The 115,343-nt window shown below is 42.8% G+C and carries 99 protein-coding genes, 2 pseudogenes and 1 CRISPR repeat array (2 of these 102 cut by a window edge); of the genes and pseudogenes, 50 read left to right on the forward strand and 51 right to left on the reverse strand.

The window, feature by feature from the left end; translation table 11 throughout:
• On the forward strand, positions 1-261 hold the 3' portion of the coding sequence (locus V7L01_RS09075) for a ScpA family protein (protein ID WP_335033885.1). 570 nt of this gene lie to the left of the window's left edge; the window shows 261 of its 831 coding nt (coding positions 571-831); its start codon lies beyond the left edge, outside the window; its stop codon occupies positions 259-261.
• Between the two features lie 232 nt (positions 262-493).
• Positions 494-1,663: an NDP-sugar synthase gene (locus tag V7L01_RS09080; RefSeq protein WP_335033887.1), complete on the forward strand. Its 1,170-nt coding sequence runs from the start codon at positions 494-496 to the stop codon at positions 1,661-1,663.
• A 51-nt stretch (positions 1,664-1,714) separates the two neighbouring features.
• On the opposite strand, the gene speA is transcribed toward V7L01_RS09080, so the two are convergent.
• Positions 1,715-3,727, reverse strand: coding sequence for a biosynthetic arginine decarboxylase (gene speA, locus V7L01_RS09085; RefSeq protein WP_335033889.1), 2,013 nt, complete (start codon positions 3,725-3,727; stop codon positions 1,715-1,717).
• A gap of 246 nt (positions 3,728-3,973) precedes the next feature.
• Here speA and ndk point away from each other — a divergent pair, with 246 nt between their 5' ends.
• Positions 3,974-4,423, forward strand: a complete 450-nt coding sequence (gene ndk / locus V7L01_RS09090) for a nucleoside-diphosphate kinase (protein WP_322720193.1) — start codon at positions 3,974-3,976, stop codon at positions 4,421-4,423.
• Positions 4,424-4,536: 113 nt separating this feature from the next.
• Here the strand turns inward: ndk and V7L01_RS09095 are convergent, their stop codons facing one another.
• The 6 genes from V7L01_RS09095 to V7L01_RS09120 form a co-directional block, all read right to left on the reverse strand.
• Positions 4,537-5,259 carry a TerC family protein gene (locus V7L01_RS09095; RefSeq protein WP_335033892.1) on the reverse strand — a complete coding sequence of 241 codons (723 nt, stop codon included), beginning with the start codon at positions 5,257-5,259 and terminating at the stop codon, positions 4,537-4,539.
• 90 nt (positions 5,260-5,349) lie between these two features.
• Positions 5,350-5,484: a hypothetical protein gene (locus V7L01_RS09100; RefSeq protein WP_335033894.1), complete on the reverse strand. Its 135-nt coding sequence runs from the start codon at positions 5,482-5,484 to the stop codon at positions 5,350-5,352.
• Between the two features lie 379 nt (positions 5,485-5,863).
• A complete protein-coding gene (locus V7L01_RS09105; protein ID WP_335033896.1) occupies positions 5,864-6,304 on the reverse strand; it encodes a hypothetical protein in 441 nt (146 codons plus the stop codon).
• Positions 6,305-6,372: 68 nt separating this feature from the next.
• Positions 6,373-7,059, reverse strand: a complete 687-nt coding sequence (locus V7L01_RS09110; protein ID WP_335033898.1) for a hypothetical protein — start codon at positions 7,057-7,059, stop codon at positions 6,373-6,375.
• 93 nt (positions 7,060-7,152) lie between these two features.
• Entirely contained in the window at positions 7,153-7,881 is a 729-nt protein-coding gene (locus V7L01_RS09115) for a Uma2 family endonuclease (protein WP_335033900.1), read from the reverse strand.
• Between the two features lie 22 nt (positions 7,882-7,903).
• Complete coding sequence (locus tag V7L01_RS09120) at positions 7,904-8,548, reverse strand: restriction endonuclease subunit R (RefSeq protein WP_335033902.1); 645 nt, start codon at positions 8,546-8,548, stop codon at positions 7,904-7,906.
• A gap of 232 nt (positions 8,549-8,780) precedes the next feature.
• On the opposite strand from V7L01_RS09120, the gene acs reads away from it, so the two are divergent.
• Entirely contained in the window at positions 8,781-10,754 is a 1,974-nt protein-coding gene (gene acs / locus V7L01_RS09125; RefSeq protein WP_335033904.1) for an acetate--CoA ligase, read from the forward strand.
• Positions 10,755-10,881: 127 nt separating this feature from the next.
• Positions 10,882-11,562 carry a tetratricopeptide repeat protein gene (locus tag V7L01_RS09130; protein ID WP_335033906.1) on the forward strand — a complete coding sequence of 227 codons (681 nt, stop codon included), beginning with the start codon at positions 10,882-10,884 and terminating at the stop codon, positions 11,560-11,562.
• Between the two features lie 150 nt (positions 11,563-11,712).
• Here V7L01_RS09130 and V7L01_RS09135 read toward each other — a convergent pair whose 3' ends face one another.
• Positions 11,713-12,816, reverse strand: a complete 1,104-nt coding sequence (locus V7L01_RS09135; protein ID WP_335033908.1) for an AAA family ATPase — start codon at positions 12,814-12,816, stop codon at positions 11,713-11,715.
• A 134-nt stretch (positions 12,817-12,950) separates the two neighbouring features.
• Positions 12,951-13,202 (reverse strand): AAA family ATPase, encoded by a 252-nt coding sequence (locus V7L01_RS09140; RefSeq protein ID WP_335033910.1) that lies wholly within the window; start codon positions 13,200-13,202, stop codon positions 12,951-12,953.
• A gap of 128 nt (positions 13,203-13,330) precedes the next feature.
• Here V7L01_RS09140 and V7L01_RS09145 point away from each other — a divergent pair, with 128 nt between their 5' ends.
• The 4 genes from V7L01_RS09145 (at position 13,331) to V7L01_RS09160 (ending at position 22,599) form a co-directional block, all read left to right on the forward strand.
• Entirely contained in the window at positions 13,331-14,089 is a 759-nt protein-coding gene (locus tag V7L01_RS09145; RefSeq protein ID WP_335033912.1) for a Uma2 family endonuclease, read from the forward strand.
• 427 nt (positions 14,090-14,516) lie between these two features.
• On the forward strand, positions 14,517-20,483 hold the full coding sequence (locus V7L01_RS09150) for a hybrid sensor histidine kinase/response regulator (RefSeq protein ID WP_335033914.1): 5,967 nt from the start codon (positions 14,517-14,519) through the stop codon (positions 20,481-20,483).
• Complete coding sequence (locus V7L01_RS09155) at positions 20,483-22,021, forward strand: hybrid sensor histidine kinase/response regulator (RefSeq protein ID WP_335033916.1); 1,539 nt, start codon at positions 20,483-20,485, stop codon at positions 22,019-22,021. The genes V7L01_RS09150 and V7L01_RS09155 overlap by 1 nt, the downstream gene beginning before the upstream one ends.
• A 317-nt stretch (positions 22,022-22,338) precedes the next feature.
• On the forward strand, positions 22,339-22,599 hold the full coding sequence (locus V7L01_RS09160; RefSeq protein ID WP_335033918.1) for a MoaD/ThiS family protein: 261 nt from the start codon (positions 22,339-22,341) through the stop codon (positions 22,597-22,599).
• A 242-nt stretch (positions 22,600-22,841) separates the two neighbouring features.
• On the opposite strand, the gene V7L01_RS09165 is transcribed toward V7L01_RS09160, so the two are convergent.
• The 14 genes from V7L01_RS09165 to trxA form a co-directional block, all read right to left on the reverse strand.
• Entirely contained in the window at positions 22,842-25,853 is a 3,012-nt protein-coding gene (locus tag V7L01_RS09165; protein ID WP_335033920.1) for a lamin tail domain-containing protein, read from the reverse strand.
• Positions 25,854-26,104: 251 nt separating this feature from the next.
• Positions 26,105-26,962, reverse strand: a complete 858-nt coding sequence (locus V7L01_RS09170) for a lysophospholipid acyltransferase family protein (RefSeq protein ID WP_335033922.1) — start codon at positions 26,960-26,962, stop codon at positions 26,105-26,107.
• Between the two features lie 51 nt (positions 26,963-27,013).
• The gene (locus V7L01_RS09175) at positions 27,014-28,210 is read right to left on the reverse strand and encodes an MFS transporter (RefSeq protein ID WP_335033923.1); all 1,197 of its coding nucleotides are present in this window, start codon (positions 28,208-28,210) and stop codon (positions 27,014-27,016) included.
• A gap of 9 nt (positions 28,211-28,219) precedes the next feature.
• Positions 28,220-28,765, reverse strand: a complete 546-nt coding sequence (locus V7L01_RS09180; RefSeq protein ID WP_335033925.1) for a GNAT family N-acetyltransferase — start codon at positions 28,763-28,765, stop codon at positions 28,220-28,222.
• A 231-nt stretch (positions 28,766-28,996) separates the two neighbouring features.
• Positions 28,997-29,695: a glutathione binding-like protein gene (locus V7L01_RS09185; protein WP_335033927.1), complete on the reverse strand. Its 699-nt coding sequence runs from the start codon at positions 29,693-29,695 to the stop codon at positions 28,997-28,999.
• A gap of 720 nt (positions 29,696-30,415) precedes the next feature.
• A complete protein-coding gene (locus V7L01_RS09190) occupies positions 30,416-30,685 on the reverse strand; it encodes a hypothetical protein (RefSeq protein WP_335033929.1) in 270 nt (89 codons plus the stop codon).
• A gap of 726 nt (positions 30,686-31,411) precedes the next feature.
• Entirely contained in the window at positions 31,412-32,179 is a 768-nt protein-coding gene (locus V7L01_RS09195; RefSeq protein WP_335033931.1) for a class I SAM-dependent methyltransferase, read from the reverse strand.
• 34 nt (positions 32,180-32,213) lie between these two features.
• The gene (locus V7L01_RS09200; RefSeq protein WP_335033933.1) at positions 32,214-32,903 is read right to left on the reverse strand and encodes an SDR family NAD(P)-dependent oxidoreductase; all 690 of its coding nucleotides are present in this window, start codon (positions 32,901-32,903) and stop codon (positions 32,214-32,216) included.
• An 88-nt stretch (positions 32,904-32,991) separates the two neighbouring features.
• Positions 32,992-33,870, reverse strand: a complete 879-nt coding sequence (locus V7L01_RS09205) for a formylglycine-generating enzyme family protein (RefSeq protein WP_335033935.1) — start codon at positions 33,868-33,870, stop codon at positions 32,992-32,994.
• 46 nt (positions 33,871-33,916) lie between these two features.
• Positions 33,917-35,215: an MFS transporter gene (locus V7L01_RS09210; protein WP_335033937.1), complete on the reverse strand. Its 1,299-nt coding sequence runs from the start codon at positions 35,213-35,215 to the stop codon at positions 33,917-33,919.
• Between the two features lie 171 nt (positions 35,216-35,386).
• Positions 35,387-36,052: a nitroreductase family protein gene (locus V7L01_RS09215; protein ID WP_335033939.1), complete on the reverse strand. Its 666-nt coding sequence runs from the start codon at positions 36,050-36,052 to the stop codon at positions 35,387-35,389.
• A gap of 225 nt (positions 36,053-36,277) precedes the next feature.
• On the reverse strand, positions 36,278-37,390 hold the full coding sequence (locus V7L01_RS09220; protein WP_335033940.1) for an alkene reductase: 1,113 nt from the start codon (positions 37,388-37,390) through the stop codon (positions 36,278-36,280).
• Positions 37,391-37,570: 180 nt separating this feature from the next.
• Entirely contained in the window at positions 37,571-38,365 is a 795-nt protein-coding gene (locus tag V7L01_RS09225; protein WP_335033942.1) for an SDR family NAD(P)-dependent oxidoreductase, read from the reverse strand.
• A 153-nt stretch (positions 38,366-38,518) separates the two neighbouring features.
• A complete protein-coding gene (gene trxA / locus V7L01_RS09230) occupies positions 38,519-38,842 on the reverse strand; it encodes a thioredoxin (protein ID WP_334907277.1) in 324 nt (107 codons plus the stop codon).
• Between the two features lie 81 nt (positions 38,843-38,923).
• On the opposite strand from trxA, the gene V7L01_RS09235 reads away from it, so the two are divergent.
• Positions 38,924-39,274: an ArsR/SmtB family transcription factor gene (locus V7L01_RS09235; protein ID WP_335033944.1), complete on the forward strand. Its 351-nt coding sequence runs from the start codon at positions 38,924-38,926 to the stop codon at positions 39,272-39,274.
• A 28-nt stretch (positions 39,275-39,302) separates the two neighbouring features.
• On the opposite strand, the gene V7L01_RS09240 is transcribed toward V7L01_RS09235, so the two are convergent.
• The 3 genes from V7L01_RS09240 to V7L01_RS09250 all read right to left on the reverse strand — a co-directional run bounded on the left by V7L01_RS09240 (position 39,303) and on the right by V7L01_RS09250 (position 41,603).
• Positions 39,303-40,082 carry a nucleotidyl transferase AbiEii/AbiGii toxin family protein gene (locus tag V7L01_RS09240; RefSeq protein ID WP_335033946.1) on the reverse strand — a complete coding sequence of 260 codons (780 nt, stop codon included), beginning with the start codon at positions 40,080-40,082 and terminating at the stop codon, positions 39,303-39,305.
• Positions 40,079-40,315 carry a hypothetical protein gene (locus tag V7L01_RS09245; RefSeq protein ID WP_335033948.1) on the reverse strand — a complete coding sequence of 79 codons (237 nt, stop codon included), beginning with the start codon at positions 40,313-40,315 and terminating at the stop codon, positions 40,079-40,081. Before V7L01_RS09245 ends, V7L01_RS09240 begins: the two co-directional genes overlap by 4 nt.
• A gap of 79 nt (positions 40,316-40,394) precedes the next feature.
• Positions 40,395-41,603: a glycosyltransferase gene (locus V7L01_RS09250; protein WP_335033950.1), complete on the reverse strand. Its 1,209-nt coding sequence runs from the start codon at positions 41,601-41,603 to the stop codon at positions 40,395-40,397.
• A gap of 121 nt (positions 41,604-41,724) precedes the next feature.
• On the opposite strand from V7L01_RS09250, the gene shc reads away from it, so the two are divergent.
• Positions 41,725-43,641 (forward strand): squalene--hopene cyclase, encoded by a 1,917-nt coding sequence (shc, locus tag V7L01_RS09255; protein WP_335033952.1) that lies wholly within the window; start codon positions 41,725-41,727, stop codon positions 43,639-43,641.
• A gap of 413 nt (positions 43,642-44,054) precedes the next feature.
• On the opposite strand, the gene V7L01_RS09260 is transcribed toward shc, so the two are convergent.
• The 3 genes from V7L01_RS09260 to V7L01_RS09270 all read right to left on the reverse strand — a co-directional run bounded on the left by V7L01_RS09260 (position 44,055) and on the right by V7L01_RS09270 (position 46,284).
• Complete coding sequence (locus V7L01_RS09260) at positions 44,055-44,504, reverse strand: orange carotenoid protein N-terminal domain-containing protein (protein WP_335033954.1); 450 nt, start codon at positions 44,502-44,504, stop codon at positions 44,055-44,057.
• Between the two features lie 510 nt (positions 44,505-45,014).
• Complete coding sequence (locus V7L01_RS09265) at positions 45,015-45,506, reverse strand: orange carotenoid protein N-terminal domain-containing protein (RefSeq protein ID WP_335033955.1); 492 nt, start codon at positions 45,504-45,506, stop codon at positions 45,015-45,017.
• Between the two features lie 379 nt (positions 45,507-45,885).
• Positions 45,886-46,284 carry a DUF6335 family protein gene (locus V7L01_RS09270; RefSeq protein ID WP_335033957.1) on the reverse strand — a complete coding sequence of 133 codons (399 nt, stop codon included), beginning with the start codon at positions 46,282-46,284 and terminating at the stop codon, positions 45,886-45,888.
• 368 nt (positions 46,285-46,652) lie between these two features.
• Between V7L01_RS09270 and V7L01_RS09275 the strand changes: the two genes are divergently transcribed.
• The 8 genes from V7L01_RS09275 (at position 46,653) to V7L01_RS09310 (ending at position 53,901) form a co-directional block, all read left to right on the forward strand.
• The gene (locus tag V7L01_RS09275; protein ID WP_335033959.1) at positions 46,653-47,054 is read left to right on the forward strand and encodes a DUF2267 domain-containing protein; all 402 of its coding nucleotides are present in this window, start codon (positions 46,653-46,655) and stop codon (positions 47,052-47,054) included.
• Between the two features lie 110 nt (positions 47,055-47,164).
• Positions 47,165-48,262 (forward strand): DJ-1/PfpI/YhbO family deglycase/protease, encoded by a 1,098-nt coding sequence (locus tag V7L01_RS09280; RefSeq protein ID WP_335033961.1) that lies wholly within the window; start codon positions 47,165-47,167, stop codon positions 48,260-48,262.
• A gap of 84 nt (positions 48,263-48,346) precedes the next feature.
• Positions 48,347-49,045, forward strand: coding sequence for an SRPBCC family protein (locus V7L01_RS09285; protein ID WP_335033963.1), 699 nt, complete (start codon positions 48,347-48,349; stop codon positions 49,043-49,045).
• A gap of 100 nt (positions 49,046-49,145) precedes the next feature.
• Positions 49,146-50,315 carry a zinc-dependent alcohol dehydrogenase gene (locus tag V7L01_RS09290; protein WP_335033965.1) on the forward strand — a complete coding sequence of 390 codons (1,170 nt, stop codon included), beginning with the start codon at positions 49,146-49,148 and terminating at the stop codon, positions 50,313-50,315.
• A gap of 62 nt (positions 50,316-50,377) precedes the next feature.
• Positions 50,378-50,761 (forward strand): hypothetical protein, encoded by a 384-nt coding sequence (locus V7L01_RS09295; protein WP_335033967.1) that lies wholly within the window; start codon positions 50,378-50,380, stop codon positions 50,759-50,761.
• A gap of 299 nt (positions 50,762-51,060) precedes the next feature.
• Complete coding sequence (locus V7L01_RS09300; RefSeq protein ID WP_335033969.1) at positions 51,061-52,230, forward strand: zinc-dependent alcohol dehydrogenase; 1,170 nt, start codon at positions 51,061-51,063, stop codon at positions 52,228-52,230.
• A 124-nt stretch (positions 52,231-52,354) separates the two neighbouring features.
• Entirely contained in the window at positions 52,355-53,539 is a 1,185-nt protein-coding gene (locus V7L01_RS09305) for a Gfo/Idh/MocA family protein (RefSeq protein ID WP_335033971.1), read from the forward strand.
• A gap of 20 nt (positions 53,540-53,559) precedes the next feature.
• The gene (locus tag V7L01_RS09310; protein WP_335033972.1) at positions 53,560-53,901 is read left to right on the forward strand and encodes a cupin domain-containing protein; all 342 of its coding nucleotides are present in this window, start codon (positions 53,560-53,562) and stop codon (positions 53,899-53,901) included.
• Positions 53,902-54,243: 342 nt separating this feature from the next.
• Here the strand turns inward: V7L01_RS09310 and V7L01_RS09315 are convergent, their stop codons facing one another.
• Positions 54,244-54,609, reverse strand: a complete 366-nt coding sequence (locus tag V7L01_RS09315; protein WP_335033974.1) for a hypothetical protein — start codon at positions 54,607-54,609, stop codon at positions 54,244-54,246.
• Positions 54,610-54,647: 38 nt separating this feature from the next.
• Positions 54,648-55,889: a methionine gamma-lyase family protein gene (locus tag V7L01_RS09320; protein ID WP_335033976.1), complete on the reverse strand. Its 1,242-nt coding sequence runs from the start codon at positions 55,887-55,889 to the stop codon at positions 54,648-54,650.
• A 91-nt stretch (positions 55,890-55,980) separates the two neighbouring features.
• On the opposite strand from V7L01_RS09320, the gene V7L01_RS09325 reads away from it, so the two are divergent.
• From V7L01_RS09325 to V7L01_RS09350, 6 genes are all read left to right on the forward strand, one after another.
• On the forward strand, positions 55,981-56,802 hold the full coding sequence (locus V7L01_RS09325) for an acyl-CoA desaturase (RefSeq protein ID WP_335033978.1): 822 nt from the start codon (positions 55,981-55,983) through the stop codon (positions 56,800-56,802).
• A 367-nt stretch (positions 56,803-57,169) separates the two neighbouring features.
• Complete coding sequence (locus tag V7L01_RS09330; RefSeq protein ID WP_335033980.1) at positions 57,170-58,222, forward strand: fatty acid desaturase; 1,053 nt, start codon at positions 57,170-57,172, stop codon at positions 58,220-58,222.
• A 217-nt stretch (positions 58,223-58,439) separates the two neighbouring features.
• Positions 58,440-59,519 (forward strand): fatty acid desaturase, encoded by a 1,080-nt coding sequence (locus V7L01_RS09335; RefSeq protein ID WP_335033982.1) that lies wholly within the window; start codon positions 58,440-58,442, stop codon positions 59,517-59,519.
• 588 nt (positions 59,520-60,107) lie between these two features.
• Complete coding sequence (locus V7L01_RS09340) at positions 60,108-60,806, forward strand: LabA-like NYN domain-containing protein (RefSeq protein WP_335033984.1); 699 nt, start codon at positions 60,108-60,110, stop codon at positions 60,804-60,806.
• 137 nt (positions 60,807-60,943) lie between these two features.
• A complete protein-coding gene (locus V7L01_RS09345) occupies positions 60,944-61,654 on the forward strand; it encodes a response regulator transcription factor (protein WP_335033986.1) in 711 nt (236 codons plus the stop codon).
• Between the two features lie 5 nt (positions 61,655-61,659).
• Positions 61,660-62,748, forward strand: a complete 1,089-nt coding sequence (locus tag V7L01_RS09350; RefSeq protein WP_335033988.1) for a sensor histidine kinase — start codon at positions 61,660-61,662, stop codon at positions 62,746-62,748.
• 306 nt (positions 62,749-63,054) lie between these two features.
• On the opposite strand, the gene V7L01_RS09355 is transcribed toward V7L01_RS09350, so the two are convergent.
• The 4 genes from V7L01_RS09355 to V7L01_RS09370 form a co-directional block, all read right to left on the reverse strand.
• Positions 63,055-63,726: an O-methyltransferase gene (locus V7L01_RS09355; protein ID WP_335033990.1), complete on the reverse strand. Its 672-nt coding sequence runs from the start codon at positions 63,724-63,726 to the stop codon at positions 63,055-63,057.
• A gap of 142 nt (positions 63,727-63,868) precedes the next feature.
• Positions 63,869-64,756, reverse strand: coding sequence for an NAD(P)-dependent oxidoreductase (locus V7L01_RS09360; protein WP_335033992.1), 888 nt, complete (start codon positions 64,754-64,756; stop codon positions 63,869-63,871).
• 209 nt (positions 64,757-64,965) lie between these two features.
• Positions 64,966-66,178: a CRISPR direct-repeat array (repeat unit 37 nt; unit sequence GTTTCAATCCCTAATAGGGATTTTGATGAATTGCAAT).
• Positions 66,179-66,488: 310 nt separating this feature from the next.
• A complete protein-coding gene (locus V7L01_RS09365) occupies positions 66,489-66,668 on the reverse strand; it encodes a hypothetical protein (RefSeq protein WP_335033993.1) in 180 nt (59 codons plus the stop codon).
• A 74-nt stretch (positions 66,669-66,742) separates the two neighbouring features.
• Positions 66,743-68,254: a BamA/TamA family outer membrane protein gene (locus V7L01_RS09370; protein ID WP_335033995.1), complete on the reverse strand. Its 1,512-nt coding sequence runs from the start codon at positions 68,252-68,254 to the stop codon at positions 66,743-66,745.
• 510 nt (positions 68,255-68,764) lie between these two features.
• Here V7L01_RS09370 and V7L01_RS09375 point away from each other — a divergent pair.
• From V7L01_RS09375 to V7L01_RS09395, 5 genes and pseudogenes are all read left to right on the forward strand, one after another.
• Complete coding sequence (locus V7L01_RS09375; protein ID WP_335034189.1) at positions 68,765-68,908, forward strand: hypothetical protein; 144 nt, start codon at positions 68,765-68,767, stop codon at positions 68,906-68,908.
• A 73-nt stretch (positions 68,909-68,981) separates the two neighbouring features.
• The gene (locus V7L01_RS09380; RefSeq protein WP_335033996.1) at positions 68,982-69,449 is read left to right on the forward strand and encodes a DUF4870 domain-containing protein; all 468 of its coding nucleotides are present in this window, start codon (positions 68,982-68,984) and stop codon (positions 69,447-69,449) included.
• A gap of 460 nt (positions 69,450-69,909) precedes the next feature.
• The gene (locus V7L01_RS09385; protein ID WP_335034184.1) at positions 69,910-71,007 is read left to right on the forward strand and encodes a Gfo/Idh/MocA family protein; all 1,098 of its coding nucleotides are present in this window, start codon (positions 69,910-69,912) and stop codon (positions 71,005-71,007) included.
• A 7-nt stretch (positions 71,008-71,014) separates the two neighbouring features.
• Positions 71,015-71,261 (forward strand): annotated as a pseudogene (locus tag V7L01_RS09390) (HNH endonuclease).
• Between the two features lie 35 nt (positions 71,262-71,296).
• Positions 71,297-71,542 carry a hypothetical protein gene (locus tag V7L01_RS09395; RefSeq protein WP_335033998.1) on the forward strand — a complete coding sequence of 82 codons (246 nt, stop codon included), beginning with the start codon at positions 71,297-71,299 and terminating at the stop codon, positions 71,540-71,542.
• 261 nt (positions 71,543-71,803) lie between these two features.
• Here V7L01_RS09395 and V7L01_RS09400 read toward each other — a convergent pair whose 3' ends face one another.
• Positions 71,804-74,521 carry a DUF3536 domain-containing protein gene (locus V7L01_RS09400; protein ID WP_335034000.1) on the reverse strand — a complete coding sequence of 906 codons (2,718 nt, stop codon included), beginning with the start codon at positions 74,519-74,521 and terminating at the stop codon, positions 71,804-71,806.
• Between the two features lie 531 nt (positions 74,522-75,052).
• Here V7L01_RS09400 and cax point away from each other — a divergent pair.
• On the forward strand, positions 75,053-76,144 hold the full coding sequence (gene cax, locus V7L01_RS09405; protein ID WP_335034003.1) for a calcium/proton exchanger: 1,092 nt from the start codon (positions 75,053-75,055) through the stop codon (positions 76,142-76,144).
• A 198-nt stretch (positions 76,145-76,342) separates the two neighbouring features.
• Positions 76,343-77,482: a serine/threonine-protein kinase gene (locus V7L01_RS09410; protein WP_335034005.1), complete on the forward strand. Its 1,140-nt coding sequence runs from the start codon at positions 76,343-76,345 to the stop codon at positions 77,480-77,482.
• A 215-nt stretch (positions 77,483-77,697) separates the two neighbouring features.
• Here V7L01_RS09410 and gndA read toward each other — a convergent pair whose 3' ends face one another.
• Positions 77,698-79,128 (reverse strand): NADP-dependent phosphogluconate dehydrogenase, encoded by a 1,431-nt coding sequence (gene gndA / locus V7L01_RS09415; protein WP_229551950.1) that lies wholly within the window; start codon positions 79,126-79,128, stop codon positions 77,698-77,700.
• Positions 79,129-79,415: 287 nt separating this feature from the next.
• Between gndA and V7L01_RS09420 the strand changes: the two genes are divergently transcribed.
• Entirely contained in the window at positions 79,416-80,147 is a 732-nt protein-coding gene (locus V7L01_RS09420; protein WP_335034009.1) for a Ycf66 family protein, read from the forward strand.
• Between the two features lie 345 nt (positions 80,148-80,492).
• Positions 80,493-81,365: a class I SAM-dependent methyltransferase gene (locus tag V7L01_RS09425; RefSeq protein ID WP_335034011.1), complete on the forward strand. Its 873-nt coding sequence runs from the start codon at positions 80,493-80,495 to the stop codon at positions 81,363-81,365.
• Positions 81,366-81,575: 210 nt separating this feature from the next.
• Here the strand turns inward: V7L01_RS09425 and V7L01_RS09430 are convergent, their stop codons facing one another.
• The 7 genes from V7L01_RS09430 to V7L01_RS09460 form a co-directional block, all read right to left on the reverse strand.
• Positions 81,576-84,683 carry an efflux RND transporter permease subunit gene (locus V7L01_RS09430; protein WP_335034013.1) on the reverse strand — a complete coding sequence of 1,036 codons (3,108 nt, stop codon included), beginning with the start codon at positions 84,681-84,683 and terminating at the stop codon, positions 81,576-81,578.
• A 376-nt stretch (positions 84,684-85,059) separates the two neighbouring features.
• Positions 85,060-88,182 (reverse strand): efflux RND transporter permease subunit, encoded by a 3,123-nt coding sequence (locus V7L01_RS09435; RefSeq protein WP_335034015.1) that lies wholly within the window; start codon positions 88,180-88,182, stop codon positions 85,060-85,062.
• Complete coding sequence (locus tag V7L01_RS09440) at positions 88,179-89,687, reverse strand: efflux RND transporter periplasmic adaptor subunit (RefSeq protein ID WP_335034017.1); 1,509 nt, start codon at positions 89,685-89,687, stop codon at positions 88,179-88,181. Before V7L01_RS09440 ends, V7L01_RS09435 begins: the two co-directional genes overlap by 4 nt.
• A gap of 246 nt (positions 89,688-89,933) precedes the next feature.
• Entirely contained in the window at positions 89,934-90,908 is a 975-nt protein-coding gene (locus tag V7L01_RS09445; protein WP_335034020.1) for an RNA polymerase sigma factor, RpoD/SigA family, read from the reverse strand.
• Positions 90,909-90,928: 20 nt separating this feature from the next.
• Complete coding sequence (locus V7L01_RS09450) at positions 90,929-91,837, reverse strand: hypothetical protein (protein ID WP_335034022.1); 909 nt, start codon at positions 91,835-91,837, stop codon at positions 90,929-90,931.
• Positions 91,838-91,982: 145 nt separating this feature from the next.
• On the reverse strand, positions 91,983-93,263 hold the full coding sequence (locus V7L01_RS09455; protein ID WP_335034024.1) for a S41 family peptidase: 1,281 nt from the start codon (positions 93,261-93,263) through the stop codon (positions 91,983-91,985).
• A 147-nt stretch (positions 93,264-93,410) separates the two neighbouring features.
• Entirely contained in the window at positions 93,411-93,794 is a 384-nt protein-coding gene (locus V7L01_RS09460; protein WP_335034026.1) for a hypothetical protein, read from the reverse strand.
• Positions 93,795-94,177: 383 nt separating this feature from the next.
• Here V7L01_RS09460 and V7L01_RS09465 point away from each other — a divergent pair, with 383 nt between their 5' ends.
• From V7L01_RS09465 to V7L01_RS09490, 7 genes and pseudogenes are all read left to right on the forward strand, one after another.
• Positions 94,178-95,413, forward strand: coding sequence for a sensor histidine kinase (locus V7L01_RS09465; protein ID WP_335034028.1), 1,236 nt, complete (start codon positions 94,178-94,180; stop codon positions 95,411-95,413).
• Entirely contained in the window at positions 95,391-96,038 is a 648-nt protein-coding gene (locus V7L01_RS09470) for a response regulator transcription factor (RefSeq protein WP_335034030.1), read from the forward strand. Before V7L01_RS09465 ends, V7L01_RS09470 begins: the two co-directional genes overlap by 23 nt.
• 200 nt (positions 96,039-96,238) lie before the next feature.
• Positions 96,239-96,427 (forward strand): annotated as a pseudogene (locus tag V7L01_RS35420) (IS701 family transposase); the annotation flags it as partial.
• A 422-nt stretch (positions 96,428-96,849) separates the two neighbouring features.
• Positions 96,850-97,311 (forward strand): pyridoxamine 5'-phosphate oxidase family protein, encoded by a 462-nt coding sequence (locus tag V7L01_RS09475; protein ID WP_335034032.1) that lies wholly within the window; start codon positions 96,850-96,852, stop codon positions 97,309-97,311.
• 123 nt (positions 97,312-97,434) lie between these two features.
• Positions 97,435-98,556 (forward strand): aldo/keto reductase, encoded by a 1,122-nt coding sequence (locus V7L01_RS09480; protein WP_335034034.1) that lies wholly within the window; start codon positions 97,435-97,437, stop codon positions 98,554-98,556.
• Positions 98,557-99,069: 513 nt separating this feature from the next.
• The gene (locus V7L01_RS09485) at positions 99,070-99,273 is read left to right on the forward strand and encodes a ChaB family protein (RefSeq protein ID WP_335034037.1); all 204 of its coding nucleotides are present in this window, start codon (positions 99,070-99,072) and stop codon (positions 99,271-99,273) included.
• A 274-nt stretch (positions 99,274-99,547) separates the two neighbouring features.
• Positions 99,548-100,081, forward strand: coding sequence for a hypothetical protein (locus V7L01_RS09490; RefSeq protein ID WP_335034039.1), 534 nt, complete (start codon positions 99,548-99,550; stop codon positions 100,079-100,081).
• Positions 100,082-100,101: 20 nt separating this feature from the next.
• Here the strand turns inward: V7L01_RS09490 and V7L01_RS09495 are convergent, their stop codons facing one another.
• The 4 genes from V7L01_RS09495 to fusA form a co-directional block, all read right to left on the reverse strand.
• Positions 100,102-100,869, reverse strand: a complete 768-nt coding sequence (locus V7L01_RS09495; protein ID WP_335034040.1) for a Uma2 family endonuclease — start codon at positions 100,867-100,869, stop codon at positions 100,102-100,104.
• 62 nt (positions 100,870-100,931) lie between these two features.
• Positions 100,932-101,315, reverse strand: coding sequence for a hypothetical protein (locus V7L01_RS09500; protein WP_335034042.1), 384 nt, complete (start codon positions 101,313-101,315; stop codon positions 100,932-100,934).
• A 123-nt stretch (positions 101,316-101,438) separates the two neighbouring features.
• Complete coding sequence (locus tag V7L01_RS09505; protein WP_335034044.1) at positions 101,439-102,311, reverse strand: GNAT family N-acetyltransferase; 873 nt, start codon at positions 102,309-102,311, stop codon at positions 101,439-101,441.
• Between the two features lie 64 nt (positions 102,312-102,375).
• Positions 102,376-104,379, reverse strand: a complete 2,004-nt coding sequence (fusA, locus tag V7L01_RS09510; RefSeq protein WP_335034047.1) for an elongation factor G — start codon at positions 104,377-104,379, stop codon at positions 102,376-102,378.
• Between the two features lie 480 nt (positions 104,380-104,859).
• Here fusA and V7L01_RS09515 point away from each other — a divergent pair, with 480 nt between their 5' ends.
• The 4 genes from V7L01_RS09515 to V7L01_RS09530 all read left to right on the forward strand — a co-directional run bounded on the left by V7L01_RS09515 (position 104,860) and on the right by V7L01_RS09530 (position 107,383).
• Positions 104,860-105,033 (forward strand): hypothetical protein, encoded by a 174-nt coding sequence (locus V7L01_RS09515; protein ID WP_335034049.1) that lies wholly within the window; start codon positions 104,860-104,862, stop codon positions 105,031-105,033.
• A 392-nt stretch (positions 105,034-105,425) separates the two neighbouring features.
• Positions 105,426-106,013 (forward strand): retropepsin-like aspartic protease family protein, encoded by a 588-nt coding sequence (locus tag V7L01_RS09520; RefSeq protein WP_335034051.1) that lies wholly within the window; start codon positions 105,426-105,428, stop codon positions 106,011-106,013.
• Between the two features lie 109 nt (positions 106,014-106,122).
• A complete protein-coding gene (locus V7L01_RS09525) occupies positions 106,123-106,515 on the forward strand; it encodes a carboxymuconolactone decarboxylase family protein (protein WP_335034053.1) in 393 nt (130 codons plus the stop codon).
• 55 nt (positions 106,516-106,570) lie between these two features.
• A complete protein-coding gene (locus V7L01_RS09530; RefSeq protein WP_335034054.1) occupies positions 106,571-107,383 on the forward strand; it encodes an alpha/beta hydrolase in 813 nt (270 codons plus the stop codon).
• Between the two features lie 312 nt (positions 107,384-107,695).
• Here V7L01_RS09530 and V7L01_RS09535 read toward each other — a convergent pair whose 3' ends face one another.
• The 3 genes from V7L01_RS09535 to V7L01_RS09545 form a co-directional block, all read right to left on the reverse strand.
• A complete protein-coding gene (locus V7L01_RS09535) occupies positions 107,696-108,040 on the reverse strand; it encodes a hypothetical protein (RefSeq protein ID WP_335034056.1) in 345 nt (114 codons plus the stop codon).
• 63 nt (positions 108,041-108,103) lie between these two features.
• Entirely contained in the window at positions 108,104-109,588 is a 1,485-nt protein-coding gene (locus V7L01_RS09540) for a CIA30 family protein (protein ID WP_335034059.1), read from the reverse strand.
• Positions 109,589-109,643: 55 nt separating this feature from the next.
• Positions 109,644-110,846, reverse strand: coding sequence for an eIF2A-related protein (locus tag V7L01_RS09545; RefSeq protein ID WP_335034061.1), 1,203 nt, complete (start codon positions 110,844-110,846; stop codon positions 109,644-109,646).
• Positions 110,847-111,117: 271 nt separating this feature from the next.
• On the opposite strand from V7L01_RS09545, the gene V7L01_RS09550 reads away from it, so the two are divergent.
• The 5 genes from V7L01_RS09550 to V7L01_RS09570 all read left to right on the forward strand — a co-directional run.
• The gene (locus tag V7L01_RS09550) at positions 111,118-111,330 is read left to right on the forward strand and encodes a DUF2997 domain-containing protein (protein ID WP_335034063.1); all 213 of its coding nucleotides are present in this window, start codon (positions 111,118-111,120) and stop codon (positions 111,328-111,330) included.
• Positions 111,331-111,347: 17 nt separating this feature from the next.
• Positions 111,348-111,980: a hypothetical protein gene (locus V7L01_RS09555; RefSeq protein ID WP_335034065.1), complete on the forward strand. Its 633-nt coding sequence runs from the start codon at positions 111,348-111,350 to the stop codon at positions 111,978-111,980.
• A gap of 74 nt (positions 111,981-112,054) precedes the next feature.
• Positions 112,055-113,614, forward strand: a complete 1,560-nt coding sequence (locus tag V7L01_RS09560; RefSeq protein WP_335034067.1) for an Hsp70 family protein — start codon at positions 112,055-112,057, stop codon at positions 113,612-113,614.
• Positions 113,615-113,681: 67 nt separating this feature from the next.
• The gene (locus V7L01_RS09565; RefSeq protein WP_335034069.1) at positions 113,682-114,878 is read left to right on the forward strand and encodes a WD40 repeat domain-containing protein; all 1,197 of its coding nucleotides are present in this window, start codon (positions 113,682-113,684) and stop codon (positions 114,876-114,878) included.
• 90 nt (positions 114,879-114,968) lie between these two features.
• On the forward strand, positions 114,969-115,343 hold the 5' portion of the coding sequence (locus V7L01_RS09570; RefSeq protein ID WP_335034071.1) for a hypothetical protein. Its footprint extends 228 nt past the window's final position; the window shows 375 of its 603 coding nt (coding positions 1-375); it begins with the start codon at positions 114,969-114,971; its stop codon lies beyond the right edge, outside the window.

A 115,343-nucleotide genomic window follows, 5' to 3' on the forward strand; every position in this document is an offset into this window, starting at 1 on the left:
AAAGAAGTAAGTTTAGAACAAAATTGGTTGAATTTAGAACAACTTGTAGAATTGTGGACTCAAACAAAGCTACTCAAGCAAAATGGCTCTGGACATGAGTCTAAACACAGTAACCTCGTTAGCGTTTTCTGGGCGCTACTACTACTCTCGGCTCAATCGAAAGTAGAGCTACTTCAAGAAGAGTTTTACCACGAAATTAAAATTCGCTTACTTAGAGATTCAGCTAACTCCTGCAAACCTTTGCAGCACCCGATGAACTAAGAAAGCTAATAAATAGCCCTACAGATAATTTACAGATTTGTTCTTCAGTCCCAAAATCCGAGTAAATTGAAAATATAAGCGATCGCTTGTCATCTAAGTATACCTATGGTTGTAATAACCACTAAATTCCTGTTATCCCTGTTTAAGGGATGACTTAGAGCAGAAATCAAAACTGATGATTAAGTATCACTCGATGAAAGTAAACTGGCTTGTGGTTGAGGAATAAATTTTTATGAAAGCGATGATTCTCGCGGCTGGCAAGGGTACTCGCGTGCGTCCGATTACCTATACAATTCCCAAACCAATGATTCCCATCCTGCAAAAGCCAGTGATGGAGTTCTTGCTGGAACTGTTACGCCAACATGGATTTGACCAAATTATGGTCAACGTTAGTCATTTGGCTGAGGAAATAGAAAACTATTTTCGCGACGGTCAGCGGTTTGGGGTGCAAATTGCCTATTCCTTTGAAGGGAAAATTGATGACGAAGGGAAACTGGAGGGAGAAGCAATTGGTTCAGCTGGAGGAATGCGCCGCATCCAAGACTTCTCACCCTTTTTTGATGATACCTTTGTAGTTTTGTGCGGTGATGCTTTAATTGATTTGGATTTAACTGCGGCGGTTAAATGGCATAGAGCTAAAGGGGCGATCGCTACTATTATTACGAAATCTGTTCCCAAGGAAGAAGTTTCTAGCTACGGTGTGGTGGTGACTGACGAAGAGGGGCGTGTTAAAGCTTTCCAAGAAAAACCTTCAACTGAAGAAGCCCTCAGCACCAACATCAATACAGGTATTTACATCTTTGAGCCAGAGGTATTTAACTATATTCCCTCTGGTGTCGAATATGACATTGGTGGCCAATTGTTTCCTAAATTGGTAGAAATCAAAGCTCCCTTCTACGCCATCCCTATGGACTTTGAATGGGTAGATATTGGTAAAGTACCAGACTATTGGCGGGCGATTCGCGGTGTATTGCTGGGTGAAATCAAGAATGTGCAAATCCCTGGTCATGAAGTTGCCCCTGGTATCTACACTGGTTTAAATGTCGCTGTGAATTGGGACAAAGTGGATATCACAGGCCCAGTTTACATTGGCGGTATGACGAGGATAGAAGACGGAGCTAAAATTGTCGGCCCAGCGATGATTGGCCCCAATTGTTGGATTTGTAGTGGCGCAACAGTAGAAAACAGCGTGATTTTTGAATGGTCGCGCCTGGGGCCAGGAGTCCGATTAGTCGATAAACTGGTATTTGGACGTTATTGCGTAGATAAAACTGGCGCTGCGATCGATGTTCAAGCCGCTGCTTTAGACTGGCTGATTACGGACGCCCGTCAGACACCACCATCACATACCCCTGTTGAGCGACAAGCGATAGAGGAATTGCTAGGGACAAACGTAAATTAGGGTATAGGGTACAGGGGATAGATATTTAACCTGTACCCTATAATTTCTACCCTAACTATTTAGATATGTATATCTTCTGAGACTCTGCTCGTAGGTTTGCAGCAGTCGCTGAGATTCTGCTAGGGTGATGCGCTTTTCTTCTAATGCTTTCTCGCAACGTTGGCGAATGTTTTCCACCATATCCTCCGAGTCATACTGGACGTAGCTCACCACTTCACTCATGGTGTCACCTTTGACAACGTGTTCAATCTGGTAGCCTTTGGGCGTTAATTGGATGTGAACGGCGTTGGTGTCGCCAAATAGGTTGTGCAAATTGCCCATGATTTCTTGGTAAGCTCCATTCAAGAACATCCCCAAATAATAGGGTTCTCCAGGTTTGTAGGTGTGCAACTCTAAAACCGATTTGACATCGCGCAGGTCTATAAAGCGGTCGATTTTACCATCACTGTCGCAGGTGAGGTCTGCCAAAATTCCCCGCCGCGTTGGTTCTTCAGCCAAACGGTGGATTGGCATAATTGGGAATAGTTGGTCGATCGCCCAGCAATCTGGTGCTGATTGGAACACTGACATATTCACGTAGTAGATGGAAGCCATGATTTTTTCAAGGTCTTCCAGTTCATCGGGTACGTATTCTTGCTGTCTAGTGATGTTGAGAATTTTTTGACAACAAGCCCAGTAGAGCCGTTCGGCCTTGGCTCGTTCTCTGAGGCGTAAAATTCCTAAGTTGAAACGACTGATGGCTTCTTCTTTGAATTGTGCCGCGTCGTGGTACAACTCTTGGTAATTTTCTTGGTTGATGGATTGGAAGCTTTCCCAAAGATAATTAATAATTGGGGATTCTCCCTCTTGTGGAGGTTCTGGTGAGTCGAGTGGGACATCGCTAGTGCTGAGAACATCAAAAATCAGCACCGACTGATGGGAAGCGATCGCTCGTCCACTTTCGCTAATCAGTGTTGGTACGGCAATTTGGCGTTCGGCACAGGTATCTTTTAACTCTGCCACGATGTCGTTGGCATAGTTCTGCATATTGTAATTTTTCGATGCATAGAAGTTGGTTTGGGAGCCATCGTAATCTACGCCCAAGCCACCACCAACATCAAGGTATTTCATATCTGCCCCCAGCATCGACAATTCTACATAAATGCGGCTGGCTTCTTGGATGGCATCTTTAATCACATTAATGGCAGAGATTTGTGAGCCAATGTGGAAGTGCATCAACTGCAAAGAATCGAGCAGGTTGGCTTCGCGTAATTTGTCAACAGCCTCAATTACCTCAGGCATTGTCAAACCAAATTTAGCGCGATCGCCACTGGAGGTTCCCCAACGTCCCATGCCTTGGGTACTGAGTTTAGCACGAACACCTAATATCGGCTTAATACCTAACTGGCGATTGGCATCAATTACCAAATCAACCTCTTCAATCTGTTCTAAGACGATGACTGGTGTTTGTCCTAGTCTTTGGGCTAACATTGCCGTTTCGATGTATTCTCGGTCTTTGTAGCCGTTGCAAATTAACAATGCTCCTGGGGTATCCAACACAGCCAGAGCAATCATTAATTCTGGCTTGGAACCGGCTTCTAAACCAAATTGATGGGGTTTGCCAAATTTCACTAAATCCTCAATCAAATGCCGTTCTTGATTGCATTTGACGGGAAACACGCCACGGTAGACACCAGGGTAATTGTAGCGGGCGATCGCTTTATTAAAACAAGCGTTCAACCGCTCAATCCGGTCTTCCAAAATATCGGAAAAGCGAATCAACATGGGAAGTCCCAAGTTGCGCTGCTTCATGGCGTTGACCAATTCAAACAAGTCAAGAGATCCCCCGCGATCGCCCTTGGGTGACACGGTAACATGACCAGCAGCGCTAATGGAAAAATAAGGTTGTCCCCATCCTTCAATCCGGTACAAGGCTTCGCTATCCTCAATTTTCCAGGAGCGAGGTAAATCTCCTGTGGTAGGACTCGGTGGTAACAGTTTTTTGTGCTTATGATTTTTCACTTCTTTGTGTCCATTGGACGGTAGTACCACCTCGTCAGATGTAGCAGTTGACTCAACACCCATTTCTTCCTAACCTCTGTTTTTCACCCACGAGTTAACAATTTAACGCATTCATTTGGGAACGTATATGTACCCAAAGATAATTTCTGAGATAAACTCTGATTGGTCAAGAGTCATTGGTCATTGGTCATTGGTCATTTGGTCATTGGTCATTGGTCATTAGTGGAAAACCCTTGGACTCAAGACAAAGGACAAAGGACAAATGACAATTGACAAAATAAAAAATTCATTAAGTTTTTGGAGATAGCTTTGGAACGCACATTCTTAGCAATTAAGCCAGATGGAGTACAACGGGGATTAGTGGGGGAAATTATCCGTCGCTTTGAAACTAAAGGTTTTACCCTAGTTGGTTTAAAGTTCCTGAAAGTCAGTCGGGAATTGGCTGAACAACACTATGATGTTCACCGAGAACGTCCCTTTTTTGGTGGTCTAGTCGAATTTATCACTTCTAGCCCAGTGGTGGCGATGGTATGGGAAGGTGATGGCGTCGTTGCATCTGCCAGAAAGATTATTGGTGCGACGAACCCTTTAACAGCAGAGCCGGGAACGATTCGCGGTGATTTTGGACTGAATATTGGTCGTAACTTGATCCACGGTTCTGATGCTCAAGAAACCGCGCAACGGGAAATAGCCCTATGGTTTAAGGATGAAGAATTAGTCAATTGGCAACCACACTTAACGCCTTGGTTGCACGAGTAATGGAGAGACGCGATTAATCGCGTTTATACAAAAAGGAGTAGAGACGCGATTAATCGCGTCTGTACAAAAGTTAGGAGTTAAAAATTCATAACTAATAACTCCTCACTTCTGATTTACTTCGAGACTTCGCTCTTTTCTGGTTCTACTTGGGGTAATTCAGTGCCAACACGCTTGGAAAATCCCCAGCCTAAAATCAGGAAGATCGCAGTAATCATGATCCATTCTGGTGGAACTAAATTATCGTTCACCACTTTCAACAATAAGCGCAAGCCCACGAACGCTACAGTTACATAGCCTGCGTCTTCTAGATTTTCATATTCGTCTAGCCAACGGATAAACAATCCTGCCATGAATCGCAGCGTAATAATACCAATTGTTGCACCCGTCAGCACCAGCCATTTTTCTTGAGAAACTGCGATCGCAGTTGTCACGCTATCCAAAGAAAATGCCAAATCTGTAAAGGCAATCACAGGTATCGCTTGCAACAATGAATTAAAGCGCGGCCCGTGATGGCGATCGTCCTTAGATTCTTCCGAGGTAAAGTGTTGGAATACCAACCACAGCAGATAAGTAGCGCCCAATAATTCAAATTGCCAGAATTGTTGTACCCAAGTGGCAGTAAGAATCAGGGTGATTCGCAGCACATAGGCAACGACTAAACCAAAGTTCAAAGCTTTACGCTCAAGTTCTTTGTCTTCCAGTCCCCTAGCGATCGCAGCTAGGGCGATGGCATTGTCGGCAGATAACAGCGCCTCTAAAAGCACCAGGATCGCCAGAACTATAAGGGCTTCAAGGCTGAAATGAAAATCGAGGTAATCAAAAATTCGGTCTAGCATTCCGGGTTTCTCAAGCAGAAAAAATTAAAATTTGACAAGGACAGAGATTTGCATATTAAAAAGCGCAATAAATTGCTACTCTAATTCAGCTTAACGTGGTTGTGGTGCATTTTGAAGGGGGTTGAATATGTGCGATCGCAGTGCAACTGGAGTAATTTGCGTATAAGTCAATACACCAAAAGTTTTAACATCTGACTCAATGTCATGGCAATGGGCTGCTGTCATTTCGTATCTAGAATTAGAATATGAGCAACTTTGATATTTTTGACATTACTATTTTGTATGGAAGCTTTAAGCTTGAAAAAAATTGGTGAAGCTATTATTTAGAAATCAAAATTCATTTTTTAATGAACCGCCTTGTCTGCGAGAGGCTTTCAGCAACGCGTAGCATTTCGTAGAGAAAACGCAGAGGACACAGAGAGAAAAAATAAATGCTTAAGTGAACTGTATTGCATTAAAAGTAGGGCGTATTAGATTAGCCCAGAAAGTATCACATAATTCCCATTTAATAGACGGTGCGTGAAGAACGTACCCTAAAAATTGGAGATTTTTTAAATTAAAACCCCTGATTGCAATTTAATCTCCCACTATACAACTAAAAATTTCACAAAATCTCTGCCAACTTTACCACTAGACTATTTGCTAAATCTAAGAACCCGATACTATCTGTATCAACACTATTTTCTTCACTAGCTAACAAGTCGATCGCAGCAGATAACCTATCATTGGTTTCAGAAGTTCTCCAAGATTCATCTAAGTTTACTGCAAAATCAAACAGCGATCGCTCTCCTAAATGCTGCCTTACCCTGATAGCTACAGTATCATTACTTACCAAAAATTCTTTGATAGTATCTAATCGAGAATTGCCTAATATTTCGTCATGTCCCCACGTTTCTAGCCAGTCTCCATCTACATCTTCAACGTAAAAATTAACGAAATCAACTCCGTAAGTTAGCCAGTTCTGCTGCATTTGTCGCGCTGTTTCTAAAGCTTCAGCAAATGTATCTACTTGATTGTTGCAGTGAGTTTCTCTTTTATTAGCCATAAAAGCTGTAATTAGCACGTAAGTATATAGGCTAGACACAAATCTTGAATATCAAATTCCAGAAACGTTCACGAAAATTTTAAATATTTGCCACCAGAAAGGTAATCACTGTTATACAGGGCCACGTTCACTAACTGGTTAACAAAATTAGCATCTTTGGGATTGTAACTTAAGAACAATCCTCTCTCTATTTCCCACGATCGCAGTGTATTTTGCCAAGCTTCGTACTTTTGATGATTAAGTTCTTCACTAACACTGGTAATTTGAATGCACAGTGGTTGATTGTTACGACTAACAATTAAATCTGTTGCCATAGAAAGGTCGGCAATATAACGCTGCCAAAAACTACCTTCTCGACTGACAATATCTTGGGCTATTGATTTAATAATATCATGATCGACCTGATTAAATTCGCCTGCCATCAGTTTTTGTTTCCAAATATAAAACTTGGAGTCACTTGCATTGAACCATCTGGGAAAGAGATAACCATACCAATATCTCTCAATCGGCGTCATTTGCTCGAATTTTGCTTTTTGTTCTTCTGAAGGTAGGGATTTGATTATCAGCCAAATTGTAGAATCCGTAATTACCTCTAGGAGAAAGGCAAGGACAAAAGGTTTTGCAGTCAGGGAACCTGGCTTAATATCCTTTACCCAACGATTGATTTCATCTAATCTTCTCGCTAAATTATGATCTATCGAGGAGGCTTGCTCGATAAGGGACTTTAGCTTATCCTTAATCTCTTTTGCTTGCAAACGATGCCCTACTTTCAGAAGATTACGCTTTTTTTACACAACTGATAACTAAATCTTAACTTGAAAATGCCTTTAGTTAATTTCCTGATGTCATTAAATATTCTCTAAGTCTATGCCCTGTGTACGTAAAACCTCCCGCAGTCGAGCAATTTCTTGCTCTGCTTGTTGGGCACGTTCTTCTGCCTGTTCGGCACGTAAACGTTCTTGTTCAGCCAATTCTTCTGATGATAGTATCAATTGATTTTCAGTAGTGAAGAATCTTAATTTACCTTCATAAACTCCCAAATAAAGTTCTAACTGCTGACTCCACAAACGGCCATCAGTGGTTACTTGGATTTCTTGATACTTCCCATCAACTAAATGAAATCCCTGAAGTTCCATTGTTACAGGGTCAAACCAGAAATAATCTGGTGTACGGAATGTATCTTGGTAAACTTGTTTTTTTAAACTTTTATCAACTGCTGTGGTTGAGCTTGACAAAATTTCCACAATCAGGTTGGGATACTTGCCATCTTCTTGCCAAACTACCCAACTCTTACGGTCTTTTTTCTGGGTTCCCAAAACTACAAAAAAGTCTGGGCCGCAGAATTTTTCTGATTTTTTCTGGTTAGGACTGTAGTAAATCGTCAAATTGCCAGAAGCATAAAAATCTTGCCTTTCTCGCCACCACAATTTAAGGATGCGAATCAGCAAATCAATTTGGTCGCGGTGTCGGTCACTTTCTAAGGGTGGCTCGTCACTAAGTAGATCGCCAGCAGGAAAAATCACTTCGTCTTCTGAAATATTATCAGAGATGATTTCTAGAGTAGCAGGTTCAGACATCAGCGATCGCTCCGCAATTTATTTACTGAAAGTTTGGTAACTTACAAATGGCTTTGAAAACTTGCAATAACTCAATTGCATCTGGAGATTGACTCAAATTTAATAATGGCATTAATTCATAATTTGACTGGTTGTCATGTCTTAGATAAACAAATTGATAAAGCTGTCCATTAGTTACCAAACCCCAAACTGATGGTTGTTGCTCTAAACTCTTAAAAGCATAAGTAAGTAATTGAGGTAAACCCTCAATCACATTGACCGAACTATTTTTTGTTTCAATCACTAGAACCCAAAATGGCGGCGCAATATTACTTTGAGGACTGTTGATTGCTAAAATATCCATCCGTCCGGTAATTCTTTTGTCTTCATCTTCAACTGCGATCGCAATGCTATCTTCCATTGTCAACCGAATCGGCACATCGTAGAATCCTGAGAGCCGCATTAAGGGTGCGATCGTTAAAAATTTAACCAAACCTTCAGAGATTTTACCTGCACTTAAATAACGATCGAAGTCGTTTCTAATTCCTAATAAATCCTGCTGTTCAAAGTTAGAGAGTGGTTCTAGCCTTAAGAAATCTGTAAATGAACCATTTGAAAGCTTTTCTAGTTTGAGAAGACGATGAACATCATTGAGAGATAGGCTGCTAGCTTCGACAGTGAGCGTCATAATTTCAGGCTTTACTTGTCAAGACTACTTACATTTTGCAACATTCCTGGTAGATAGGTTGCAATGTAACCTTTTTACATTTCTCGATCGCTTGCTTCTGCTAGATGAAAATGAATGTAAACTAAATAACTCGGCAATTTCCACCCAGCTTAACGAAAATCTAAACACTGTCTAGCACAACTGGGCTAAGAATAGTTTTTAATCACAATAGCGATCGCACTCATAACTAACTATGTCTGAACCAAATATCGAATCAATCCTCCAAGAGCACCGCCTCTTCCATCCTCCTTCGGAATTCTCGCAGAATGCCCATATCAAAAGCCTGGAAGACTATCAACGTCTCTATGCCAAAGCCAAAGCCGATCCGCAGCAATTTTGGGCAGATTTGGCTGGAACAGAACTAGAATGGTTCCAAAAATGGGATACAGTATTAGACTGGCAACCACCTTTTGCTAAGTGGTTCGTTGGCGGTAAGATGAATATTTCTTACAACTGCCTTGACAGACATCTCACTACTTGGCGCAAAAATAAAGCAGCATTGATTTGGGAAGGAGAACCAGGTGATTCGCGTACCCTCACTTATGCCCAACTCCACCGGGAAGTTTGCCAGTTCGCCAATGTATTGAAGCAACTGGGCGTACAAAAAGGCGATCGCGTTGGTATTTATATGCCAATGATTCCCGAAGCTGCGATCGCAATGTTAGCTTGTGCCAGAATTGGCGCACCCCACAGCGTAGTATTTGGGGGTTTTAGTGCCGAAGCTTTGCGCGATCGCTTAATTGATGTTAAAGCTAAACTGGTAATCACGGCTGATGGTGGTTGGCGCAAAGATGCGATCGTTCCTCTCAAAGAACAGGTAGACAAAGCCTTAGCTGACGGTGCTGTTCCCAGTGTTGAAAATGTCCTCGTTGTCAAGCGCACCGGACAAGAAACTTATATGCAGTTGGGGGGACGCGATCGTTGGTGGCATGATTTGCAAAAAGAAGTATCAGCAGATTGTCCCGCCGAACCGATGGACAGCGAAGATATGCTGTTTGTCCTCTACACTTCTGGCAGTACGGGCAAACCGAAGGGTGTAGTGCATACAACTGCTGGTTATAATCTGTATACGCACATGACCACCAAGTGGATATTCGACCTGCAAGACACAGATGTATATTGGTGTACCGCCGATGTAGGTTGGATTACGGGACACAGCTACATTGTCTACGGCCCGCTTTCCAACGGTGCAACCACGGTGATGTATGAAGGTGCGCCCCGTGCTTCAAATCCAGGCTGTTTCTGGGATGTAATTGAAAAATACGGCGTTAATGTTTTTTATACTGCCCCTACGGCAATTCGGGCATTTATTAAAATGGGCGAACAACATCCTAATGCGCGAAACTTGTCTTCGTTGCGTTTGTTGGGAACCGTCGGCGAACCAATTAACCCCGAAGCTTGGATGTGGTATCACAAAGTAATTGGTGGGGAACGTTGTCCAATTGTTGATACTTGGTGGCAAACAGAAACTGGCGGTATCATGATTACACCGCTACCAGGGGCAATTCCCACTAAACCCGGTTCCGCAACTCTTCCCTTCCCAGGAATTATTGCAGATGTCGTAGATTTGGAAGGAAACACCGTACCCAAAAACGAAGGCGGTTATCTAGCAGTACGCCATCCTTGGCCAGGAATGATGCGGACAGTCTACGGCGATCCGGAACGCTTCCGCCGCACCTACTGGGAACACATTCCGCCCAAAGATGGTAACTATACTTACTTTGCTGGCGATGGCGCAAGACAAGATGAAGACGGCTACTTCTGGGTAATGGGTCGTGTGGATGACGTATTGAATGTATCAGGACACCGACTCGGTACAATGGAAGTAGAATCAGCCTTAGTTTCTCACCCAGCAGTTGCAGAAGCGGCGGTAGTGGGTAAGCCAGATGAACTCAAGGGCGAAGAAGTAGTTGCTTTTGTGACTCTAGAAGGCACTTATCAGGGAAGTGAGGAACTGAGTAAAGAACTCAAGCAGCACGTCGTCAAAGAAATTGGTGCGATCGCTCGTCCGGGAGAAATTCGGTTTACAGACGCTTTACCCAAAACGCGATCGGGTAAGATTATGCGCCGATTGCTGCGGAATCTGGCCGCGGGTGAAGAGGTTTCTGGGGATACTTCGACATTGGAAGATAGAAGCGTGTTGGATAAGTTACGGGAAGGTGTGTAAATAATTCCAAATGAGCTTAATAGGGGCGCATATATGTGCGCCTTTACCGTCTGTCCTGTGAGGCATTACGCGCTAACGCACCTCAAATTATCATAAAGATTAGAACATTATTGAGGCATTTAGGGCGATGAAGCTGAAGCACCAACCCAAATCAACATTTGTTCAATCTTTTAGCGGTATGATGCTGGGTGCGATCGCTGTAATGGGGATATCACCATTAGTGTTAGCGGTTCCTGCAAAACTTTCTTTGCATTCGCCTGAACAGTCTGCACAGAGACAACCACAAAAACTAGCACAGTTTTCAGGCACAGGGACACCAGAGCGATCGCAGATGCTGCAACAAGCTAATGCTTTATTTAATCAGGGAGACTTAACAGGTGCAGAGGAAAATTTACGCAAATTAATTAAAAAATTCCCAGACGATGCCTTCGGACACTTTCAATTGGGAAATGTGCTTTTTCGGCAAAAGAAATCAGAAGAAGCAATTACCTCTTATCAAGAAGCCATTCGCCTCCAGCCAAAATACGCTCTAGCTTACAATGCGATCGGTATTGTTTATGCTAGCCAAAGCCGTTGGGAAGAAGCCATTGCTGAATATAAAAAAGCTCTAGAAATTAATCCTAATTATGGCGAAGGGCTGACTAATTTTGCACTGGCTTTGTGGCAAACAAATAAAAAAGATGAGGCGTTATCTTCTTTAGAAAAAGCTTTAAATATTTTCAAAGAACAGAATAGAGGTGAAAAAGTTAATCAAGTCGAACGAATTTTAAAAGAGATCAAAACTGCTGAAGATCCTAGTGTTTCCTGAATATCATATTATTCACTGGATAAAGTAAAGATATGAGGTGACGTTGAGGTTAGCCAGACAAACTCAAAATAATTTTGTTATTTGAAGAGTTGCTGGCGAACCACTTTACTGATACTTTGCCAAAAGTGCTATTTGGTAAAATTTTACTGTTTAGCCTAAATGTAATTCGTTTTTTTTCTCTTCTAACCAAACACAAATCGCTTTAGAAAAACCTGACCAATCAGGAGATTGAGATGCAACTCTAATGATACGATTTAATCCTATTTCTTTATTAGCTCCCATCTGTTGAATAAGAAGATTAACTAAGTTATGTTGATCGCCAGCATTAACAATATCGCAAGCAAGATTTTTAATCTCTTCATTTTCTTTATCAAGCTTAACTGTTAATGTATGAATACAATGCAAAATAAATTGTTCAGGAGATTTATTTAGCGGCAGATTAAATTGCGTTATTTTTTTTAAAACTTTATTTCTAATAATGTCTATTTGATCACCATTTCCAGTTACAACTTTTTTAAGTTGTTTATCTTTCTCTTCAGAAGTAATATATACATCTCCGTCTAAAACAAATAATGCATTTATAATTGATTGACCAGACAGTACAAGTCCCGCAGATACAGTAAATACGTTTATAGCTGCACCATATTTATTAATGAATACATTCTTATAAATTCCAAGAGAGCTTGCAATATGAATAACTATTGCTTCTGCTAGTTCATCTTCAACATATACTTCAATTGACTTGACTGATTCACCAGTCATACGACGAGTAACATCTGGAGTCGTATTTGGCAGACAAATTGTTTGTGAACCAGTTTGATGGATATGTCTTAACTGTACTTTATCTTTAAGTTTAAAGAGTTCCGTATTATGAGAAGTAAAGATTATTTGGTGATATTTTTTAATAGCTTCTTCGTATAGAACATCCATTAATCTTTGCAGAGCAAACGGGTGCATTAATAAGTCGATCTCATCTACCAAAATTAGGCTATATTTATTTCGTGTTCTGAATACAGTATCAAGTATTGTAAATATTCTTTGTTCTCCGGCTCCCATAGTCAGAGCGGAATATTGAGTATTTCCAGATTTAACACCAAGAATAGTTTTATTTTCATATTCATGTACATGTAAGCTTTCGTAGTTCTTATTTAGAATAAAGCCAGCTTTATTACGGATTAATTCATCTAGCGGAGTAGTTTGAATTTTGGTAGCTTTATATTTAATTCTTTGCCCTTTGTTTTCAAACTCAATCACTGGAACACAAGTTTTTATACCAATAAACTTAACATATCTTTCAGGTCTTCTTTCATATATAGTCCATCTATCTTGCTTGTTATATTTTTTGAAAACTTTATTATAATTTTTACTGTCATCTCCGTAACTATAGGTTATTGAAAATTCTGTTCCCGACCAATCAAAGTGATCAGTTGGTGGAAAAACATAGTAAATTTATTGTTTTCATCTATATCAGATATAGGCTTATATACACAAGCTAAAGCATGTAATATAGTCGATTTACCACTTCCATTTACTCCCATAATTGATATCAATGGGGAACCTTCAAAATCAATAGATACGTTAGAAATATTTTTGAGTTTTACAATATCTATCTTATGGAGAATCTGACTGTGTACTACCACTAATTTTTCCTTTAAAAACTATTAAACTGTATTATCGGTATAAGTAAATATAAACATAAAAAAATAAAAGTGTTCCAAGTGACATCAATGATTACAATGAAAATCAGACAAACCTTCGGTTAAAGCCTATGACTTCCCTATCGGCATTAACTTTACCTGACCACACCCAGTTACCAGACTCAGATGGTACATTCGTGAAAAATCTTCAGGAGCATCCGCAAAGCATTTTAATTACAGATTCAATTAAACCTGTTTTAGAGCAACTTCATCCTGATGGTCAATATTGTATTGGACAAGATTCTGGTATCTACTGGGGATTGACCGATCCTCCTGAAAACGGGGCTGAAGCACCAGACTGGTTTTATGTACCCAATGTACCACCGACCCTTGACGGTAAAATGCGGCGTTCTTATGTGCTGTGGAAGGAGTATGTCGCGCCCTTGATTGTATTAGAATTTGTCTCTGGAGATGGTTCAGAAGAACGAAATAACACACCGCCATCTCAAGGGGAAGGTGGGAATGTTGGTAAATTTTGGGTTTATGAGCAGGCAATTCGAGTGCCTTATTATGGAATTTATGAAGTAGCAAAAGCGCAAGTGGAAGTTTACCATTTAGTGGATAATACTTATCAGCTGATGAAAGCCAATGAACGAGGACATTACCCAATTGCTCCTATGGGTGTAGAGTTGGGAATTTGGCAGGGATTTTATCAGAATGCAGAGTTACCTTGGTTGCGCTGGTGGGATGCACAAGGAAATTTACTGCTAACGGGTGAAGAACGGGCGGAAGTTGAGCGACAAAAGCGGGAGAGAATTGTAGAGAAATTGCGTACTCTCTCTGTTGAACAACTTAACGCTTTAGGAATTGATCCAGAAATGTTGGATTAAGAAATATTATCCTCTACTAATAATACAACTCCGCTAGTACAAATTATTGTACTGACATCCCCATTTTTATACAAATTTATGGCGTGGTTAATTCCTTGTTTGAAGACAGCAGACGCTTCTTCTCTCCAAACTGCCGCTCTCAGAACAATTGCCACATCCGCCTTAATATTATTAGTGATGCTGTCATATAAATAAATACTTAAGATTAGAAATCTGCCAAAATCATCAGATGCGGTACTTTTGTTAAAGTTTCAGGACATAGCAGCAAACTTATATTTCCAAATGTTGAGCTTTATTTAGCATTAGAGAATTTTTTGGCTGGTTGGGAATGCTAAATCAAACACCTCATTGTCCTTTGATTTTGACACTGGTGGATACCGCTCATTAGCTTTGTGCCCAGTTCACCCTACCACTCAGTCCTAAAAAAATGATACCTGTCCTTCCCGGTTATAACTTTATTGAAGCCCTGCATGAAGGTGTCAATACCGTTATTTATCGTGCTTCCAAGCAGTCAGATCGAACCCTTGCGATCGTTAAAGCCCTTAAAGCCGAGTATCCCAGCCTGGAAGAACTAACCCGACTAAGACATGAATATAAAATATCACAGACACTAGTAGATATAGAAGGAATTGTCAAGTCCCTAGCTTTAGAAAATCATCATAACGGTCTAGCCCTAATTTTGGCAGACTTTGGGGCAGAATCGCTGAAAAAGTATATTAGCGATCGCCAATTGTCATTAACCGAATTTCTCACAATAGCCATTCAGCTAGCATCCACTCTCACTCAACTGCATCAAGCCAAGATTATTCATAAAGATATTAAACCTGACAACATCGTTATTAACCCAGAAACTGGCCAAGTTAAAATTATCGACTTCAGTATTGCATCGCGTTTAGAAAAAGAAAATCAAAGCATCAGCAATCCCAATTTACTAGAAGGCACTCTCGCCTATATGTCACCGGAGCAAACTGGACGAATGAATCGGTCAATTGACTACCGGACTGACTTCTATTCTTTAGGGGTTACCTTTTATCAAATGCTGACAGGTTTGCTGCCTTTTAATGCCGCTGACCCTCTGGAATTTGTTCATTGCCATATTGCAAAAACACCAATACCGCCTCAAGAGTTAAATTCAAAAATTCCATCAGCGGTTTCTGACATTGTAATGAAATTGTTAGCTAAAACTGCTGAAGATAGATATCAAAGTTCTCTAGGACTAAAAGCCGATTTAGAAACCTGTCTGACTCAGTTGCAGACGAATGGCGAGATTTCCCACTTTATTGTCGGTCAGCTAGATTCATACAGCCAATTTTCTATCCCGCAAAAACTCTACGGACGGGAAATAGAAGTTGGTACTTTGTTAGAAGCATTCGATCGCGTCAGTTCTGGTAGTACGGAAATGATGCTAGTTTCTGGTTATTCAGGCATTGGTAAATCTTGCTTAGTTCATGAAGTTCACAAACCGATTGTGCGCCAGCGGGGTTATTTTATCTCCGGTAAATTTGACCAGTTCAAGCGGAATATTCCTTTTGCTTCTTTAATTCAAGCATTCCAAGATTTGATGCGCCAGATGCTAACGGAAACCAATGACCAAATAGCTGTTTGGAAATCAAAACTAATAGATGCCCTCGGCTCCAATGGTCAAGTGATTATAGACGTTATTCCCGAATTAGAACGGATTATTGACCCGCAGCCAGCAGTTCCTCAATTAGGGTCATCTGAATCGCAAAACCGATTTAATCGGGTGTTTCAACAATTCATTCATGTATTTAGTCAACCCGAACATCCGCTAGTTTTGTTTCTGGATGACTTACAGTGGGCGGATTCAGCTTCACTGAAGCTTATCCAGTTAATTATGACTGACCCAGATAGCCAATATCTATTGCTAATTGGCGCGTATCGAGATAACGAAGTAAGTGCCACTCATCCCTTGATTCAGACCTTGGAGGAGATTCAACAGACTGGTGCGATCGTAAATAACATTATCCTTCGGCTTTTAGATATCGCTCATGTCAACCAGTTAGTAGCCGATACTCTTCGTAATGAAATTTCTCAGTCAAAGCCACTGGCAGAGTTAGTTTTTACTAAAACCCAAGGTAACCCCTTTTTCTTAACTCAGTTACTCAAATCCCTTTATCAAGATAACTTGTTATCGTTTGACTTTGAACGCGGTTTTTGGCAATGGGATATTGAGGTTATCGAAGGAGTTAATATAACTGATAATGTTGTTGAATTGATGGTCAGTCAAATTCAAAAGTTATCTGCTACAGCACAGAATGTATTAAAGATTGCCGCTTGTATTGGAGACAAATTTACATTAGATATATTGGCAACTATTAATAAAAAATCTCAGTCAGAAACAGCAGCAGATTTGTGGGAAGCTTTGCAATCAGGTTTGGTTCTGCCACTCAACAATTCATACAAAACACCGCTCGTTTTTGACTCCGAACAAATGGAGACTGAGAACAAGCGATCGCCCATTACTCATCAGCCATCACTCATTACCTATAAGTTCTTACACGACCGGGTACAGCAAGCGTCTTATTCTCTCATTCCAGACGATCAGAAAAAACAGACTCATCTAAAAATTGGTGAATTGCTACTAATACATACCTCGGAAAAGGATATTGAAGAAAATATCTTTGAGATTGTCAACCAACTGAATGTTGGTGCTGAATTCATCACCCAGCAGCCTCAAAAAGATAGACTGGCTCAACTCAATCTCATCGCTGGACAGAAAGCGAAAGCAGCAACAGCTTATGAATCATCTGTTAAGTATTTGAATGTAGGTTTGGAACTTCTTCCATTAGATAGTTGGCAGTGTCAATATGACCTGACACTCAACCTCTATGTAGAAACAGCAGCAGTAGAATTCCTCAACACCAATTTCGAGCGAGCAGAAATACTTTCTAATGTAGTTTTGTCCCAAGCAAAAACCCTGCTCGATCGAGTCCAGGTGTACGAGACAAAAATGCAGTTTTATATTGCTAAAAACCAAATGCAAGCTGCGCTAAATACCGGGCTGCAAGTGCTAAAAATGCTAGGGTTGCCTTTATCAGAAACCCCCCCGACGAGACTGACTAGATTAAATTTAGGAGGAAAACGCATTGAGGATTTAACAGAATTGCCAGAAATGACCGATGTTTATAAATTAGCCGCACTACGAGTCTTGATAAATCTGATTCCTCCGGTTTATATTGCAGCTCCCGAACTTTATCCACAGGTCGTTTTTAAAATGACCAATCTCTGTCTCAAATATGGGAACTCTCCTATGTCATCTTATACGTATGTACTTTATGGTATGTTCCTATGCGGTGTTTTTGAAGATATCGATTCTGGCTATCAATTCGGTCAGCTAGGCTTAAAGCTGTTGAATCAATTCAATGCTAAGGAGATGACGGCGAAAATCTATGAAACATTTAATTATTTTATCAGGCACTGGAAAGAACCAGCTATTAATACTATAGAACCGTTAATTGAAGGTGTGCAAAGAGGGCTGGAAACAGGAGATTTAGAATATGCTTCTTATTCGGCTTGTTTTTATTGTACGCATTTATTTTTTATTGGTGAAAATCTAGAAATAGCTCTCCAGAAACAGGCTCATTATATTGCTTTGATGCAAAGAACGAAACAAGAGTTTCAAATAATTTATGCTAAGATAGTTCGACAAACAGGTTTGAATTTAACTAGAAAAACTGCGGAACCATATCGATTAATTGGCGAAAGTTTTGATGAGAATAAAATGTTGCCAATTCTGATAAATAGCAATAATTATATGGCTATTTATCCTATCTATGTTTCTAAACTGATTCTAGGTTATTTATTTAAAAATTACGATCGCGCTGCTGAGGATGGCTTGCTGGCAGAAAAATACGAACAAGGCGGACGAGGGTTGATGTACAAAGCCGAACACAAGTTCTACTACTCTCTGACTCTCTTGGCTTTATATCGCACCGCATCGAAAAGCGAGCGCCAACAATATCTCAGCCAAGTCGCATCCCATCAGAAAAAAATGAAGCAATGGGCGTTACATTCTCCTGCCAACTATCAGCATAAGTATGAGCTAGTGGAAGCAGAAAAGGCACGAGTATTGGAACAAGATTTAAAAGCGATCGCCTTTTATGACCGAGCAATAAATGGAGCTAGAGAACAGGGATATATTCAGGAAGAAGCGCTAGCGTCGGAACTAGCAGCAGAGTTCTATTTTGCATGTGGCAGAGAGAAAGTTGCTAATACCTATCTTAACGATGCCTACTATGGATATGGTCGCTGGGGAGCGAAGGCAAAAGTAAAAGACTTGGAAAAAAGATATCCTCAACTATTTCGGATATCAAAGCGAGAAATAGTTAGTACGGACGTAACTCGGATAATTAGCTCTACGGCTGAAAGTGCTTCAGACTTGCTAGATTTAGCCACGGTTATAAAAGCATCTCAAGCTCTTTCTGGAGAAATCCTTTTAGGTAATTTACTAGCTAAATTAATGACAATTGTGCTAGAGAATGCTGGCGCTCAAACAGGCTACCTAATTTTAGAAAAATCTGGAGAGTTACTGATAGAAGCATCAGGAGCGGTAGACAAAAATGATGTAACTGTGCTACAAGGAATTTCAGTATCAACCAGTCATCAACTACCAATTTCACTGATTAATTATGTAGCCCGAACTAAAGAAAATATTGTTCTCAGCAATGCAACTTGTGAAGGAACATTTACCACAGATACATACATCGCCACCCATCAACCCAAATCGGTTTTATGTACACCGCTTATCCATCAAGGAAAACTGAGTGGCATCCTTTATTTAGAAAATAATCTTACCATTGGTGCATTTACATCAGATCGCTTAGAAGTATTACAACTGTTATCTTCTCAAGCAGCGATTTCGATTGAAAATGCTCGTCTTTATAAAGACTTAAAACTAGCCAACACTAACTTAGAAGCCAAAGTACAAGAGCGAACTCTAGAGTTACAGGAAAAAAATGTGCATCTGCAAAAAGCAGAAGAAATCGCCCAATCGGCTAACCGCGCTAAAAGTGATTTTCTTGCCAACATGAGCCATGAACTGAGAACACCACTTAATGGCATTTTGGGTTACGCCCAAATCCTCAAGCGTGAAAAAAGTTTAACTAACTCGCAAAAAGATGGTGTGAATATTATTCATCAGTGTGGCGATCACCTCTTGAACCTAATCAATGACATTTTAGACCTCTCTAAAATTGAAGCGAGAAAAATGGAACTCCACCTAACGGATTTTCATTTTCCAGAATTTCTAGAAAGCATTGCCGAAATCTGCCGTATCCGCGCCGAACAAAAGGGTATTAGCTTAATTTTTGAACAGATTACTCAACTTCCTATAGGTGTCAAAGCTGATGAGAAACGGTTGCGGCAAGCTTTGATTAACTTACTAGGTAATGCCGTTAAGTTTACTGAAACTGGAGGCGTGGCTTTCAAAGTCGGCTATCACGAAGGTAAAATTCGATTTCAGGTGGAAGATACAGGAATTGGTATGGCCCCAGAGCAATTAGAAGAAATATTTTTGCCGTTCCAGCAGGTAGGAGATAGCGATCGCAAAGCGGAAGGAACGGGATTAGGACTGGCAATTACCCGCCAATTAGTTCAGATGATGGGTGGCGAAATCCAGGTAAAGAGTAGCTTGGGAAAAGGGAGTGTTTTCTTCTTTGATTTAGATTTGCCTGAAGTTTATCAATACGCTGATATTGTCAAAAAAGAACAACGAAATATCCAAGGTTTTAAAGGCTATAAACGGAAACTTATTGTAGCAGATGACAGAGCAGAAAATCGTTCAATTTTGGTCAAAATGTTATCGCCTTTAGGATTTGAAATTGTCGAAGCAATAGATGGTCAAGATTGCCTCAATAAAGCATCTGAATCCAATCCAGATTGCATCTTAATGGACTTATTGATGCCTCAAATGAATGGCTTTGAAACTACTCGTCGAATTAGGCGATCGCCTGAGCTAAAGAATACGATCGTGATTGGTACTTCTGCCAGTGTTTTTGATTTCGATCTCAACAAAAGTAAAGAGGCGGGTTGCAATGATTTTCTACCTAAGCCAATCCGGATAACAGAGCTTTTAGAAAAGTTACGGCTTCACTTAGAACTGGAATGGATTTATGAAAATGGTGAAACTCAAGTATCTATAGAGAATAAACAACAAACTTCTCAGCAACCATTGGTAGCTCCCTCGCAAGAGGAAATAGCCAATCTATTGAATTTAGCAATGAAAGGCGATCTCAAAGGTATTGTGGAGCGAGTTACTCACTTAGAAGAATTGGATGTTAAATATGCACCTTTTTCTCTAGAGTTGCGTCAATTAGCTAAAGGTTTTCAAGTTAAAAAAATTCGTGAAATTCTAAAAAATATAGGAGTAAACTAATGAGTAATTCAAACATTGAAAATGGCATTATCTTAATCGTTGATGACAACCCGACAAATTTAGGAGTGTTATTCGATTTCTTGGCTGATTCTGGTTTCCAAGTGTTAGTGGCGCAGGATGGCGAGGACGCAATTGAGCAGATCGAATATGCTCTTCCCGATCTGATTTTGTTAGATATACTCATGCCCGGAATGGACGGGTTTGAAACTTGCTACCACTTGAAAGCTAAAGAATCAACTAAAGATATCCCTGTGATTTTTATGACGGCGCTTTCTGAGACGGTAGATAAGGTCAGAGGGTTGAATCTTGGGGCGGTGGATTATATCACTAAGCCGCTTCAGCATGAAGAGGTTTTAGCTCGTGTCAAAATCCATTTAAGCATACGAAACCTGACTAAAAGACTGCAAGAGCAAAATGTGCATCTGGAGTTGGAAATTCAAGAACGAACTAAGGCAGAAAACGCCCTTTTAAAACTGACATCTGAGTTAGAAGAACGGGTCGAAGAAAGGACGGCTGCACTTTTTCAATCTAATCAGCTGCTGCAACAGGAAATCCAAGAGCGCATTTTTACAGAGCAAGCATTGCAGGAATCCGAAGCACGCTATCGAGAACAAGCCAATCGGCTAGAACTTGCCTTTCGCCAACTTCAAGAAACTCAAAGCCAACTGGTTCATAGTGAAAAAATGTCCAGTTTGGGACAATTGGTGGCGGGTATCGCCCATGAAATTAACAATCCCATCAACTTCATCTATGGGAATCTGACTCACGCCTATCAATATACCCAAGACTTGCTCGACCTCTTGAACCTCTATGCTAAGTACACTCCCTCACCGCAACCTGAAATTCAGAAGCTGACTGAGGCGATAGATTTAGAATTTCTGAATCAAGACTTACCGAAATTGCTGAGTTCGATGAAGGTTGGGGCTGACCGCATCCGTGAGATTATTCAGTCTTTAAGGATTTTTTCCCGCGTGGATGAAGCCCAAATGAAGCCAGTGGATATTAACGCTGGGCTAGATAGCACGCTGCTGATTTTGCACAATCGGTTTAAAGCCAGTTCTAACCAACTAGGTATTCAACTCGTGAAAGAGTATGGTGACCTACCGCTTGTGGAGTGTTATGCAGGGCAACTCAACCAAGTGTTTATGAATCTATTGACGAACGCAATTGATGCTTTAGAGGAGTACGATAAAAAGCGATCGCCCCAGGAAATTTCCTTTTGCCGCAGCACGATTCGGATTCGCACCGAAGTAACTGACAATGAGTTTGTGACTATTTGGATTGGCGATACTGGCCCCGGTATGACAGAGGAAGTACGCGATCGCTTATTTAACCCCTTCTTTACGACAAAACCCATAGGTAGAGGCACAGGTTTAGGCTTGTCGATTAGCCACCAAATTATTGTCTCCAAACATGGTGGTGAGATAATGTGTCTTTCAGCACCAGGGCAGGGAACAGAGTTTATGATTAAAATTCCAATGCGATCGCACCCTGTAGAATTGGCTTTGGCGACACACTGCCATGTTGGCTGCGATTAGTTTAACTGAAAAGCTGAACCTGCAAAGGATGCCACTCTACTCAGTTGCAAACGGCGTGAGATTTGGCAAAATGCGTCCTTCTGGGTTTAAAAAGTAACGTTTTTAAACCCAGGCAGAAGCCTGAGCGGCGGCTTCTAGCCGAGCAAAACTTCTCTTCTGGTCGCTATGCAAGGGACGTGGAACGCAGAGGTTTAATATCAGGCAATTTGCGTTATAAACTTGTGAAATCATCTACTTAGTAATGTATAATTAATCCCATCAGTTCAGGGTGCTTGTCAAGTATTAAACTACTTGCTGGTACTGCCAAAGTATTTTGTATGTCTAAATCTGCAATCACCGTTACCGTCAAATTATTCGCTGCTTATCAAGAAGCCTTTAGGGTTTCGGAACTGGTGCTGGAATTTCCTAAAAGTATGCCAGTCAAAGCAGTATGCGATCGCCTCATAGCTGAACACCCCGAACTCTCCCAATGGCGTGACATCACCCGCTTTGGGATTAATTTAATATTTGTCGAACCAGATACCCTACTACAAGATGGGGATGAAGTCGTGCTGATTCCACCAGTCAGTGGTGGCTAGCAAAACCAGGGCTATTTCATTCTCATCTAGACCGCCTCAGAATGAATTCTGAGTCTAATAGCAAAAGTCGTCTAAAGACGACTGAGAAAAGATTATAGTCCGTTTTAAGGGACTTTAGCTATTAGCCCGGAACTTCAGTTCTGGGCGGTTTCTGTCTAGAACGAAATAGCCCTGCTAGCAAAACAGTTATGAGTTAAAGATTCAAAACTTCTAACTCAGAACTACTTATGCCTCACCTGCGATTATTTCACCCTGGCCCGAAAGCGAACAAAGCCGTAAGAATCTTTAGCTAAATTGGGTAAATCTGGACTCCGGGTGATATTCACCAACACTGCTCCATTGCTGTTAGTACCACAATATGATGGCGCTGGTTCGCTAGCAGCATAAAAGCGTCCGCGATCGCTGACATCCTCTATATTGGTGAGGTAAACTGTGGGACTGCTAGAACTAAGAGCAAGGGCAATACCTCGATCTGCTCCTCCTAAGCCGCCATCACCAGGAGTATTACCATTAAACGCAGTGGGAATAAAAGTGGTACTGCTAGGAACTAAATCGCAGAATTTAACGTTAGTGGCATTACTCGGGCCTTTGGAGAGGAAGTAGATAGTGTATTCCAACTCATCTCCTGGTTTAACAGTCCCAGCATTAATCAATCCCCGCAGATAGCCAGCAGGCCATGTCAGATCGTTATCATCAGAGGCATAGGGTTCTGGCACATAATTAGCAGCAGTAATAGCAACGTCGCTGCGACCATCTACAATATCGGTTAAATCTTGATTGTTGATGCGGGTGATGCGTTTCACTAACAAAAGCTTTGCATTAACCGTAGTAGCACCGTTATTGCTTTCTCCAACGCTGGTAACACGACTACCTGTAGTATCAGTGTCTCTAGTTGGTAGGTAGTTTGGACAGCGTGTGCTAGAGTTCCCACTGGTAGTTGCTTCCCAGCAAGCACTGACATTAGTATCCTTGCCATTGGCAGTCAAGCTAATAGATTGACCCGAATTAGCCCCAGCCAAAGAAGACTGATAGGTAGTGTCCCACAAATTTAGAGAACTTGGGGGAGGTGTATTAACCTCACTGCCTGCGCCATAGGCGATATAGTCAATAATCTTATTCTGGTTATCATACAACCAAACATCATCGCCGGAATTGTTGAGCTTGGGAGTTTGTCCCAACCAAGTTTGAAAAGCTGCTCCTGTTGCTTGATGGTTGGCATTATTATTACCAATCCAAATGACAGCATATTTCCCTGGTTGTAAAGTCGTGCCACTGGGGAAGGTATAATGAAAGCCAACAGCAGCATCGCTACTACCGACAATGAGGTTGCCATCTGTCAAAGTTACACCACTCAAATCTACTGCGGATGTAGAAGCATTGTAGAGTTCAATAAACTCATCATTGGTGTCAGTAGTAGTACCTGTTTGGTTATAAAGCACCTCGTTGATAATGACTTGGCCCGCTAATGGTGAAACTTGATAAGAAGTTGTTGGAATAATATTTAAATAAGTTAGAACCGCATTACTAGGAACATAAGTCCATATATCTAATCCTTTGACATCACCGAAGGAGCCTGAACAAACTGTATTAGTGTTACCACCACTGGCTGTACCAAAAGCACGCTGAGTACTGGTAGTATTAAATCCTGTTACCAGGTTACTGTGAGATATAGACGGTGGGGAACCAGAACCTCCACATAGCACACCACCTGGTGTTCCCACATTTGTCCCAGACAAGGTACGATAGCCGCGATCGTCGTAAAACCCTGTATTATTTCCCAAAGGATTGGAGACGTTGAGGAGAGTAAAGCTTGGCCCTCCCTTGATACTGTTTTCAGCATCTATAAGAGGAAAGTGGTATTCGCCAGCATGAGTTGTGATGTTAACTGGGTAGTCTGTGCCAACGGGGAAAAAATTCCCATTATTATCTTTACCATCCCAGGTAACGGTTTGACCTCCAGATGCCGTCATCGTTCCCCGCAGTACTCGGTTTTGCAGATTAGCCGGATCGAAATCATTACCATCTCTGCTGATGACTATTTCATAGTTGCCAGTTACATTGCTGTCGAATTTAAAAACTCCACCTGTGCTTTGGTTCGAGTTATTAGCCCCAGCTGTACCAATAAAGCTGGAATTACTAATGCTTGGAAGTGTTGCTACAGTAGGGATACCACGGGCAAAGAGAGAGTCATTTGTTCCGACACTAGTTTGAGGATTATTAAAGAAAATGACGTGGTTGGGTAAAGCGAAATTGGTTCCACCTTGCAGTTGTGGCATCAGAGCATTATTCACTGCACTCAGAACATCATGGTAGAGCGGTGTTTTTCCATCGCTGTCATAGTAGCCTACATCATTGCCATAAATGACAAAACCATTGGGGTCTAAGCCATTGAGGGCTGTTTTATATTGATAACCATCTTTAGTGACAATGTAGAATGAAGATTCGATCGGTCTGCCATTGTTTCCGGTAAATAGTGCTAAGTAGTCGGCAAGGAGTCGCCCATTAATATCTGTTGTGGAAGTCAAGCTGCTACGTACCGTCACATCCCACGCAGCTATACTGGTTCCTGATGGATCTTTAAAGTTGGTGCCAAAGTCAATTGTTTGTGTAGGAGTTCCATCAAAGTTACTATTACCTCCTTGACCTCCATAGAAAGCTACATAATAAATTCCATCACCGCCCACTGGAACTTGATAGTAACAAGGTACGTAGCCGTTAGCGATCGCCCCACCGGGCGTTGCAGTTGCTGAGTTTGTGATTGTGTCTGGACCTGCTAATTCTTGGTTACGGCTAGATATTTTACCCTGATTGGTATTTAGAGTCTGGGTTCTTTGGGTAGAGCATTGAAACTTAAGATTAGAGAGAGTTTCATTACCTATTCGACCTGTTTTGCTACCATAGAGCAAAATGTCAGCATTATCTACTCCTACAGAACTGGAACCCAAGAGGATGTATTCTCCAGCTTTAGCATACACTTGTAGCAATGTGCGCCGCAGAAGAGAATTATCCACAGGAGTGGTAGGCCCAAACTTATCTGTTGAGCGCCATTCAAGGTTGGCTCTAAAACCAGTAGCACCGCTAGGGTATAAATTCCTACTGCCTTCTGCTTGAACTGGTTGTATCCAGTAACCCCAAGTACACAGTAGTAGAGCCAGTCTGCCAAGCCATCTTCTTCGGTGTCTGAGAGATTTGAGGTTCGCGCAGCGTCTCGGCAGGAAAATTACCCCTAAAAGATATTTAAAAAATAGGCTCATAACTGGTTTACCAGATATCACATCCAGGCTTTAATTGGTAACAAAGAGCGAATTACGGCATTTAAGACAAGCGATCGCCTACTTTTAGGTTGCCCAATATATCTGAGAACCTACCATCTTGATTCACATTCACGGGCACAGCAATGCTATGCCCCTACCGCGTGGTTTATTTACCTGAAAATCGCCTTAATAATGGGATGCTGCTTGAAGGGCTTCTGTTTTGCAGTACGCAGACTAATTAATATGTATCATCATAGAGAATTGGCATTAGCAGTTCGCTTCACTAAGAAATCTAACTCTTGCTGCATCTGGCTAACAACTAATTCATAACATTCATTGACATAGTGGCGATCGCTAGCTGCCTCAGGGCCGTAGCGTTGAAATACAATTGGCGGACAAACTCGCGTATATATGGCTATAGGTAATGGAATGTTGGGCAACGGGCCAATTGCTAACCCCCAAGGCAGTCCGAGATAAATAGGAAAAACTACCGGATCGATCCCAAGCAGCCAAGGCATTCCCCATTCATGGAGTTGCTGCACAACTTTATAGCAGTCAGCGAGCACAATCAGCGTATCGTGAGCACCCCAGGAAACTACAGGGACAATCGGCACATTTTCCCGCAATGCTAACTTGATAAATCCTTGCCGCCCCGCAAAGTAAATTTTGTTACGTAAATAATGCGGTCGGAAAACATCTTCGGCTCCACCTGGATAAACTAGCACGCTAGCTCCAGAGCGCAAGGCAGCGTAAGCCATTTTCGGATGAGCCATAATTGCTCCAGCCTTGGCGACTAGTTGCGCTAGTGGCGGGGTAACCTGCCAAACTTTAGGATGCATCAAACCATAAACGGGTTGCTCCACACCAAATCGTCGGAACCAGTCATACATCATCATTGTCATATCGGGAGCCGCGAGTCCCCCATTATGCGAACCGACAAATAGGACTTTTTTTTGGGGTGAAATATTATCCCAGCCACTGGTTTGAACTCGAAAATAGTAGTGATAGAAAAAGTCCAACAGGGGCATCAGAGATTCTATGAACTTTGGATCTCGCTCATCCAAAGACCAACCGAGTTTTTTCTTTAATAGATGTTGCTTTTTTGACATTGATGCATTCTAATCCCTTGCTCTCCTCTAGAGGCTCTGTGTATACATACCTTAGCTTTCATCGCTGTTTTGCTTCTGCTTGACTAACCAAACAGAGAGCAGAGCGATCGCTACACCAACTAGAATAAAGCAATAAATGTAGCCGAAGTTATCGACAATCCTACCAAATACTGCCGCGCCGATTCCCTGCCCGACAAATAAGCTGAAAGCGAATAATGAAACAGCAGTGCCTCGTGCTTCCGGTGAAAGCTCAGTGGCTTGGGTCTGGAGGGTGCTGTGCATCATATAAAAGCCCAATCCCATTAAAATACTCAAGGGGATAAACAGCATCCAGTTATAGAACAATGCGATCGCTAAGAAGCTGATACACATCAAGCCTCCTCCCACTCCCATTAAACCAGTTTCACCCAGTCGCTTTACTAACCATTTAACTGAGCGGCTGTAAATTAGTCCCCCCAATCCAAAACCACTGAGCATAAACCCGATCGCAACATAACTTAGAGTATAGCGATCGCGCAGAAATGCGCCGATGTAAGCAAATGCCCCAAAGACGCAAAAGCCTTCCACAAACACCCCTATAATTACAGTCCGGGCGAGCGGTTGAGTCAATAGTTGGTAATAAGGTCGAAATGTTATCCTACCTACACGACCTTGGGGACGTTGAACATCGCTCAAATGACGCGTCCCCCGCCACAAAAGTCCCGCAATGCCAAGGGAGACGATGCCAAATAGAAGAAAAATGTCACGCCAGCTGATATATTCCCCAAAGATGCCGCCCAAACTACCACCCAGGATTTGACCTAGCATCAGGGCACTTAGATACTTACCGATCGCAGCTTGGCGTTTTTCATAAGGAAAGTTGTCACCAATATAAGCTAGGGTAACCGGGATGACCCCAGCAGCAGCCATCCCTGTGAGAAACCGCAGCAAGGTAAGTAAGAGAATATTTGAGACAAAGGCACAAACAGCCGTACCTACAGCAAATGCCGCCAGAGCGATTGTGATTACCTTAAGTTTGCCGATGCGATCGCTTAGTGGCCCATAGACTAATTGAAATAGCCCGTAGGGAATCGTGTATGCCGAGATAATCACCGCAGCACTGCCAACGCCGACATTGAACTCGCTGGCAATGATGTGCAGCAGAGGGTCAATCACCCGTGCATCAGCAATCACCATGAAGGCAGCAGCGCCCAACAGCCCTAATGAGACAGGTGTTTTCCCTGCTATATCTGTTGTTAACCTGCCCACTCAGTTCTCCTATTTGTGAAGCACAAATTGCTCCAGATCGTGATACTGCCCTTTGAAGAAGCCATACTGTTTCAGTACACCCTGACTGTGAAAACCTAACTTTTCTAGCAACTTTTTAGAAGCTATATTGTCCAACATGACTTGGGCAACAACGAAACGCAAACCCATTTTCTTAAACCCGAATTGCAAGATGGTATGCACTGCCTCAGTCATGATGCGTTGTCTCCAAAAAGTACTGGCAAGCTCATAACCGACCTCAGCAGCTTGTTCTTGTCGGTTCCACGCAAACCCACAAGAACCAATCAAAACGTTGTCTTGCTTACGGGCAATTCCCCAGCGAATTCCTTCTCCTCGCTCAAACCGTTTGGCTCTACGTTCAATGAGTGCGATCGCTTCTTTAATAGAAGTGAAAGTATCAAGATCGTGAAACTGAGTCACGCCTGGATCGGAGAATACAGCAAAAATTGCCTCAGCATCCTGCAAGGTTGTCTCACGCAGAAGTAGCCTTTCTGTTTCTAATTCAGGAAAGGAAGATAGCGAGAAATCGTTGCTCATGCGACCGACGATCTGGGATTAGAGTTAACTTAGCGATCGCCCCAGAGAGGCAGGGGAGCAGGGGGCAGGGGGCAGGAGGGGAAGCCACCCACAAGGGGCGGAGCTTGAAACCCTCTTGGCAGAGTCAAGTGTCACAAGAAATAATGTATGTGTCCAAGCTTTCAGCAGCCCTAAATTTATTTATGGGGTTCTTCCCCCTTCCCCCTTTTTGACAAGACAATTTCATTAGGCTCAAGGCTGAATAGTCTTTGCCGACTGGTTAAATAACAAATCTCGTGACTTATCTGGATCGAGCGCCTGAGTTTGCAATGCTTCAGCTTTCTCATAGGCGCGAATTGTTGCTGGACGGGCTTTAATTGTCTCAAACCAGCGCTTGAGATGAGGAAAATCCTCTAGATTTTGACTTTGGCGCTCATGGGGCACAATCCAGGGATAGGCAGCAATATCGGCAATGGAATAATCGCCAGCCACAAATTCTCTATCTGCTAATTGCTTATTCAGCACTCCATATAAGCGTCCCGTCTCATTCACGTAGCGTTTAATGGCATATTCAATCTTTTCGGGAGCATAGGCGCTAAAGTGATGATTTTGTCCCGCCATTGGCCCCAGTCCTGCCATTTGCCAGAACAACCATTCTAAAACTTGAGTGCGACCGCGTAAATCTTGGGGGATTAATTTCCCGGTTTTTTCTGCCAAATATAGCAAGATTGCACCAGACTCAAATACCGAAATTGGCGCACCTCCATCGGCTGGTTCGCGGTCAACGATCGCAGGGATACGATTATTAGGAGAAATATTCAGAAATTCAGGTTTAAATTGATCCCCAGCCCCAATATTCACAGGAATTATCGTATATTCCAAACCGACTTCTTCTAAAAAAATCGTAATTTTATGACCGTTGGGGGTTGTCCAATAATAAAGATCGATCATGGCTATTTTTACTAAAATTGTGCGATTGTTTTTTAAGTCAATGCTGCGGACACCTCTTTCACATTTTTCACAAAATCTAAAAACAAAGGGATCGATAACTGCGAAAATGTATATATTACAAGCATTTTAGCACTTTATACCCAAAAGTATCGCCCTAGAAGTAAGATGGAAAATCGCTTTCAGGAATGGAGATACAGCCCCATACTGGACTATTGTGCTTGGGCATTACTGATTTTGCATTATTACAAAAGACTAGATGCTTAAAAAAAATTTACTTGTTAGTTTCTGGATGAAATTTTCAGGTTTTGCCTGGGAATCCTTATTTGAAGGTCAATCTCAAATCGATAACTTCAGGCTACGTGCTTAACATCCATTTTATTCCCTCATTAAGAATTTATTAGCGCCTTGCTGTACTTGAGGGCTAAGAAGTTATTTATTATGTTGGGTTTAACGTTAGTGCTAGAATCAAACCTATCAAGGACGATTAGCTTTAACAATTGTAATATTCGTCTATCTACTGCAAATAAGCTATCACTAGCAGCTGGCTGTGTGTGGCTAATTTTTTTGCTTACTACACTTCAAAAATGACTCATGCATTTTTGAAGTGTAGTAAGCAAAAAGCTCTGCCTTTAGTTGTTTTAAGGAGGCAGAGCTTGAGTAACTGCATTTCTCGGCTAGAGTTGAGAAATGAGGTAGATAAGTTGTTTAAGTGTTGTTAGTCTAATTTCCGTCTAATTGGTTTTTTCCTACTATTCCAGTTGTTTCTAAAGCTAGCTCACCTGCTGTGTAGAGTCCAAGTGCTGTGATGCCTCCGGCCTGAGTCACTGCGCCGCCTGCATTATTCAACGTTTTGATTGTGGCATGCTCAACTGTTTTTGTAACTTTCTTCCACCAACTTTTACCTCCTATTATTTGTTCGCAGCATTCATCTGATAAGACTTCAAACAATTCTTCTTGGTTTTCACCTATTAGGCTTTTGTTTATAGACATAGTGAATTATTCTCCCGAATAAAGAAATACAAAGATTTACTTTTTGGGTTTTGAGCAAGAAAATAATATTATTTATCGCTCTAACTATTAATTAGATTAATCAAAAAAAAAGTATATACACAGACTTGACAATCCAGATTTTAAAAGATAGCAAGCCCTATGACAATTTTTTTGCTCTTTGTTCAGTATTTATTATGAGCATTTTTCTTGTCTAAGCTTAGTAATTAAATATATGGAGTTGAATCCGTTATATAGCCTTTATTACTATAATTATCAAGCTTTTCAGTATGCAAGATTTTTGATGTATTGATATATAAATAATATTTATAAAAGAATTATAAATTATTTATAGTCTTGCAGGATTTGTTTAAAATTATCAATAACCTTTCTAAGATTTATTTACGTATTTTACCTGAAATTTATTTTTTCTCCGGTATCAATTGTATGAAACGTTAAACTAGCGTAGCTGCTGTGGCTTGCAAACAAGACATTGGAGCAATATGATTTTGTGAGGTCAGCTTAAAAACAAGCGATCGCACGACGAGATAATTCAGCTTTACGTTGCTGTTGCTGTTCAGTTTTCGTTTTCGCATGTCTGTGGGTGGCGCGATCGCGCGGGGTGAGAAATCCTCTGCGAACAATCGCCTTAATTCGTCTTGGCTTAATATTTTGCCTTTTCCGTTACCGGAAACCTTTATCTTTAATGGCAGCGACTATTATACTTTTTCATAGCGGTGATTTGGCGATCGCAGCCCAAACTCTATGGTGAACCTGAAGAATTGGCGTGGGATATCTTGCTTCAAGTAATGTCGCCAATTCCCGATCGAATACTTCTACCTTTTCTGGTGTCAAGCTGGCTCCCACGCCTGCACTAGCACGAATTCGTCCCCGCCAAGCTTCCTGTGTATAAGACACAAAGACATCGTAAGAAAATGTGCGGATTTCTCGGAATCCTCCTTCACCAATGTCTTGTAACCACAAGGGATACATTCCATTACCGCCGCCCAGATTCCACGCTGGATTATGAGCTTTAATCAGTTGTTCTGTTGCTTCAACTACATTACCTTTTAAGGGTATCCAATCAAAATGAGCGATCGCCAGCGAGCCATTTCTTCTCAATATCCGAGTAATTTCTTGGACAGCACGGGGGCGATCGAACCAATGCCAACACTGTCCAGCAGTTACTACATCTGCACTTGCGTCTGGTAACTCAGTATTCTCGGCGGTTGCGACTCGATAATCTACTTTGAGTTGGATTGATTCGCTTAACAGTCTCGCTTGTTCTAAAAGTGAGGCTGATGGGTCTATGCCAATTACATAAGCACCTCTATCCGCAAAGCCCCGCGCTAGTGTTCCTGTCCCTGTACCAAGGTCAACAATGTTTTGCCCTGGTAAACCTATACCATATTCAGACAGTTTGTTAAATAATGAACTCGGAAAACCAGCGCGGTGTTTTGCATAATCAGTAGCAGTTGCACCAAAATCAATTTTCATACCATCAAAACTATTCTTGTAACAATTGTCGAGGCTAGAAGTTCTCTACCCACGGACGTAGTTCTACTTCCCATGTCCAAGCACTGCGGGGTTGGCGGAGAATGCTGAGATAAGTTTGAGCGATCGCATCCGGGTCAAGAGTACTATCAGGATTATCTGCTGGATCTTGGCGGACTGTGGAGCGGATTGCACCATCAATCACGAAATGCGCTACATGAATATTTTTTGGTGCTAATTCTCTAGCAATACTCTGAGCCAAACCGCGCAGTGCAAATTTACCCATTGCAAAGGGAGCAGACAGAGGATAACCCTTAACACTCGCTGAGGCTCCAGTAAAAAATATAGCACCGCCGCCAAGTTGCAAAAACCTTTTGGTAGCAGCTTGGGCTACGAGAAAGCCACCATAAGCAGTTACCTCTAGGGTTTTTGCCACTTCACCAGGGTCTAGATCGACAAGAGGCCCCCGCACTCGGTAACTAGGATTGTAAACGACAATATTCGGGGAACCGACTTTATTATCAATATCAATAAATAACTGTTCTACTTCATCTGGCTTTGAGACATCAGCAGCGAAACTAACTGCGCCAATTTCACTACTCAATTGAGTGAGTTTTTCAATTTGGCGAGCCGCTAAAGCGACAGTGAATCCTTCTTTGGCAAATAGGCGAGCTAAAGAAGCGCTCAGTCCACTACCTGCACCGACAATTAAAGCTGTTGTTGCCATAAATTTAATTCTCCTTGTTAGGATAAACGATTAAGAGAGAAAGCAGAATATCTAGATAAAATTTAATATCCCCAAAAAATTAGTTAGCCTATTGGTAATTAAGCACAACTCTAAAACCTATATGATGGCCGCAGGAGCGTAGACATTGATAACCTCGGTATGTACATCTCGGCCAGCCAGAACTCAACAGATTTCCACCCCGATATACTTTATACTCTAAAAATGAATCTACCCCACTTGGGCTGATACCTAATGTCTGGAGATGTCTTTTCAATTCTTCAAATGTAACCCCATGTGGATTAACCCACTTTGTATTCGGGTCATGGTAATATCTACCTGTGATATCATACCAGTCACTGCACCATTCTGATACATTTTGCCACATATCCAAACAGCCATAGGGGCTTTGTCTTTCAGGGCGACAACCAACAGGTTGATTAATCTTAGGATATGAGTCTTTAGTATTAGGATATGAGAATAAAGCCATTTCTTCATTCCAATCCACTTCTTGATTTCCCCAAGGATACAACTGTCCATTTTGTCCTCGACAGGCTTTTTCCCATTGCGCCTCTGTAGGTAAGGCATATGCACCACCTAAAGTTTCCTTCAGCCATTCAGTAAACCGACAGGCATCAAACCAAGAAACAAAAACTATTGGGTACATATCTCCTGGGGAAAATTTAGCAGCTTTATTAGCTAATGACCAGTCATAATCAAGAGCAGCAGCCCCTAATATCTCCCGATTTAGGGCTAAAGTTTTATTATCATACGACCAGTCATAAGCAGTATCCCTCAAGAATTTCTGCCACTGCCCCACTGTGACGGGGGTTCGTTGAATTGCATAAGTTGATAGCCATACTTCCCTTTGAGGCTGTTCTTCATACTCAGCATTAACCTCAACTTCAGGGTCAGCGCCCATAAGGAAAGATCCTTCTGGAATTATTACCATATCAAGCATTGTGTTCATTACAATACCTATCCTTAAAGTGCCATTCGATTCAGATATTCATAGATTAAGAATTGAGCGTGACTGAAGATAACGGGGAATTGCCCTTAGTGGGACTTTGACCAATTTGCAGTACACAAACTGCGGCAATCAGACAGAGAACGCCTGATAAAATAAACGCTTGTAAATAACTACCCGTCCAAGTTCTCAACACTCCGGCTCCGAATGCTGCTGTGGCTGCACCAAGCTGGTGTCCTGCTACAATCCAACCAAACATCACGCCCACATTTTCTTTACCAAAGACGTTGGCAACAAGCCGCACCGTCGGTGGTACGGTGGCAATCCAATCAAGTCCATAGAAGACGGCGAAAATGGAAAGTCCATAGAAGGAAAAGTTGAAACTGAAGGGTAAGAAAATTAAAGACAAACCCCGCAATCCGTAGTACCAGCATAGTAAGTAGCGGTTGTTCCAGCGGTCAGATAGCCAACCGGACATAGTAGTTCCAAAAAAATCGAATAGTCCCATGATTGCCAAAAGACCAGCAGCCTTGACTTCTGGGATACCGTGGTCAATACAAGCGGGAATCAGATGAGTTCCAATTAACCCATTTGTGCTTGCACCACAGATAAAAAAGCTACCAAATAACAGCCAGAAGTCTCGATTACGCATTCCCAGCCAAAGAGCGTTGAGAGTGGAGGCAATGGAATTGACTTTGGGCTGTAACACTTCCACAGTTTCGCTGTTGTCGCCAAAGGGTCGCAAACCGACATCCGCCGGACGATCGCGCATAAAGACTGCGATCGCTGGAATAATTAGAAGTGCTGCACCAGTAAGAGCTAGAGCCGCAGTTCGCCACCCAAAGCGATCGGCTACTGAGGCCAGCATGGGCAGAAACACTAGCTGCCCTGTGGCTGTACTGGCAGTCAAGATGCCCAGAACTAGACCCCGCTTCTCAAAAAACCAACGATTGACAACAATAGCACCCAAAACCAGGGCGATAACTCCGCTACCAGAACCGACAACAACACCCCACAGCAAGACTAGCTGCCAGGAAGTTGACATCAAAGTAGTTAAACCGACACCGAGAGCAATGACAGCAAGTGAGAACACCATCATCCGGCGAATGCCGATCCGCTCCATAACTGTGGCGGCAAAAGGGCCAATCAACCCGTAGAGTACTAAGTTAATAGAGATTGCTAAAGATATAGTTGCTCTACTCCAGCCGAACTCCTGTTCGAGAGGCACTATAAAAACTCCAGGAGCAGAGCGAATTCCCGCCGCCACCAGCAAGGCTAGGAATGTTAAACCTGCGACGATCCAGGCATAGTGGAACGAACGACGCGCGAGGAAGGAGGGTAAGGACATGGTTGGGGAGGGGCAGGGGGCAGGGGGCAGGGGAGGCAGGGGAGGCAGGGGAGGCAGGGGGAGCAGGGGAAGCGGGGGAGGCAGGTTCAAAGACTCATTCACGAGTATTAAAGATTCATCCCCTATTCGCCATGCCCAATACCCAATGCCCCATACACAATTTAGGCAAAACTACCCTGCATATGGGTTACCGATTCTGTCTACAGAGACGTTGGAGGAGAATGGCAAACGACCTGGATTTAAGCGTGGTTCTGCTGCATAGCCAACAGGAACTAAAACGGCGATCGCTAAATCTGGATTATCTCCTGCACCAATCACTTCTTTTACCTTGTCTTCAAGCCAACCATTCATAAAACAAGTGGATAATCCCAGACTTTCTGCTGCTAATACCAAATGGGTAGCGGCAATGATCGCATCTTTGATCGCATATTCGCGTCGCTTGTCTCCCAGTGTCTCTTGAAATTGCGGAATAGCAGTTTTAAAATAATTAGCTGTGCTTTCATTCCATGCCCCAGTTGCAAGAGCCTGTTCAATTATCGGGTTCAAGTTTTTTTCAGATGCACTCGCATCGGCAGCAAACACAAAAGTAACTGGTGCTTGGATAATTTGCTGTTGATTCCACGATGCTGCTGATAAGGCTGCCTTTTGCGCCTCATCTTGCACAAGAATAATTTGCCAGTCCTGAATATTGTAACTGCTGGGCGCTGCCACGGTTAACTCTACCAGTTGCTTGAGCAGTTCTGGGGCGATGGGGTCTGTTTTAAAAGTTTTGATGGAACGGCGTTGAGCGATCGCACTGGGTACATCTAAAGGTTGGGTTTGAGTAATGGAACTCATGAGATTCTCCTGATGGTTAAGTTTTGACCAAATCATTCGTAATGATATTCTCTACGAGATGCTAAAAGCATAGCTTGCTTCTCTGTAAGAGTACGCAGACTTGTTCCCCTGGCGCTAACGTAATCTAAGATACAAGCAAATCTATTTATTCAGGAAACAAAAATAAAAATTATTCCTCGTTTCAGAACAAAAAACTTGCCTTAATTACGAATTACGAATTACGAATTACACCTTAGCTACCGGCTCGTTAGCAGCCGACCAAAATGGATAGTCTGTATATCCCTTTTCACTGCCACCATAAAAGGTTGCTTGATTTGGTTCATTTAGTGGTGCATTTAAAGCCAAGCGTCGGGGTAAATCTGGGTTTGATATAAATAATGTGCCAAAGGCAACTAAATCTGCTGCTTTGTTGGCCAGTACAGCATCGCCTTTTTCACGAGTATAACCACCATTAACGATGAGAGTACCTGTAAAGCGATCGCGTATATGACTGATGGGTACAATTATCCCGCCATGTCTGATGTCTGCCTCTGTTGCCTCATAAATATGCAGATATGCCAAATTAAATCGGTTCAACGCTTGAGCCGCATAACCGAATGTCTCCAGAGGATTGGAGTCACGCATATCGTTAAAAGTTCCACTGGGAGAGAAACGTACCCCAACTCGGTTAGAATCCCACACACTAGTTACCGCCTCTGTCACCTCCAACAGGAATCGGGCGCGATTCTCAATGGAACCCCCATATTTATCTGTGCGTTGATTCGTACCATCGCGGAGAAACTGATCTATTAAATAACCATTAGCTGCGTGAATTTCCACGCCATCAAACCCAGCCGCTAGGGCATTTGCCGCTCCCTGACGGTACTGTTCGACGATCTGCGGTATTTCCGAAGTTTCTAAAGCACGGGGAGTAACAAAAGGTTTTGGCCCCTCATAAGTTGCAGCATCACCTTTAGGAGCAATGGCAGAAGGTGCCACAGGTAAAGCTCCATTCGGTTGGAAGTCTGGGTGAGAAATCCTGCCTACGTGCCATAGTTGCAGAAAAATTCTGCCGCCGTGCTGATGTACGGCATCGGTTACTAACTTCCATCCCTCCACCTGTTCTGGTGAATGAATTCCTGGTGTCGCGGGATAGCCTTGTCCTTCAGGAGTTACCTGTGTTGCTTCAGAAATAATTAGTCCGGCGGAAGCACGTTGGACGTAGTAAGTAGCATTCAGTTGATGTGGTACGTTTCCCTGACTTGCCCGGTTTCGGGTTAAAGGTGCCATCACTATCCGGTTAGGTAGTTCCAGATTTCCTAATTGGTAAGGAGAAAATAAGTTGATACCAGTAGTCATGTTGCTTCGCTCCAATTCAAAATGACGCTCGCGGACTCGCTAACGCTGCGCTAACAAAATTTGGAACCCCGCATCTGCGAGATCGGGAGAATAAGGAAAGAGTTTTCCCCATACCCAATTTTGCGTGCAGCGCATTACAGCTATTTCAGGAAAATAGACTATGCGGTTGTGATTCAAATACTAAACAATCGACCGAATAACGCCACCATCTACCCGCAAAGCTGCACCATTGGTTGCTGAAGCTACGGGGCTAGAAAGATAAACTACGATCGCTGCTACTTCTTCATTAGTTGCAAAGCGTTTAATCAAGGAACTTGGACGCACATTTTCAAAAAAATCCGCCTCAACTCGATCGGGACTAATACCACGTTCCTGTGCCAGGTTGGTGATAAACTCTTCAACTCCTTCTGAACGAGTTGGCCCTGGGAGGACGGAGTTTACTGTAACTCCAGTCCCCACAGTCATTTCTGCTAGACCTCTGGCAATAGCTAGCTGCGCTGTCTTAGTTGTGCCGTAGTGAATCATTTCCACTGGAATCTGAATAGCAGATTCGCTGGAGATGAAAATTATCCGCCCCCAGTTTTGCTCTAGCTGCTTTTGCAGATATTGCCGACTCAAACGGACTCCACTGAGGACGTTAACCTCAAATATTTTTAACCAGTCTTCATCAGTAATATCAAAGAAGGTTTTTGGCTCATAAATACCCACATTGTTTATGAGTATATCAACGTGAGGAACCTCTTGAATGAGTTTCTCTACCCCTGATACAGTACCTGCGTCAGCAACAACACCAGAAACTTTCGCGTCGGGTGTAGAATGCTTAATTTTAGCGATCGCTTCAGCTACTCGTTCTTCAGACCGACCGTTGACAATCACTGATGCACCCTCTTGAGCTAGCCCAAGAGCGATCGCCAAACCAATACCTGCGGTTGAGCCACTCACCAGCGCGGATTTACCATGCAATTTCAAGTCCATTTCGCTCTTTCCCCGTTAGTTGAAACATAATTCAGGAGTCAGGAGAGACGCGATTAATCGCGTCTGTACGAGAGTCAGGAGTCTTATATATTTAGACTCCTGGCTCCCTTGACTAGAGAAGCAAACTAAATGCATCTCACAACAGTACCTAGATTAAAGATGCTGTGCTAGGGTCTTATTCAAGGTAGTTTTTGGGACTGCCCCGACGACAGTATCGACCTGCCGACCTCCCTTAAAAACCATCAGTGTCGGAATGCTGCGAATTCCATAGTGGCTGGCGACAGTAGGATTTTGATCTGTGTTCAGCTTCACAAATTTCACCTGTCCATCGTATTCAGCAGCAACTTCATCGACGACTGGGCCCACCATCCGGCAAGGGCCACACCACGGGGCCCAAAAGTCCACTAAGACCGGAATTTCACTTTCCAAGACTTCTTGCTTGAATGTGGCTTCTGTGACATTTGTAATGGATGACATAAAATTGCCCTCCTAATTAATTCTATAATTCGATAATATCGAATAATAAAAATATATGCCACCTGATGAGATAATGCAACTATGAGATTTCTTTATCATCCAGATCGAAAAAATATTTCTTTACCTGGAGTGCTGTATGCATTGGGCGATCCAGTTCGGCTAGAGATTGTGCGGCGGCTGGCCACTGAGGGGGAACAATGCTGTGCCAGTTTTGATTTTGCGATCGCAAAATCAACCATGTCCAATCATTTTAAGATTTTGCGGGAGTCTGGGATAGTTTTTACACGAAAAGAAGGGACACAGCACATTAACATCCTGCGGCGTGAAGATTTAGAGGTGCTATTTCCAGGGTTGCTGGATGCGGTATTGAAAGCCGCTCAACCATTGCCTGTTGTCCCTGGGAGCGCTAAACAAACAGCTTCAAGTATTTAGAAGGGGGTATGGAGCGATCGCTACCTGTTTAAAAATCTTCAGATTTTTCTTTTTGTGTTTCTAAATCAGCAAAGATATCGTGTTGTTCTCGAAAAGCCCTTGGAGTGTGAGATAAACCTAAATCTGTAGAGAGTAAATCAATACCGTCAAGAATTTTGGGTATCTGAACTCGATCGACTTGCAGACTAAGAAAGCATTTCTCCCTGTAATCTGGTCTTCGCTGAAATAGTTTGATCGCTCTTTTCAAAGGGCGCATAACCTGATAAGCTTTTTCAGCTTTCTCAATTGATGCTTGAGGGATTGGAGATTGCAGGCGGAGAATTGCTAAATCAATTAAATCTCTTGCCTCAACACTGTCATCTGCGTAACGGTCAGAATTTGACAACAGCTTAGAGGTAAAACAGTCATTAAGGCTTAAGCAGGGAACAAGCGACCACTTTGGATATCTTGGTGGGTCTAGTTGAAAACGAGTTTCCGCAATAATTTCCGTTTTAATCGGCACATTATCTACAAAAACTATCATCCGAATTCCATATTGGTCAGTTGTGCTACGTCCGACTTGGATTTTACTTAAATCCCGAAATAATGCTTCATGCCCACCCTCAAATACTACTTCCCGTAGGTATTTGTAGCCTTCTGTACCAACAGAAGCGATAAAATCAACGTCCTTACTCCAACGATATTCTTCAAACTCAAATGCAAGAAGGGTTCCGCCACCGAAGTAAGCAGAACCCTTCCTAAGTATGTCAGAATCTAAGGATTCAAGAACTGTAAGAATTTTGTTATGGTGTTCAAACCTGGAGGTCATAAACAAACTTGCAACCAGGATTTATAGCGTCTGGCGAGTTCCTTCAAAAAATTGAGTTCTTCACCCTCAAGATTATTAAATAGGCTGCGATATTGCCAGCCACGCTCGTAGCGACTCAGCATTTCTTCTGAAGTAAACCGATATACATCAGCAGTTTGCCAACAAATTGACTCCAGAAAAGGCAGCTTTTTAGGGACAATAACAGGATTATTTGTTGGTGTTGCGGTTGTCATAGCTCTTTTAATCAACCACTTTCAGCTTACTTTAATTTTAAATTAGCACTACGGATTTTGAAATTCAATTTTATCCCAACTATAAATTATTCGGGCTGGGGTAAACTCTTCCTTTCCAAGCGCCGCCGCGCCCTTGCCAGTAACGTAATGCTGAGTCTAGAGTCATTAGGGTATAGAGAAAAGCGATCGCAGGTAAACTAAATGCTAACCAAGGAGAACATTTATAAAAGCGGATCGTTGGGTAGTAAGCGAAAGCCATTAACAGCCATCCTAATATACCTGTAAGTGCGATCGCCCAATTGCCCCAAACTGCACCCAAGATTACACACATAGGTGAAATTAGATAAATCAAGATCATTCCTACCAAAGTTCCCACTAGTAGTAATGGAGAATAATTTAGTTGGGCATAGGCGCTACGGGCAACCATATCCCAAATCGTCGCCAGCGAGTCATAAGGACGCAAACTGCGAGTCAGGGTACTTAATCCTAGCCAGATACGGCCGGGGGAGGCAGGAGGGGCAGGGGAATTACTTTGTCTTCCAATCTGCTTAACAGCGTCAGCAAGGGCGCAATCGTCGATTAAAGCTTGGCGAATGACTTGAATACCCCCGATTCGCTCTAAAGCTTCACGGGCGATCAGAATAGACCCCCCGGCAGCGGCGGCTGTTGGATTGTTTGGATTATTTACCCAGCGGAAGGGATAGAGTTTTTGGAAGAAAAAGACGAAAGCTGGAATCAAAAGTTTTTCCCAAAAGCTTTCACACCTGAGTCGCACCATTACCGAAACCATATCTAAATCTTCCTGCACAGCTTTAGCAACGAGTCGGCGGAGATTAGCAGGATCGTGTTCGATATCTGCGTCAGTCAGCAAAAAATAATCAGGTGCAAATTTACTAGCACTCTTTATACCTTGCTCAACTGCCCAAAGTTTGCCCGACCAACCAGGAGGCAGTGATTCGCCAGAGATAATATGCAATTGCTGAGATTTACCTACAGCGTGTGCAACCCCTTCGGCAAAATTTGCTGTACCATCTGTGCTGCAATCGTCTACCAAAAAAACGTTGAAAGAACCAGGATAGTCTTGGAGTAAGAGCGATCGCAAGCTAGTTGGTAGCAATTGGGCTTCATTACGGGCTGGAATCACCGCACAAACCACAGGCAACGATTTTAGCTGAGTTTCTCCAATCTCTAGTTGCTGGTCTACTCGCCAAAACTGTCCCCAAAAACACAGTAATCCCAACCAAATTGTCAGGGATAAAAGCATCAATCCTAGTAGAATTACACCCATGACCTATTGCAAATTCTCAGTGACTCAGACACAATACTATGTCTACTGAATATAGGAAAATTTTTTTACTGTAGTGCCGCGTTCATAACTAGTGTTGGGTGTTGAGGTTAAATAGTTTTCGATGCAAACACAAGACAGGGTAAAAGTCAATCAAATCGCAACGGCGATCGCAGCCAGTCAAGAATATTTGCTTTCGATTCAAAATCCGGCAGGTTACTGGTGGGCGGAATTAGAATCTAATGTCACCATTACTGCTGAAGTCGTCCTCCTGCATAAGATTTGGGGAACAGACCAAACAAGACGCTTAGACAAAGTTGAAGCATATCTGCGTCAAGAGCAACGGCAGCATGGTGGTTGGGAACTTTACTATGGTGATGGTGGAGAACTTAGCACTTCGGTTGAAGCCTACATGGCACTAAGACTGCTAGGTGTACCAGCAACCGATCCGGCAATGATTCGGGCGCGAGCCTTTATTCTCCAACGGGGTGGTATTTGCAAAACTCGGATTTTTACAAAGCTGCACTTAGCCTTGATTGGCTGCTACAACTGGCGCGGTATTCCCTCGCTACCAGCTTGGGTGATGCTGTTGCCAAAAGCTTTCCCCGTCAATATCTATGAGATGTCTAGCTGGGCACGTTCCAGCACTGTGCCGCTACTGATTGTATGCGATCGCAAACCTGTTTTTATTACCGATCCAACTATCAACCTAGATGAACTGTACGTTGAAGGTATCGATCGAGTCCGGTGGGAATTACCCGAAAGTGGTGATTGGACAGATTTATTCCTCACCCTCGATCGGGGATTCAAGTTGGCAGAAAGCCTTAATTTAGTACCCTTCCGCGAAGAAGGTATCAAAGCCGCCGAAAAGTGGATTTTAGAGCGGCAAGAAGCTACAGGCGATTGGGGCGGCATTATTCCAGCAATGCTGAATTCAATGCTGGCTTTGCGCTGTTTGAATTATGACCGAAGCGACCCGATTGTGCAACGAGGTTTGCAAGCAATTGATAACTTTGCTATTGAAACAGAGGATAGCTATCGAGTACAACCTTGTATTTCACCAGTTTGGGATACAGCTTGGGCGATGCGTGCCTTAGTAGAATCTGGCTTTGCACCAGATTGTCCGGCTGTGGTAAAGGCTGGAGAGTGGTTATTGCAAAAACAAATTTTAGACTACGGAGATTGGGCTGTCAAAAATCGCCAAGGAAAACCAGGGGCTTGGGCGTTTGAGTTTGACAATCGCTTTTATCCTGATGTAGACGACTCCGCTGTGGTGGTGATGGCACTACATTTGGCAAAACTCCCTAATGAAAAAATCAAGCAGGCTGCGATCGCTCGTGCGGTAAACTGGATTGCATCTATGCAATGTAAACCAGGTGGTTGGGCTGCTTTTGATTTGGACAACGACCAAGATTGGCTTAACTCCATTCCATACGGCGACTTGAAAGCCATGATCGATCCAAACACAGCAGATGTTACGGCTAGAGTCGTAGAAATGCTGGGTGCTTGTGATTTGTCAATTGATAGTGATAATTTAGAGCGATCGCTTACTTATCTTCTGCGCGAACAAGAAACCGAAGGCTGTTGGTTTGGTCGTTGGGGTGTAAATTATATCTACGGCACCAGTGGCGTTTTATCAGCCTTGGCGTTAATTGCTCCTCAAAAGCATAAACTTAGTATAGAACGAGGAGCAGCTTGGTTAGTCGGATGTCAAAACCCAGATGGTGGTTGGGGTGAGACTTGCCGCAGCTACGACGACCCCAGTCTCAAAGGAAAAGGAAATAGTACTGCATCTCAAACTGCTTGGGCTTTAATTGGGCTAATAGCAGCAGGTGAGGCAACAGGCAAATTAGCGCTTGAGGCCATTGAACGGGGAATTGGCTACCTGGTGGCAACTCAAAAGCCCGATGGTACTTGGTTTGAGTCAGACTTTACAGGTACTGGCTTCCCTTGCCATTTTTACCTCAAGTATCACATGTATCAACAATACTTTCCTTTAATCGCTCTAGGTCGCTATCAAGCAGTGATTAAAGAAAAATAGTTTGGATGCAGTTCCTAAAATTAAAGCTGCGATAACTACAACTGAAGCTGTTGTTATAAACGTTCAAGTTTTCATAAATAATACCAATTTGAAAAAAGAATGCGACAAATAGACCATTTGTAGAGACGCGATGAATCGCGTCTTTATCCAACGATGTGTTGCAATCATTATTCAATTGGTATAACGCCTAAGTTCTAGTAACTACAACTTAAGCTGTTCTTATGAATATTCAACGTGCTATAAGTAACGCTTAAGTTGTAATAACTCCAGCTTTAACTTTTGTTATCGTTTCTCAAATTGTAGCTACTACAACTTCATCTGTAGTCAAGGTCATTGGTACTAATGACCAATGACCAATGACTAATGACATATCAGAAAGACTTGCGATGTTTTCGTCGCCGTGGGATGAGTTGTTACAGCACCTGCTTGAAGAAACTCACCAAATCCTCAAGGTTCGGTGTGTGAAGTAAATCTATTACTTCTGTAGCTTTTTCAGAAGGTATATAGTCATTTGGTACACCGATAATTGTAGTTCCCAAATTCTGGGCGAGGTGATACCAAAAAGCCAATTTATCCTCAGCACTCATTGAAGCATACTCTTGAATAGGAATTGCTGTTTCCCCTAGTTCGCCTTGCTCTAACAACTGACGCAAAGCAGAAACCTGTTCCTGCTGTGGCAGGTTTTGAATTTGTGCAACTAAATTCCCAGTTTTTTCGTTGCACACATCATTGAGAGCGATCGCTCGAATTTCATCAGAAATTTCAGTATACAGTAACGCTAAAACCGCTAGGCGATCGTCTGTATCCAAACTCTGAAATTTTGATACACTTTGTTCTAAAAAATTGATATTCGTAGAAGTCATAACACCTCACAGTAATTAACTAAAAAGTTTTTAAGTGAAAATTGTAATACTGGCTTAAGCCATTTCGGCTTAAACAGGAGAGAATCGGAGTCAAAGTTCCGCAATTTATCGGGGAATTTAGAGCTATCTAAAACTTTTCATACCGACAAGAGGACTTTTCAAACATCCTCTGAAGGATATAAATAATCACAGAGTAAAAGTTTTAGCTTTTACTCTATCTTTATTTATCAAGGAAAAATTAAAGACGCCAGTCATCAAAATTCAGCTTTATATTAAGTGACTGGCGGATATAGCAAGCTTTAAGACAAGGGGTATGAAATGGCCTTGCCCGCTACCTCCCGCAGGTAAGAGTTGCTAAGGCTACGTTAACACCAATCACGTAGTTTGGAAAACCTGCTCGTGAGTAAAGACATTTTGTTGATTGGTGAATTCTTCAACTACAACCAAATGAACTTGGTATAACAGCCATCATCCAGAGATTGAAAAATTCAAAATCATAGATAAAAAGGACTAAATTTCAGCACCTGGTTTTGATTCAGCACCCATTGGCGAAACATAATCACGGAAAAGAGTAATCTGTTGCTCAAAGCCTAATCCTTGAATTCTGCCAAACAAGGCTTTAGCTTCTGAGGGAAGTTCATAGTCAGAAGGTACAGGAATGATAGTACCATTATCCATACCTTGAGATAATCGATACCAAAATAGTAGCTTGGTGGTATCACCCAAAGAGCCATATTCACGAGAAATTTGCGTATCCGCTTTATTAATCAAGTCACGCTGAACTTGTAATTGTTGTTCGTGAGATAATTCCTTAACTTGATTAAACAAACCTTCAGCGATTTCTGGGGAAACAGTGCTGGCACCAGGAGCCGCTGGCGTAATTGAGCCACCCATTTCTTTGTAAATGAACCAAAACAAAGCCAGTTGTTGATCCACATTCAACTGTTGCCAAGCTTGAACATGTTCGCGAATAGTTGGATCGCTAGTTTGTGTAGATGTCATTATTAACTCCAATTGCAATCAATCTCATTAGCAAGGTTATCAAATGTACATTTAATGTTTTACCCTACTGAAGACAGATGTATTGGAATCATAAAGAAGAACAATTATCAACAGAACATAAATCGGGCAGGGTGTAGTCCTGCATTAGATGTATTACGGTTATATAAAAACCCAATATTAAAATCAAAAATAATGCTTGCCTTTGGTAAGGCGAAAGAGTTAGCAATTGTCAGATTGCTACCAGATTGATAAATTCTTAATAGGTATTTCGCTGGATAGATGTTATGTTTATTTGGCAGTACTTTTCTAAGCACTGCCAAATTGAGCGACATTAATTTTTGAATGTACAGTAGGAATAAGGCTTCTGCTTTTATTCAGGTTATTCTCGCCGATCTTGATAATCTTCAGAAGATTTTGGATCTAACTCCCAGCGAGAATCGTCACGTTCCTCTAAAATTTCGTTAGTGCGGAGAAATGCAAAATCATCCATTTCTAGCCCTACTGCTGCTTCTAGCTCTTCAGTTACATTTTGATCGGGAGTAGAAGTACTACCACCAACAGCTTCATCCCCAACTGCATCTGCATCTTGCCAATAAGCATCAACATCCCCACCAGTGAGTTCAGGACTAGTTTCTGTATACTCGCGCCTTTCTGCTCTCATTGAGCGTCCGCCAATATTATACCCTGGCAAGTCTTTCACACCAGTGCCGTAGGATTCGGTAATTTCCTGTGGCAAATCATTGGTTTCAATTTCGTCATTATGATTTTTTTCTGCCATGATCCTATGCGCTTTTGTGCATTCTCACAATAACCTTTTTCTGTCTCTAACTTGTCTAACTAGAGATGTATAGCTTTAGAAATAAAATAATCTATCCCCTTGGTACGACGCTAAACTAGCGATCGCACCATAGGATTGTAAATATGAATTCATCGTCAAGCAACTTGTAGTTGAAATTTTTAGTATGAGTTAGGAGTAATCAGACCGAAATGTTTCATTAGTAAACTTCTGACTCATAACTATTTTTTATTAATGAGCAAAAATTAAAATTTAAGTTTAGCAATTTTAACTTTATATTTATGCTTTAACTACCTGAATGCTAAATAACAAGACATTTAAGTAAGAATTTTGAGAAGCGGAGGTAGACAGTGGAATACGAAGAGTTCATTACACATGTACAAAGCCTTGCCCAATCAGATTCTCGTGAAGAGGCAGAACGTGCTACCCGTGCCACACTAGAAACCCTTAAAGAACGGATAGCAGTTGAGGAAGCACAAGACTTGGCTGCAAATTTGCCCCAACAACTAGGCGATTATTTGCGAGGAAGAGAAGGAGATAGCGGTGACTCCTTCAACTTGCAGGAATTTATCATGCGTGCAAGTCGAAAAGAAAATATAGAACCAACCACTGCGGCGATTCATGTTCGGGCTGTATTTGCTGTGTTGCAAAATGCTATTAGCCCAGAAGTATTTGCTGCGTTGCACTCCCATTTTTCTCACGATTACGAAGAAATATTTGGGACTTCACCAACAAGTGAAATACCAGCATAGTCAGCCATTGAAACAAAATTTTCCGGGAAAAATCCTGGGTGTTTCACTGTCCTAATCGATAAATTTGTCGTTAGTTAAATACTAGTAAAAATAAACAATTAATACCATCTATGACTGACCATAACAATCATTCCGCTAATAAAAAAGTTGCTATCCTCATTGAACAGGCAGTAGAGGATGCAGAATTTACAGTTCCTTATAATGGACTAAAACAAGCGGGAATGGAGGTAGTAGTCCTCGGTTCCCGAATGAATGAAAAATATAAGGGTAAACGCGGCAAACTTAGCGTACAAGCTGATGCTACTACGACAGAAGCGATCGCAGCCGAATTCGATGCAGTCATAATTCCCGGTGGAATGGCTCCCGACCGAATGCGGCGAAATCTCAACACGGTACGCTTTGTCCAAGAGGCTATACAACAAGGAAAATTAGTCGCTGCGGTTTGCCACGGCCCACAAGTTTTGATTGAAGGCGACTTGCTCAAAGGTAAACAAGCAACTGGTTTTATCGCTATTGCCAAGGACATGATTAACGCTGGCGCAAATTATCTAGATGAGCCGGTGGTAGTTGACGGAAATTTGATTACATCTCGCGAACCTGGAGACTTGCCAATTTTTACCACAGCTATTTTGAGCCGTTTGGGCTATGGTGGCAAAGATGCTGCATTGCCAAATGAAAAAGACACAACTGCTGAATGGTGGAAGCTGGCTGATGCTTGGGGTGGCTCAACTAAAGGTGATATTGCCAGAGGTTTAAATACTGCCCTGACTGGCGAACGTTACTCACTAGAAGCATTTGAGAAATACTTGGAAAAGGAATCAGATAGCGAAGTCAAATTAGTCTTTCAAGAAATTATTGCTAAGAAACAGCACCACATTCAAAAACTGGAAACTTATCTTCAGCTATTGGGTGAAAAACCCTCTTTAGGGGCAAATATTGCCAATCAGTATGCCAAGGTGAAAACTGCCTTGACAGGAAGTGATGACATATATCAGTTACGTTCCGCTTTAGGGGATGTACAAACGGGTATTGGCGATATTGGCAATTTGTGTGCAATGTTCACTGACCCAGTAGCAACAGCTATTTTCAAAGAAATTTACCAGGATTCATTGAAATACGAACAGCGATTGGTAGAACTATATCGGGCCCGGCTAGGCGCTCAGATTCAGCCTCCTAAGCCGACTACCGGGGCTGCTGTATCGATGTAACGAACCGCTACTAGAGGCACACAGCTAGTTGTGCGCTTCTATCAAAGGACTGAGAGATCGCAGAATTGATGGAGATATAAAAAAGTGACTTCAACACCAGGCGATAAACTAAATACAAGCCAGACTGAAGCGAGTGAAGTAGAGCGTTGGGCATCTCTGATTGGTGGCGGTGCTATGGTGCTGATGGGTTTAAGGCAAGGTTCATTGCGGGGAGCGCTGACGGCTTTAGCTGGAGGCGGTTTGCTCTATCAAGGTGCAACCAAGCAAAGCACAATCCAGAAAGCACAGGAAGCAATAGGTCTAAACCAAGCCATCAAAGTTGAAAAGACGGTAACAATTAATAAATCGGCAGAAGAATTGTATCGCTTTTGGCACAACTTTGAGAATCTGCCCACATTTATGAAGCATCTCAAATCTGTCAAGGTGTATAACGAAAAACGTTCTCATTGGGTTGCCAATGCACCCTTGGGTAACAGCGTGGAATGGGATGCAGATATTCTCGAAGACCGGGAAAATGAGTTTATTTCTTGGGCTTCTGTGGAAGGTGCAGACGTTGATAATTCTGGTTTTGTCCGCTTCAAAAAAGCACCAGGCGATCGCGGCACGGAAGTCAAGGTTGTTTTGGAGTATAACCCCCCCGGTGGAGCGTTGGCAGCTACGGTAGCTAAACTTTTTGGTGAAGAACCAGAACAGCAAATTGGTGATGAATTGCGCCGCTTCAAAATGCTAATGGAAGCCGGCGAAATCGCTACAACCGAAGGTCAAACTTCTGGACGCAGCTAGTTATTTGTCCTTTCTCACTGGTCTTTTGCCTACAGCGAATAACTAATGACCAATGACTAATGACCAATGACCAATGACCAATGACCAATGACTAACAACTATGAAAGCAGTTTGCTGGAACGGTGCTAATGATGTGCGGGTACAGTCGGTACCAGATCCGACAATTCTCAACCCGCGCGATGCAATTATTAAAATTACTTCCACGGCGATTTGTGGCTCCGATCTACATATATATGGCGGCTATATTCCCACAGTGCAACAGGGTGACATTATTGGTCACGAATTCATGGGGGAAGTCGTGGAAGTTGGCAGAGGAGTCAACAATTTAAAAATAGGCGATCGCGTTGTTGTTCCTTCCACAATTGGCTGTGGTAATTGCCATTATTGCCAAGGTGATATGTGGTCATTGTGCGATAACTCCAATCCCAACGGTTGGATTCAAGAAAAATTGTTTGGCAATATCACCTCAGCCATTTATGGTTACTCCCACATGTTGGGTGGGTATGCAGGCGCACAAGCAGAATATATCCGTGTACCCTTTGCTGATGTGGGTGTCGTCAAAGTTCCGCCAGACTTGCCGGATGAGATGTTATTATTCATCTCCGACGCTATCCCCACCGGTTATATGGGCGCAGAATTATGCGATATTCAACCGGGTGATACTGTAGCCGTTTGGGGTTGCGGTGCTGTTGGACAGTTTGCCATGATTAGCGCCTACATGATGGGAGCCGAAAAAGTGATCGGTATAGATCGCTTTCCCGAACGCCTGGAAATGGCGAAAAAGTTTGCCAAAGCAGAAGTGATTAACTACGAAGAAGTTAATGCTGGCGAAGCGTTGAAAGAGATGACTGGTGGGCGTGGCCCCGATGCTTGCATCGATGCCGTTGGTTTAGAAGCACACGGCGTTGGTTTAGAAGACTTCTACGACCAAACAAAACAAAAGCTCAGATTGGAAACCGACCGTCCCCACGTTCTGCGGGAAATGATGGTCGCCTGTCGTAAAGGCGGGACTCTTTCAATTATGGGTGTTTATGGTGGTTTTGTAGACAAAATGCCATTTGGTGCAGCCTTCAACAAGGGGTTAACTTTTAGGATGGGACAAATGCATGGACAAAAATATATGCATTTGTTATTGCAGATGATTTTGGATGGAAAACTCGATCCATCCTTTGTTGTCACCCATCAATTACCTCTAGAACAAGCACCCCACGCCTACCATATCTTTCAACAAAAAAAGGATAACTGTATCAAAGTTGTTCTTAAACCCTAAATGACTATTTGTCATTTAAGGTTTGGATTTGTACACCTTACATAATAGAATTGAGGTCTTTTATGAATCGATTAACTTCTTGGTTGCGGAATATTCGCATTTCTCAGATTATTGTAGTTTTCCTGGTAGGATTTATGTTCTTACTAGGTCAGGCTTTTAGTGACATTAATGTAGCACAAGCTGATGTTACAACTCCAGAGGGCACTTATTATAAAGGAGTACCAGACGGACAAGGTGAAATCAGAAACGATACCCAAACAACAAATAGCCAAAATCCATTAAAACAAGCTGCTGAGAATATCCGCGAAAAGCTAAACTTAGATGAAGAAACTCCTCGAGCTACAAAAGAGTTTCTGAAGTCTACAAAAAATACAGTTGGAGACAAAGTTCAGCCATTAACTGAAACTAAAGAAGGTTATTACCGAACTCCTTCTAGCAACAAATAACTAAGAGATAGAAGCTAGTGGTCTGTTTCATTAATTCTGAATGGTTATAAAAGTTCGTAGTAAGGACTTTAGTCCTTGATTTGAGCGATAAATCGCTCACTACAAACCTGGACATTACTAATGGAACAGACCACTAGATTCGTAGCAATTTCTGAGTCTAAAATTTTGACTCATCCATTGTTGAATAAGTTTTGAGCAATTACTGAGATGCGATAATTATCGCATCTCAAAATCAGGTAAATAGAGTATTGGTCTTGATATTAACAAGCCAAAAATCATAAACTAAGGACTAAATAATTATGAAAGCAGTTTGCTGGCATGGAGCAAACGATGTGCGGGTTGATACAGTTCCCGACCCCAAAATTATTAACCCACGTGATGCCATTGTTAAAATTACTTCTACGGCAATATGTGGTTCAGATTTGCATATTTATGACGGCTACATTCCCACCATGCAAAAGGGCGATATCCTTGGTCATGAATTCATGGGGGAAGTCGTAGAACTTGGAAGTGCAGTTAAAAATGTCAACGTAGGCGATCGCGTCGTTGTTCCCTTCACTATATCTTGTGGTAGTTGCTTTTTCTGCAATCGGGATTTATGGTCGTTGTGCGACAATTCTAACCCCAATGCTTGGTTGGTAGAAAAGCAAATGGGTCATTCACCAGCAGGTCTATTTGGCTACTCTCATTTATTCGGCGGTTACGCTGGCGGTCAAGCAGAGTATGCACGAGTCCCATTTGCCGATGTAGGCTTGTTTAAAATCCCTGATGGTTTAACGGATGAGCAAGTACTATTTTTAACAGATATTTTTCCCACTGGCTACATGGCAGCCGAGAACTGCAACATCAAACCCGGTGATATTGTCGCTGTTTGGGGTTGTGGCCCAGTCGGACAATTCGCCATCAGAAGTGCATATATGCTAGGTGCAGAACGGGTAATCGCCTTTGACCGCGTTCCCGAACGGCTGCAAATGGCTAAAGAATACGGCAAAGCTGAAGTTCTCAACTACGAAGAAGTGAATATTGGCGAAGCACTCAAAGAAATGACTGGCGGTCGTGGCCCCGATGCTTGCATTGATGCAGTGGGAATGGAGGCACACGGCACAGATTTTATGGCGATGTATGACCAGGTAAAGCAAGCAGTACGTCTCGAAACAGATCGGCCGACAGCATTACGGCAAGTAATAGTATCTGCTGCTAAAGGTGGTCACGTATCCATTGCGGGTGTGTACGGTGGCTTTTTAGATAAAATCCCGATGGGTGCTGCCATGAACAAGGGATTGACCTTCAAAATGGGACAAACTAACGTCCATAAGTATCTAAAACCTTTACTAGAACACATCCAAAACGGTGACATCGATCCAACATTTATCATCACCCATACTTTACCTCTAGAACAAGCGCCCCACGGCTACGAAATTTTTAAGCACAAGAAAGATAACTGCATCAAAGTGGTACTCAAACCGTAGTAGGTAATGGAGAAGAAGCAGGGGGCAAGGGGGAGAATACAAAATTACCTTCTTTGCGCTCTGTAACCTTCACCCTGCCCCTCTGCCTCTTACCAATGCCCAATGCCCCAATACCTAACCTTCCATGTTTGATTTATTAAAATCAGAATTTACGCGTCGTACTATATTACACAAAGCAGGTTTTGGGTTAATTGCACTCAGTACTTTTGGGGTAGCAGGTACTATTTTCAAACCTAATCGTACCTTAGCCCAAGCTGGGCCAGCAGCAGGCAAAGAACCATCTATGCCTCCTGAAAAAAAATTAGGATGGGCTGTTGTTGGCTTGGGAAAATTTGCTACGCAACAGATTATTCCGTCGTTTGGTGAATGTAAGCGTTCAAAGTTGGTAGCGTTAGTCAGTGGCGATCGCGCTAAAGCTGAAGGCATAGCCCAGGAATACGGGGTTAACTCAAAAAATATCTACAATTACCAGAACTACGATACTATCCGCAATAACCCGGAGGTTGATGTTATTTATATCATCTTACCTAATGGGTTACACGCCGAATACAGCATTCGTGGTGCCCAAGCTGGCAAGCATATCATGTGCGAAAAGCCGATGGCTATTACTGTCGAGGAATGCCAAGCAATGATTGATGCTGCCAAAAAAGGCGATCGCAAATTGATGATTGCTTACCGCGCTCAATATGAACCGTATAACCTCGCTGCGATCGAACTGGCACAAAGCGGCAAACTCGGTAAACTAAAAACTATAACCTCTGACCACGGACGCAACCTCGACCCCAAAGATCCGGCAGATCGTTGGCGGGCACAAAAAAAACTAGCTGGCGGCGGTTCCCTTTATGACATCGGCATCTACAGCTTGAACGCTGCTAGATACATCACAGGCGAGGAACCACAAGAAATTAGCGCCATGATGTACAGCACCCCTGGCGACCCCCGCTTTCGGGAAGTTGAGGAAAATGTCAACTTCGTTTTGCGTTTTCCTAGTGGTGTGCTTGCCAATTGTACCTCCAGCTACGGTTACGCAGATACCAAGCGCATCCAAGTTTTTGGTTCAGATGCAGCTTTAGAGTTAGACCCAGCTACCGACTACTACCAACATCGCCTGACAATCAAACGCAAAAACAGCAACGAAGAACAGAATATTCAGGAAAAGAACCAATTCGCCCTAGAGATGGATCATCTATCCGAGTCCATCATGGCGAATAAACAGCCCAAAACCCCTGGTGAAGAAGGTTTACAAGATGTCAGGCTGATGCAACTAATTTACCAAGCAGCTCGCACTGGCAAAACAATCAAAGTTTAAAACTAAAAAAGGTAAAAAATATGTCTGATACAACCGTTATCAAAGTAGACTCTAGCAATTCCCCTAAAGGTGAACTTGGTCAGAAATATCTTGCATCTGGCAAAACCATTTCCATGCGCCTATGGGAGAATGAGGAACCAAACGAACCTAAAGAGCCAACAGCGCGAGAATATGAAACTGTTGGTTATGTAATCACTGGTCGTGCAGAATTGCATATTGAAGGGCAAACGGTTTTACTAGAGCCTGGGAGTTCTTGGGTAGTACCAAAAGGAGCTAGCCACACCTATAAAATTTTAGAAGCATTTACTGCTGTTGAAGCAACCAGTCCACCCGCTCAAGTTCACGGGCGAGACGAAAACTGATTTGCAGTTATCTGAGTTTTGCGTTAGCGAAGCTCACCGAAGGTATCGCTAAAAACTTTTAGCCGCTTTCAATGGCATGTAGTATGGAGGGTTTGTAGGGGAACAAGAGTGTTGTTCCCCTTTTTACTTTGACTAGTTATCTAGCCTAGTAAAGCTATACAGTAAACTACTGCCTTTTGACTATATCTTTCTCAAAAGAAGCCAAGGCTTTCTGAAATCCATTTCTAGACAGAACTATAAAGAAAAAAGCCCTAGTCGGAATACTTATTTAAAAGCATTTTTTTTATCTGACTAGAGGCTGATGAAGATAAAGCATTTGATTAGTTTCCTAGTAATAAGAGGCTACACAAAACCAGAGCGTTCGCCGAAATAACAAATGCGATCGCCGAAATAGCAAATGCGTTCGCCGAAATAACAAATGCGATCGCTGAAATAGCAAATGCGTTCGCCGAAATAACAAATGCGTTCGCCGAAATAGCAAATGCGTTCGCCGAAATAGCAAATGCGTTCGCCGAAATAGCAAATGCGTTCGCCGAAATAGCAAATGCGTTCGCTGAAATAACAAATGCGTTCGCCGAAATAGCAAATGCGTTCGCTGAAATAACAAATGCGTTCGCCGAAATAGCAAATGCGTTCGCCAAAATAGCAAATGCGTTCGCCAAAATAGCAAATGCGTAGGCGTAGCCAGCCGTAGGCATCGCACTTCACTAATTTCTCAAGAAACCTGATGCGCTGCGGAATATGTGCTAGAATTTGATATCAGCACTTCCAATTACATCGATCGCAGCCTCCAAGGCGATCGCTACATGAGTCCAATGAGTGCCCCCCTGGCAATAAACCACATACGGCTCACGCAAAGGCCCATCTGCTGATAATTCCAAAGTACTCCCTTCAATAAATGTCCCGCCAGCCATGACTACCTGGCTCTCATACCCCGGCATTTCATCTGGAATAGGGTCTAAGTAGGAACCAATGGGAGAATGCTGTTGTATGGCTTTACAGAAAGCAATTAGCTTTTCGGCAGAACCGAGTTTGATTGCCTGAATTACATCACCACGGCGAGCAAGGGGAGCAGGATTCACTGGATAACCTAATTTGTCAAATACATAACCAGTAAGATAAGTCCCTTTCATCGCCTCTCCTACCATCTGCGGCGCTAGAAATAAACCTTGAAACAGCAAGCGATTTTGGTCAAAAGTAGCACCGCCATAACTACCGATACCAGGAGCAGTGAGGCGACAGGCGGATGCTTCCACTAAGTCGGCGCGACCAGCAACATAACCGCCAGCGCTGACAATTGTACCACCAGGATTTTTAATCAATGACCCTGCCATTAAGTCAGCACCTACGGCTGTAGGTTCCCTAGTTTCAATAAATTCACCGTAGCAGTTATCCACAAAGCAAACGGTGTTTGGGTTTTGCTGTTTGACTAAGTGAACGATTTTTTCAATATCGGCAATTGATAAACTAGGACGCCAAGAATAGCCACAAGAACGCTGAATTAACACTAAACGAGTGTTTTCAGCCACATTAGTGCTTAAAGCTTGCCAATCTATAGTTCCTTCTGGGGTTAGCTCCAATTGGCGGTAATTTATGCCAAAATCGATAAGGGAGCCTTGACCTTTACCTCGTAAACCAATGACTTCTTCAAGCGTATCGTAAGGAGAACCGACCACTGCTAACATTTCATCTCCAGGACGGAGAACACCAAACAAAGCACAGGCGATCGCATGAGTTCCTGAAACGAACTGCACCCGCACGGCCGCTGCTTCAGCACCCATAACTTCGGCAAAAACTTTATCTAAAGTTTCTCGTCCTAAATCATCGTGACCATAGCCACTCACACCAGCAAAGTGGTGTGCGCCTACACGGTGATTACGAAAAGCATCCAGCACTCGTTTTAGATTATGCTTGACCTGAGTGTCAATTCCAGAAAAAATTTCTAATAGTGCCTGTTCTGCTTGCCGCAGCTGTTCTAAGCTGTTCATTCAGTTCCTCGTTCAAAAAAAATTAAATTATAGATATGCGGATTTTTAGATCGCGCAGACAAGGCTGGAAAATTCAAATTCAGGTTACTGCATGACAATTGCTACCTCAACAAAACCTCAAATTAACTGGGTTAACACCCTGTTTTTCATTGGACTGCACATCGGCGCTTTATTTGCCTTTGTTCCTGGTAACTTTAGCTGGACAGCAGTTGGTGTGGGTTTCTTGCTGTACTGGGTAACTGGTGGTTTAGGCGTTACTCTGGGATTTCATCGCCTTGTCACCCACCGCAGTTTTCAAACTCCCAAGTGGCTAGAGTATCTCCTGGTTTTCTTCGGGACACTCTCCTGTCAAGGAGGCCCAATTGAGTGGATAGGGACACATCGTATCCATCATTTACACTCGGATACTGACGCCGATCCCCATGATTCTAATAAAGGCTTCTGGTGGAGCCACATGGATTGGCTGATTCACTATTGTCCCGCTCACGCTGATGTTCCTCGTTTCACCAAAGACATTGCCGAAGACCCAGTTTATCAGTTTTTAGAAAAATATTTCATTTTAATCCAGGTTGCTCTGGGTGTATTGCTTTTGCTTCTGGGTGGCTGGCCCTTTGTTATCTGGGGAATTTTTGTTCGCATTGTCTGGGTTTACCACTGCACTTGGTTGGTGAACAGCGCTACTCATAAATTTGGCTATCGGAGCTATGATTCTGGCGATCGCTCGACTAATTGCTGGTGGGTAGCCGTACTAGTTTTCGGTGAAGGCTGGCATAATAACCATCATGCTTTTCAATACTCAGCTCGTCATGGGCTGGAATGGTGGGAAATCGATTTAACTTGGATGACTGTTCAATTGCTACAAGCACTTGGTCTGGCTACTAATGTAAAGTTGGCCCCAACAAAAGCTAGTTAGAGGTAGAGACGCGACGCCAGTCGCTACAACGGGGAGCCACTGCGGTCTTGGGGTTTCCCCAAGTGGAGCAAGTGGCGTGGGAACCCCCCTTCGGGTTCGGGGGTTCGCAATCGACGGGAACCGCCAAGACTGCGACCCCCTCACCGCAACGCGCTGGCTCATTAATCGCGTCTCTACAGGAATTAGGATGTGTAACGTTTTTAACTCATAACTCATCACTTCTAACTCCTAACTTTTCAAAAAGCTATTTACTGGTGCGCTTGTGTCGGTTAGATTGCTATAATCCGAAGCGCTAATATTAAGAAGTTTTGCGGCAAGCCACTTTTTTAGTGACTTGGTGGAGGAGTCTGTTGTTTTTTAGGTGTCCATGACTACATCAATAATTAATAGCCAGAAATTAAGTGACGAGCCTGCTAATTCCGACTTCCGGCTCAAAGATATTGTCAAAACCCTGCCACGGGAATGTTTTCAACAGAACCGTCGCAAAGCTTGGACACAAGTACTGCTTAGTGTCTTGGCGGTTGCCTTGGGCTATTACAGCCTGATCGTTACTCCTTGGTTTCTTTTGCCCCTAGCTTGGATTTTTACGGGCACTGCTTTAACAGGTTTTTTTGTAATTGGCCATGATTGTGGACACAGGTCTTTTGCCAAACGTCGTTGGGTAAATGATTTGGTGGGGCACTTCTTCATGATGCCGTTAATTTACCCGTTTCACAGTTGGCGGATTAAGCATAATTATCACCATACTCATACCAACAAACTGGATGAGGACAATGCTTGGCATCCAATCAGACCAGAAGTGTTTGAAGATTGGGATAAAACCCGGCAGTCTGCTTTTGAACTGTTCATGCGTAAACGCCTCTGGTGGGTAGGTTCCATTGGACATTGGGCTGTGGTGCATTTTGATTGGCGGAACTTCAAAACTAAAGACCAATCGAGTATTAAGCTTTCTGTGGCTGTAGTAGTTGTGTTTGCGGCGATCGCTTTTCCACTTCTCATCGCCACAACTGGCATCTGGGGATTTGTCAAATTTTGGCTAGTGCCCTGGATGATTTACCATTTTTGGATGAGTACTTTTACTATTGTTCACCATACTGCCGCAGATGTTCCTTTTGCGACAGCGAACAAGTGGAACGAAGCTCTAGCACAGCTAGCTGGCACTATTCATTGCGATTATCCGCGTTGGGTAGAAACCCTGTGCCACGATATCAATGTTCATGTCCCTCATCATATTTCCACTGCGATTCCCTCTTATAATTTGCGGCTAGCTTACAGCAGCATCAAAGAAAATTGGGAGCCTTATTTGCATGATGAGTGTCAGTTTTCTTGGTCTTTAATGAAGCAGATTACAGACCAGTGTCAACTATACACAACTGATGTAGGCTATAAGACTTTCAACGAACATTACGCAGAAGAATAAATAGCACTGCGATCGCACTCACGCTCTTGAACCAACGAGAGCGTTTATCATGCTGTGTTTAAATAGAATCTGGCAATTGTTTACTGATTAAAATTTTAGATAAATTGCCAGAAATTATCTTCTTATGTGTTAGCGATCGCTAGGATCGTGGGCATCCTAGAAAGGAGATAATTTTATCTCAAATAAAGTTCCGATTTATATCCAACAAAAGAATCCAGTGCAATCAAATATCATCAGTTTCAACAATCCTCTTAGCAGTGAAACCTCTGAGGATACGACTAAATTACCTTTCACACTTGGGGATTTAAAAGCTGCAATTCCTGCTGAATGTTTTCAGCCCAATGTGACAAAATCACTTTTTTACTTCTTTCGTGACATCCTGATTATCGGTCTGCTTTATGCAGTAGCTAATTACCTGGATTCTTGGCTTTTCTTTCCGATTTTCTGGCTAATGCAAGGAACGATGTTTTGGGCTTTGTTTGTAGTCGGACATGACTGCGGACACCAATCTTTTTCTAAGCAAAAATGGCTCAATGATTTGATTGGACATCTTTCTCACACACCAATACTTGTTCCTTATCATGGTTGGCGGATCAGCCATAGAACCCATCACAAAAATACTGGCAATATCGATAACGATGAAAGCTGGTATCCTGTGACAGAATCACAATACAAGGAGATGCCTTTAGCCCAAAAGATAGGCAGATATTATGTTTTTCTCTTGGCTTATCCTGTGTATTTGTTTAAGCGTTCTCCTAATAAAGAAGGCTCCCATTTTTTGCCCGGCAGTTCGCTTTTCAAAGCATCGGAAAAATGGGATGTTATCACTAGCACTGTGCTTTTGATTGGCATGGTAGGTTTGCTAGGTTTCCTCACCTACCAATGGGGTTGGATGTGGTTGCTGAAATATTACGCTGTGCCCTACCTTGTGTTCATAGTTTGGCTAGATTTGGTGACATTTCTGCACCACACTGAGCCAGAACTTCCCTGGTATCGTGGAGAAGATTGGACTTTCTTGAAAGGCGCAATTTCTAGCATCGATCGTAATTATGGTTTGATCAATCATATCCATCATGATATCGGTACTCACGTTGCTCACCATATATTCCTTAATATCCCTCACTACAATTTGCTGAAGGCAACTGAGGCAATCAAACCAGTGATGGGTGAGTATTTCCACAAATCGGAAGAACCGATTTGGAAGTCAGTATGGAATTCATGTATCAACTGCCATTTTGTCCCTGATACTGGTAGTAAGGTTTACTACACATCCAACACTAACTTAGCTAAAGACTAAGACTTAGATTCCCGACTTTTTTAATTTAAAAAAGTCGGGAATCTTGTATTTTCGTCAATGCTTTCTGACTATTCTCCGTTTAGCACTCCCTGATTTAGATAAACTTTTAGAAAAGTTGTATTAAAGATTACCTAATTGTTTTACAAAAACTTGCCTTTTGAGGAGCTATTGCATACTAGATTATTAATGCTTCTAACTCTGTTAGGATTTTAGCGTCCTTAGCCTGTGGTAAATCTCAACTTTCTGACTGTAAAGTTATAAAAATACAGAGGTAAAATAAAATATAGATAGATGACGTTCGCGGATTCTTGCCCCTACCCTTACAGAAAGATTTATTTTCTCCAAACTCTTGCTGTCTCGGTGGGTAAAGATTAACATATCTGTGGGCAGTGGTAACATCTCGTCAAACCAACCCTGACAACAGTGAAAAACTCTTCGGCTGTCTACTTTGAATCCTCTTGAACACTAGTTAAGTTTATCTGTATGTAGTGACTCAAGACCATTACCTGCTAGGGTTATAAATCAGCACAGACTATAGTATACAGAATTTACCCAAAACTCTTTACAGCTTTAAAATCAGAGGTATCAATGATTATAACTAATTTTAGCAAACAAAGAAATGAATTTAAAGAACCTAAAGTACTCAAAGCTAAACCACAATGGCAAGGGCAAAATTTGAGCGATACTGCTGTCAAAGGTAAAGATACTAAGAAGATGCAAGATACTGCACCTGATAGTTCGAGTTTGAATAACTTCAATCGTGGTCGAGTTGCTATTTTTATTGATGGCTTAAGCCTATTTCATACAGCTTTACAACTCGGCATAGAAATTGACTACGTTAAATTGCTTTGTCGTTTAACTAACGGTTCAAGGCTTTTGCGTGCTTTCTTCTATACTGGGGTTGATATCAGCAATGAAAAGCAACAGGGCTTTTTATTGTGGATGCGTCGTAATGGCTATCGAGTAGTAGCAAAAGAGCTTGTTCTGGCAGCAGAGAATTTCAAAAAATCAAATTTGAACGTAGAAATTGCTGTAGACATGATAACTTTAGCTCCTTATTATGATACTGCGGTTTTAGTCAGTGGGGATGGGGATCTAGCTTATGCTGTGAATGCTGTCAGCAGAATGGGGGTTCGGGTGGAAGTGGTGAGTTTGCAAACCAGCACTAGTGAAAGCTTGATTGATGTTGCTGATTGCTTCATTGACCTCGATAGTATTAAAGCACACATTCAAAAAGATTCTCATCTTGGCTATAGTTATCGCACGCCGTCAAATTCAAACCTGTAAAACCCTATTTCAAATCTATCGAAATCTATACTGAGCTATTGCAAGCCTGTAGAAGGTTTATCAGGTTGGGTGGGGTTTGAATCCCCATCCATACTCGTCCCCAATCCCATCTGCGTATTTTGCTCGGTCTTAATTGAATGGATATTTTAATAGTTGAAGATGAACCAGAAATTGCTCATTTAATCGAACTATCTTTAGAAAAAGAAGGATTTTTTTGTCGCACTAGCCGCGATGGCATGAATGCTTTGCGGATGTTTCAGGAGCAACCACCCGATTTAATCATTCTAGATTTAATGATTCCTGGTTTGGATGGGCTAGAAGTTTGTGCCAGAATTCGCCAGAAACCAGGTGTAAAAGATCCTTACATTTTAATGCTCACGGCTAAGGGTGAGGAAATCGATCGCGTCATTGGTTTGTCTACTGGCGCTGATGATTACATGGTTAAACCATTTAGCCCTAGAGAGTTGGTAGCTAGGGTGCGGGCGCTATTGCGGCGTAGCCTCCGCCAAGGAGGACAACACCAAGTCAATCGTACCCAACACTTTATCGTCGATGTAGACCAGCGCACCGCCAGTCGTCAGATGGATTCCAAAGAAGTTGAAATTTTGGACTTAACTACCCTAGAATTCAACTTGCTAACTACCTTTGTCAGCAATCCTGGTCGAGTTTGGAACCGCACTCAACTAATTGATAAACTTTGGGGAGATAACTTTTTTGGCGACGAACGAGTGGTAGATACTCATGTAGCTCGGTTGCGAAAAAAGATTGAGCCTGATTCGGCAAATCCTACTTTTATTAAAACTGTTGTTGGGGTTGGCTATAAATTTGAAGATCCTCTGGTAGCGTAAATCTTATGAAGATGGGGCTGAGAACACGCCTATTTTTCTCCCACTTAGTAGTAATGATCGTGGGGGTAGCTAGCTTGGTGAGCATCAGCAAAATCTCTTCCCCGCGCTTGTTTGTCTTGCATCTGGAGCGGTTAGAAAATCAGGGGTTCGACTTAATCGATGTCCGAACTGAATTGGTTACAGGATTTGAACTTGCTTGGCAGCGAAGCACTATTTGGTCAGTTTTAGTTGGTACCACCGCAGCCGGAGGATTAAGTTACTGGGTGTCCAGACGGATTATGCAGCGGTTGACCGAGATGGAACAAATCACCCAAAAATTTGCTGCTGGTCAGATGGATGCGCGACTACCTGTGTCTGACATTCCAGAACTTAATGGACTGGGTGCTAGTTTCAACCGGATGGCAGCCAGTTTGGAAGGAGTAGAAGCGCGGCGGCGAGAAGTGATTGGAGATATGACCCATGAACTACGAACACCGTTAACAGTGGTGCGCGGTTACTTAGAAGAACTGGCTGATGGGGAAATTGAAGCGTCTCCTGAGATTTATCGTCGGTTAGCTAGAGAAACTAGGCGCTTAGAGCGGTTGGTGAACGATTTACAAGAACTGTCTAAGGCAGAAGCTGGTTATCTACCAATTAATATCCAACGGGTAAATCTGCGTCCGTTGTTAGAGTCATTAGTGGAGAAATTCACCGACCAATTGTTGGAAGATGGGCCAGTTTTGCTCTTGCAATGTCCATCTGTGCTACCTCTTGTATTGGCAGATATTGACCGCACGGAACAGGTGTTGGTTAATCTGCTAGGTAATGCAGTGCGTTACACTAACGAAGGTTCAATTACTATTGCTGTTGGGACTGAAGCTTCTCTTCTCTGGATTGAGGTTATGGATACAGGTATTGGTATCGCTCCAGAAAATCTGCCCCATGTGTTTGAGCGCTTCTGGCGAGCCGACCAATCGCGCGATCGCCATTCGGGAGGCACTGGTATTGGCTTAACTATTTCCCATCGTTTGATTGAACTACAAGGCGGTAAGATTCAGGTAGAAAGCGAATTGGGAGTTGGCAGTACGTTTCGGTTTTTTCTGCCTTTGGCTTGAGATAAGGAATTGACACAAGGTAGTCACGGCTGTGTCATACCCAATTGCTAATTTGAAAGTATCCAAAGTCTTTGTTTTTCGATGGATGCCAAGATTTTGGAATTGCATAGAGTATAACATTATGTCTACTTTTGTTCTAGCTGCTTTTTTGGTTAGTTTAGTCAGTATTTCGGGTTATGCTGCGATCGCTTACCTGTTCCCTCAAAATCGTTCCCAAGACTGACCAAATAACAATCTCTTGCTATTTTGGGTTAAAGAGCGATCGCAAAAATTCAGCAATAAATTCATGCTTCTTGGCTCAATGCCTTATTGGTCAGCGGTGACGATCGCGATCGCAAAACCGTCGTACCCTTTGCTGCCCACTGTCTGGATTGCCGTGGCGCTAACGCGCGGCTCAGAGGCAAGTAATTGGTTGAAGCGGCGCACCCCCTGAACGCTAGGATCGCTGCTGCTGGGATCAATCACCGCTCCGTTACGCACGACATTATCGGCGACGATCGTACTGCCGCGACGGGAAAGCTTGAGCGCCCACGCGAAGTAATCTGGATTGTTTGGCTTGTCGGCGTCAATGAAGATTAGGTCAAATATATGACCCTCGGCGGCAATCTGTGGCAGCGTAGTGAGTGCCTGTCCGAGGCGCAGGTCAACAATGTCGGAAAGACCAGCGTGGGCAATGTTAGCGCGGGCGACTTCGGCGTGCTTTGGGTCAGCCTCCAGCGTAATCAGACGGCCGTCGCTGGGTAGCGCTCGCGCCAACCAGATAGTACTGTAGCCGCCCAGCGTGCCAATCTCCAGGATGCTTCGCGCCCTTTGGATTTGCGCCAATAGCAGCAGCAGTTTTCCCTGGTTTGGCGAAACGTTGTGCGGTGGCAGTCCGGCTGCGGCGCTGCTCTGGAGTGCCGCATCCAGCGCGGGGTCGGTCGGCACAAGTAGATCGGTAAAGTAACGATCGACCGCAGTCCATTGCTCTTGAGTCATAAATTCTTGCTTTTTACCCTATCTATCAGGACTTACGCACAGGTAACGGAAAATGGAACCGCAGAGGACGCAGAGGGCACGGAGAAATAAGAGTTTCAAAGAGTTCTTGCGTAAGTCCTATCTATAAAAGAATTACTCAAGATTAGGTGCCAGATATTGCTTCATTGGAGAGGATTGTAATGATTTCATCTAAAGAGCGATCGCGATCGCGTTCTTCTGGTGTTTCCTTACCCAAGGAGGTTTCTTTCACCAAGCGGTAAACGTCGGCTGCGCCGTAAAAAATGCGCTCAGTCAGACCTAACTCTTTAAAGGTTTCAGCAATCTCTTCCATTTCTCCTATCCAACGATGCGCTTTCGGTGTCATCGATGGAATTGAACGGGTTAATATGCTAGCAAGTTCCTCTTGGCTATTAGAAACTTCATCCCATAATTGCTTATCCAAGCCTAAACGATGGGCTGCTATTAATAGTTCTGTGCCGATTGCTGTAAGCCCTTTTGTTAGGGCTGCATAGGTCATTTTCAAACCGGAAGCCTGACCAATTTCATCACCAATCACCCGCACATCCAAGCCACGATCTCGCAGTTGTTGGAGTTGACTGGCCTGTTTTCCGGAAGTATAAATGCGGGTGCGATTGGGAACTCGCGGTGGTGGGCCAATAATTGATGCATCTACGAATGTTCCCCCAACTGATTCTATAATTTGAGCGATATTTATGACTTTTTGAGGTGCGATCGCATTGCAGTCAACGTAGAGAATGGGTTTACCAACATTGCCGATGGCCTCAGCTACAAGATTCGCTGCTTCGGTGGCGGCTGCGGGGACTAGAACTGATAAGATTACATCAGATTCAATAACTAGTTGTGTGAGGGAACCCACATCTTGGATGTTGGCTGCGGCTGCTAATTGCCGAGTTCGCTCGCTGCGATCGTCTAGAGCAGCAATAGTTTTCAATCCATTTTGATTGAGAACAGCTGCGATCGCCTGTCCCATATCACCTGGACTTAGAATACCAATAGTTTGAATAGGCATGGAAAGTTTTATATTTACTTTGTGGTTGACAAGTTCATTCAGGTAATTGATTTATCAGCAAACTACGACAAGTCGATATAGATAACGTATTTAAATCAAACCACGGATAAGCTTAACAAGCAAGCTATCTGCTGGTATAGTAATCCTATTTGATTTGTAAAAATGCGCGGTGTCCAGATCCCCGGCTTCTTTGAGAAGTCTGGGAGTATGTTTCAATGCCTAATAGGGATTTTGATCAATTGCAATGGTCTTTCTCGCCTTCTGTATAATCTGCCACCAGAAGTTTCAATCCCTAATAGGGATTTTGATGAATTGCAATGTGCCCTTGATTAACCCTAATTTGTCATCTACAAACCAATTAGTTTCAATCCCTAATAGGGATTTTGATGAATTGCAATTCAAATGAGCCGATTAGAGCAACGCTGCTTTGAGCTTCCGTTTCAATTCCTAATAGGGATTTTGATGAATTGCAATCCTGGCCCCCCCGGCGAACCCGGCCCCAAAGGTGGTTTCAATCCCTAATAGGGATTTTGATGAATTGCAATTTCACGACTAACTACCTACAACAAAAATCTCCCGTTTCAATCCCTAATAGGGATTTTGATGAATTGCAATACGGGAAGCATATCAGCAATGCGTTGGGCATTTTTCCAGTTTCAATCCCTAATAGGGATTTTGATGAATTGCAATGCCGGGTCTGAAGCGATCGCTCAAGATGTCATGGGGGTTTCAATCCCTAATAGGGATTTTGATGAATTGCAATGTGTATAAATCACAGTATGATTAATATTTTTATGTTTCAATCCCTAATAGGGATTTTGATGAATTGCAATCAAAAAATTGGCATTGGCAGAGCTTTGATTTTGGCGTTTCAATCCCTAATAGGGATTTTGATGAATTGCAATCTGCTAATCTTTTAACTTCAATACTTCCTCAGACTCCTGTTTCAATCCCTAATAGGGATTTTGATGAATTGCAATTCACCTTATAATGCTTTTTGATTTACTTACTGATGTTTCAATCCCTAATAGGGATTTTGATGAATTGCAATTTCAGTTATTGCATTGGTACTTGGCGCAATTCTTGTTTCAATCCCTAATAGGGATTTTGATGAATTGCAATCAGTACGAGCTATTACCACAATGAACGCTACACACTGTCCAGTTTCAATCCCTAATAGGGATTTTGATGAATTGCAATTTGTATTTACAGGAGAGAGCAACACATAAACGCCATGTTTCAATCCCTAATAGGGATTTTGATGAATTGCAATTTTGTAGAATTCTGCTTACAGGTAATGGGTCACTAAGTTTCAATCCCTAATAGGGATTTTGATGAATTGCAATTCCAAGATTTGTGCGCTAGCTACGAACCGTACTCCATCAGTTTCAATCCCTAATAGGGATTTTGATGAATTGCAATAGCGGGAGCCGCAAACCCAAGCTGTATTTAGTTTTCAAGGTGCGGTTGCGCGATTCAAGAGCAATCATAGCATTAGAGAATTTGTTTGGGAAGAGTGTCGGGAAAGTTTAAAAGCTGAAAGGCAATTTTTGTAAGCGTTTCAGAGATTGCGCGGATGACAATTGGGCGAGTAGTGGCGTCAAATGCTTGCTGGAATTGGGATAGAAGCACTTTTTTTCCGTTGGGGAAATTGTACACCTACCCTTTCGCGCATTTGACATCCAGGAACCTAACCAGAAAGAGACTGATAAAAAAGAAATGGCTTGAAACCCTATAATACCAATCGCTGCAATTCTGGAAAAACCTTAGACACCTTACTCAACACATAATCACCGTATGTTCCGCGAAAATCATGAACGTTAGCTTTATCCCAGCGATCGCCTATATTATCATTCGCTACTATAATCGGGACGTGTGAAAACCCTTTTTCTACAAGTTGCAAGTTTTTCATGTTCAGAAGGGATTGGGAAGAGAAGATTTAAACGCAGAGGAACGCGAAGTAAGAACTAATTATCAATTTTGGGATTAAAATCGTTGACCTGTAGTAACTTCAAATCTAACTTCTCCTTGGTCGCTAATTCCTAAGTCGCCTCGAATTAGCCCAAAGGGTGACTTGACTCGCAATCCTAAGCCATAACCAAAACCACTTCCAGGTTTGTCCCGCAGCACTCCAGGTTCTCCTAGAACGGTTCCGCTAGACCCGAAATCTGAGCCGAAGTCAGTAAAGAGAACTCCTCCGATTGACTGGAAAAGTGGGAAACGATATTCTATGGAAGCTAAACCATAACTCCGAGCACTGGCAACTTTTCCATAACCGTAACCTCTGACAGAATCTTGCCCGCCAATATTAAAGGCATCAGCTGGTGGAAAGTCTCCTATAGTTGTGCCAATTTGTAAATTAATCGCCAACATTTCTGGGTTGTCAGTTAGTCTACCATTACCTATCCAACTAACTGGTAAATACTGAATATAGTCTCCCTGTAAACGGTTGCTGGAAATATTGCCCAGTCCAATGGGAATCGCTTGTTCTGTGCTGAGGGTGAGGATCGATCCTCGAGTCGGATTGTCTCTGCGATCGCGTTGATCTCTGGATATGGCAAATGATACTGTAAATAGGTCATCAATGCCAGTACCGCTGACAGATAAAGGACTCCCTAATCTATCGACCTGTACAACGTTATATTCTCGATCGCGCAGGCTAATCCTGGTATAGTTGAGGGCTACTGATGTATCCCAGTCATGAAAAACTCCTAAAACTCCCACAGAACCGCCAAACCTTCCCTCTCGCACTTTGTCGCCGTTAGACAATCTGATATCATCGTTGAAGGTTCCCGATGTATTTCGACTACGAAAAGCTCTAATGCTATAGCCTAAGCGGTTTGGTTCTGCTGGCCGATAACGACTAATGAATTGACCATTAAACTGGACATCTTTACCGCTTATTTGTACAGTTGTATTTAATTTATCGTTAAGACCGCTGACATTTTCATCTTTATAACCTACTCGACCATATAGCCCAACATCATCGTTATTACCGCCTCCTAAGATTAGAGAAGGGAAGGCACGCTCTTTGATTTCATAAATGATATTAACGCTAGAAACATCTTCTTCACGGTAAACATTGACTTGATTAAATGACTCTAATCTCCTCAATCGTTGCAAGTCTGTTTCAAGTAAATCTTCACGAAATATCTGACCAGGTTTGAGTTTCAGCAGACCAATGATAAAATTTTTCTGAGTACGCCCTTTAATCGGCTGACCTTTGTCATCGAGGTACTTACCTTTTGCATTAATAAAACGAATCTGGATATCTTTGACAACTTTCTGAGAAGATTCCATCGTCTGGGTATCGACTGAAGTGGCTCCGATATAATCACCATATTTGGCATACCCTCCCTCTATCTGAATCGTAGCTTCCGGTGTCACAATACCACCAGATATATCCTGAGTAGAAGATTGCAAGTCTGCAAGGGCCTGCCGATTTTCCGTACCCACTAATATTATTGCGATCGCAAGTACGGTTATTTGAACTAGCATATTGAAAATCCGTTGTTATTAAGCTTACAAGATAGAATGGACGGGAGGTTGCGCGAGCTAACTGACAGCATAACCCCTTTATTTTGAATTTTCCAATTTTTTATACCACCTCGACAAAGCATCATTGAAATCTTTTCAATTTTTGGGCAATTTGCTGGCGAACCCTTCAGTCGTTGAGCCACAAAATCAAATTTGCACCGCAGCATCTAAAGTTGTCTAAACCACACGCCACAAGAAACTTCTAAATATTTTTGGGCACTTTATAGTATTTCCTAATCACATGAGGTACATCATAACCCCCTCCTCGTTTGCTCTTAGCAGAGTAGTTTCATCCGAAAAAAGAAAAATACATAAATCTTGATTTATCGTTTTGTGGCATGGCTTTTTACCCCGCTTCCATTCCTCTCCCCAAAGCGGAGAGAGGCTTTGAAACCTAGTTTTAGTTTTTCTCTGCTTGTATAAAATCACCATACCCTCCTTGCTTGCTCTTAGGGGGGTGGGGTGGGGTTCTTGTACCTCACAAGGGCCGATAACCGCTATATAACTGCTGTAGAACAACTTTACGTAGAAGTTGCGCTGCTGCCAAAAGAAGGCATAATCTGGGAAATAGAACCTCTTCCCGAAAATTATGACCGAGAATTACTCAAATTTTAAGCTCTTGTTTGGCTTTTTTATAGATAATTACAGTGGGGAATTATTTCTTAAATCCACTTACACATAAAAAGCCATGAGAGAAAAACCTAAACAACAAATGCGTATATGGGCGATGTTGTGTCATATCTCGGCTTTATTAGGGTGGATATTATTGTTTTTATTGGTATTTATTGGCATACCTTTATATTTACCCCTAAATCTTTTGGTTCCACTCATGATTTGGCGATTTAAAAAAGCACAATATCCCTGGATTGATTTCCAAGGAAAAGAATCACTAAATTTTCAAATTACTTGGACATTATATACCTTGGTTGTTATGGCCATTTCATTGCTTTTGGTATTAACTAGTTTTAGCTTGGCACTGGCTACTAATAGTTCGTTCAATGAAGTGAAAATTACTCTAGATAGTTTGCTCGTTGTATTAATGACATTAATTTTGCTAATTCTAATAGTACAATCATTTGTAGTGTCTTTTGCTGCTATCAAAGCTTACAATGGCGAACATTACCGTTACCCTTGGACAATTAGAGTTCTCCGATAAATTCTTAGGACTCTATTGTTTAACACTGACAATTTTCAGTAAATACTAAAATTTTCCACGTTCATCGTTACTTTTGGGAGATCCGATCGTGGTAAAATCTTGAAGGTTGCATTTTTATCTGAAAAATTTTTCAGGCTTTCATTTTTGCGTAATGAAGCTTAACTTAAATGCTATAGGATAAGAAGGATGAAATCACAAATGCCTATAGCAATTCCATCTGATTTGTGAAAAAGGATTTTTTCTAACTAACCGCAGAGGCGCAAAGAACGCAGAGAGAAGAAAGATGGATTTTTACAAATGATTTAGAATTGCTATATTCAGCCAATAATTTTAGAGAAAAAGGATTTTGAAAAGATAAGGCAATCAGAAAAATTATTCGCTATAAAGACTCGGATATATTAGATAAAATGGTATTTTTAAGTAAATAGTAACTTGTATAAGTATGGGAGGAAATGATGATATGATTGGGATTGCGATCGCAGGCACCGGATTTGGTCAAAAAGTTCACATTCCTGGATTCCAAGCACATCCTCAAACTGAGGTAGTTGCTGTTTATCACCGAGATATAAATAAAGCCAAAGCTATAGCAGAATCCCATAATATTCCCCACGCCTCCGACTCGCTTGCAGATATTGTGGCATTACCAGAAGTGCAGGCAGTCAGCATCTCGACACCGCCATTTTTGCACTATGAAATGGCAAAAACTGTACTGCAAGCTGGAAAACATTTATTATTAGAAAAGCCGACAAGCTTAAATGCATCTGAAGCTAAAGAACTTTATCAGTTAGCTAAAGCAAAAGGTGTTATTGCAACTGTAGACTTTGAATTTCGCTTTGTCCCAGCATGGCAGTTGTTTGCTGAATTATTGTCAGAAAACTATGTGGGTGAGTTGCGCCTAATTAAAATAGATTGGTTAGGTTCTTCTCGTGCTGATACTTCACGCCCTTGGAATTGGTATTCCGATCAGAAAAAAGGAGGCGGTGCGTTAGGATCTTTAGGTTCCCACGCCTTCGATTACATTCACTGGTTATTCGGGCCAGTGCGGAGATTAAACGCCCATTTAACTACTGCTATTCCTACACGAGTTGACCCTATTAGTGGAGAATCTAAGCCAGTAGATACAGATGACAACTGTTTATTAACACTGGAATTAGCAGATGGTACACCTTGCCAACTTTCTATCAGTGCGGTGGTTCATGCATCAAGAACTCATTGGATAGAAGTATATGGCGATCGCGGTACATTAATTGTGGGTAGTGAAAATCAAAAAGATTATATACATGGTTTTCGCGTTTGGGGTTCCCAGCCAGGTAAACCTCTAACAGAAATAGAAATACCAAATCGGTTAATTTTTCCGAAAAATTATGCTGATGGGCGGATTTCTGCATTTATCCGCGTAGTAGACCAATGGGTACAAGGAATTGAACGCAATCAGGAAATTACACCATCGTTGCGAGAAGGAATTTATTCTCAGTTGTTGATGGATTTATCCCATGAATCTCATCAAAAAGCAAGTTGGGTAGATGTACCAAGCTTAGGAGAATTTCTTAGCAACTAGAAAGAAAATGAGCAAAACTCCCCGTATTCGTATCCCGCCGCCAGTCGAGAAACATGTTTTTTAAGGTGACAAATATCAATGTGAAAGCTGCGGTAAAACTACTACAGAAACTCACTTCAGAATTGACCATATCATTCTCTTTGCCGGTGGCGGTCAACATGATATTAGCAATTTACAAACCCTCTGTCTTGCCTATAATCAGCAGAAAACAGACAATTATCGATCCCCGCTTCCGGCGGTATTTTTACCTTTAGGCTAGAATGGTGTGGGCTATTCGTTTCTAATTTCTATGCCTCAAAATCACAATAGCAATTCCCGAAGATTCCCCAATATTAAAACTACAATTCTTTACCTCTTCACCTTCATGACTGTTTTAGTAATAGCCTTTCCCTGGCTATATGAGGTTAAAACTAAAGCTGGGATCGATATATCACGTAGCCGCCACGCAGGAACCTTTTTTGAAAAACATACCCACGGACTCTTCAGGTGTGAGTGGCTTTATCCCTACCATTGCGATCGCTCTCACGTTAAGTAATATCATTTCTTGTTAAACACAAATCAATTGCGAGCGAAACGTTCGCGGGGCGTCTCGTAGAAAAGCAATCCCAAGGTTGAATGACATATCAAAATTTACCGGACATGGATGATATAGTATCCCGTCCGGTAAATCAAGCTGAATAAAAAACGTTCGTTCGTAGTAAGGACTTTAGTCCTAGCTTTGGGGACTGAAGTCCCCACTACAAACTGTTTATTATGGCTGAAGTTGACACCAATACACGGCTGTCCGCCTCTACATCTATCCCAACTGATTGGAGATCGCACTGACATCAACGGCTAACTTTTTGCCCAACTTGAGCAACTGAAGACACTGATTATCTCCTTCATTTCCAACGCTAGTAATACACACCGGCGCTATCTGACTGTGCAGACAACTAAAGTATAGTTCCTGCGATCGCTGTAGGGAAACATTAATATTTAGTTGATCCCCGACATCAATCAATCGTTCCAATAGCTTGATATCTGCATTAAAACTACCATTGGCATCGTGCAATAATTGCCAGAGCGATCGCGCAATTAACTGTTCTAACATTTGCTTCCCGTCGGGAATATTCAGCCGACAACGCAGATGTTTTGCTTCAGTAGCGATCGCCTCCAATTCTAAGATGTGGTTCCAACTCTTTTGGGGATCGGCAATCTCTTGCTCAAGCGATCGTAATGTCATCAGACAACGATGCCCTAAAGCAATATCTGCTGCAACCTGCAATTCTTGCGGTACTGCTATTTCATCTCGATGAAACGCCATCAGCACACCATAATTATCACGGTAGGCTTGGGTATACAGCTGTCCCAAACGTGTCAGTGTTTCCTGACTCAGCAGCCCCATAATCCGATGACGTTCTTCAGCAAATAGATTCTGTAAGTTGAAAGCTTCTTCTCCAAATAGCTGTGTCATCGCCAAGATAGTATGAGCCGCACTAGCTTGTTTTAGCGCCCCAAACAGCTTTTCTTTTAATTGGCTGTAGTTACGCCGTCCAGTAAATTGCTGAATGCAGCAGTGGAAATCCCAGCCTCCCAAATGCAGAACCGCAAATACCAAATGCTCGCTTTCCCAAGTAATCTCTGATACTAGCTTTAAATTTCCCACAGCCAGACTTAGCGATCCCATCCGTTGCAGTTGGTAATCTAGCTCATTGGCTGCGTAGCAATAAACCTTTTTGTGGTAACGCTGAGACTGTTTGTCAGCAGCATCTTTTCTCGGTAGGGAATTGTGCGCCTCAGCTGGTTTCTGGCTGGTAAATAGGGAAGTAATGGCGTAATGGGCTGCTACTTGCTTAAAGCCAAGTTGGGCAGTTAACACGAGTTGCCGATAAATTTCCGCACCGTGTTTGAACTGATCCACATTACTGGGGGCTAAACCAAGACGTTTGACGAAGCCTTTTTCCAACTGCACGCCAGCCACATCCCCTGCCAATTCCAAAGCACGGGCGGCGTAGCGCAGAATTTGCGTTCCCTCTGGACGGGAAATTTCTTCAAAAAACCAACCGCAACTAGTGAACATCAACAAAGCGTGACGCTGCATTTCTAACAAGCGCAAAGCGTCTACTTGTTCGGCTGCGGTTAGTTTGTGGGTTTGATGACGGGCGAGGAAGCGGTTGACATTGGTAGCAGAGCGATCGCGCATTACTTGGATATATTCATCTCGCGCTAGCCAGGGATCGCGAAATAACTGTCTACCATGTTCTGCATACACCTCAGTTAGCTGATCCCGCAGCCAATTGAGGGCATCCCGCAAGGGACGACGCCATTTTTGATGCCAAACACCACCTTCCCCACCGCAACCACAGTCATCCTCCCATCTGCCGACACCGTGGGCGCAACTCCAGGCTGTGACTGACTTTAATTCCACTTCCCAACTGGGAGAATTTAAGCTGAGGTAGTGAGCAAAGTTTGTTACCGTCCAACCCTGTTGAGGAAACTCTTTGGTAAAGGCATAGGCTAAAGTTTTCTCAGTTCCCTTTTTGTGGTGTCCGAAGGTTTCCCCATCCGTCGCCACCGAGATTAACTGTGCTGGACGATGATCCCCACGCACCGCCGAACCAATACGTCCGGCAAAGTGACTGGAATTATAAACGACATCACTAAAACCCATATCCCGCGATATCGGGCCATCGTAAAAGAAGATATCGATGTAGGGTAATTCTTCTTTACTACCATCGTTGGGACTAGTAGCGATCGCACTCAGAGGTGAAGATGAAGTATCTAGTGTGGGCTTCAAATAACAACGATAAGGACGGGTGGAATCAATCTGACTACCACCGACTTCGATCCATTCAGGATCGGAACGATCTGGAGTAGGGAGGGGACGGCAACGCAGTGCTTGAGACGGTGCCAGGACAATGAAGCGAATACCCTCAGCAACAAGAGCTTCTAGGGTGGCGTAGTCTACAGCCGTTTCTGCTAACCACATGCCTTCGGGATCGCGGCCAAAGCGAGAGCGGAAGTCTTCTTTACCCCAGCGAATTTGGGTATATTTGTCGCGTTCATTCGCCAGAGGCATGATGATGTGATTGTATACTTGCGCGATCGCATTGCCGTGACCGTGCAAGCGTTGGCTACTCTTGGCATCCGCCTCTAAAATGCGCTGATAAACCTCCACATCGTAGCGTTCTAGCCACGACATCAGCGTTGGCCCGATATTAAAACTGAAATACTCATAATTATTGACGATCCCCACCACTTCGCCTTGGTCATTTAAGACTCTGGCAAAGGCATTTGGCCGATAGCATTCCCAATGAATCCGCTCATTCCAGTCATGGAAAGGTGCAGCACTCGGTTGGCGTTCAATTGCGTCCAGATAAGGGTTTTCCCTCGGCGGTTGGTAAAAATGACCATGCACCGTCACATAAACACCATTAGCCTTTCTCAGGGGATCGGTTTCGTGAGCGTTTTTGGGATCTGAATGTAATGTTAACGTTGAGCCAGAGCTAGCTGGCATTTCAGCAGCAGAAGTCATGTATATTTAATCCAAAACAAAAAACTTGCAGTTGCACCGATAATGTTGTGCGTAAACCTTTCTCCAATGGTTCTCACACGAAATCCGGTATAAACAACAACTATGGAATCCAACTAAATTTTGACAAAGCTGTTTTATTGTAGTGGGAAATCTGCGTTATCGCACAGCCCTTTCCCTGAAGGCTTAAAGTAATTAGCCATTGAACAAAGCCTTAGTTAGGGGTTTTCTCTTCTTAAGCGCCAATCAAAAATTTAATTGTCTTTTAATACATTAAACCCCATTTCTGATGTAATATTTTGGCTCAAATTCATACTTTTGCAACAAAAGATTACAAGAACTCATTATATCGCAATTTTGCTTTACACAATATCCGCAGCGTTGAACGTAAAACAGTACAATTTCTGAATTGGTCTACAGGCGGTTGAGAGTATCCTATGGGAGTGCTGAATGAAAGTGATTATTAATTCAACACTCCAAATTTAAAACTTAGGATTGCTCGCTGTGAATGATACCCTCAACTTAAGACAACAAATGTCAACCAAAAACATTATTCTTTTCGCTTTACTACTGTTTATCCCGGTTTCTCTAGCAGCCCACTTTCTGGAGTGGGGAGAATTGACAGTTTTCATTACAGCTGGATTAGCAATTCTGCCCCTAGCAGCTTGGATGGGTACAGCCACAGAAGAAATTGCTGTTGTAGTTGGGCCATCACTGGGGGGCTTGTTAAATGCCACCTTTGGTAATGCTACAGAACTAATCATCGCCCTAGTGGCGCTTAACGCTGGGTTAATAGATGTAGTCAAAGCCAGTATCACGGGATCGATTATTAGCAACTTACTACTGGTGATGGGTTTTTCCATGCTTTTGGGAGGACTGCGCTACAAAGAACAGACATTTCAGCCAATTGTGGCGCGGGTGAATGCTGCTTCGATGAATTTGGCGGTGATTGCCATTTTGATGCCAACGGCGATGAATTATACCTCTCAAGGAATTAACGAAGAAACACTGCAAAATCTTTCTATTGCTGTTGCCGTCGTATTAATCCTGGTTTATGCCCTAACGCTGCTATTTTCAATGAAAACCCACTCCTATCTTTATGATGTGGGTGTAGCAGAGACAGAAGAAGAGGAAGCCCCTCACGCAAAACCAAATATGATGTTGTGGGTTATCGTACTGTTAGTATGTACCTTGCTAGTGGCAATTGAGTCAGAAATGTTGGTCGATTCTCTGGAAGTGGCCACATCTCAACTAGGTTTGACAGCGCTGTTTACAGGGGTGATATTGGTTCCCATCGTCGGTAATGCGGCTGAACACGCCACAGCAGTAACCGTGGCAATGAAAAATAAGATGGATCTTTCCCTTTCGGTAGCTGTGGGATCGAGTATGCAGATAGCCTTATTTGTCGCGCCTGTGTTGGTAATAGCAGGGCGGGTATTAGGTAAACCAATGGATTTGGATTTCAAACCCTTTGAATTAGTCGCTGTGGTTGTGTCAGTTTTGATTGCAAACAGTATTAGTTCTGATGGCAAGTCCAATTGGCTGGAAGGCACTTTATTATTAGCTGCTTATACAGTATTGGGGTTTGCCTTCTTCTTCCATCCAGTTATGGAAGGTATGGGGTAGTTAGCTAGCAGTACCGCAGCTACGCCCGTCGTAGACATCGCTCATAGTTTAGCTCAATGCGATGTCTACGACGGACTGCGCCTACGCTCTTGATGATTTTAGATTTTTTTGGTTCATCGTTCCAAATCCGAAATCTGTTAATTACACCCTTTTGCCTGGGACAGGAGAAAATAAGAACATATAAGAGCGATCGCCTGTATGAGCTACTGCCTTAATCCCCATTGTCCCAAGCCTGAAAATCCTCATGATGTCAAGTTTTGCCGGACTTGCGGTTCCAAGTTACTTCTCAAAGAACGTTATCGTGCTATCAAACAAATCGGACAAGGTGGTTTTGGCAAAACCTTCTTATCTGTGGATGAGGATAAACCCTCAAAACCACGCTGCGTAATTAAGCAATTTTATCCCCAAGCCCAAGGCACTAACACTCTTGCCAAAGCCGTGGAGTTATTTAACCAAGAAGCGGTGCGGTTAGATGAATTGGGCAAACATCCCCAAATTCCCGAACTACTGGCATATTTTACCCAAGAAGATCGGCAGTATCTTGTACAAGAATTTATCGACGGGCAAAACTTAGCCCAGGAATTAGCACATAGAGGTGCTTTTAGTGAAACGCAAATCCGGCAACTATTAAATGATTTATTGTCAGTATTGCAATTTTGTCACGCTAGACACGTAATTCACCGCGATATTAAGCCAGAAAATATTATTTTACGCGAGAGCGATCGCAAACTAGTATTAGTAGATTTTGGGGCTGCCAAATCTGCCACTGGTACTGCCTTAAATCAAACTGGTACAAGTATTGGTAGTCCAGAATATGTTGCCCCAGAGCAAATGAGAGGTAGGGCTGTTTTTTCCAGCGATATTTATAGTTTGGGTGCTACTTGTATTAATTTATTAACTGGGCGATCGCCCTTCGATTCCTATGATATCCACAACGATACTTGGGTTTGGGAGCAATACTTGAAAACTCCTGTTAGTAATCAGTTGAGTCGCATTCTTAACAAGATGCTAGAAAGTATTCCAATTCGGCGTTATCAAACAGTAGATGAAGTTCTCAAAGACTTAAATCAACAGTCGCAAGTAGCAGCTACGCCAGCGATTGCGCCAAAACCTATCCCTCAAGCCCCATCAAATTCTCCAGCCGCTTTTGTATCTAAATCTCCCAGTCAACTCGATCGGGAATTAGAAGAAATGAAAACCCAATTTATGGGTAACAACAAACCTCAACCAAATAAAATACAGCCACAAAACCCCACATCGCAGCCTACTAGTAAAAGCAAAATAGATGAAGAATTAGAAGAATTAAAAGCCAAATATCTTGGTAATAATAACCCTTAAAATCATTTTGTCCTTACATCGAACTCAGGTTCCTCTCAAAAAGAAGCTTGAATTTACCATGTGCATATTGATATTTTTAGTAACGTCTATCTTCTGTCCGTAGGAGTATGCGGTTCCCTAAAAAGAAAGTGACCCTGAAACTCAGAGCCACCCTTAAAACTGTATTCTGAAACTTTTTAAGTTTTCACAATATCCTGATGTCGATGTGTGAAAATTTACTTCTTAGCTTCAGCAATGGGTACCCATTCAGTGTGGAAACTTCCGGGCTTATCAAGACGCAGGTAGGTATGTGCGCCGAAGTAATCGCGTTGTGCTTGAGTCAGGTTTTGAGGCAAGCGATCGCGGCGATAGCTGTCAAAATAATCCAAGGAGGCGCTAAATGCCGGTACTGGAATTCCTACTGTTGCAGCTGTGGCAATCACTTCCCGCCAAGCAGTCTGTCTGTCGAGAATTGTCTGCTTAAATTCGGGAGCTAACAGCAAGTTAGGCAAAGCTGGATTTTCGCTAAAAGCCTTCTTAATCTTATTCAAAAAGCGAGCGCGAATAATACAACCACCTTTCCAAATCCGCGCCATTTCGCCCAGATCCAAATTCCAGTTATATGTTTTTGAAGCTGTGGATAGCAACGCCATCCCTTGAGCATAAGAACAGATTTTTGAGCAATAGAGAGCATCGCGTACTTTGTTGATAAAGTCCTTGGTTTGCCCGTCATACTTGCCACTGGGGCCTGTAAGGACTTTAGATGCTGCAACCCGCTCCTCTTTAATCGAAGATATAATCCGGGCATTAACTGCTGCTGTAATTGTAGGAATAGCAACTCCCAATTCCAAGGCAGTTTGCACAGTCCAGCGTCCAGTTCCCTTTTGACCGGCTGCATCAACAATCAAATCCACCAGGGGTTTATTTGTTTCTGGGTCAAGATATGGGAAGATATTCTTCGTAATCTCAATCAAAAATGAATCGAGTTCATCGGTGGTGTTCCATTCAGCAAACACCTCATGTAGCTGATTATGGTCTAATCCAGCAACATTTTTCAGCAAGTCGTAGGCTTCAGCAATTAACTGCATATCGCCATACTCAATGCCGTTGTGTACCATTTTGACATAGTGGCCAGAACCACCAGGGCCAATGTAGGTTACACAAGGGCCATCATCGACTTGGGCAGCAATTTTGTTGAAAATTGGTGATAGGAACTCGTAAGAGCTTGTTGTACCTCCAGGCATCAGAGATGGGCCATTCAGTGCCCCTTCTTCACCGCCACTGACACCCATACCAAGATACCGAAGCCCTGCGGGTTCTAATTCCTGAGTGCGTCGTTCCGTATCTTCAAACCAAGAGTTGCCACCGTCGATAATGATATCGCCTTCCTCTAACAAGGGTTTGAGTTGAGCAATCACCGCATCTACTGGCTTACCAGCTTGCACCATTACTAGAATTTTGCGGGGACGTTCCAATAAGGCAACGAATTCTTCTAGAGTAAAGGCGGCTTTGACGTTCCTTCCTGTAGCACGCTGCGCCATAAACGCATCCGTTTTTTCGCGGGAGCGGTTGTAAACTGCAATTGGGAAGCCATTGCGCTCCACGTTTAGAGCGATGTTCTCACCCATAACGGCTAATCCAATCACACCAAAGCTTTGTAGTGTCATAAAAAATTTCTGGCTAACTCTTGCAGATCCTTTACCTATAAGGGTAGTCCGATATTTTCCCTTCTCCCCTAAAGAAGACCTTAAGACTTGATATAAATGACAAAAATCCACAAGTAACAGGGATAATTAATTTTAATTTGTATCTAAATCAACAATTGACTTGCAAAATTGTTAATTAAGGGATTGGGGACTGGCGATTAGGGACTGGGGACTGAGAAATTCTTTCCTAGTACCCAATACCCAATACCCAATCCCTAATCCCCAATAGTGAAAGGAGTAACCAAATAATGCTGGCATTTGTCCTAGCTTTGGTGGTCGGTTTTGGTAGTTTAGCCATTTATATAGCAGCTTTCTTTTTTCCAGAAATCCACCGCAAGAATGACTTTATCTGGAGTGGTGTAGGGCTGTTCTATGCCTTAGTCTTATGGGTGTTTGCACCACGCATTACTGGGGGTTTGTTGCTGGGTCATGTGGCTAGTGTGGCTCTTTTGGTCTGGTTTGGCTGGCAAACTCTATCATTACGTCGGCAATTGACCCCGCAGACACAACAAACCCAAGTACCCAGTCCTGAGACAGTGAAAACTGGCATTCAAGAACAGGTAAATAAGTTCTCCCTTCAGGAACGGTTGGGCCAGTTGCAAAAAGGTCTTGGTAGCACCTTTAGTGGCGTGAAAGGCAAGGTGCAACAGACTGTGAGTAAAAAAACACCCACAACCCCCAAACCTGAAGACATTACCTCTGTTCTGGCAGAGAAACCTACTGTTGAGATTATCGACAAAACTACTGCCACACCAGAAAAACCAGCAGAGGAGACAGTTACTACTGACACCGAAGCTAAAACCGAGAGTGTACCGGAAGCGATTCCACCACATCCCCCATCTCCTGAATTGGTGGAAGCAGCGCAGCCAGATTTTGAAATTGAGGAGAAGCAACCGATTCCCGTAGAAGAAATTGCGCCGGATGCGGTACTCGCTCCCCCGGCGGAAGCACCACCTGAACAAATACCACCAAATAATTAGGCTAGTTCAATCCAATGAAACCCAGCGTTCAGTAAGATGATGTTGGGTTTTACTTGTATTAGAGCCAACAGAGTAAATATGCCAGGACTTACTACCACTCGACCTTGCCGCATGATTCGCAACGAGTTCTTAAATCTTCAAAGAAAGTGTAAATTTTTGTCTACAGTTATGACTTAGAACTTATTTATAAAAGAGAAGTTTTAATGTCATTTTTTCATGGTTAAGCAACATGGAGTAAAAAGCTTCTACTCTAAGGCGTTTAGCGCCAGATTAACTATAAGCGATAGAGTCAGATAATTTTCGGGAAACATATTAACAGACGAATCGTTACACTTGACCTGAAAAATGAAATTCGATCCTCGCCACTGTAAACCTCCAGAGAATTGGGATAACCACGATCAATGGAATGAGTATTGGGCTAATCAATCAGATGCGCTCCCCCAGGCTGAAGTTTGGTCACCCTGGCGCAATGAACCTGAATTGAGATTTATAGACTTCGTGAGGAATCAATCACAACGCAAGGTTTGGTTTGCAGGTTGTGGAATCAGTTTTGCACCTATTTTTTATGCCTATGCAGGTTGTAATGTGCTTGCTAGTGATGTCTCTGTTGTGGCGATCGATTTTTTGCGGCAGGTGAATCAGCAGGGGATAACATCTTTAGTTTCCAATGTTGAAGAAATGAATACTGACCTGAAAATGGAACAGACCCAAGCAACCGATCTGCGTTTTCTAGTTCATGACTTTCGTGAGCCATTGGATGAATACGACTTTGATGTAATACTCAATATTAAAGCTTATCAAGGTCTTCCCACAACCAGTATGAAGCAAGCTGCAACTACTTTTTATAAGGCTCTTAAAACAGGTGGTTATGCTATCTTCGATACTCAAAATGTTCAAGGAGATTACCGCAATCAAATTGAAGATTCATTGCTTGATGTAGGTTTCTATATCCCATTTCACAAAAGTGAACGTTGGTATAGAGAGCAATTGAACTCAACAGGAATTGTTTATGTAATGGTGCTTGGTGGTCCCCTAATTCCTCAATGGGGGCAATATGGTGATGATGATTGGAATACTAGAGCATCTCAAGACCAAGAAATTCTGTATTCATTTTACAGTGAATATCAAAAGCAACGGGAACAAGAATCAAAAGAGGTTCAGGAAATATTAAAAGGCAAGCAGACAAAAATAGCCCATGTTGTGTACAACACAGGTTGAAGCTGCGACCGACTAATTCGGTCGGTGACTTTGCCATTTCCACGTTGTTTAATGGTAATTTTGATGTGTCCGCAATACAAACACCGTTATCTAAAACTCGTCAGCCTCAACCGTTGTAAATCCAGACCTCAAAATTGTTGAATCTGTGTTTGAAGCCTTAGGCTTAATGACTTGGGAATCATTTGCTAATAACCGCCTGCGATTCCCTTGCTAGCTTTTGAATAAAAAGTGGTAAAACTTAGGTTTACCAAGCTTTTTCCGCCATGCCTCCATGTAAATGAAAAATACTGGAGTCAGATAGAGAGTCAATATCTGAGAGAACACCAATCCACCAACGATCGCAATCCCCAAAGGACGACGCGCTTCTGAACCTACTCCTGTCCCCAGAGCAATGGGGAGTGTGCCAATTAAAGCTGCCATCGTCGTCATCATAATCGGGCGGAAGCGAATCAAGCAAGCGGTATAGATGGCATCAAAGGAATTCTTCCCTTCCTTTCGTTGCGCTTCAATTGCAAAGTCCACCAGCATAATCCCGTTTTTCTTGACGATGCCCACCAAGAGAATTATGCCGATGAAAGAGTAAAGATTTAAATCAACCTGGAAAATCAGCAGCGTCAGTAACGCACCAAAACCCGCCGAAGGCAAACCAGAAAGAATGGTGATTGGGTGAATGAAATCCTCATAGAGGATACCGAGAATTAGATAGATGACTAAAATAGACACCAACAACAATACGCCTAAATCGTTGAAGGACTGTTGGAAAGTTTGGGCTGAACCCTGAAAGCTGGTGGTAATTGTTGAGGGTAGTACCTCACTGGCTGCTTGCTTGATAGCATCTGTAGCCTGACTTAGAGACGTTCCTGGAAGCGTGTCAAAAGAGATAGTTGCAGAGGGGAGTTGAGCAACATGAGTAACCGTGAGCGGGCCGACATTTTGAGTGATATTAGCGATCGCACTTAGCGGAACCAATTTCCCAGTACTTGATTGCACATATAGTAGCGATAGGGCGCTAGGATCTCGTTGAAACTCCGGTTTCACTTCTAAGATGACATAAAATTGGTCATTTGGAGTATAAATAGTTGACACCTGGCTGGAACCATAAGCAGCGCTGAGGGTTTGTTCAACCTGTTGTGCAGTAATCCCAAGGGTTGCGGCTTTGTTGTGGTCAATTTGGACTTGGATTTGGGGAGTGCTGAGTTGTAAATCGGTGTCAACGTTCTGGAGTCCTGGTAGGGTTTTGACTTTATCTACAAGTTTAGGAACGTATTGGCGCAAGTCTTGCAGATTTAAACTCTGCAACGTGAACTGATAAGTAGAATTAGTTTGTTGTCCACCGATGGGAATAGCTGGCGGAGAACGGAGGAATGTCTTAACCCCAACTACACGTCTCAACTTGGGGGTTAACTCTTGAATGATTTCGTCAGCACTCAGTTTACGTTCAGAACGTGGCTTAAGCCGAATCGTAATTCGCCCAGAGTTGACTGATGCATTCGGCCCACTTGCACCCACAATCGAGTCAACTGCTTCAATATTGGGGTCTTGACGAATAATGTCAACAACCTTTTGCTGGTGAAGGCGCATATCATCAAAAGAAATATCTTGCGCTCCTTTGGTGTTCGCCATCAGTTGTCCGGTGTCTTCGGTAGGTATAAAACCTTTGGGAACGATGATGAACAGATAGACGGTCATTACCAGCAGAATGCCAGAACCAATAAGTGTCATCAGGCGGTATTTTAAAACGGGTTTAAGAGTCCAATCATATCCACGTAGTAATAAATCAAATGCCCGTTCTAAAACTCGATATAGCAGATTTGGTCTTTGCTGATGTGAACCCAGAAAGCGACTGCACAACATTGGGGTCAGACTGAGGGAAACAAAACCCGAAACCAAAATTGCCACTGCGATCGTCACGGCAAATTCATGAAATAATTTACCGATTATTCCACTCATGAACATAATGGGAATGAACACCGCCACCAAGGAGAGGGTCATTGACAAAATGGTGAAGCTGATTTCCCTCGATCCCTTCAATGCCGCATTTAGGGGAGATTCGCCCATTTCCCGATGACGGACGATATTTTCTAACACAACGATCGCATCATCCACAACAAAGCCCACGGAGAGGGTCAACGCCATGAGTGAAAGGTTGTCTAGGGAGAAACCCGACAGATACATTACAGCAAAAGTGCCAATAATCGCTACAGGTAACGCCAAACTGGGAATTAGGGTAGCTGTTATGTCACGTAAAAATAAGAAAATCACCAAGACAACTAGACAAACCGAGAGAACCAAGGTAAATTTCACATCATTGACAGAGGCTCGGATGGTTTGAGAGCGATCGTACATAATCCCCATTTCAATGGATTTGGGAACTTGTTCGCGGAGTGTAGGTAAAAGTTTCTGGATGGAATCAACGATATTTACCGTGTTGGCTCCCGGTTGCGGCTGCACAGCGAGAACAACAGAATGGCGATTTGTTACTTTGCGATCGCTATACAAATTTGAGACTTTGACGTTTTGTTCGCTGTCAATCACTTGTCCCAAATCCTGGAGTCGCACGGGCGCACCATTTTTGTAAGTTACAATTAGCTGGCGATAGCTGGCAGCATCGGTGAGTTGACCGTTCGCCTGAATCGTATAACTTTTATAACTGCCAGAGAGACTGCCGATTGGTAAGTTGACATTTCCCTGTTGAATTGCAGTTTTTACCTGATTTAGACCAATTCCCCGCGATGCTAACTCTCGCGGATCAAGCTGGACGCGAACTGCATATTGCTGTTGACCAAAAACCTGTACCTGAGCAACACCATCAATCATCGAGATTGGTTGACCAACTGTTACCTCTGCGTATTCATCTACTGTCGAGATTGGCTGTGTCTCAGAATACATATAGAGGAAGAGTATCGGTGAGACAGACGGGTTAACTTTGCGGTAGGTGGGGGGGTGAGGCATTCCGGCTGGCAGTTGTCCGGCTGCTGCTGAGATCGCCGCCTGTACATCTTTTGCGGCATCTTCCACTCGGCGGCTAAAGTCAAATTGTAGGGAAATGTTGGTGCTGCCTGTGGAACTGGTGGAATTGAATGAATTTAGTCCGGCAATTTCGGTAAACTGTCTTTCTAGGGGTGCGGCGACTGAAGAGGCCATTGTTTCTGGGGTGGCACCAGGGAGACTAGCGGAGACAGAAATAAAAGGATATTCAACGTTGGGTAGGGCGCTGATGGGTAATAGTAGATAACTCATCAGACCGAAGATGAGGATACCCATCATCACCAAGGTGGTCATGACTGGACGACGGATGAAGAGTTCTGAAAGGTTCATGGGTTTTGTTATTGAGTTAAGGCTTAACTCTTTGTCAAAGTCAATTTTTTAAACGAACCGCAAAGGACGCAAAGAGCGCAAAGGAAGAAATACTTAACTGAAATGCGTCGAAATGTGAGTTTAATAAATGTGTGATGAGTGCAACAGTTCTATCTGTGATTTATAAACCAATACGCTTGGGTTAATGGCTACTGGCAACAATTTTGGGTTTTCAAGACGCGATAAATCGCCGTCTCTACAAGTGTTTTGTTGCTCTATCTGAACTGTATTGATTTATAAGCATCTCTAACGACTCCTGCACTGCTTCTTGAACTTATCTATCTCTTCCTTTGTGTCCTTTGCGTCCTTTGCGGTTCGTTTAAAAATTGATTAAACATCACGATCGCTCATCTGAAAATGAAAATACCCGCTGGAACTTAACTTGACTGAGCTTCTTCCGCCACGATTCCATATATATATAGAAGACGGGCGTTAAATACAGCGTCAATATCTGAGAAAACACCAGCCCGCCCACAACTGCAATCCCTAGAGGACGGCGGGATTCTGAACCAGCCCCAAATCCGATCGCTATGGGCAAGGTTCCCATTAATGCTGCCATCGTCGTCATCATAATCGGACGGAAGCGCACTAAGCAGGCTTGATAGATTGCCTCAGACGGTTTTTTCCCTTCTTCTCGCTGGGCAACAATTGCAAAATCTACCATCATAATCCCGTTTTTCTTCACAATGCCCACTAAGAGAATTATGCCGATGAAGGAGTAAACATTCAGTTCGACATGGAATATTATCAGCGTTAACAATGCCCCAAAACCTGCTGATGGCAAACCAGAAAGAATCGTAATTGGGTGAATGAAATCCTCATAGAGAATACCCAGGATTAGATAAATTACTAAGATAGCGATCGCTAACAATAAACCCAAACTCGGCAGTGAACTTTGAAATACCTGGCTTGCACCCTGAAAGCTTGTGCTAATGCTCTTAGGAATCACCTGATTAATCAGTTCTTCAATTTTTTGGTTGGCATTTCCCAAGGACGCATCGGGGGAGAGGTTAAAGGAAATGGTGGCGGCGTTCATCCGACCATTATGATTGACCATTAACGGGCTGACTCCCTGAGATAGTTTGGCGAATGTCTTCAGAGGAACTGCCACTCCTGTGCTGGAGTTAATGTATAAGGTCAACAGAGCATTGATATCTTGCTGATATTGCGGTGCTAATTCCAAAATCACCTGATACTCATTGGTCGCTGCATAGATGGTTGACACTTGATAGGAACCGTAAGCACTTCTGAGGGTATTTTCGATTTGCTCGGCGGTAATCCCATAAGTTGAGGCTTTATCGCGGTCAATGTCAATTTGAATCTGGGAAGCAAATTGTAAATCGCTGTTGACATCCTGGAGTTCTGGCAAGTTCTTCATCTTGAGAACAAGTTGGGGAACATATTCCTGTAAGGGTTTGACATCAGAACTCTGAAGTGCTACCTGATAAAGTCCTGTGCTTTGTTGAGCGCCAATGGGTATCGCTGGGGGATTTTGTAAGAATACTTGGATGCCTGGAACAGTGGCGAGTTTGGTTCGCAAATTTTGCACGATTTCGTCAGCCCCTAGTTGGCGCTGCGATCGCGGTTTTAACCGAATAAACAAACTCCCATAATTGGCTGCAACTGCTGCTCCTCCGCCACTAGCACTAGCTCCTGCCCCAATATTGGAGTTGACTGCATCTACATTTGGATCTTGGCGGATCAGGTTAGCAACTGTCTGCTGATGCTGGACAAGATTATCGAAGGATGCATCTTCGGCGGCTTGGGTAATACCTGTAATTTGTCCGGTATCTTCGCTAGGAATAAAGCCCTTGGGAACTATCACCAACAACCCAACTGTCACCGCCAATAGAAAGGCAGATAAAATCATTGTGGTGCGGTGATATTTTAAGACTTTTTTGAGACTCCAATCGTACAAACCGAGGAAGCGATCGAATACATATTCGGAAGCTTGGTATAACCGACTTTGATTAGCATGATCCACAGGACGCAGAAAACGGCTGCACAACATCGGAGTCAGAGTCAAAGACACAAAACCAGAGACGAGAATTGCCACTGCGATCGTCACAGCAAATTCATGAAATAATCGTCCTAGCACTTCACTCATGAACAACATGGGGATGAACACTGCAACTAAGGAAAGTGTCATCGACAGAATTGTGAAGCCAATTTCTCTCGACCCATTCAACGCCGCTTCTAACGGACGTTCCCCCATTTCCATGTGACGGACGATATTTTCTAGCATGACGATCGCATCATCCACTACGAAACCCACCGAAAGGGTCAACGCCATCAGTGATAGATTATCTAGCGAGTAGTGCAGCAAATACATCACTGCAAAAGTGCCAATCAGCGAAACGGGTAATGCCAAACTGGGAATCACCGTCGCCGAGAGGTTCCGCAAAAAGATGAAAATCACTAAGATAACTAGAGCGATCGTCAAAATCAAGGTAAATCTGACATCATCTACTGAATCTCGAATTGACTGAGACGCATCATAAAGAATACCAATTTCCACGGATGCCGGAATCTGTTCTCGCAAAGTCGGGAGCAATTTCTTAATCGTGTCTACGACTTCTACCGTATTGGTTCCGGGCTGTCTTTGAATGGTGAGAATAATGGCGCGAGTATTGTTGTACCAGCTTGCTACCTTGTCATTTTCTACACTGTCAACAATCCGACCCAGTTGATTGAGATAGATGGGCATTCCATCTTTATAAGAGACAATCAACTGACGATAAGCAGCCGCATCCTCAAGTTGTCCGTTAGTTTGAACTGTAAAATTCTTGTGATTTCCCGAAAGACTGCCGGTAGGCAAATTGACGTTACCTTGTTGAATCGCCGTCGCCACCTGATCCAGCCCAATTTGTCGCGCTGCCAATTGCTGCGGATCGAGTTGAATTCGAGCCGCATACTTTTGGGAACCGTAGACAGCTACCTGTGCTACCCCATTGATTGTAGATAACTTTTGCGCCAGATAAGTCTCGGCATAATTATCTACCTGGGAAAGCGGCAGAGTGGGAGAATCGAGGTAAAGATAAAGAATCGGTTGGTCTGCGGGATTAACCTTGCTGTAGGTGGGAGGATTGGGTAAATCAGTTGCAATTTGCCCCGATGCTCCCGATATTGCTGCTTGCACATCCTGCGCTGCGTCATCAATGTTGCGACTCAGGTTAAATTGCAGGGTAATTTGAGTCTGTCCCAGAGTGCTAGTTGAGTTAAGCGAATCGAGTCCAGCAATACTGGAAAATTGCTTCTCTAGAGGACGGGCAACTGATGCTGCCATCGTTTCCGGGCTGGCTCCCGGTCGGGAAGCACTTACCTGAATTGTGGGATAATCCACACTTGGTAAATCGCTAATTGGCAGCAAGCGATAACTCATGAAACCGAAAATCAAAATCGCCGCCATCACCAAAGTCGTCATGATCGGACGACGAATAAATGGTTCCGAAAGATTCATGATTCACCTCCAGCGGACTTCGGGGCTTCTCCCCCCTGCTCTCCGCCCCCTGCCCCCCTTCCTCTTTTAATGCGGATTTTGCTACCCGAAACAAGATTCGCTTGACCATCAGTGACAATTTTATCGCCTGGTTGCGGCCCTTTCTGAATTACATCTAGCCCCTGAATGGTGCTGCTAACTGTAACTGGAACATTTTCTACCGTCATGTCTGGCTTAACTACAAAAACAAACTGTCCATCAGGGCCATTCTGCACGGCTTGGGAGGGAAGAACCGTTGCATTCGGTTCTTCAGTCAGTGTTAGGGTTGCGTTGACAAATTGACCGGGAAACAAATGTCCCTGAGTGTTGTCAAAGTCGCCAATCAGTTGAATTGTCCCCGTGGTGTTATCGACCGTATTATTGACAAATGTTAAAGCACCTGGAATCGGATGAGATGGATTATCGGGGAACGTTACATCTACCTTCAGCTTGCCATTCTGCATATACTTTTGTACCTGGGGCAGATTTGTTTCAGGAATGGAAAAAGCAACTTGAATCGGGCGAATTTGGGTGATGGTAACAAGTGGAGTCGTGCTGTTGGCTTGTACCACATTCCCCTGAGTCACAAGAATATTGCCAGCGCGACCATCAATCGGCGCATAAATTTTGGCGTAAGATAATTGCACTTTGGTATTGTCTAATGCTCCTTGGTCGGAAGTTACAACAGCCTGAGCATTAGCGATCGCAGCTTGATCCCCTTTGACAACTGCACCAGCATTAGTCAGCGCCACGCGATCGCTTTTCAAAACTGCTTCAGCATTAGCGATCGCTTCTCGATCTGCTTGTAGGGTTGCTGTAGCCGATTTACTATTAGAAACGTATTGCTGTGCTTGATCTAAACTAATTGCGCCCTTTTTATACAATGCACTATAGCGATCGCTCTGTCCCTGAGCAAATTCTGCTTGTGCTTGATCCTTGGCCAAATTCGCTTGGGCTTGTCGCACTAAGGCTTGGTCTTTGACTAAAGTGGCTCTCGCTTGGTCTACCTGACCCAAATCTCTAGTTAATCCGTCTCTAGCTTGTTGTACCGAAGCTTGGTCTTTTGCTACAGTTCCTTGAGCTTGCTGGATTGCAGCAGCTTGCGATCGGTCATCTAGGGTAAACAAAAGTTGTCCCTTTTTTACATCTTGACCTTTCTTGAAATAAACGCCAACAATCCGCCCACTAGCTTGGGGTGTAATCGATACTGTAGACCCCGCTTGCACGTTACCGATCGCCTGTAGTTGTATCGGAACCGTTTTTTGCGTCACCATTGCCACAGTTACAGGTGTCATTTGCTGCCGATTACGGCCAGATTTTTCAGCTTTGTCTGACTTGGCTGCACCTGCATGGATACCAAAAAAACCCAATCCAGCCAGCAACAGCACGCCCAAAATTACCAAACGAATCTTTTTCTTTTTTGGCGATCGCGGTAGCTCCGCTTCTATACTGTTCTCAGTCAAATCGTTAGAAATTTCATGGTTCATCAGAACCTCCAATGGATTTTAGTGTAAATATCTATGTGTAAATAAATTAAAGTTTGTAGTAAGGACTTTAGTCCTGATAGTCATTATTTTGAGCGATGAATCGCTCACTACAAACTAGAATTTTATGTTTCATCATGTATCTACTTATTTTTTCAAGTTTAAATCAAACCAATAATATTGTTAAACGAAGAGGCAGGGAGAAGAGGCTCTGGGGCAGTGGGGAAAGAATTTATACAAAATTACGAATTACGAATTATTTAACTGCCGATATAGAATTTGTAGAGCTTGTTTCTCTATCTGTCTGACTCGTTCCCGACTAATACCTATTCGCTGACCAATCTCTTCTAGGGTAAATTCGTGTCCATCTGTTAATCCAAAGTGCAAATTTAAGATTTCTTGTTGTTGTCTGGACAAACTTGACAATAAGCTTTCAACTTCGTCATTGATAGATTGTTCATTAGTATAGCCATCTTGAGAATATCTATAATCTTCTATTAAATCTTCTAATTTTACCTCTTTATCTGACCCAACCCGAAGATCGAGGGAGAGAGTTTGACGAGCTAAAAGTAGACATTCTCGAATCTGACTAGGCTTTAAAGAAAGTGCATTAGCAATTTCCGTACTAGTGGGAACGCGACCTAATTTTTGAGATAACTCTCGCTGAACGCGTTTAATTTTGTTTAACTTTTCATTGATGTGACTGGGTAATCGAATTGCGCGTCCTTGTTGGGCGATCGCTCTGGTAATTCCTTGACGAATCCACCAATAAACGTAGGTTGAAAATCTGTATCCTAGAGCCGGATTGAATTTCTCAATTCCTCTCTCCAAACCCAAAGTACCTTCTTGAATTAAGTCCATCAACTCTAAGTTACGTCTTTGATATTGCTTGGCAATTGACACCACCAGCCTGAGATTAGATGCCATCATTTTCTGCTTGGCTTTTTTCCCTTGATTTAGCTGCTGAAGTAGTTCTTGTTCGCTTAACTGCATCTGGTCAGCCCATTCTGACAGTGTGGGTGTCCGCTTTAATTCAACAGTCAATTTTTCGGATTCAGCAAGTATTTTCATCATCTGCTGAACTTGTTGAGCAAACAAAATTTCTTGCTCTTGGGTCAACAGAGGTATCCGGCCAATTTCTTGAAGATAAACACGGACTGTATCAGTTGGAGCTTTGCTTGTGTTAATAGCTTTAGTATCTGGGAATGATGTTAAGTTACTCATGGTGAGTTAGCCTCTGCCTATTAATTAGGATATTTTGGATTAAGGAAAAACCGTAGATAGTGACTTGACGAGCCATAAAGGTTTTTATAAAAAAACCAGGTATCAAGTACTAGCTCCAAAAGAGCAATCAACACCCAAATTGCTAGAGAAACAATTACAGGTAAGCTGAGATCGGGAAACTTTCTTTGCAAATCGATAATGCCAAATAACAGCAAAAACAGGAGAGAAACACCCAGGAGAAAGGACAACTTGACAATCGCAAGAATGAAACGACTCATCTCTAAAATGCGATTGTAAAGCCGGGAAAATCTTTCCAAGATTTCTTCCATGTTATTGATGACCAGTAGAATTTGTTGTTGGTGCAGATGGGTAGCTAAGGAGCATTTTTGCTGCATTTGTATCAATTCATGTTCATTCTTGAAATTATCTAAAAGTTTGTCCCAAGGTAGTGCCTGAGAGCTAGTTTCCCAGATTGGGAAATCCTTTAAATGCAAAGGAACTAAATAGTTAATCAGTGCTATCAGCGTTTCATCAAAATTACTGAGTTCGGGGGGAAGAGACTGCGTTAGACGAATCAGTTGGTCAATCTGAATCTGAAGTGTATAGTAGTCCTCATATCTCCTTTGAGCGATCAACTGACTAGTAAAGGTGAGGAAAACAATTAACACCCCCAATAAAGCAGCTAGGGATTGGGATACAGCAGAAAAGAATTCAATCGCTACCTGTTTCGGTACTGTCAGCCAGGGGGCGTTTTCCCGGATCGAAAAAACTAAGGTGGCAACAAATACAAGCCCGACGATCGCAAGCTGATGGCGAGTAATAGTAGCTATGAGTATCCGCACTAAAGGAGTGTTACTGAGTTGAACCAGGATTTTGAGACCTGGGACTGGTTCACAAATTTGAAGTCGTTGAGCTTTGTGGTTTGACATGGTTGAAAGTGCCGATAGGAGATATTGTCAGAAGTATCCGTATAAGCAAGTTGGCACAATAAAACCAAACTATGTGAAGAAAGCTAAACAGGACTAAAACTCCTTTTTCCCCCGCCTTATCCCAACAATAATTATTTCCGCCGACTTACTTCTCACGCTGTAAACTTACATGATTGTCCCCAGACTGAATCAATTTGCTCAAGTCAGCAACGGCTCTAGCATATTGAGGATCGGCTAATGTCCCCAAGGTTCGGTTTTGCACTAATGCTTTCTGTTGTGCCTCGGTTAATGCCACATTAATATCTGGTGCAATGCCGACATGATTGATATCTCGACCTTTGGGTGTGTAGTATTTGGCGATCGTTAGTTTCAGCGCCGAACCATCTTCCAGTGGCTCAACGGATTGAACTAAACCTTTACCGAAGGTGCGAGTGCCTATTAACCTGGCGCGATTGTTATCTTGCAGTGCTCCCGACAGAATTTCGCTGGCGCTGGCAGATCCCTTATCGACTAGTATCACTAAAGGTTTGTTGGTGAGAGGATGTCCCGAAGCATTGTAGCTATCCTTAACTTGGTCTCGATTTACCAAAGACACGATCGCACCTTGCTTCAACCACATACTGGCAATTTGCAAACTCGCATCCAGCAGTCCACCTGGATCGGAACGCAGATCCAAAACGTAGCCCTGCACCTGTTGTTTTTCTAATGCTTGAATTGCCCGATGCATCTCTGCGGGAGCCTTTTCCGTAAACTCTGGCAGACGAATGTAACCAATCTTACCCGCTGCTGTTGTTTGCGTGTTGTAAGTTACAGGATGGATAGCAATATTTGCGCGGGTAAGATTGAAAGTTTGCGACTGAGTACCCCGTTGAATCGTGAGTACTACCTTGGTTCCCACAGGGCCGAGAATCCGCTTCACGGCATCATTAATTTTCATCCCCTGAGTTTTTTGACCGTTAATTTGGACAATTACATCGTCCGGCAAAATACCCGCTTTAAAAGCAGGCGTTCCTTCAATCGGGGCGACAACGGTTAAGGCTTTAGTTTTTTCATTCTCTGCCAGTTCCAGCCCTACGCCACTGAGGTTGCCAGAAAGGTCATTACTTAGGGCTTTAAATTCCTGTGGATCGAAAAACTCTGTGTAGCGATCGCCTAATTTAGCTACCATTTCTTGAATCGCTCCATAAGCCTGTTTCTTGGAACTATAGGAATGGCTAAGATACTGCTGGCGAATTGCTTTCCAATCTTGATGGTTAAAGCTGACATCAACATAATTTTTATCTAGGATTTGCCACACCTCATCCACGAGTTTTTGGGGGCTAGGTTGGCTTTGACCTAGAGTTTTGGAAGTGTAGAGACTAGTTCCAACAAGGATTGCTGCGATAACGGCGAGTTCTATCTTGACGAGCGATTTTTGTTTAAACATACTTTAAATCTTGAAGAATAATTCAGAATTCAGAATGCGATCGCCCTTGGGCTGAATACCCCCAGACGGACATAATTTTTTCTGTTAGCGTAGCGGGGCGTAGCCCATTCTGGGGACTGACCCCTGAATTCTGTTTTGATAAAACTACTAAGAATTATCTTGAGATTTCCCTTTGCGGTGGGGATAGGCAGTCTTAAAAATATCCTGAATTTTAGTCTTTTGTTCAGCCGTGAGATTCAGGCTCAACACCGCTTTACGCATTTTTTCGCCTTGTTGTAATTTCGTTGACAATTCCTTTACCTGATCTGGGGTTAGAACTGCCTCAACTTGCTTGCGAACTTCTTCGCGCTTCTGGGCGCGTTCTGGCGTATTCGCTGCCGGAGAGTTTGTCGTAGAAGTATCAGATACTTTTGTCCCGGAGTCATCCCCTTGAGACACATCTGGAGATTTAGAACTGCTGCAACCTGTCATTCCTCCAATCAAGATAGTTGCAAGTAGCAGGGTTGGTAAAATTATCTGTTTTTTAATCATTTACTTCTCTTGTTTTTGTTGTGTGTAATAGGACTGTTCTGACTCAATTTCGGTTTATGACTGTTTTGAAGATGTTTGAAAAGTTGCTGCTTTACTCACACCAGCTAATCTTAGAAGTTGGAATGAGTTTGCACATGAGCTAGAATTCCTAACCTCACCAGTAAAAAAGTACTCAAGTTATTGTGACTTTTTTCCTAATTTAGAAATAATTAATTAGTCAGAACGGCTCTATCGATAGTAGAGATAGATTCGTTATATAGAAAAGAGAGTTTCATCTCAACAGCGCCAATCTCTTAGCATCCTGCCTTCTTCACCTATTTACCTCTAAAATTGTGAAAATACCTATGGTTTTGTTAGAAAGGCCATTGATTTGGAACAGTTCTATGGTTAGCTTGACCTACCCATCTTTTCGTCTGTTGCTTTACCTAGAGTGGCTGTTATTAGCCACAGCAGCGTTCATGGAAGTGCTGCTGCCGTTTGATTTGTCTTGGTCGTTGCTGCTACGAGTTCTGGCGATCGCCATCTTCAGCTTGATGGGCTTGAGACTACCAATGGTGAAGCTGGAAACAAAATTACTTTATACAGCCCTGGAATTAGGTTTAATTTGGCTACCAGCGACTCAACATAGCTTATCTCCTCGCTCCGTTTTGCTGCTGTGTCTGGTACTGGTGATGCGGAGTTGTCTGATATTTAAGCGATCGGGACAGTTGGTTGTCTTGGGTTTATCTCTGCTCTCTCATGCAACACTGCTTTTGTTAAGATCGATTGAACCTGAGAATTTTATGCGAGAGAAGCTGATCGCCATGTCCTGGGATTGGCGATTAAGTAATATATTATTGTTTAGCTTAACGTTAGTATTCGCTTTATTATTAATTAATGCCCTGCTTGCAGAACGCCAAAGTCGAGAGCAGTTAGAAATTGCCCATCAGCAATTAGAAATTACTAATCAACAGCTGTGCCAGTACGCGATACGGATTGAAGATCAGGCAACCTTGCAGGAACGCAACCGAATTGCCCGCGAAATTCATGATGGGTTGGGACACACTCTCGCCGCCCAAACTATTCAGATTAATAATACTCTGTTGTTCTGGCAATCAAATAATGACAAAGCATTGACATTTCTCAAACAGGCAAAAGAACTGGGGGCTGAGGCGCTGCTAGAAATTCGGCGATCGCTTTCGGTGTTACGTTCAAATCCTTTACAAGGGCAATCTCTCAAATCAGCTATTGAAAAGCTGCTGACAGATTTTCAGCAAACCACAGGTATTCAACCGTCCTGTAAAATTAATGTCCCGCACACCTTGCCAACAGAAGTAAACACCGCCCTTTACCGGATTGTGCAAGAATCGTTGACAAATATTTGCAAACATGCTCAGGCAACGAGTGTTACCGTTGGACTACTGGCTCACGCTGGGATGATTCATCTGTCAATCGAAGATAATGGAAAAGGGTTTAATCCAACTCAAAATACAACTGGGTTTGGGTTACAAGGGATGCGAGAACGGACGGTTGCATTGGGCGGCCAGTTAAATCTCCACAGTCAACAAGGAACAGGTTGCTGTATTTCTGTTTCTTTGCCACTATCAAAGCTAGTTTATGATTCAGATTTTATTAGTTGACGATCAGCATCTTATTCGCCAGGGACTTAAGAGTATGCTTGAGTCGAATGCAGAGATGCAGGTAATTGGTGAGGCGGAGAATGGGCAACGGGCACTCGAACAGATTGCCGCGCTGAAACCCGATATTGTGCTAATGGATATCCGAATGCCCGTAATGGATGGAGTTGCCACAACAAAAGCGATCGCTCAACAATATCCTGACATTAAGGTTCTCGTCCTCACCACCTTCGATGATGATGAGTATGTTTTTCAGGCGATGCGGCTGGGTGCAAAGGGCTACTTGCTCAAGGACACCGAACCAGATGAACTAATGTTGGCAATTCGATCCGTATACAAGGGACAAACTCTACTCGGCCCGGGATTGTTTGAGAAAGCACTCACGCCGATTGCCGCGCCTGTCCCGTCTGTGCAAACTCCTCCAGAATTGGCGCAACTCACAGCCAGAGAATTAGATGTATTGCGGTTAATTGCTCGTGGAGCCAATAACCGAGAAATTGCCGAATCGCTGTTTCTTTCAGAAAACACTGTTAAAAATTATGTTACCAATATTTTGAGTCGGTTGAGTTTACGCGATCGCACTCAAGCCGCTTTGTTTGCCCATTCGTTGTTTGATGGGCTGAAATAATCCTGCTTTGTCACTCTCCGAGTAGTTAAATCGTGTCCGGTTAAAGACTTATCATTAAGACAGCAAGGAAGCAGGGGGCAGGGGGCAGAGAGCAGGGGGAGAAAGAATTTTCAAGTTTTTGCACAGATGCACCGAATCATAACTAATCAGCCGGACATGATATTAAATATCCTTAAAGTGATTTTCTCAGCCACGAGTGAATCAACCGTTATTTGAATAATAAAAAATTAGCACTTCGGATTATTTGGGATAATGTAAAAAATTTAATAGAAATAAATCATATCACCTACTTGGTTTTTGATGACACAGTAATTGATAAACTATCCGCTATGGAAATAGAACCAAGTAAACCCCAATATAGCGGTAACGAGCATGGTGTAATTCAAGGATAGGCTCAAAGATTTAGCTGATAAAACTAGTCAAACAATCTATCAAATTATTTAGTTCAGCAACTAAAACACCCGGATGTTGCGATGTTTATCGCCTAGCTGTTTGGTGCGCGGCGAGGTGTAGCCGCGGCATTGCTTGTGACAGTTGCATAAGCCCTGTTAATGCAAAATTTATGTCTAAAGAAATAAGCAGACAGCTTACCTTCCTATGCCTAAAAGTTGTGTATGCACAGAATAGTCACTCTCAGCCAATATCTCTATAGATATAACTAAAAAAACTAATTTTAGGATAACTCCATCTGTAGGCTCACGCAATTTAAACAAAAAAGGTTAATACTGAAAAATAACTTTACCAGCATTAAACCTGGTTGTAATCAAAAATTACAGTCACGGAAAAGCAAATAGAGAAAAGAGTACAAACAATGGCAACTTCTACAGACCGCGATCAACAGATTCAAAAACTGCATGAACTAATCAAAAATATTGATTATGGGATGTTTACCACAGTCGATGATGATGGAAGTTTGCATAGTTATCCCATGTCAAAAAGTGGTGAGATTAACTCTGAATCCACACTCTGGTTCTTTACCTATGCTGATTCCCATAAGGTGACTGAGATTGAACACTATGAGCAAGTAAATATTAGTTTCTCGTCACCCGAAGAGCAGCGATATGTTTCTATTTCAGGTAATGCACAACTCGTGAAAGACCGCAACAAGATGCGAGAGCTATGGAAGCCGGAACTTCAAACCTGGTTTCCTAAAGGACTGGACGAACCCGATATTGCTTTGCTTAAGGTGAATATTAGCCAGGTTAATTATTGGGATAGCGCATCGAGTTTTAAGCCACAAACAATTAGTTTTTTGGCACCATCACGCCTTTAACTAATTACTATTCCGTAATTCGTAATTTGTAGTTAAGAATTTAATTACTAATTACGAATTATTTTCAAATATGTAATTGTTGGGCAAAATTGGCAAAAGAAGTATTTTTAATTAAAAAAATCAATGGTAGGACAAAACAATGATGAAGCCGCCCAAAAGCATCTACCTTTAGAGGTAAAGCGGCGACATTTTTTAAAAGGAATAGGCTTTATCGGTGCAGGTGCAGGGGCAATATTTGCTGACCACATCCTCAATGCCAATCCTGAAGTAGAAGCGGCAGAGGTTCCAGCGTTATCGGCAACTCCAACGAACAGCACAAACAGTGGTGAAATTCCTCTGCGTCCGCTGGGAAAAACAGGGGTGAAAGTATCAGCGATCGCACTTGGAGGTGCAACTTTAGGGCAAGCAAAGAGCAAGGAAGAGGCAATTCGCATCGCCCACGAAGCTATTGACAACGGCATCACCTTCATGGATAACGCTTGGGAGTATAACAAGCATCGGAGTGAAGAGTGGATGGGAGATGCATTGCAAGGGCGACGAGACAAGGTTTTTTTGATGACGAAGGTTTGCACCCACGGACGCGATCGCAAAGTGGCAATGCAGCAACTTGAAGAATCTCTGCGTCGTCTCAAAACCGACCATCTCGACTTGTGGCAAATCCACGAAGTTGTCTACGACAACGATCCAGAAAGGATTTTTCGTGCCAACGGGGCAATTGAAGCTCTGGATCAAGCGAAAAAAGAGGGTAAAGTCAGATTCGTTGGCTTTACGGGTCACAAAGACCCCGCTATTCATCTAAAAATGCTCTCTTATAATTACCCATTTGATACAGTGCAAATGCCGCTTAATTGTTTTGATGCCACCTTCCGCAGTTTTGAGCGGCAGGTGTTACCAGAACTCAACAAACGGGGAATAGCTGCCATTGGCATGAAAAGTCTCAGTGGGAATGCTGATGCAGTAAAAAAAGGCGTCGTGACTCCCCAAGAGGCGATCCGCTATGCCATGAGTTTACCGATCGCTACACTTGTCAGTGGTATTGATTCCCTAGAAGTACTGCGACAAAATTTAGCGATCGCCCGTGGCTTTCAACCAATGCAGGCAAAAGAAATGCAAGCATTGCGCGATCGTTGCGTCCAATATGCTGCCGATGGGCGTTTTGAACTCTTCAAAACCTCCAAGCAGTTTGATGCTGATGAAGGCAGAATCCAACATGGCTTTCCACCTCAAAGCCAAGTGCAGACGTGAGATTGGGGGCTAGGGATTGGAGACTAAGGATTGGGGACTGAATTCTTGTTATCAGTATTGAATACTTAGTACCCAATCCCCATATAAGGAGAAACTTTGCGCCTTCCTCAAGACAAAATCCGTTTTATCCAGGATTGAATATCCGGCTGAATGCGGTGAAATTTTGGATCGGGCACTTGCTACACTAGGGGCAGTAATTGTAGAGGCGATCGTTGATCCCTTAGAATCCAATACGGTTCAGTTAAGGCTAGAACTCTTTATCAAAGTCAAATTTTTAACGAACCGCAGAGGCGCAGAGGGAACAGAGAGAACAAAAAATGCTTAACCCAAGCGTATTGCCTTAGAACCACCTTTACCTCCGAAAATCACCCTAGACTAAGCAACCAAGTTTGCCGAATCACTAGCTAAAGGCGAACCTAACCGCGAGAAGATTGCACTGACAATTCTCTTAGATAAGGTGCGACAGTTGATTTAAATACAAATCTTGTCATATCAAGTAAGGAAACTAAATTTATGCCTTACCAGCAGATTACAGACTTACCTGATTCAGTCAAAGAGCACTTACCCAAGCACGCCCAAGAAATTTTTCGGGCTGCATTTAACAACGCTCAAGAAGAATATGAGGAAGAAGAGCGTGCCTTTCGCGTTGCTTGGAGCGCTGTGAAACGCGATTACGAAAAAGGCAACGATGGACAATGGCACAAAAAGCCAGAATAGCTCTTTGGATTTTTTAGATTGGCAAAGAGTTACTGGTAATCGCTTTTATATCATGTCCGGCTGATTAGTTATGATTCGTGGATCTGTGCAAAAACCTGAAAACTCTTTCTCCCCCTGCTCTGGGCAAGAACTGCCCTCTTGCGATCTTAATGATAAGCTTTTAACTGGACACGATATTAGACCTTTATCTGTAGCAATCATTTTTCACATTGGTATCAGATTGTATTGAGCAGTTTTATTGCTGCACAAAAAAAACTTTATTAAGTGAGGTCTTATGAATTACCTTGTTGCAGTTTTACCAGATCGAATACAAGCAGAAGCCGCCTACTCTGCTCTGGAAAAAGCAGGCTTGCCAACTTCACAAGTTAATATTTTGGGCGATGGTTATCTAAGTGCTGATGAATTTGGACTAGTCGATCCCGACAAGCAAGCCCGCAAACAATCAAATCGGCTCTTAGGGGGGCTTGTAATCTTTGGATTTGTTGCAGGTTATGCCTTCAACCATTTCACAGAGGTTGAAATATTTCCCCAGTTTGCTCGATTTGGCAATGAATTTCTTGCTGGTATTTTAGGAGGTATAGGCGGTGTTTTGGGCGCTAGTTTAATCGGTCGAAGTGTTGGGTTTACAGCTAGCAGTGGCGATGCTTTACCTTATCGCAACCGTCTAAATGCTGGCAAATACTTAATTGCAGTTACCGGAAATGAGGATTTAATACGCGAAGCTACGGCCGTACTGCGTCAATTTGAACCAGAAAATATTCAAGGGTATACAGACTATTCACAAAAGAGCAAACTTGTGGGGAATTAATAGGTGGGAGCCTAAAAAGGCTAATCTACATCGGGTTCAACGCCAAGCGATCGCAATTGTGCAATCAACCGTTCAGCCCGTTGTCTTTCATGTTCAGCCCTTTGACTTTCTTGTTCAGCTCGTTGACTTTCCTGTTCTGTAGAAGTCAATACCCAGCAGCCTGTCCAATCATACCACCGTAACCAGGGTTGTTCTACATCTTGATAGCGTCCTTGCCAAACACCCAAGCCTAATTCTAGTTCTGGTATCCAGAAGCGTGACTCTGACAGTGTTATCTCAGCATAACGACCGCCATCTAATTTAAACACCCTTAATTTATATTTGTATCGATCAAATACTACATAATAAGGCACACGCAGAATCTGCTCGTATACTTCCCATTTTCCTGGTGGTTGCTTGATATCCCGCAATGTCTGCCCCAAGTCTTCCTTTTCAGTACCTGGAGACAGCAATTCAACCACAATAAAAGGATGAACTCCCTCTTGCCAAACAACATAACTTAAACGTAAATCCCGTTGTTCGTAGAGCCGGGAAACACCTAAAACGGCAAACCAATCTGGTCGCTTATGCCACACTGGATGGCGCGGATCGTAATAAAGATTCAGATCGCTAGCAACAAATATCTCGTCGCTTGGATAATTTTGTGGACGAAAGGTTTCGTCTAACAGACGAGGTTGCAATAAATGAAACTGATCGGGCAAACCAGGCTCCTCAGGATCTTCACTAGGAAGATCGTACATGGTTGGCAATACATCTTTTGGCGATCGCGGCGGGTCAGTTTGATACATTATAAAGCAATCCTGATGATGAAACTCTCAGTTCTATTATGATTTAATTGTTTTTGAGTAACTCAACACCTTGCAGAACGAGGCAGCATAAATTTCTCGCCCTCCGCTGCAAATTTACCACGAACCATCAGCACAGTTTCATCAAATGCATGGACGAATGCTTGCACATCTTTGACATCCAGAAGTTCTGGACTAAAGTAAATCACCACTTCTTCAATGGGTTGAGGTATCTTACTAAGAATATTCTTCAAAGGGCATATCTGCGTTGTAACTAGATCGAAAAGATGAAGTCGGGTATCTTCTATCTCCAGACAGGCGATTAAATCTAAATCTTCTGCATAGTATAAAGGACGACTTCCTTCATTGACACAGAACACAGGTTTTTCGTTGACTACGCCAACTATATTAGAGATAGGAATGCGTGTTTCCAAAAGTCTGTGTAGCAATGTGTAATCTTTGGTATAGTTAAAAAAATATCCCGTCGTAGGGGCGCAAGGCCTTGCGCCCCTACAAATCTATAAATAATTTGGGATAATTTATTTTTTGCAAGTCCCTTAACCCAATATTTCTCAAGCCTGAATCTCTTCAAATAAGACTAAGCCATACTTCTCGCCAGTAGGCAAAAAGCCAATTCCTTGATAAACGGCTTGGGCTGCTTGATTATTATCACCTGTAAACAGGATGGCACGTTTTACTCCCTGCGATCGCGCAGCTAACAACGAACCTGCTACTACACTTTTGGCGTAGCCTTTACCCCGCAACGCTGGCGGTGTCCACACTCCACCAATTTGCACAATATCAGGTAGGCTGGCATTGAAAGCAGAGTAAGCAACTGGGGTATCTCCTGCTACCAAAACCCAATGCATAGCCGTAGCTTGACGGGCTTCAATTACGAGACGGCTAGCTGTTATTAAACTGGGAGTATCTTTTTGTCCTAAAGTTTCCACACTAAAAGCAGCGCACCATTCAGTGAGTAATTCCAACTCATCTGGATGAGGCAAACGACACTGCACTTTTACCAATGCTAAAGCTTCAGGTATTTGCAAATCTCGGAGTGCTAGAGAAAATAATATCTCAGGCTTATCAAGCTGAGTTGGTCGGTTGCTAAATCCCAAAATGTTTTTTGTCGCTTCGACTTGTGCTGCTGGGCCACTAATTCCAGAAATAGCACGGCCAGATTGTGCGACAACTGCTTGCACCACTTCTGGCAGATATACAGGGGCTTGAACTACGATCGCCCCATTCCAAAAGTGGGCTGCAACTGCCACTATAGCTTCATCTATGTAGGCTGCTATGTAAGTTCCTTGAAATCTGGCACCTTGGTCAAGCAGTCCCGCTGCTCGCCAATTAGAGCGCAAAAACATAGAAGTATCAGTGTGTTGCAAGAGAAATGCTTCCAGCGATACTTCATCTCCAGGTTGCAGAGTTCTCAAAATAGGCACAAAAACCTCCTAATAATTTAAAGGGACACAGCCTAACTGTGTCCCTAGAAGCTACTTCAAGATGCTAGGACTGCCGATAGCAGGCAAACTCCATTGAAAAAGTAGCCATACCAGAAGTAAGCGATCGCAATTCTGTAGAATACCCAAACATTCGCGCTAGCGGTACTTCCGCCCGAATCACCGTGTATCCCTGCATTGTCTCGGAACCCAACAACAAACCTCGACGGGAGGATAAGTCACCCTGAACCCTTCCCATAAACTCGTTAGGTGTTTCCACCTCTACAAGCATGATAGGTTCGAGGATGTAGGGTTTTGCTTTAGCGATCGCACCCTCAATTGCCTGATGGGACGCTGACCGGAAAGCCAATTCTGAAGAGTCAATTGGGTGATAAGAACCACCATCCAAAACGACTTTCACCCCAGTTACCGGATAGCCTTGCAGCTTTCCTGATTCCATCGCCTCGCGGAAACCTTTCTCACACGCCGGGATATATTCTTTGGGAATCGCACCCCCAGCCACCCGATTCTCAAAGACAAACGCCTGATCTGTGGGTTCAATCCACCCAGTAATATGGGCGTATTGACCGGGGCCGCCTGACTGCTTTTTGAATCGGTAGTCAAAGGTAGCTTGTTGCCCGATGGTTTCGCGGTACGCCACGGCGGGAGTACCAACGTAAACCTCGGCATTATATTCCCGTTGGATGCGTTCGAGGTAGATTTCCAAGTGGAGTTCGCCCATCCCAGAAATCAGAGTCGATCCTGATTCGGGGTCGATGCTCAACCGGAAGGTAGGGTCTTCCCTTTGAAAGCGATTCAGTGCTTTGGAAAGGCGATCGCTATCTTCCTGTTTCTTGGGCGTAATCGCCAGCGTAATCACTGGTTCGGGCACAAACATCTTCTCTAAAGATACCAGTGGTTCTCCAGAACAGAATGTATCACCAGAAGCACAATCCACACCCAACAGGGCCACAATATCCCCAGCAACGGCAACTTTTACCTCTTCTCGCTTATTGGCGTGCATTCTCACCAAGCGACCGATTTGCACCCGCTGTTCAGTCCGCGAGTTGTAGACGGTATCGCCAGGTTTGAGCGTCCCAGAATAAATCCGGGTATAGGTCAATTGCCCAAAGGATTCAACGGTGAGTTTAAATGCCAATGCCACCAAGGAAGCATCGGGGTTAGGGTAGACACTCACCGACTCTGCGGTTTTGACCACTTCTCTATCCACGGGAGATGGTAGATAGAGTGCAACTGCATCCAATAAGTTTTGCACTCCTTTATTTTTGAATGCCGAACCCAGCAGTACAGGTGTGAATTCTAGGCTCAAAGTTGCCTGTCGGATGGTTTGCCAAATTAATTCTTTGGGAATCTCCTCACCCGCCAGTAGCATCTCGGTCATCGGTTCTGAGAACAGCGACAAAGTATCTAGCAACTTATCGCGTGCCTGTTGCGCTTCATCCCTAAGAGGTTCGGGAATTGACTTTTTCACGCAATTTTCGCCGTTTTCACCTTCAAAGTAGTCAGCAGTCATTTCTACCAGGTCAATCATTCCCTGGAATTGGTCTTCACTACCGATAGGATACTGGAGCAATACTGCATTTAGTTGCAAGCGATCGCGTATTCCCTGTACTACACGAAATGGATCTGCTCCCGTCCGATCCATTTTGTTGATGAACGCCAAACGCGGCACACGGTAGCGCTTCATTTGCCGATCCACCGTAATGGACTGGGACTGCACACCCGCCACAGCACACAGCACCATCACCGCCCCATCCAATACCCGCAGGGCGCGTTCCACTTCAATTGTGAAATCTACGTGTCCAGGTGTATCAATCAGGTTAATTTGGGTATCGTGCCACTGGCAGGTAGTAGCAGCAGAAGTGATGGTTATACCATGTAGTTTTTCTTCTGGCATAAAATCCATCGTTGCACCCTTACCGCCTCCCCGCACTTCCTCAATAGCGTGGATTCTGCCCGTGTAGAAGAGAATTCGCTCTGACAGCGTAGTTTTACCAGAGTCGATGTGGGCAGAGATACCAATATTTCGGATGCGTGTTCGGGGAATCATAAAATTTCCTTTTGTTCAAGCGACAAACAGTCACCAACTGAGTGGTGATATCTTTTGTATTATACATGTAGTATATAAAAAATAAAAGGCTGATAATACAGAAAAACCGTTCTGACAATTCAGATCATCTGGAAAACCTCTCTCTAAATCTCTCTCCTAAAAGGAGAGAGACTTTGAATTTTCCCCCTTCCCGATGCGGGAAAGGGGTTAGGGGGTTAGGTTTTTCGTCGGCCTTTCGAGATGATGCGAAAAGTTATACCATTTCTTTGTAAGGCTACGCCAAACCCTTTTAACTTCTTTCTTTCTTCGTGTCCTTTGCGTCCTTTGCGGTTCGTTTCTCTTTCTTATTTCTTGTACTTCAATATGATTTAGCGCACCTTCATACAGAATTGGTATTAGACAAACAGTTGATATTTGCCCTAGCGTATTATATTGCTGGGGCGATCGCTAATCTCAACTTGATAATAGCTAAACGCTGAGATGGAATGCGGCACACTATTTAAAATTGCAGAAGTATACAATTTGCCAGCAGCAAATATTTGCGGTGTAGTTGCTGGGCGCAATGATGGTGAAAATCTCATCTTAGAACAAAAAGATATTGCTATTAAAAATGCGATCGCAACTGCTGTACATGCAGCAGAAACCCTTGCATAAGCTAATAAATTTCTTTTATTTAACTTTTTAGTATGCCAGATTTAATATGCCCTAAGTAGTTTTATCATGTCTTTACTTAATCTTTAATTTATCAATCAGTAATTCTAGGTAAGATGTCCTGAGTAAGATGCAATTACGTTTTCTAGAAACACATAAATAAAATTTTGCATAACCAACCTGAAAGTACAAAAATTCTGTGTATAGATTAGAGATAATATAGAGATAAAAATTATCATCATAAAACCCCAAACTGTTTAAATGTTGGTTGTAATATAGGTTGGAAAATATTGCGTTTTTGTTGTAATAACCTGGGCTTTTATCACCAATTATTACAGCTATTATGAATAATTGAGTGATTAAAAAATATCAGGCAAATTGGAGAGCAATATAAGATGAAGAATGCTTGGGGGCGTTGGATTACGTCTGTTAATCTAGCTGCGATGTCTACGACGGTCGTAGCTGCGGCACTAATGCCGACGCTAGTATTTTTAGCATTCTCTCATCAGGCAACAGCTGACGATCCAGGAGCGTGTTACATGATAACTTCCTCTGGTAAAACCGTTGGATTGGGAAGGCTTTGTGGCAATAGTAATATAGCCGTACCTTCAGACAACAAAGTTTTTCGAGTCCCAATCAAACGCCGCTTTGGTGGAACTCCTGTGATTGATGTTACCTTCAACGACAAAAAAACCTTTGAAATGATTGTAGATACAGGTGCTAGTGGAACCATTATCACTTTAAATATGGCGACTACACTTAAACTTCAGGCTACAGGTACTATGCAAGCCCAAATTGCCGATGGTAGCCAAGTAGAATTTCCAACCAGCAAGGTAAAATCTATTGCAGTCGGTGGAGTTACAGCCAATAATCTTCAGGTAGCGATCGCACCAAAAGCAAGCATCGGCTTACTGGGTCACGATTTCTTTGGCAACTATGATATTAGGATTCTGGAGAAAGAGGTCGAATTTCATCACCGCTAATGTTCGCAGCTAAAAACGTAGTATCCTACATTTTGGTATCTAAAAATAAGTCCAAAATCATGAGGATAAATCCCATAAGATTACTAGTTAGCGGAGTGATTGTCAACTCATGACTAAACTGATTGAATACGAAGAAGCCAGCGACGAAGTACGTGCAGTATATGACGACATCCGCGCTACACGTCAGAATGACTATATCAATAACTTTTGGAAAGCTATAGCTAATCATCCCCCTACCTTGCAACGAACCTGGCAAGCGGTGAAGGAAGTGATGACTGGCCCTGGTGAGATCGATCCACTGATGCGCGAACTAATTTACATCGCCGTGAGTGCGACAAATGGCTGTGAGTATTGCATCGCCTCGCACACCGCAGGGGCGCGGGCCAAGGGAATGAATGATACCATGTTCGGAGAACTAATGGCGATCGCAGCCACTGCCAACATGACCAATCGCCTCGCCAACGGCTATCAAATTCCGGTAGACGAGAGATTTAAGACGTAGGAGTGTAGGCTTGTCTATCCCTGCTTAAAAATAAGGTTTAGCAGAATTATTGACTATGCCCAAAGTTCAGATTAACGGGATTGATTTGTTCTACGACATTAAGGGAAAGGGTGAGCCTTTACTATTAATAGCTGGTTTCCTTTGCGATCATGCGTATTGGTCGCTGATTATGCCATCGCTGGTTTCGCAGTATCAAGTCATTCGCTTAGACAACCGAGGTATGGGGCGAAGTTCTGCTCCTGAAACCCCCTATAGTCTGAAACAGATGGCTAATGACGTTGCAGCATTGCTCGATCGTATTGCGATCGATAAGGTGCATGTAGCAGGTCATTCAATGGGTGGTCAGATAGCCCAAGAGTTAGTGTTAGCACATCCTGAAAAGATAGAAAGTCTGATGCTACTTTCATCGTTGCCAAAAGGCGATCAATTATTCAACAGCATAATTGAGACTTGGGGCGACCTCTGCGGTAATGTAGACCTGAAACTTTATGAAAAAGTCCTATTACCCTGGATATTTACAGATACGTTCTACTCGATTCCTGGGATGATCGAAGGTCTGATTGAATTTGCAATCAGATATCCTTTCCCACCTGCGGCTCATTCACTTTATCATCACAGTCGAGCTATGCTTGACTTTGACACAACAGACCGCCTTCAACAAATTCATTGTCCTACCCTAGTTCTAGTTGGTAAACAAGACATTCTCACCCCGCTAAAATTTTCCCAGCAACTTGCTCAAGGCATTCCCAACGCTGAACTTTTAGTCCTCAATGGTGGGGGTCATGGCTTCTTAATTGAGTCGCCGGATGCTGTGGTTTCAGCCATGCTTAACTTCCTGGGGAAGTTGAAGTCAGCTTACACTATGTGAAGAATTAAAGGTTTGTAGTAAGCACTTTAGTGCTTATAAAATAAGGACTAAAGTCCTCACTACGAACTTGCTCATTCATCAATTTAGACTTGCCAGACTACTAGCGATCTGTCCCATTAATTTTGATAGGTGAATCAAATTTCAATTTCTCTTCTTTCCTTCTTCCTTTGCGTACTTCGCGCCTTCTCTGCGAGACGCTACGCGTAGCTTGCTTCTCCGTAGGAGTACGCGGTTCGTTCTCTTATCCCTGAAATTTAATGAGACAGACTACTAGTAAGAAGTTTTGAAAACTAGATAGGATAATTTAAATACTCAGCGACTTTCTAATTTAGCAACTCGCGCCTCTAATTTGTTGACTTGTTGCTTCAATTCAACCACCAAAGTTGCCAGCCGATCGAACATCGGATCTTGTTGTGATAAGTTCCTTCTAGAACCACTTGACTGTCGTGGGGTAAGTGTTGTTCTTGGGGAAGACTGGCGACTTGAACCCAGTTGAGACTCTATCTGGCTTAATCGTGACTCGACACGATTTAAGTCCGCTTCTAGGTTGTAGATGCGAGACTCCACTTGCTGGGATGAAGCAGTGTTTCCAAATAATCCACCCCAGAGAATTGTTGCTAAAATCCCGGCAAATATTAGCACTTGGATTTTTTTCATAACAGTCTATTTAGACAGTATATATTGGGATGGCTACAGAGTATAAGTCTGTAGTCACTTCACTTATTTATCCTTTACTAAATCAGAAAATAACTTCTGCCAATCGATAGAGTTAACAGTATTATCTCCCTGTTTTACTTCAAACGTGACATTAGAAGCTTTTGCTAATTTTAAAGCTTGCACGCAAAGTTCTGCCACATCCTCACGGCTAATTTTGCCCCTAATATTATCGCCTTGCTCGAATATTAATTCCTTCCCTCCTGGTTCTTCAGTTAAAGCACAAGGTCTAACAATTGTATAAGGAATTCCGCTTTCTCTTAAACTATCTTCTCCCTTCAACTTCCAAGTTAAAATTCCTCCCAATTGGTCATTTAATTTCACTGCTGGCGGTTCTTCATCTAAATTAATGCCGGGGCGACCGGGACGAGTCACGCCTGCTGAACTGACGAGGATAAATTGTGGTAAAGTTGTATCGCCATAAGCTTTAATTGATTCCAACTGCAAAGCAAAACCACCGGGAGAAAATTTGGGATTCAAAGCGCCATCATATTCAAATTTGCTCAACATCAGTTGGAATGAACAAACTCTATTTTGCTCAATTGGCGGCGCATCTTTGACAACTTTTGCCCGAAATACAGGAATCAAATCTGCAAAGGGAATGCGAACATCTATCCAGGTATTAGCTACGGTATCGAAAGAATAGCTATAGCCTATACCATCCCATTTGGTATCTGTCCGTAGAAAGATTTTATAACGCTGACCGTCACCTTTGACGCGCAATTTTACACCTTCGCAATCAGATAGGTTGAAGGGTGGATCGAAATTCTTAGTTCTGATAGAAGCAAATCCACCAGAGTTATCCGTGGAGACATTACCAGCAAACAAAGCTGTATTTTCTAGTAATTGGATATTACTGGCACTCACGCCACCCATAACGACATCATCCAGCGCCCCCCAGTAATCTTTTAATTCTACTGATGGCTTGGTGAAATCAAATATCGGTTTTTCGTTTGCTTGGGGTAAATATTTTGCCGCCGCTTGGACTAAGTTTTTAACACCTTGATATTCTACATTTTCTGGGGTGTCGCCAACAATTTCTGGCTGGTAAAATTTAACACCTTGATAATATTTGGCTCTATCTGCTGTGTCTCCTTCAACTGGTTGCACGCGCACTGCTGTACAACAAATTACAGCTTGGATATCAGCCATAACTAAAGAAGTTAAAGTTTCTGGGCGGGTGATATCCGCAGCTACCAAGTCTATATCATTACCCAAAATTGACCTGGCTCTGTCAATATCTCGAACTAGGGCGCGAACTTTATAACCTTGTTGGAGCGATCGCTGCACTACTCGTTTACCTACACCACCTGTTGCACCTGCTACTAATATTACACCCACGTTTCTTCCTCCATTGGGTCTATTTTGATTATCCTTAGGACGACCTTGGATTAACTGCTGTACCCAGTTAAGGAAAGGAATTACCTCAAAGTAAGTCAGGGTTTCGATAAACCTGCCTAAGTCCCATTGAGAACGATTTTTGTCAGTCATATTTGCGTCCTCATAACTTTCTTAAGTTTAGCCCAATGAGCTAGTTATGTTGTCTTTAAGGCAGTCCCCACACTTTAATAGTTTTTTCCCAACTGCAACTACTAACCAGATTCTGCCCATCTGGGCTAATTGCAAGACTCTTAATAAGAAGAGCTTGGTGCCCTCTTAGGATGCTCATCTGCTGTCCGGTTTGCAAATCCCATACTTTGATTGTATTTTCCTCACCGCCGCTAAAGAAGGTTTGCCCGTCTGGGCTAATCGCTACACAATTAACCTGGGTTTGATCTCCAATAAGAGTGTAAATTTCTTTTCCCGTTTCCAAATCCCACACTTTAATAGAAGCGTCCCAACTACCGCTAACAAGAGTTTTTTTATCGCCAGTGATGGCAACGGAGGTAACTGCTTTTGAATGTCCCTTCAAAATATGGATTTGCTTTGCTGTTGCTAAATCCCATACGGTGATCCTATTGTTCTGACTGCTACAGACTAGTATTTGTCCGTCTAAGCTCATTGCGAGACAACAAATCTCACTCTGATGAGCATACAAGTTGTAAAGTTCTTTTGCCAACTGCCAATCCCAGGCTTTGAGTGAATAGTCGCTGCTAAAAAGAATTTGCCCATCTGGACTAACGGCTAGAGCGTAAATCCACGTAAATCTTGCATGTAACCTAGTACGCAAAGTGCTAATTTTTTTTCCAGTTTGCCAATCCACAACCTTGATAAAATTCTTTTCCTGTCCAACAAAAAGAGTTTGACCATCAGGGCTAATGGCTAGAGAACTAACATAATATCCACCTCCGTCCAGCGTGCGAATTAAACGTCCTGTTGCAAACTCCCATACTTTGATTGTTGTGTCCCAACTGCCACTGAAAAGAGTTTGTCCATCAGGGCTGAAGACGACACAGCTAATAAACCTGGAATGCCCTTCCAAAGTACGCAGACATGTGAGCTTTTTCCAAGGATTGTACTCGTGTAACGCCTGTTTTATGCGAGGTTCTTTTCTTTGCCCTAACAGCGAATAAGCAGCCCACCTAACTTGTGTGACTTCATTTTGCAAAGCTTGGATAACTAAATCTAAGCCTGCATCCCCGTGCTGGAGGGCTTCTTTTAACGCTGCAATCCGATTTTGTGGGGTAGTACTGGCTAACCGTTGTTTGACTCCTGGCAGTCCTCCTAAAACTGCTGCATCGCTTGGGGTAGGTGTTTGGCTACCTAAAACAACATCAAAAGGTCTTGGCTGGTTGGGATTCTGTGACATGATGGTTTCAGCTTGCACTACTGGCTATCATTCCCCTAGATTGATAAAATGCGATCGCTCGGCGCGATTCCTAACCATCCAAGCTTGGCTCGGTTTGTTTCCTGATTGTGCGTAAATTATATTAAATCTTATTGACTTAAACTAGTACATTTGTTTTAATTGTTGGCGAAAGCTCTCACGTATTTATTTGTACTAGTGCCAGTGTTAATTGCCGTTGGCTAGAATTTGGTACAACACGATTAAAACCCTAAAAAATCAAAAGAGTCTATTTATGGCTGAGTATCAAAAAATTGAGTATCGCATTGGTAAAGATGGGAAAATTACTGAAACAGTAATCGATGCTTCTGGTTCGAGTTGCACAAGTACAACATCGGGAATTGAAAAGGCTTTAGGAGAAGTTGAAAATCAAGAATTATTGCCTGAGTATTACGAAGGCAGTGAGGGCGAGACAGTTGCACAAAACCAATCTCTTAAAGAAATCTAAGAGGGATGCAGATAGGAATGTTTTCTCTTTTAAGCCTTTTGACAATGGCAATAGGGATTTGCACTCTGTTGTTGATTATTCCAGCAATTAGAGCTGCGATCGCTCCCAAAGCAGACTTGGAAACTAACAAGTTAGAATTGGCGCGATCGCAGATTGAATTGCTAGAGGATGAACTACAAGCAACTCGTCAAAATTACTTAGATTTAGAGCAAAAGTTACACCAGCTTGTTTTGGAAAAAGCAGCACTGCATCAGGAAGGCTTGCGACTGCATGAGGAATTGCAGCAGCAGCGTCTTGAACTGACAGACGAAATACGTTCTTCGACATTTGAGCAATTGCAGACATTGTTAACAAACTATCCCAGCATCCATCAGATGGTGCGCGTTAAACCAGAATTACCTGCGAAAAATCTGCTTTCGATGTTTACCTCTTTAGATAATCTCCTCTATAAATGGGGTTACGAACAGATAGGCAAACCTTGGGAACAAGTACCTTACAATCCTCAAATTCATCAACCAGACGCTGCTGATATTGCTGAAGATGAGTTAGTTTACATCCGATTTGTCGGTTATCAGCATCAAGGAAGAATTCTTGTCCCTGCGAAAGTTAGTCGCACTTTACCGGGAGGGGGACAAACAATTAAAAATTAAAAATTAAAAATTAAAAATTTAAGAAATGTTATTGCATATTGCCTTCTTGCCCAATGACAAATGACAAATGACCAATGACTACAGTAATAATTGATTTTGGTACTAGCAATACTGTTGTTTGTACTACTGATTTGATCACGCAAAAACCACGGACGTTGAGATTTGAATCGATGTCGCGTCGGTTTGAGGTTGGGGCGGAACAAGTTAGCGTTGTACCTAGTTTAGTATTTGTGGAAGGGCGCGATCGCATCTTATTTGGTGAATCTGTACGCGCCAAACGCTTGGGGTTTGCCCAGCCGGAACGCTGTTTTAGAGCTTTTAAACGCGATTTGGCGGCAGATTTTGTGCCGCCTCCCCGACAGTTGGATGGTAATAGTTATAGCGCTGAGGTGGTTTCGGAACTGTTTCTCAAGGAAATTTGGCAACAGGTTGAACAGCAATTACAACCCAGTAGCGTTATTTTTACAGTTCCCGTGGGTGCATTTGAGCGATATCTTGACTGGTTCCGCAATTTGGGCGAGAAGTTAAATATTCCCGCAGTGCAAATTGTCGATGAATCTACCGCAGCCGCCCTTGGTTATGCTGTCAAGCATCCTGGGGCTGTGGTTTTGGTAGTTGATTTTGGCGGCGGTACTCTAGATTTAAGTTTAGTACGAACTGTCAGCGCTGAATCTGAGCAGCAAGTAGTACGTGCCGAAGTTATCGCTAAATCCGATGCTTTTATTGGCGGCGTAGATATTGATACATGGATTGTCGAACATTACCTGCAAAAAATCGGTTCTTCCCGTACTGATGTTGGAGAAATCGGCTTTATGAATTTGCTGGAAGTAGCAGAAAGGGTAAAAATTCAACTTTCGGCAACAGATGAGGCGAAAGAAAGTTGGTTTGATGATGAAAATTTTATGTCCCATGAATTGCAATTACATATGGACGAGTTAGGCGAAATTTTAGAAAATCAACAATTATTAGAACAGTTAAGACAGGCGATAGATGAAGTATTAGCGATCGCACTTGCTAAAGGGATTGGTAAATCTACAATTGAACAGGTTTTATTAGTAGGTGGCACTTGTCAAATTCCCGCCGTGCAACAACTAGTAATTTCCTATTTTGGACGACAAAAGGTAAAGTTAGACAAACCCTTTGAAGCTGTCGCACATGGCGCATTAGCTTTAAGTGAAATGGCAGCAGTTGATGATTACCTGCGCCACAGTTATGCTATTCGTCTTTGGGAACCCCACAGCAAAAGTTATTCTTATTTAACTTTGATAGAAAAAGGGGCAAAGTATCCAGGGGCGCGTTCTGAAGCTTTAACTCTGCAAGTCGCCACAGAGGGACAGCGAGAAATTCGCCTTGATATTGGGGAAGTAGCAGAAGTTTCCCAAGCAGAAGTTTATTACGATACTCAAGGAAGGATGACGAGTAGCCAATTAGTAAAACAAGATAGTTATCGCTCTTTGGAAACTCATCATCAACAAGTATGTGTCGCTCATATCGAACCGCCTGGACAAACGGGAATAGACCGAATTCAGGCACAATTTGAAGTCAATGAACAACGGGTATTAGTAGTGACGGTAAAGGATTTATTGACGGGAAAAATGTTAGTTGATAGGGGAGCGATCGCCAAACTCAAATAATCTTCTCTTTGCTCCCTCTGCGCCTCGGCGGTTCGTTTAAAAAATAATCGTAATTTGGTAAATTGCAATGGCAAAGAAACAGAATCAACCTAAACAATATGATGCCGTTTTAGGAACTCAAAATTCTGCCCCAGTTGGTAGTATGATTTTAGGGGGACTGGAAGGTGTTAAAAGCCGCTTGAAAAGTGTAGATATAGAAGCGCAAACTGCCGCACTAAAAGAGGCATTAAATTATGGAGAAGCAGGTTTAGACTTAGTAATTCAGGCTTGGCAATATGAATCAGGAAAATTAAAGTGGGCTGCTTATTCGTTACTTTGCCACCGAGAAGAAGCAAGAGTCAAACAGTCGTTACAAGAGTATAATCACTGGTTAAAAATCACTTGCCTCCGCACTTTACAGCAGAAGATACTGGTCACAGCTGTTGCCATTAGTCCAGATGGGAAAACTCTTCTCAGTTCTGGAAGAGGCATCACTGCTTGGGATCTGCATACCGGACAACTCCAAGCTTTTTCTATAAATAATTTTGACGTTAATTCTTTAGTTATTAGCCAAGATGGAAAAACTTTAGTTAGTAGAGGAGGAACTTATGACGGTGACCATAAAATCAAAATCTGGGATTTCCCAAGTGGAAAGCGTAAACAAACTTTAGAAGAATTTACTTACAGAGTTTTTTCTCTAGTTATTAGTCCAGATGGAAAGACGCTTGCCTGCGGTAGTGAGAATAGCGGAATTAATGTTTGGGATTTGCAAACAGAACAAATTATACGTACCATGAATGGACATTCACACTACTTAGTTCAAGCGTTAGCTATTAGTGGAGATGGAAAAACTCTTATTAGTGGTAGTAATGACGCAACTATCAAAGTATGGAATTTTGAAACTGGAGAACTTATACACACTTTTAAAAAACATTCAAATGGTGTGGAGTCTGTAGCTATTAGCCCAGACAGCCAGACAATTGTTAGTGGCAGTAAAGACAAAACAATTAAAGTATGGAATTTACAGACAAAACAGCTTCAATTCACACTTGAAGGACATTCTGGGTGGGTTTATTGTGTAGTTATCAGCCCAGATGGAAGCACTCTTATTAGTTGTGGTAGAGACAAAACTATCAGAATTTGGAACTTGCAAACTGGGGAATGCCTACGCATTCTCAAAGATCATACTGATTGGGTTTATTGTGTAGCTATCAGTCCCGATGGCAAGACTCTTGTTAGCAGCAGTAGAGATGCAACTATCAAAATATGGGGTATTAAGTCATAGAAAAAGCGAGTCGAGTCAAATATTAGGGATGCGATCGCCTAACTCAAATGATTGGGAATACTAAGTAGTAGGCTCAACATTAAAAACCTGATGAAAGAAAATTCCAATCGCCCAACAGTTTATGATGCTGTCCTTGGTGGTCAAGAAAAAGCGCCTCCTGGTGCTGTAGTCTTAGGAGGACTAGAAGGTGTTAAAAGACGGTTGGCAAATCCGGTAGTTGAACAAAGAATCGCTGCACTAGAAGAAGCACTCAAGTATGGCGAAGCAGGTTTGGAATTAGTAATTTGGGCGTTGGACGATAAATTATGGAAAGTACGCCAAGCAGCTTATTCACTACTAGCTTCTCGACAAGAACCTATAGTACAAGAAATACTTCAGGAGTATGGTAATAAAATTGACAGATATGATGCTTTCGTGGCGATGGCGCGTGCTGGCGGAGTGTCCGATGTCGATACGCTGATGGAT

Source organism: Nostoc sp., from assembly GCF_036917095.1.
Lineage (GTDB): Bacteria > Cyanobacteriota > Cyanobacteriia > Cyanobacteriales > Nostocaceae > Nostoc.

What these genes read in the sequence shown, in the direction of transcription:
- V7L01_RS09080 (WP_335033887.1), top strand. Translation starts at nt 494, where the DNA reads ATGAAAGCGATGATTCTCGCGGCTGGCAAGGGTACTCGCGTGCGTCCG.
- speA (WP_335033889.1), bottom strand. Translation starts at nt 3,727, where the DNA reads ATGGGTGTTGAGTCAACTGCTACATCTGACGAGGTGGTACTACCGTCC.
- V7L01_RS09095 (WP_335033892.1), bottom strand. Translation starts at nt 5,259, where the DNA reads ATGCTAGACCGAATTTTTGATTACCTCGATTTTCATTTCAGCCTTGAA.
- V7L01_RS09100 (WP_335033894.1), bottom strand. Translation starts at nt 5,484, where the DNA reads ATGACAGCAGCCCATTGCCATGACATTGAGTCAGATGTTAAAACTTTT.
- V7L01_RS09105 (WP_335033896.1), bottom strand. Translation starts at nt 6,304, where the DNA reads ATGGCTAATAAAAGAGAAACTCACTGCAACAATCAAGTAGATACATTT.
- V7L01_RS09115 (WP_335033900.1), bottom strand. Translation starts at nt 7,881, where the DNA reads ATGTCTGAACCTGCTACTCTAGAAATCATCTCTGATAATATTTCAGAA.
- V7L01_RS09120 (WP_335033902.1), bottom strand. Translation starts at nt 8,548, where the DNA reads ATGACGCTCACTGTCGAAGCTAGCAGCCTATCTCTCAATGATGTTCAT.
- acs (WP_335033904.1), top strand. Translation starts at nt 8,781, where the DNA reads ATGTCTGAACCAAATATCGAATCAATCCTCCAAGAGCACCGCCTCTTC.
- V7L01_RS09130 (WP_335033906.1), top strand. Translation starts at nt 10,882, where the DNA reads ATGAAGCTGAAGCACCAACCCAAATCAACATTTGTTCAATCTTTTAGC.
- V7L01_RS09145 (WP_335033912.1), top strand. Translation starts at nt 13,331, where the DNA reads ATGACTTCCCTATCGGCATTAACTTTACCTGACCACACCCAGTTACCA.
- V7L01_RS09150 (WP_335033914.1), top strand. Translation starts at nt 14,517, where the DNA reads ATGATACCTGTCCTTCCCGGTTATAACTTTATTGAAGCCCTGCATGAA.
- V7L01_RS09155 (WP_335033916.1), top strand. Translation starts at nt 20,483, where the DNA reads ATGAGTAATTCAAACATTGAAAATGGCATTATCTTAATCGTTGATGAC.
- V7L01_RS09160 (WP_335033918.1), top strand. Translation starts at nt 22,339, where the DNA reads ATGTCTAAATCTGCAATCACCGTTACCGTCAAATTATTCGCTGCTTAT.
- V7L01_RS09165 (WP_335033920.1), bottom strand. Translation starts at nt 25,853, where the DNA reads ATGAGCCTATTTTTTAAATATCTTTTAGGGGTAATTTTCCTGCCGAGA.
- V7L01_RS09170 (WP_335033922.1), bottom strand. Translation starts at nt 26,962, where the DNA reads ATGTCAAAAAAGCAACATCTATTAAAGAAAAAACTCGGTTGGTCTTTG.
- V7L01_RS09180 (WP_335033925.1), bottom strand. Translation starts at nt 28,765, where the DNA reads ATGAGCAACGATTTCTCGCTATCTTCCTTTCCTGAATTAGAAACAGAA.
- V7L01_RS09185 (WP_335033927.1), bottom strand. Translation starts at nt 29,695, where the DNA reads ATGATCGATCTTTATTATTGGACAACCCCCAACGGTCATAAAATTACG.
- V7L01_RS09190 (WP_335033929.1), bottom strand. Translation starts at nt 30,685, where the DNA reads ATGTCTATAAACAAAAGCCTAATAGGTGAAAACCAAGAAGAATTGTTT.
- V7L01_RS09195 (WP_335033931.1), bottom strand. Translation starts at nt 32,179, where the DNA reads ATGAAAATTGATTTTGGTGCAACTGCTACTGATTATGCAAAACACCGC.
- V7L01_RS09200 (WP_335033933.1), bottom strand. Translation starts at nt 32,903, where the DNA reads ATGGCAACAACAGCTTTAATTGTCGGTGCAGGTAGTGGACTGAGCGCT.
- V7L01_RS09205 (WP_335033935.1), bottom strand. Translation starts at nt 33,870, where the DNA reads ATGAACACAATGCTTGATATGGTAATAATTCCAGAAGGATCTTTCCTT.
- V7L01_RS09210 (WP_335033937.1), bottom strand. Translation starts at nt 35,215, where the DNA reads ATGTCCTTACCCTCCTTCCTCGCGCGTCGTTCGTTCCACTATGCCTGG.
- V7L01_RS09215 (WP_335033939.1), bottom strand. Translation starts at nt 36,052, where the DNA reads ATGAGTTCCATTACTCAAACCCAACCTTTAGATGTACCCAGTGCGATC.
- V7L01_RS09220 (WP_335033940.1), bottom strand. Translation starts at nt 37,390, where the DNA reads ATGACTACTGGTATCAACTTATTTTCTCCTTACCAATTAGGAAATCTG.
- V7L01_RS09225 (WP_335033942.1), bottom strand. Translation starts at nt 38,365, where the DNA reads ATGGACTTGAAATTGCATGGTAAATCCGCGCTGGTGAGTGGCTCAACC.
- trxA (WP_334907277.1), bottom strand. Translation starts at nt 38,842, where the DNA reads ATGTCATCCATTACAAATGTCACAGAAGCCACATTCAAGCAAGAAGTC.
- V7L01_RS09235 (WP_335033944.1), top strand. Translation starts at nt 38,924, where the DNA reads ATGAGATTTCTTTATCATCCAGATCGAAAAAATATTTCTTTACCTGGA.
- V7L01_RS09240 (WP_335033946.1), bottom strand. Translation starts at nt 40,082, where the DNA reads ATGACCTCCAGGTTTGAACACCATAACAAAATTCTTACAGTTCTTGAA.
- V7L01_RS09245 (WP_335033948.1), bottom strand. Translation starts at nt 40,315, where the DNA reads ATGACAACCGCAACACCAACAAATAATCCTGTTATTGTCCCTAAAAAG.
- V7L01_RS09250 (WP_335033950.1), bottom strand. Translation starts at nt 41,603, where the DNA reads ATGGGTGTAATTCTACTAGGATTGATGCTTTTATCCCTGACAATTTGG.
- shc (WP_335033952.1), top strand. Translation starts at nt 41,725, where the DNA reads ATGCAAACACAAGACAGGGTAAAAGTCAATCAAATCGCAACGGCGATC.
- V7L01_RS09260 (WP_335033954.1), bottom strand. Translation starts at nt 44,504, where the DNA reads ATGACTTCTACGAATATCAATTTTTTAGAACAAAGTGTATCAAAATTT.
- V7L01_RS09265 (WP_335033955.1), bottom strand. Translation starts at nt 45,506, where the DNA reads ATGACATCTACACAAACTAGCGATCCAACTATTCGCGAACATGTTCAA.
- V7L01_RS09270 (WP_335033957.1), bottom strand. Translation starts at nt 46,284, where the DNA reads ATGGCAGAAAAAAATCATAATGACGAAATTGAAACCAATGATTTGCCA.
- V7L01_RS09280 (WP_335033961.1), top strand. Translation starts at nt 47,165, where the DNA reads ATGACTGACCATAACAATCATTCCGCTAATAAAAAAGTTGCTATCCTC.
- V7L01_RS09290 (WP_335033965.1), top strand. Translation starts at nt 49,146, where the DNA reads ATGAAAGCAGTTTGCTGGAACGGTGCTAATGATGTGCGGGTACAGTCG.
- V7L01_RS09295 (WP_335033967.1), top strand. Translation starts at nt 50,378, where the DNA reads ATGAATCGATTAACTTCTTGGTTGCGGAATATTCGCATTTCTCAGATT.
- V7L01_RS09300 (WP_335033969.1), top strand. Translation starts at nt 51,061, where the DNA reads ATGAAAGCAGTTTGCTGGCATGGAGCAAACGATGTGCGGGTTGATACA.
- V7L01_RS09305 (WP_335033971.1), top strand. Translation starts at nt 52,355, where the DNA reads ATGTTTGATTTATTAAAATCAGAATTTACGCGTCGTACTATATTACAC.
- V7L01_RS09310 (WP_335033972.1), top strand. Translation starts at nt 53,560, where the DNA reads ATGTCTGATACAACCGTTATCAAAGTAGACTCTAGCAATTCCCCTAAA.
- V7L01_RS09320 (WP_335033976.1), bottom strand. Translation starts at nt 55,889, where the DNA reads ATGAACAGCTTAGAACAGCTGCGGCAAGCAGAACAGGCACTATTAGAA.
- V7L01_RS09325 (WP_335033978.1), top strand. Translation starts at nt 55,981, where the DNA reads ATGACAATTGCTACCTCAACAAAACCTCAAATTAACTGGGTTAACACC.
- V7L01_RS09330 (WP_335033980.1), top strand. Translation starts at nt 57,170, where the DNA reads ATGACTACATCAATAATTAATAGCCAGAAATTAAGTGACGAGCCTGCT.
- V7L01_RS09340 (WP_335033984.1), top strand. Translation starts at nt 60,108, where the DNA reads ATGATTATAACTAATTTTAGCAAACAAAGAAATGAATTTAAAGAACCT.
- V7L01_RS09345 (WP_335033986.1), top strand. Translation starts at nt 60,944, where the DNA reads ATGGATATTTTAATAGTTGAAGATGAACCAGAAATTGCTCATTTAATC.
- V7L01_RS09350 (WP_335033988.1), top strand. Translation starts at nt 61,660, where the DNA reads ATGAAGATGGGGCTGAGAACACGCCTATTTTTCTCCCACTTAGTAGTA.
- V7L01_RS09355 (WP_335033990.1), bottom strand. Translation starts at nt 63,726, where the DNA reads ATGACTCAAGAGCAATGGACTGCGGTCGATCGTTACTTTACCGATCTA.
- V7L01_RS09360 (WP_335033992.1), bottom strand. Translation starts at nt 64,756, where the DNA reads ATGCCTATTCAAACTATTGGTATTCTAAGTCCAGGTGATATGGGACAG.
- V7L01_RS09365 (WP_335033993.1), bottom strand. Translation starts at nt 66,668, where the DNA reads ATGAAAAACTTGCAACTTGTAGAAAAAGGGTTTTCACACGTCCCGATT.
- V7L01_RS09370 (WP_335033995.1), bottom strand. Translation starts at nt 68,254, where the DNA reads ATGCTAGTTCAAATAACCGTACTTGCGATCGCAATAATATTAGTGGGT.
- V7L01_RS09380 (WP_335033996.1), top strand. Translation starts at nt 68,982, where the DNA reads ATGAGAGAAAAACCTAAACAACAAATGCGTATATGGGCGATGTTGTGT.
- V7L01_RS09385 (WP_335034184.1), top strand. Translation starts at nt 69,910, where the DNA reads ATGATTGGGATTGCGATCGCAGGCACCGGATTTGGTCAAAAAGTTCAC.
- V7L01_RS09395 (WP_335033998.1), top strand. Translation starts at nt 71,297, where the DNA reads ATGCCTCAAAATCACAATAGCAATTCCCGAAGATTCCCCAATATTAAA.
- V7L01_RS09400 (WP_335034000.1), bottom strand. Translation starts at nt 74,521, where the DNA reads ATGACTTCTGCTGCTGAAATGCCAGCTAGCTCTGGCTCAACGTTAACA.
- cax (WP_335034003.1), top strand. Translation starts at nt 75,053, where the DNA reads ATGTCAACCAAAAACATTATTCTTTTCGCTTTACTACTGTTTATCCCG.
- V7L01_RS09410 (WP_335034005.1), top strand. Translation starts at nt 76,343, where the DNA reads ATGAGCTACTGCCTTAATCCCCATTGTCCCAAGCCTGAAAATCCTCAT.
- gndA (WP_229551950.1), bottom strand. Translation starts at nt 79,128, where the DNA reads ATGACACTACAAAGCTTTGGTGTGATTGGATTAGCCGTTATGGGTGAG.
- V7L01_RS09420 (WP_335034009.1), top strand. Translation starts at nt 79,416, where the DNA reads ATGCTGGCATTTGTCCTAGCTTTGGTGGTCGGTTTTGGTAGTTTAGCC.
- V7L01_RS09425 (WP_335034011.1), top strand. Translation starts at nt 80,493, where the DNA reads ATGAAATTCGATCCTCGCCACTGTAAACCTCCAGAGAATTGGGATAAC.
- V7L01_RS09430 (WP_335034013.1), bottom strand. Translation starts at nt 84,683, where the DNA reads ATGAACCTTTCAGAACTCTTCATCCGTCGTCCAGTCATGACCACCTTG.
- V7L01_RS09435 (WP_335034015.1), bottom strand. Translation starts at nt 88,182, where the DNA reads ATGAATCTTTCGGAACCATTTATTCGTCGTCCGATCATGACGACTTTG.
- V7L01_RS09440 (WP_335034017.1), bottom strand. Translation starts at nt 89,687, where the DNA reads ATGAACCATGAAATTTCTAACGATTTGACTGAGAACAGTATAGAAGCG.
- V7L01_RS09445 (WP_335034020.1), bottom strand. Translation starts at nt 90,908, where the DNA reads ATGAGTAACTTAACATCATTCCCAGATACTAAAGCTATTAACACAAGC.
- V7L01_RS09450 (WP_335034022.1), bottom strand. Translation starts at nt 91,837, where the DNA reads ATGTCAAACCACAAAGCTCAACGACTTCAAATTTGTGAACCAGTCCCA.
- V7L01_RS09455 (WP_335034024.1), bottom strand. Translation starts at nt 93,263, where the DNA reads ATGTTTAAACAAAAATCGCTCGTCAAGATAGAACTCGCCGTTATCGCA.
- V7L01_RS09460 (WP_335034026.1), bottom strand. Translation starts at nt 93,794, where the DNA reads ATGATTAAAAAACAGATAATTTTACCAACCCTGCTACTTGCAACTATC.
- V7L01_RS09465 (WP_335034028.1), top strand. Translation starts at nt 94,178, where the DNA reads ATGGTTAGCTTGACCTACCCATCTTTTCGTCTGTTGCTTTACCTAGAG.
- V7L01_RS09470 (WP_335034030.1), top strand. Translation starts at nt 95,391, where the DNA reads ATGATTCAGATTTTATTAGTTGACGATCAGCATCTTATTCGCCAGGGA.
- V7L01_RS09475 (WP_335034032.1), top strand. Translation starts at nt 96,850, where the DNA reads ATGGCAACTTCTACAGACCGCGATCAACAGATTCAAAAACTGCATGAA.
- V7L01_RS09480 (WP_335034034.1), top strand. Translation starts at nt 97,435, where the DNA reads ATGGTAGGACAAAACAATGATGAAGCCGCCCAAAAGCATCTACCTTTA.
- V7L01_RS09485 (WP_335034037.1), top strand. Translation starts at nt 99,070, where the DNA reads ATGCCTTACCAGCAGATTACAGACTTACCTGATTCAGTCAAAGAGCAC.
- V7L01_RS09490 (WP_335034039.1), top strand. Translation starts at nt 99,548, where the DNA reads ATGAATTACCTTGTTGCAGTTTTACCAGATCGAATACAAGCAGAAGCC.
- V7L01_RS09495 (WP_335034040.1), bottom strand. Translation starts at nt 100,869, where the DNA reads ATGTATCAAACTGACCCGCCGCGATCGCCAAAAGATGTATTGCCAACC.
- fusA (WP_335034047.1), bottom strand. Translation starts at nt 104,379, where the DNA reads ATGATTCCCCGAACACGCATCCGAAATATTGGTATCTCTGCCCACATC.
- V7L01_RS09515 (WP_335034049.1), top strand. Translation starts at nt 104,860, where the DNA reads ATGGAATGCGGCACACTATTTAAAATTGCAGAAGTATACAATTTGCCA.
- V7L01_RS09520 (WP_335034051.1), top strand. Translation starts at nt 105,426, where the DNA reads ATGAAGAATGCTTGGGGGCGTTGGATTACGTCTGTTAATCTAGCTGCG.
- V7L01_RS09525 (WP_335034053.1), top strand. Translation starts at nt 106,123, where the DNA reads ATGACTAAACTGATTGAATACGAAGAAGCCAGCGACGAAGTACGTGCA.
- V7L01_RS09530 (WP_335034054.1), top strand. Translation starts at nt 106,571, where the DNA reads ATGCCCAAAGTTCAGATTAACGGGATTGATTTGTTCTACGACATTAAG.
- V7L01_RS09535 (WP_335034056.1), bottom strand. Translation starts at nt 108,040, where the DNA reads ATGAAAAAAATCCAAGTGCTAATATTTGCCGGGATTTTAGCAACAATT.
- V7L01_RS09540 (WP_335034059.1), bottom strand. Translation starts at nt 109,588, where the DNA reads ATGACTGACAAAAATCGTTCTCAATGGGACTTAGGCAGGTTTATCGAA.
- V7L01_RS09545 (WP_335034061.1), bottom strand. Translation starts at nt 110,846, where the DNA reads ATGTCACAGAATCCCAACCAGCCAAGACCTTTTGATGTTGTTTTAGGT.
- V7L01_RS09550 (WP_335034063.1), top strand. Translation starts at nt 111,118, where the DNA reads ATGGCTGAGTATCAAAAAATTGAGTATCGCATTGGTAAAGATGGGAAA.
- V7L01_RS09555 (WP_335034065.1), top strand. Translation starts at nt 111,348, where the DNA reads ATGTTTTCTCTTTTAAGCCTTTTGACAATGGCAATAGGGATTTGCACT.
- V7L01_RS09560 (WP_335034067.1), top strand. Translation starts at nt 112,055, where the DNA reads ATGACTACAGTAATAATTGATTTTGGTACTAGCAATACTGTTGTTTGT.
- V7L01_RS09565 (WP_335034069.1), top strand. Translation starts at nt 113,682, where the DNA reads ATGGCAAAGAAACAGAATCAACCTAAACAATATGATGCCGTTTTAGGA.